Consider the following 109,526-nt stretch of genomic DNA (forward strand, 5'->3'; position numbering starts at 1 on the left):
ACGTCGCGGTCGGCGACACCGGCACCCGCAACAACGAGCCCGGCTACGAGACGGAGGCGCCGGAGGTGGACCATACGCTGACCGTCTACACGAGGAAGCGCCTCGAGGACGCGCCCCTCAAAGAGACGCCCACGATCCGGGGAATCAAGATCCCGGACATGGAGGGCGCCCTGGCCGCCGCCGACACCGACGGGGACGGCACCGACGAGCTGGCGGTGCCCCTCGCGTCGGGGGGCGTCGAGATCATCACCGTCCGGCCCGACTCCCCGGGCGACATCGCGCGCCGCCGCACCCTGTCCCGTACCGTCCCCGCCCGCGTGGACGGCGAGAAGATACCGAAGCAGCGACGCGCCGCCCGGCTCCACGGCGCCGGGGACTTCGACCACGACGGCAAGGACGAGATCGTCCTCGCCTGGGGCCGCGCCCCCGGCTTCGCCCTCTCCGGACATCGGCCCGAGTGGTGGTGGATCATCGAGGGCACCGCCGACCGGACCGCCTTCACCAGCGAGCCCTTCGCCACGGACGCCCGCTGACCGGCCAACCCCCGGCCAACCCCCGCTCCGTAGGGGGGACAACCCCCCGGGGTTCCCCTAGGGGATGTCACAGCTCGGCCGCAATGCCGGACCTGTTACGACAGGTCCGGCACCCCGGCCTCGACGACCGGGTACGTTCGAATCGTGGCTGGATTCAGGATCGGACGCGGACGGGACCCCCGGTCCGCGCAACAGGGGCAGCAGGAACCACCGCAGCAGCAGCCGTACGGCCGGCAGGCGCCGCCGTACGGCCAACCGCCGCAGCCGCAGTGGCAGCAGCCCGCCTCACAAGGGGAGCCGGAGTACTTCGGCGGCCAGGACCCGTACTACGGCCCGCCGCAGGGCCACGCCCCCGGCTACGGCCAAGGCGGCCCGGGCGGCTCGTACAGCAACAACGATCCGGGCCATACCCAGCAATTCAGCATCGGCGAGGCGCCCGACGCCTACGACCCGTACGCCCAGGACCCCGGCTACGGCCCCGGCCCCGGCTCGTACGACGACGGCTACGCCCACACCTACCGCGCCGGCTCCTCCACCGCCCCGCCCGCCGGCCCCCGCCTGCCCTGGAAGCAGCTGCTGAGCGGCATCTTGCTGCGCCCGTCGGCCACCTTCTGGCAGATGCGCGACTACGCGGTGTGGGGCCCGGCCCTCATCGTGACGTTCGTCTACGGCCTGCTGGTGGTCTTCGGCTTCGACCAGGCCCGCGAGGACGTGCTGAACGCCTCGATGGGCAACAGCATCCCGGCGATCCTCGTCACCGGCGTCGCCGTCGTGATCAGCGGCCTGATCCTGGGCGCGGTCACCCACACGCTCGCCCGCCAGCTCGGCGGCGACGGCTCGTGGGCCCCGACCGTCGGCCTGTCGATGCTGATCATGTCCATCACGGACGCACCGCGCCTGCTGTTCGCGCTCTTCCTCGGCGGGGACAGCCCGACGGTGCAGGTGCTGGGCTGGGCCACCTGGCTGGGGGCGGGCGTGCTGTTCACGTCGATGGTGAGCAAGTCGCACGACCTGCCGTGGCAGAAGGCGCTGGGGGCGTCGGCGATCCAGCTGATCGCGCTGCTGTCGCTGCTGAAGCTGGGCACGCTGTAGAACAACCGAACCGGAGGCACAAGAAGAGGGGCCCTCAAGAGGGCCCCTCACCCGTTTGTCACCGATCCCCAGCGGGTCAGGCGTGTCAGGCCCAGCGGGTCAGGCATATCGGACCAGCAGATCAGACGTCCAGAACCTGCCCACCCCGCCGCACGACGGGCGGCTCGACGCTCCAGGGGAAGTTGATCCAGTCTTCGGTGCGCTTCCAGACGTACTCGCACTTGACGAGGGACTGCGACTTCTCGTAGATCACCGCGCTGCGCACCTCGGCGACCGTGCCGACGCAGAAGTCGCGGACAAGCTTCAGCGTCTTGCCGGTGTCCGCGACATCGTCCGCGATCAGCACCTTCTTGTCGGAGAAGTCGATCGCGTTGGGCACGGGCGCCAACATCACCGGCATGTCGAGAGTGGTGCCCACGCCGGTGTAGAACTCGACGTTCACCAGGTGGATGTTCTTGCAGTCCAGCGCATACGCCAGCCCACCCGCGACGAACACCCCACCGCGCGCTATGGACAGCACGATGTCCGGCTCGTACCCGTCATCCGCGATCGTCTGCGCCAGCTCCCGCACGGCCGTGCCGAAGCTCTCGTACGTCAGATTCTCCCGCTGCTCGCCCACCCCGGGCCTCACACGTTCGTCCGGTGGAAGTTCTGATACGACCGCGACGGCGTCGGCCCGCGCTGCCCCTGATAGCGGGAGCCGTAACGCGCCGACCCGTACGGATGCTCGGCCGGCGAGGTCAGCCGGAACATGCACAGCTGCCCGATCTTCATCCCCGGCCACAGCTTGATCGGCAAGGTCGCCACGTTCGACAGTTCCAGGGTCACATGCCCCGAGAACCCGGGGTCGATGAAACCGGCCGTGGAATGCGTCAGCAGCCCCAGCCGCCCCAGGCTCGACTTCCCCTCCAGGCGCGAGGCGATGTCGTCGGGCAGCGTCACCACCTCGTACGTCGAGGCGAGCACGAACTCCCCGGGATGCAGGATGAACGCGTCATCCCCCTCCGGCTCCACCAGCCGCGTCAGATCCGGCTGCTCCACCGCCGGGTCGATGTGCGGATAACGGTGGTTCTCGAACACCCGGAAAAAGCGGTCCAGCCGCACATCGATGCTCGACGGCTGCACCATCACCGGATCGAACGGATCGATCCGCACCCGCCCGGCATCGATCTCGGCCCGGATGTCCTTGTCTGAGAGAAGCACGCAACGAGGATACGCACACCCCACCCACGACCTGGGCCCGGCCCAATCGGACCGGGCCCCGCGATCAGCAGCCGACGCCGACCACTACCGCTTCACGCCCCCCACCGGCACCGCCTGCCGCAACCGCGCACAACGCGGACAGCGCAGCAGCCGGCCGGGGCCGATCCGGTCGACGGTGAGGTGCTGCAACGGGAACGAAGCGGTGCTGAACACGTGCCCTTCGGCACAACGGACGACGGTGCGCTCCATTGAGTCCCTTCCCCATGAACGTGGACGACAAAAGCCACATTAGGGGATCACCCACCCACCACTCCACGCGGCACTCCGCCCCCACCGTACGCCCCAACTCCCGCCCCCCTCCTACCCGCTTCCCCCGCCCGCATCTCACGCGCGCACCCTCCGAAACCACCCGGAAAACCCTCCACAGACCTTCCCGAAAACACACAAAGACCCCGCGACAAATGCGCCGGGGGTCAGCCATGGGGTACAGTGTGCGACGGTACGACAGCGAGAGATCGCGTCTTACGCGGGTGTAGTTTAATGGTAGAACATGAGCTTCCCAAGCTCAGAGCGCGGGTTCGATTCCCGTCACCCGCTCCACGACGAAGGCCCAGGTCAGAGACCCGGGCCTTGTTTATTGTCTAGACCTCTTTATGCCTCCCGTGCCCGTTGCGTGCCAGATCAGGCGCCGGGCATGTCGGCCTGTCGCCTCGCGTCAGTGTTCACTCCCTGGTGCGCTCGGCTGTGTGATCAGCAACGCCGACAGACCACACCGGTCATGCTGAGATCATGAGCAGGTATGCAGCGGCGAAGCCGTACGTACTGCCGGAGTCGCTTGCCGAGTTGGACGGGCCCACAGCTGGTGGCGTCACGCTGCCGCGCCACATCGACTGGGGACCGCACTACATCTATGACCTGGCCGACGAGGCAGACTTCCGGCTGATGTACGAGCGTGTCGTCCGCGAGGCCCAGACTCGTTGCGATCTCAACGCGTATCTGAACGCGACATCGCTGCGACAGGTGTGGTGTGACCTGTTCCTCCCTGTCGCGGTCAAGACCGCTTGGGAAATCCGATTCCCTGAGCTCCGTGAACACGGCACGACGGCAGCCGCGGCTGGTGGGCGAGCTGCACCCGTCGGCTGATCCTTCATGATCTGGACGCGCTGAGAACAATCATTGGCAAGATCCGGACGTCGGCGGAGGACAGCCGCTGGCAACGTCGCGGCGGTCAGCAGCCTGACGAGTGAGCTGAAGCGGACGAGCGCATCTCCATGCGCACGAGCGGGACGAACACGTACTGTAGGGCGCACAGCGGACCTGCCGATCCTTACTGGAGACCGCGATGACTACGCAGCCCGAACATCCGATGCACGACATCGCCGACAGTGATCCGGAAGCCCACCGCATCGCCCAGCCGCCGAGCACGCCTGAGGAACTGCGCGCTGCTCTTGCGCTGATCGCCCCAGACGCGCTGCCGACATTTGATACCGAGCGCGCCGCGGCACTACGGCAGTCCCGAGAGCAGGTGAGCGCGGCGCCCATGCGTCGCTTCGTCGGTCAGTGGGCCGTCTACGTCGCCATCGAGCGCCACCCGGACCGCGCCGCCCGCCTGCGGGCGCTGGAAACTCGCGCAGCTGAGACCGACGATGTCCGCGAGGCTCGCCAACTTGCGGCGGAGATCGGCCGCATCCTTGACACAGCATGCGCTGAAGCCGGCATCGACCAGGCGCAGGGAGCAGCGTGAGCGACCGGGACCCATGGCGTTGGGAGTATGACCCGGACGCCGAGCACGTCGTGTCCGGTCTGCCCCCGCAGGTGGTCGCTGAGGTTGAACGCCTTGCGGGAGAGATGGTTGCACTGGCCGAGGTCGGCGTTGACGTCACGGATCTCGGTCAAGGACCGCGACGGGGCGTGCCGGGCGGAGTGCGGCGCATCCCCCTGCTCGTCGACGGCTGGTTCTACGCGCTGCCCCTCCCCCGGCTGCGCCTCATCGCGATCACGCGAGTGATCCCCCCGTTCTCCAATCTTTAGCGGGTGAGCAGATCTCGCTTCGAGGGACTGGACCTCAGCGCGGACTGGTCGGCAGTACGCCAGGTTCCGCACCAGAAGCGCACCAGATGCAGCGATGAACAGCGGTCAATGACGGGGACTGTGGCGGGCATGCCAGCCCATCGTCAGCGCTCGTTTACCCAGGTCAGCGGCATGATCGGCGCCGAACGCGCTGTGATTCCCAAGCTCAGAGCGCGGGTTCGATTCCCGTCACCCGCTCCAGTAAAAGCCCCAGGTCAGCGACCCGGGGCTTCTTCGTTTTCCGGGGCCGCTGACGTCTCCGTCAGCGCGACGACGCGCCGAGATCCGGCGCAACGCGATCACACTTGGGCTAAAGCGATCGAGACGCGTCGGGTGTTGTGTGGGGGACGAGGCGCGGGCGTAGGCTCAGGCCAGCGACCGCAACAACGGCCAGGCTCACGATGATCACGCAGACCGCCGCCCAGGAGACGTTTCGATGACCGAACAGCCTTCTGCCCCCGACGGGCCCTTGATCCCCATGCCGGCGCTCACTCCGGCAGCGCTCCGCGCAGCGGTCGCCCAGATCGCCCCCGCTCAGCTGCCTTCCTTCGTCGAACACCTCGACCGCGCCGTTGAACAAGCCGCTGCTCAGAGCACGATCGCTCCACTGCGCACCTTCCTGCAGTGGTGGGGCGAATTCGTCGCCATCCAGCGCTACCCGGCCCGCGCTGCACGCCTGCGCGAATTGGAAGCCGTAGCGGAAGAAGCAACAGACCGCGAGGCCCTGCGTTCCGCACTCGCCGAGATGCGACAGATCACAGAACTGGCGCACCACGAGATCTCCGCGTGAGCGATAACTGGACCTGGGACTACGACCCCGATGCCGAGCACGTCGTAGGCGGCCTGCCGCACGAAGTCGTGGCCGAGGTAGAGCGCTTGGCTGAGCAGCTGACAGTCCTGGGCCGCGACGCGATCGACGTCGGCCGCGGAAACCCGCACGGCGGGGGGCTGCGGACACAGGACATTTTCGGAGGGCGGGGCTTCTTCATGTTCATGGCCCTGGAACGGCTCGAGCTGGTTGTGATCACCCGCATAACATGGCTCGGCTGATCAGCGACTACCGGGCAGCCTGCATGCATGCGATCGGCCCGCTGGCTGGTGCAAGGTGAGCCACGGTGGGGCGCGTCAGGACGCACACTGAGCGACCACGTGGCGTCCCCGCACCAGAAGCGCACCAGATAGAGCGGTAAACAGCGGTCAATGACGGGTGCCGCGGTGGGCACACCGGCCCGCCGTCGTTTTCGCTGGTCAGCAGCCTGATCAGCGTCGAGCGCCCGGTGATTCCCAAGCTCAGAGCGTGGGTTCGATTCCCGTCACCCGCTCCAGCACAAAGCCCCAGGTCAGCGACCCAGGCCTTGTTTGTTGTCTAGACCTCTCTAGGCGTCCCGTGCCCGTGGCGTGCCAGATCAGGCGCCGGGCATGCTGGCCGGTCGCCCCGCGTCGGCGTTCACTCCCTGGTGCGCTCGAATGTGTGATCAGCGCCGCCGAGAGACCACATCAGCCATGCTGAGATCATGAGCAGGTATGCAGCGGCGAAGCCGTACGTACTGCCGGAGTCGCTTGCCGAGTTGGACGGGCCGACGACCGATGGCGTCACGCTGCCGCGCCACATCGACTGGGGACCGCACTACATCTATGACCTGGCCGACGAGGCAGACTTCCGGCTGATGTACGAGCGTGTCATCCGCGAGGGCCAGACTCGTGACGAACTCAACGCGTATCTGAACGCGACATCGCTGCGACAGGTGTGGCGTGACCTGTTCCTCCCTGTCGTGGTCAAGACCGCTTGGGAATCCCGATTCCCTGAGCTCCGTGAACACGGCACGACGGCAGCCGCGACTGGTGGGCGAACTGCGCCCGTCGGCTGATCCTCCACGATCTAGACGTGCTGAAAACAGTCACTGGCAAGACCCGGAGATCGGCGGAGGACAGCCGCTGGCAACCTCGCGGCGGTCAGCAGCCCGCCGGGTGAACTTAAGCGGACGACCGCATCTCCATGCGCACGAGCAGGACGAACACGTACCGTAGGGCGCACAGCGGACCTGCCGATCCTTACTGGAGACCGCGATGACCACGCGGCCCGAACATCCGATGCACGACATCGCCGACAGTGATCCGGAAGCCCACCGGGTCGCCCAGCCGGCGAGCACACCTGAGGAACTGCGCGCTGCTCTTGCGCTGATCGCCCCAGACGCACTGCCGACATTCGATGCCGAGCGCGCCGCAGCACTCCGGCAGTCCCGGGAGCAGGTGAGCGCGGCACCCATGCGCCGTTTCGTCGGGCAGTGGGCCGTCTACGTCGCCATCGAGCGCCACCCGGACCGAGCCGCCCGCCTCCGGGCGTTGGAAGCCCGTGCGGCCGAGGTCGACGACACCCACGGGGGTCGCGAACTTGCGGCGGAGATCGGCCGCGTCCTTGACAAAGCATGCGCTGAAGTCGGCATCGACCAGGCGCAGGGAGCAGCGTGAGCGACCGGGAGCCATGGCACTGGGAGTAAGACCCGGACGCCGAGCACGTCGTGTCGGGTCTGCCCCTGCAGGTGGTCGCCGAGGTTGAACGCCTTGCGGGAGGAATGGTTGCACTGGGCGAGGTCGGCGTTGACGTCACGGATCTCGGTCAAGGACCGTGACAGGGCGTCGGGCGGAGCGCGGCGAATCCCCCCGCAAGACGACAGCCGCTGCCTAGTGGACGAGCTGCACCGCCAGCTGATCCGCATTGGCCTGGACGCGTTCGCCAAGGGCTACGGATAAGCACTCGCGGGCGGCTACGCCGACCAGGCTCACCACATCCTCAATCGAGTGAGTGACGACGCGCGCCTCTTCGCGCCCTTCGAGAGGGCAAGGAGACGAACCAGGCCGCGGAACAGATCACCACCGCCTACGAAGCCGCGGGTATGCCGTCGCGCAGGTCCACCTGATCCCCACCTACAGCAGGTTGAACGCACCGACCCAGCCTCGGGCGCAGAGCAAGGTGGAGTTCGTCGCCGAACTGCTGCATCACGCACCGGTGGAATCCGACCTCGGCCGAGCTCGCCGCTCAGCACGGCGCAGGCCTCGACCGCCGCATGTTCGCCGGCTCGCGCGGCCGTGTCCAGCGGTACGCCGGCGAGCAGTTCGCCGCCTATGGCCTCACTCCTGAGGAAGCCGCGGCGATTCGCGACCCCTTCGCCGGCTGGAGCGGCAACTGCTCTCAACAGTGCTCCGCCACCACGGTGGTCAATCGGCGCGCCTTGTTGGGCACTCGGGTAGGTCAAGCACCCAGCATGCGCGCCGTGCGGTGGGGCCCGCGTGGGGAGCGTCGCCGCTCACACGGTGAACGCGGCGAGGTTGATGAAGGCGGTATCCGAGTCCTCGTACACCACCGTTATCTGCACCGCGTCCGCCTCCGCACCTGTCGGTGGAGACTGGATGTCCAGGTACAGGTCGCACCCGCAGGACGGGGTGGGCAGCTCACGGTCACGCTTGCGGCTTCCGGGGAAGGAGGAATCGAGCCAGCCCGCGACGGCGGCGCGGGGCATCCGGAACGAGGCCTGCATCTGCACGTCCGTCCAGCTACGCTCGGTGCAGCGCCCATCCGACGCGCCATCGGGCAACTCACCGCCGGCGAAGGCTGCCACCGCCGAGCACGGCACCTCGCTGGTGTTGTCGAATGGGTCGTCCAGGACGTAGGGCTTGATCAGCCACAGCATTCCGCCCAGGGCGCCGACCATGATCGTGAGGGCCAGCCACTTCCACAGTGGGCTTTCCGGCTCCGACTCGCCCTCTTCGGCCATGCAGCTACTCCTCCGACTCGCTCCCGCGCAGTACGCATGCGCGGTCAGACGCATCGGGCCCGGCGCCCGTTCTCGTACGTGCGCGCCCGCCCCGACGACAGCCAACTACCTGGCCGGCCTCAACGATGCCTTCTCCAGTCACTCTGCCTCGCGCTTCCACAGCAGACGGCGGTATGTGTCGTAGTCGTAGCCCCGCCCAGCGTATTGCGTGACGGCCCGCCGGCTCCGTCGGTGGACCGTCACGCAAGATCGAGGAATCAGGTGTCTTCGAGGACCTCCGCGAATGCGATCACTACGCCTCCGGTGGCGTGTTCGCGCGTAGCGGCGACAAGGGGGCCCGCCTCTGCGGCGGCCGCGCTGGCCGACGCGTAGTCGGTGAAGTACAGGTCCAGCAGTCGGTATGCCGGGGTGGGGCTGCCGTCTTCCTTCGGCCAGACCTTGGATGCCTGCAGCCGGACGAGGCCGGACAGCTTCCGCGCCAGCGCGAGTTGCTCGGGGTAGGCCACCTCGAACGCCTCGGGATCGGTGGGGTTGGAGTAGACGAAGCTGATCTTGGTTGGCTTGCCCTGCTCAGTCACGAGTTTGTCTCCTGGTTGTCATTTCGTTGGTGCGCGCGAGCGGATCCCGACCTGGGCGACTGCGATGTCGGACGAACGTCCGGTGGCGCGGCTGCCTCACCAAGGGACGTGGTAGACAGAGCACCCCAGCCGTGGGCCAGAGCCCGCGTGTTCACTCGCTGTGCGTCGAGCCTAGGCAGCGAAACGGGAGACAACCGTGATCGTTCCGCCGGGAGATTTTGCTGATCGTCCAGCGTCCCCCGCCGATGTGCTCCAGCCGCCACAGGGGTTTGCCGATCCTCCTGCGCACGAGGACGCGGCGCTCGGCCTTGATGTGAACGGGGAGTCGTACGACCTGCTCTCGGAGTTGTTACGAGCCGTCCGGCTGAGCGGAGAACGGGTCGCCGCGTACGGTCCGCTGGACACGTTCTCGGTCGGCTTCTCCGGTATCGGCACCCTGCACATCGTCGAGGAGGGCGAGGTCGTGCTCCGGGTCGACGGGGCCCCGCAGGTCGAGTGCGCGGGTCGGGGCGATGTCATCCTGTTGTCGCGCGGCGACGCGCACCACATCAGCGACGCGGGCGGGCACGCGTCCGCCGCCGGGGGCGGCGGTGCGTCCGGGTACGACGCGCCGGCGCCGCGGCCGGCGCGCTGGCTCTGTGGGACCTTCACGATCGGCGACCCGCAGGCGAGCCATCTGCTCGCGAGCCTTCCGGCCGTGATCGTCCTGCGTGGCGCTCGCGGCCCGGCGCTCGAAGGGCTCGAAGTGGCGCGCAGGATGATCCTCATCGAGATGCAGTCGCCCTCTCAGGGGTCGGCGGTGATGATCGCCCGCATCCTCGATCTGCTCTTCATCCAGATTCTGCGCGCCTGGGCCGCCGACGCGGGCGCCGAGCCGAACTGGCTCGCCGGCGCGCTCGATCCCCAGATCGGGCCGGCCTTGAGCGCGATTCATCGGGACCCCGGCCGCCAGTGGTCGGTCGAAGAGCTGGCCCGAGCGTGCTGCCTTTCCCGGTCGGCGTTTGCCGCCCGGTTCGCCGAGCGGGTCGGAAAGCCGCCTGCCGCTTACCTCGCGCATGTACGCCTCGACGCCGCGGCCGAGTTGCTCCGCGACACCTCCCTACCGGCCGGGTCCATCGGGGAGAACGTCGGATACACGTCGGAGGCCGCGTTCAGCCGCGCGTTCAAGCAGCGGTACGGCAAGCCGCCGGCGCTCTGGCGACGAGACGCACGGGCAAGACGCTCGTCCAAGGGCGGAGCGGAAAGATGAAACGGCCCGCCGACTGCGTTGCGGAGGACCGTCATGCCAGTGGCTCGGGGGTGAGTAGGTGAGTAGGTGAGTAGGTGAGTGGGTGAGTAGGTGAGTAGGTGAGTAGGTGAGTATCGGACAGCGATACGCCGACGTCACGGCGTGTCGCTGCCCGATACCAGCCGCCGTCAACATCGCTGCGGTCGTCAGCCTGCTGGGTGAAGTGCGGCAGACCAGCGCACCTCCGGGCGCTTGGGCAGGCCGGACACACCTCCGGTGCAAAAGATCGCCGACAGTGATCGGGGAGCCCACCCCATCGCGAAGCCGGCGAGTTGGGACGGGCTGTGGCAGGGAGGTCAGCACGGGCGCAGGTGGCGGGAGGCGGCGAGGCAGGCGGAGAGCCAGGTGGCTTCGGGTCGATTGATGATGAGGTCTTCGACGGTGATCACACCGTCCATCGGGACGCCGATCTTGATGGAGTGGTCGCCCACTGGGTACGGCTCCCAGTCCGCATCGCTGTGCCAAAGCGTGCCGGTCTTCTCACCGGGGCGCTGTGCGAAGACGAGTTCCTCGCCGTACTCGTTGAGGAAGTAGCCGACGTAGTCCTTCTCGCTGATCTCCGCTCCGCATAGCCGGCCCAGGATCTGTTCGATGCCCGTGGGCCCGTTGCTGTCACTGTCTGTGGTCATGCGGGTTCCTCCCCGGCTTCTGGGCCGCTCTGATGAGCGGACGAGAGCGCCAGCATGCGAGCGGCCGAGTCCAATAAGGTCTCGTAGGTGATCACTTCTATGCGGGCGCAGTGCGTGTTGTAGGTGCGCAAGGTCTCCGCGATCTCGCGTGGCGAGCATCCGGCCCGCTGGTAGCGCGGGTGGCCGATCACCACGGTGGCCGAGGCGCGGCGGGTGTCGATGCCGTAGTCGGCCAGGATTTTGGGGCGGTTCTCGTCCAGGGCGCGGAGGTAGTCCTGGGCTTGGGAGACCGCGTGATGAACGCGGGCGCCGAGCATGAGGTGGCCGCTTCGGCGGACAACCAGGTTCTTGATGTTCGCCCGTTTGAGCTCCACCACGTGCAGGGAGCCATCGCCGCGCAGCAGCGGGATGTCCAGGATGGTGTCCGGCGCGTACTGGCGGCGCAGCAGTTCGCCGACGTAGGCGCCCCCGAAAATCCACTCCTGGTTCTTCAAGCAGGCGTGCAGCGCCTCCTCCGAGCTGGTGGGGTCGTCGACCGCCGTGCGCAGGGCCTCCAGGCTCGCGCGCCTGGCCCTCAGCTCGACGAGTTGGGCGAGCAGGCCGGCGTCCGGGGCGCTCAGAAGGTCTTCCAGCAGGCCCGCCGCCTCGGGTGAAGCGGAACGGGGCAGGTCTTTCACGACAAGCTCCATCCGGCCGAGCCACAACAGCCGGTCCGCGTCCCGCGCGGAGACATCCACCCCACCGTCGCCAGGGCCGATCCCCAGGTGGTCGGCCGAGCGGGCCACTCCCCGGAAGAACTCGCGGGCATCCGCCGCCGTCGCGTCCGGATGCTCCCGGCAGAGGACCTCCAGGGCCGTGACCGCCTGCCCGGCGGCCATGGCCACCAGCGAGCGCATGTGCCGCTCCTGGCGTGCCCGTGCGGGGGCGTCATAGTGCATGTCGAGGATGTCCAGCGGGAGTTCGCCCGCCGCGTATGCGGCGAAGCGCTGGAAGCGCTCGGCGATATCCCACTCCTCGTGCAGGATGGCGGCTTGGCCGCCGTCCCGCAGCGCTACGACGAGGCGCTTGCCCCTGCCGTACTTCCCCTCGAAACGCTTGCCGATGATCCGCAGCGCCGCGTCGGCATGGTGGCGAACGGCCTCGTGGGCGGTTAACTCACGCGTCTCCTCGAGCAGCCGCCGCAGCGTATTGCTCGACCGGTACGTCGTCATGGGCCGAGCGTAGAGAGGACCGCTGACAGCCGGGGAAGTTCCGCTTGCTGGGATGTGTCCGATCAAGCTGGTGAGAGCTCGATGGCCCGAGAAGTCCAACCACGCGCCGAGTACGGGGGGGCGCGCGGGCCCGCGGGCAGTCGCGTTTCAGGATGGGTCATCAGTAGTCGTCCGGGTCGACTCCCTTGGGGGATCGGTAGGTGGGAGACCCGACGAAGAACACGATTCGGCCCTTCTTGGACGCGGAGGCATCCGTGTTTTCTCCGGAACTGCTGACCAAGAGCTCCGCGGACAACGAGTAGTTGTCCTTTTTATGTACGGCCTCCATCTCCAACTGGCGAGCCGTTGAATTTGCGTGCCCGATACGAGTGATACGCCATCCGTCCTTCGGAAGTTCTTCACGCAAGCGGTCGAAGCCGCGCCTCAACTCCTGGTCAGGCAGGTGAGAGATGGACCAAGTATGCAGGATGGAATACTTTCGCTCCCCCTCTCGGGAAGACAGTGTCGCAGGACCGCCCGGCGATACTTTCCCTTGGAGCCGGACCATGTCGAACACGTCACTGGAGAGCTTTCTGGCGAGCTCCTTGGCCTGCTCCGGATGCCTTTCCTTCGGCGCCGCACCTTCCGAGTCACTCATGGATCCGCACCCCACGACACATAGGAGAACCGCCGCAGCGGGCAGTACCCGTCGACATCGCCACACCTTCCACACTTCACAGGCCCCAAGCCGACGGCTCACGCCAGTCGACCGGCAGAAGCGATCCATCTTCGCGTGGCTTCATTTTCACGTTTTCGTAATCCCCCACAATGACCCACCCTTGGTTCTCGAGACTGAGACTCGGCTTATTGTTGCCGTCGTCGTAGTCCCAGTAGCCGCTGTGCCCCTCGGTATCAGTGGCCATCTGGTTGGCGCCGAAGACCGGGTCGCTTGGATCGATACCCGAGACCCCACCCCCATGGAAGTGGCGACCCGCTTCGGATACCGCATTGTCACCCTTGGCGTGCTCATTCCAGACATGCCCCTTATCCACCCCCAGGTCCGCAGCATTGTCCACCCGGGCGCCAGGGCTGCCGGCGAACACGATGTCGTCGACACCGAGGCGCCCCTCTTGGGCCGCAGCACCGATGACTGTGGTGCCGTACGAATGCGCGATTGCTGTGATATGAGCGTCGGAACCAGATTTATTCGCAACGTTGAGACCGTCGATGAACTGGCCATACGCATCCACAGCACCGTCCGCATACTTATCCTGAGTGGCGTCCGGGAAGACTTCCGGGGGTGCATCGTAGCCTATCCAGGTAATGGTCGATACTTCCTGATCGGTCAAAGGATGGGACGTTTTCCACAAGTTCACCCCGCGATTGATGTCTCCTTTACTGTTGCTGAGCGAGGCTCCGGTTCCGGGTGTGTACACCGCGATGTGATCCGCGTCATCAGGATTTCCGTTGGCGACGATGGCCCGCCCCCGCCCTTCCGCGCTGAATCCCAGCAGATACGCCTCCGGCAGGCCGTCCTCTCCCGTCCTGTCAAAGCGGCGCTGAATGGCCTTCATGCCCTTCAAGGATTCCTTAATCCTGGTTCTTTCCCTGTCCCACGCCTGCCAGGCCAGCGTCACCTGCTTCTCCCCCTGAACGGGAAGCTGAGTTATGTTGTTCCACTTTTGCTCGTATTTCGCGGGCTCATTACTGCCCAGCTCGTCGAGTTTCAGGTTGAGTTCCGCACGCGTTTCGGCGAGCACAGTCCGGTTCGCTTCGTCGCGCACGGCTGCGGGTAAACCGTCACGCTTGCCGATCCCTGCTGGATCGAGGGCGAGAATGGCGTCCTGCTCATTCTTCGACAGGCTCTTCCACCACGTAGCGTTCTCTTCCGGATTGCTGTCCTTCAGGGGCGCTTTGATGGCGTCCAGGTATTCCTTCGCGCTGCGACGGACACCACCCATGTCCCTCTTCGCGTCAGCCCAGTCCTCGGCGGCGACGACCAGATCGTCGTCAGCCTTCAACTTGCGCAGCTCAGGGGCCCACTTTTCGTCGGCCCGAGTGGCCTGGTGGATGGCTTGCGCAATGCGGTCGGCGATGGCCAACGCGCGGACGTAATTCGGGTTGTCTTGGCGGTGCAACTGGCGCTCGAGGGCTTCGGCCGTGTCCTTTGTGTCCCCGGCAGGGTCGATCGGGTTGCCGGTGGACTTCCTGGCACTGCCCTTGACCGTACCGCCCTCGGGCACCTTGCCGTCGACCTTGTCGCCGGCCGACGGGTAGCTCACCGAGCCGTCGGAGCCCACGGTGAACTGTGCGGCAGCGGCATCCTCCACAGCGGCGTCGAGCTTGTTCTTGGCTGCCCGCAGTTCGTAGGCCAGGGAGTTGAGCGCGGTGGTGATGAGCGCGCATTCGACCTGGGTGTAATGAAAGTTCGCGGCCAGCTTCCGGAGTTTCCGGACAGCCTCGTCCACGGCTTCGCCCTTGAGTGACTTCCGCATGCCCGCGGTCACTTGCTGCTCAATGTCGTCCTTGGCCTGACTCGCCATGTCGCCGACGGTCCGATAGCCGCGCGCCGCGCCCTCGAACTCAGAAGGCTTGAGGGACTTGAGAGTCGAGTAATCCACTGGTCCGCGTCACCGCCCCTGGCTCTCGCCACCGACGGACTTCGTGTCCTTGTACAGGCCGTCCCATCGATCCAATGCGCGCTCGATGGCCGCGTCGTTCTCGTAGTGGTGATCCCCGGCCTTCTGGAGCCGGTCCTGAAAGGTGCCGCACTTGCCGCTCACACCTTCCAGATAGCGCTTCCAGGAGCGGTAGAGCTCCCGCTGGGCCGCCGCGCTCTCGATACCGCCGCCGGTCTCGCTGCCCGCGCCCAGGCCCTTCTGCTCCTCCTCTAACTTTGTCAGCGCGGTCTTGATGTCGCCCCGCAGCTTGCCGACTCCCCGGCCCGCCGCCGTCCACGCGTTCTTGCTGGACCTCACGCTGCCCGATCCCTCTTGCCCCCAGTCGGGCTTGTCACCGGCGCCCGCGAGGCTCATCCCGGTCTCCCCGGATGCCTCGCGCTTCAGCTGCGTCCATTCCGCCTCGAACGTCGACATGCGCTCCCCTCCCCCTCTCATCGCACACCCGACAGCGATGTGCAAAACGATCAGGTTAGTCAGTTGATCAACCCCTATGCCACCCGCCGAGCCGGCGATCGGGGGCGTCACGCTGCCGCGCCACATCGGCTGGGGCCGCACTACGTCCACGCGATGGCCGACGAGGCGGACTTCCGGCTGATGTACCTCGGGGGAAGACAGCCGTCGGCAATGTTTCTGCCGTCTTCGATCCGCTGAGGGGGCTTTGCCACCCAGGGTTGCTCACGCGGGTCGTTCGGGGCGCCACGGCGCTCGTACTGCCTGTCGGCAGCCGGTTGTGAGCGCGGCAGCGCTTCGTTAGTGGGGCGTTAAGGAAACGGTAGTCGGCACCGGCAAGATGGGTACCACACCGAGCGCAACGCCACCGGGCGCGCTGCTCCGCTGATGACGAAGAAGGTCTTCCCATGCTTATCACCCGCCGCCGTGCCCGTACGTTCGCCGGTGCTGGTCTGTTGGTGACTGCCGCGATGCTTGCCACCGCTTGCCAGTCCTCGGCCAACGCGAGTGGGCCGTCCGGTGAATCGTCTGTCTCCGCCAAGTCCGAGGCCGGGGCCGGGAACGAGGCCTCGGCTGTGGGCGGCAAGGACACCGCCTCTGAGGCTTCGGCCAAGTCCTCGCAGGCGAAGGGGAAGGGGACCCAGGATGGTGTCGGCTCCGGCGCCGAGACCGGCAGTGGGGGGCGTGGCAAGGTCGGGCAGCAGTGTGGGGCCAACGACATTTCCTGGAGCACCAGGGCGGAGTCGCAGGCCGGTGGGTACATCCTGATCATCGCGAAGGCCAAGCCGGGGATCACGTGTGTGCTGCCCGCCGAGCTGCCCACGGTGGCCTTCGGGTCGGACGGTACGGAGGCGGGGCCCGCGGAGCAGGCGGTGGGGCAGGCGGTCACGCTGCGCAAGGGGGTTACCGCCTATGCCGGGGTGAACCCCAAGACCACCAACGAAAACGGTGGCAAGGAACTGAACAGCATCATCGTCGGCATCGGTGCTGACGACCCCAACCCGGTCTCCCTGCGGGTCGGCACCATCACCGTCGACAAGCCCATCGTCACCAACTGGCACACCTCCGCGGCGGATGCCGTCCCCTTCGACGGAACAGACCAGTAAAGGCGAGCGGCCGCTCTCTCTCAGTCACGACCAGTCACGACGTTAGGAGTTCGTAGATGCTTCGCAAACGCTCACGTCTGATCGCCGCGCCGATCGCGGCTGTCGCCCTGACCCTGACGGTCGCCGGTTACCAGGCCAGTGCGGCCGGGTCGCCGTCCTTGGGTGGCGCGGGAGGGTCCGGCAAGGGCGCCGGGGCGGCGCGGGCGTGTCTGGCGGACGCCACGACGCTGGTCGGCGATCTCGACGGTGACGGGCGTCCCGACAAGATCACGAATCCTGGGCACACCGGCACCAAGATGACGATCCAGTGGGGGACCGCGGACGGGTCGTTCGGCGCGAAGCACTCCGTCAGGAAGCTTCTCGGCGCGAAGACGGGAGAGGTCGCGTCCGCCGCGGTCGCCGACTTCCAGAACGACGGCAGCCTGGACATGGTCGTCAACATCGTCGAGCCGTCCGGTGGGGACGATCCCTCGACGGCGCGCGTGGCGGAATACCGCCCCGGCCCGCTCTCGCGGTCGAACCTGGGCTCCGTGGTCGCCCGGCACTCCGACATCGGCGACCACGGCGAGGTCAAGCAGCTACGGATCGCCGACTACGGCGGCGACGCGTACCCGGACCTCGCGATCCTGAACAACTCCGGTGACGGGCAGCTGGATCGGGACGTGCGGCTGTCGACGCCGGGCAGCGGACCGGGAGACTTCGACTACGCGCTGAAGGTGAAGTACGGCGAGTTCGGTTCCACGGGCGAGCCGCCGGCCATGCCCGGCGACGGATGGAAGCGGTTCTACAAGCCCTGCTCCTGACCACGATCGGGCGCCGCCGGTCCTCCCTGGACCGGCGGCGCCCGGCGTCGGGTCGGCTGAGTGTGCGGCGCGGGTGCCGTCCTCGGCCCAGTGGCGAGTGCGTCCTGGCTACCGGGACGCCCGTGACGCCGCCCCCGCGGAGTCGATGTCCAGGTCGATCACGACCTCGTCACCCTCCCAGCGGCCACGCTCCGAGATGGCGAGGCCTATCAGCGCCAGCTCCGCGGCCTGGTCCCGCAGCACGTACTGCTCATGGGTCTCCTCGCCGGGGCTGTCCAGCTCGTCGCGGCCCCAGGCTTCCACCGCCGCCTCCGCTACGGCTCTGGGAAGTCGCACAGTGATCCGGCCGGCCTGGGCAGCGACATGCTTCCCGATCGCTGCCAGCACCGTGGAGTCTTCCCGATACCTGACGTACCGCTCTTGATCCGCCACAGGGTCGAGGCTACTCAGGGCGGCTGCGTCTGTCTCAGCTGATTCCCCCGCCGGAATATCTCCGGAAGTTTTCGGAGGCAATGGTCTCGATCTTTGGTTCTGGGGTCGGATTCTCGCCGGGTGATCCTAGAGAGGATCATTCCTCAGGAGGTTTGAGCAGGTCTTTTTTGTTTTCGCGGGGTGTGGGGGGCGGATCGGCTTACCGGAATCCTTGCGGAAACTGTTGACACTCGCCGGAGCCGGACCAACACTGTCCGCATCGCCAGCCACTGCTGTCGAGCCGGGTCACCTCGCGTGGCCCGGTCCTCCGGTCGTCGGGCGCATGTGACGACCGGCTGAGCCCCGCCGCGTTGCACGACGCCGACGCGCGGTCGGCGTCGCCTTGGTCATCGGCAGGTTCGTCGGGTCGTACCACGCTGCCTGGCTTCCTGCCGGCCTTCACAAGGAGGAAGCATGTACGAGGACAACGCCCCCGACCTCTCGCTCAGCCGCAGGAAGTTCCTCGGGCGCGCGGGTGCCCTGGCGGCGGTCACGTCGGGGGTGGTCACGTCGGGGGTGATGCTGCCGGGTGCCGCGTACGCCGACACGACCATCACCACGAATCAGACCGGGACGAACAACGGCTTCTACTACTCGTTCTGGACGGATGGCGGTGGGTCGGTGTCCATGACGCTCGCGGCCGGCGGGAGTTACCGGACCTCGTGGACCAACTGCGGGAACTTCGTCTGCGGTAAGGGCTGGAGCAACGGCGGGCGCAGGAGCGTGAATTACTCGGGGAGCTTCAATCCCTCCGGCAACGGGTATTTGGCGCTCTACGGGTGGACCTCGAATCCGCTCGTGGAGTACTACATCGTCGACAACTGGGGCACGTTCAGGCCCACGGGGGCGTACAAGGGCACCGTCACCAGCGACGGCGGCACGTACGACATGTACCAGACGACGCGCTACAACGCGCCGTCCGTCGAGGGCGTTCGGACGTTCAATCAGTACTGGAGTGTCCGGCAGTCGAAGAAGACCGGCGGGACCATCACCACCGGGAACCATTTCGACGCGTGGGCCCGTTCCGGAATGCCGCTCGGGAGTTTCAAGTACTACATGATCCTGGCCACCGAGGGCTATCAGAGCAGTGGGAATTCGAGTCTGACGGTGAGCGGATGAGGGTTGCGTGAGGCCCAGGCCGCCGGGCGGCTTCGGCGGGCTGGGCCTCACGCGCACCCCGGGGGAAGAATGGTGCATATGCAGACATTCTTGCCGTACCCCGACTTCGGTGAGACGGCCCGGGTGCTGGACGTCCGCCGGCTGGGGAAGCAGCGGGTGGAGGCGCTGCAGGTGCTGCGCGGGTTGACCCGGCCCGGGTACGGGTGGCGGAGGCATCCGGCGGTGCGGATGTGGGCCGGGTACGAGGAGGCCCTGGTGCGGTACGGGCTGGAGGTGTGCCGGCAGTGGTGTCTGAGCGGCCGCGCGGACACGTGCGCCGCCACCCTGCGCGCGGACCTGCGGACGGCCACCGGGGTCGCCGAGCCACGTGGCCAGGAGGTCCTGGCCGAGGTGGGCGAGGTGCCGCCATGGCTGGGGGATCCGGCGTTCCACCGCAGCCACCAGTCGGCGCTGGTGCGGAAGGATCCCGGCCACTACGCCCGGTGTTTCCCCGGCGTGCCGGACGATCTCCCGTATGTGTGGCCCAGCTCGGACCGGTGACGGTGACGGGGAAGCGCTAAGGGGTGTCTCCCCGATCTCTGTGGATCAGCCCGCGGCGTCAGGGGGCACCGCCCAGCGGTAGCTGGGGGAGCGTGCGATCGCAAGGCGGAGGGTCGCCCTCGCGGGGGCACCTCCCAGCGGTAGCTGGGGGCGGGCCTACTCGGGCGGGCCCGACAACGCAGCGAGAGGGGGCACCTCCCAGCGTTAGCTGGGGGAGCGTGCCAGGCGTCGCGGGCCCACAGAGATCGGGGAGACACCCCCCTGGGAAAGGGGCGGCGACTCACCGGTTGTAGGCGGGCATCGGCCCCCGCAGGCGGGCGCCGACCGCGTCGCAGGCCGCGACCACGTCGGCCGGCAGCGGTCCCGCCTCGGCCGCCGCCACATTGGCCCGCAGATGCTCGACGCGCGAGCCGCCGAGCAGCAGCGCGTCCACCCCCTCGCGGCCGAGCAGCCACCGCAGCGACAGTTCGACGAGCCCGAGGCCCGCGCCCTCGGCGATCCTCGCCAGGTCCTGGACGGCCTCGAAGAGCCGCGGGTCCCAGTACCGCTGCCGGTACATCCCGGCCAGCCTCGAGTCGCCGAAACGGCCCGACTCGGGCGTCTCGGCGAAGACGTGGCGCCCGGTCAGCAGGCCGCCGCCGAGCGGGTTGTAGACCATGGTGCGCAGCCCGCTGGTGGCCGCGTACTCGAGGTACTCCTCCTCCACCCGCCGGGCCAGCAGGTTGTAGAGCTGCTGGGCGACCACCGGCCGCGGCGCGCCCACCCGCTCCGCGGCGCGGTCGACCTCCGCGATCTGCCAGGCGGCGTAGTTGGACACGCCCAGCGCCAGGACCTTGCCCTCGGCGACCAGCTCGGCGACGGTGCCCAGGGTCTCCTCCAGCGGGGCGGACCGGTCGGGCTGGTGGAGGTAGAAGAGGTCGACGTGGCCGGTGTTCAGACGGCGCAGGCTGCCTTCGAGTGCCGCCCGCAGGCCGCGCGCGGACAGCGGGGAGTGGTCGCCGTGGTCGGGGTGGGGCATTCCCGCCTTGGTGGCCAGCACGATCCGCTCCCGGCGGCCGGGCAGCAGCTCGGCCAGGATCTCCTCGGTGGCCCCGCCGGCGTAGGCGTTGGCGGTGTCCACGCCGGTCACCCCGGCGTCGAGCGCCGCGTCCAGCATCGCGGCGGCACCGGCCCGGTCGACGGTGTCGCCGAAGGTCATGGTGCCCAGGACCAGGCGCGAGAGCGGCACGGGTACGCCGGGCAGCTCCACCGCGCCGGGCGAGGCGTGGGGGGTGGTGTCGGGGTGCGTCATCAGGGGGTGGCTCCTTCGGCCGGCGCCCCGGCGCGCCTGTCGCGCCGGGGCCGCGGATGGGGATGGTGGGTCAGGACGGGGTGGCCGGCTCCGGCGACCCCGCCGGGTCGGACGATCCCGCCGGTTCGGGCGTCCCCGCCACCTCGGGCGACACCGCCGCCTCCGCCGAGGCGGTGGCGATCGCGGAGACCACGGCGCGCGGTTTGCGCCCCCGCATCGTGGTGGGGTCGAGGGCGGCGCGGCGCAGCGCCCGGGTGTACGGCTCGGCGGGCGCGGCGAGGACCGCCTGAGTGGCGCCGGCCTCGACGACGCGCCCGCCGCGCATCACCACGACATCGGAGCTGATCTCGCGGACCACTCCGAGGTTGTGGGAGATGACGATGTAGGCGAGTTGCCGCTCGGTGCGCAGGTCCCGCAGGAGTTGGAGCACCTGTGCCTGGACGGAGACGTCCAGCGCGGAGGTGGCCTCGTCGCAGACCAGCAGTTCGGGGTCGCTGGCCAGGGCGCGGGCGATGCCGATGCGCTGCCGCTGCCCGCCGGAGAACTCGGCGGGGCGGCGGTGGAGCGCGCCGGCGGGCAGGCCCACCTGGTCGATCAGCTCGGCGGCCCGGCGGGCCCGCTCGGCCTTGGAGGTGACGCCGGCCAGCCGCAGCGGCTCGGCCACGGTCTCCTCGGCGGTCAGGTGGGGGTCCAGGGAGCCGTACGGGTCCTGGAAGACCATCTGCACCCGGCGGCGCAGCGGGCGCAGCCGCCGCTCCGGGAGGGTGGCGATGTCGGTGCCGTCGAGCAGGATGCGGCCCGCCGTGGGGCGCAGCAGCCGTACGAGGGAGCGGGCGATGGTGGACTTGCCGCAGCCGGACTCGCCGACGATGGCCAGCGACCCGCCGCGTTCGACGGTGAAGCCGACGCCGTCCACGGCGCGGAACGTACCCCCCGGGACGGGGTATTCGACGACGAGGCCCTCGACGGCCAGCAGTGGGGTGGTCACAGCGTCTCCCGGTGTGCGGTGGCGGGGGCCGCCGGGCGGGTGGTCTCGTCCCAGGGGCCGAGGGTGGGGACGGCGGCGAGCAGGCCGCGGGTGTAGGGGTCGGCGGGGTGGTCGACGATCCGCTCGACGGGGCCGGACTCGACGAACCGGCCGCCGCGCATGACGTGGATGCGGTCGGACACCAGCCGGGCCACGCCCAGGTCATGGGTGATCATCAGGATGCCGATGCCGGTGCGCTCCTGCAGCTCCATCAGCAGGTCGAGGACGCCGGCCTGGACGGTGACGTCCAGGGCCGAGGTGGGCTCGTCGGCGACGAGCAGCTCGGGCTCGGCGGCCAGGGCGATGGCGATGAGGACGCGCTGCAGCATGCCGCCGGAGAACTGGTGCGGGTAGGCGCCCCAGCGGGTCTCGGGGCGTGGGATCCGCACCCGGCCGAGGAGTTCGATGCCGCGGGCGCGCGCGTCGGCCTTGGACAGGCCGGGGTGGCGCAGCCGCAGCGCCTCGCCGAGCTGGTGGCCGATGGTGTGCACGGGGCTGAGCGCGGTCATGGGGTCCTGCGGGATGAGGGAGACCCCGCGGCCGCGGATCCGCCGTATCGCCTTGGGGTCGGCGATGATGTCGCGGCCGAGCACCCGGGCGGTGCCCGACAGCACGGCCAGCCCCTCGGGCAGCAGGCGCAGCAGACCCATGGCGGTGGTGGACTTGCCGGAGCCGGACTCGCCGATGAGGGTGACCGTCTCGCCGGGGGCGATGGTGAAGCCGACCCCGTCGACGGCGCGGACCACGCCGCGCTCGGTGATCAGCTCGATCTGCAGGTCCTCGACCTCCAGCAGGGGGGCCGTCTCGCTGGGCCGGCTCATGAGGAGGCCTCCGTGACGCGTCGGCGGGTACGGTCGCGCAGACCGTCGCCCAGCAGGTTGACCCCGACCACCAGGAGGACGATGACCAGGCCGGGGAGGGTCACCAGCCACCAGGAGGTGGTGATGTAGTCCTGGCCGTCGGAGATGATCCGCCCCCAGGTGGCGAACGGCCGCTGGGGACCGGCGCCGAGGTAGCTGAGCGCGCTCTCCAGCAGCACCGCCTGGGCGAGCAGCAGCAGGACGACCAGGGAGGCCTGGCGGACGATGTTGGGGATGACGTGGCGGGCCAGGATGGCGGCCTGGCGCAGTCCGAGCACCCGGGCGGCGGCGACGTACGGCTTCTCCCGCTCGACGAGGACGAGCGACCGGGTGAGCCGGGCCACCTCGGGCCACTGGGCGACCGCGATCACGCAGGTGATGACGGTGACGGAGGGGCCGAAGAGGGCGACGACGAGCAGCAGCATCATCAGCAGCGGCAGCGACATCTGGGCCTCGAGCAGCCGGGAGACGACGGTGTCGATCCAGCGGCCGAAGTATCCGGCGGCGGCGCCGGCGACGATTCCGATGAGGCCGGAGACGACGACCGCCAGCACGCCGATGGACAGCGACACCTGGCCGCCGTGCAGCACCCGGGAGAGCAGGTCGCGGCCGAGCTGGTCGGTGCCGAGGAGGTGGCCGTCGGTGAGCGGCGGCAGCCGGCGCTTGGAGAGGTCCTGGTCGTTCGCCCCGGGCAGGGGCAGCACCTGGGCGAGGGCGACGGGGACCACGACCAGCAGGGTGCACACGGCGCCGGCCCACAGTTTGAGGCTCGCGCTGCGGCGGCGCCGGGTGGCGGTGGCGCGGGCCACGTCCTTCGCGGTGACCGCGCTCGGGCGGGGGCGAGGGGCCGTCCCGGCCGGGGCCGGGGGTTCGAGGGCGCCTTTCATGTCTCAGGCCGCCTTTCCCAGGCGTACCCGCGGGTCGAGCAGCGGGTAGGCCAGGTCGATGAGGAGTTGGACGAGGACCGCCAGCGCGGCGGTGACCAGGACGGTGGCCTGGATGAGCGGGTAGTCCCGGGTCTCCAGGGCGCGGACGACCAGGGAGCCGACGCCGGGCCAGCCGAAGACCACCTCGACCACCACCACGCCGTTGAGCATCGCCGCGAACCGGGTGCCGAGCGCGGTCAGCACCGGGATGGCGGAGTTGCCCAGGGCGTAGCGCCAGGTCAGAGCGCGTTCCGAGACGCCGTGGGAGCGGGCGACGGTGATGTACGGGGAGGCCAGGGCCGCGACCATCTCGCGGCGCACCAGCCGGGAGATGAGCGCCATCTGGAGGACGGCCACGGTGACGGTGGGCAGGACCAGGCCGCCCCAGGTGGTGAACCCGGAGGCGGGCAGCACCGGCACCAGCACGGCGAAGACGGTCAGCAGCATGACGCCGATCCAGAAGTCCGGCATGGACTGTCCGGCGATGGTGAGGACGTTGGCGCCCAGTTCGCGCTTGGTGTCGGCGCGGCGGGCCATCCACACGCCGAGCGGTACGGCGACGAGCGCGGTGAGGGCGATCGCGGCGGCGGAGAGGGTGATGGTGTAGGGCACCCGGTCGAGCACCACGTCGAAGGCGGGGGCGTGGAAGGAGTAGCTGGTGCCGAGGTCGCCGGTGAACAGGTCGCGCAGGAAGACCCAGTACTGCGTCAGCAGGCTGTCGTCGAGGCCGAACTGTTCGCGGATGCGGGCCAGGTCCTCGCTGGTCGGGTTGGGGCCGGCCAGGGCCGCGGCGGGGTCGCCGGGGGCCATGCGCACCAGCACGAAGACGGTGGACAGGGTCAGGAAGACGGTCAGGACGCTCTGGCCGAGGCGGCGGAGGAGATAGCGGATCACGGCTCAGCCCTCCAGGCGCACGGCGGCGAGGTCGTAGGAGTTGACCTGCAGGAGCCGCACGTCCTTGACGCGGGTGCGGCGGGCCAGCACCACGTTGGGGATGAAGGCCCACAGGCAGGGTCGGGTGTCCCAGATCGCCTTCTGGACGGCGGCGAGCTTCTTGTTCCGGGTCTTCTCGTCGCTCTCGGCGGAGGCGTCGGCCAGGCGGGCCGCGATCTCGGGGAAGACATAGCCCTGGTAGGTGTCCCGGGTCTTCTCCTTCTCCGGTGTCCCGCCGTACATGCCCTGGAGGCTGGTGCTGGCGTGGCCGGTGGGCACCGAGTAGCCGTTGCCGAGGACGTCCCAGTCGCCGCGGCGGCCCTGGCGCCACTGGAGGATGTCGCCGCCCGGCTGGAACTGCTGCAGGCTGGCGCGGACGCCGACGGCCCGCAGCATCTCCAGGACGGCCTCCATCACCGAGGTGTCCGCGGGGAACTCCCCCGACTCCCAGATGATCTTCACCTTCAGGTCGCCGGCGCCCAGGGCGGCCAGCTTCTTGCGGGCCTTGCCTGGGTCGTAGACGTAGGACCCGGTGCGCACCGCGCCCCGCAGGGCCAGCGGCACCACGCCCTCGGCCTGCTGGGCGGAGCCGGTGAGCACATCCCGCACCAGGGCCTCGCCGTCGATGGCGTAGCTGAGCGCCTCGCGCACCCGCGGGTCCGCCAGGGGATGCCCGCGGGGTTTGCGGAAGTTGAAGAACAGCTGGTTGACCCGGGTGCCCGAGGTGCGCTCCAGCCGCACGCCGGGCAGCCCGCGCAGCTGCTCCGCGGAGTCGGGGGTGATGGTGTCGATCACGTCCAGCTCGCCGCTGCGCACCGCGACGACGCGGCTGGACTCCTCGGGGACGAAGCGCACCCGCACCTTCTCGATGGCGGGGCGCCGCCCCCAGTACTCGGGGTTGACGGCCAGGGAGTACTCGCCGGTGCCGGAGTTCGCCGAGGTGACGACGTACGGGCCCGAGCCCACCCCGCCGGACAGCTCCTCGGGGCGGTTCTTGGCGGCCGGGCTGATGAGGATGTTGGCCATCAGCTGGTCGAGGATCGGCACCGGGTGTTCGGTGCGCAGGTGGAAGGTGCGCTCGTCGACCTTCTCGACGGTGGGCAGTTCGGGGAAGAGGCCGATCAGGAAGGAGCCGTTGACGCCCGCGTACATCTTCAGGGCGGTGGCCACGTCCTTGACGGTGACCGGGGTGCCGTCGGAGTAGCGCACGCCGTTCCGCAGCCGCACCGTCCAGCGGGTGGGCTCGGTCATCTCGAAGCGGTCGGCGAGCACCAGCTCGGTGGTGAGGCCCCGCCCGATGCGGGTGAGCGCCTGCCGTACGGCGCGCTGCACCGTGACCGCCGCGTCGAACTGGTTGAGCTTGTTGTCGAGGCTGACCAGGGAGCGGTTCAGCCCCAGGCTGATGGTGCCGGGGCCGGGGGCACCGGTGGGGCCCGCGCAGCCGGCCAGGGGGCCGAGCGCGAGGCCCGCGGTGGCGCCCGCGCCCAGGCGCAGCACGGTCCGCCGACTGGGGGCGGTCAGGCCGGTTGGGAAACCGGATGGGTTACGGGTCATCGTCGACCTCTCGGCATTTCAGGCGAGCGACCGGCTCGCTCGACCCGCCCCGGGTCGCCTCCGGGCGGGTCACAGTGTCGCGGCGGTCACCGTGACATGGATGCGCGTTTCACGCAATACCTCTCGCACACTTCGCGCAGAGTGTGTCATCATCGGGACCGCCGGGGCGATGCGGTCGGCCGCCTCGCGCTTCCGTGCCGTTCCCCGCAGGTCCAGGTCGTTCGAGGAGGTACCGGTGGAACCGACGCCCAGTCGGCGGCTGCTCGCCGTCGCGGACGACCTGTCCGGCGCGGCCGAGACGGCCGCGGGGCTCGCATCGCGCACAACGCGCAGTCGTGTGGTGCTGGTTGGGACCGCGGCGGCCCCCCGCCACCCGGGCGAGGCGACCGTGCTGGACCTGGACTCGCGCCAGCTCTCCGCCGCCGAGGCAGCGCGGGCGGTCAGCGCCGCGCTGGCCCTGTCGCCCTCGGGCGACACCCTGGTCCTGAAGAAGATCGACTCACTGCTGCGGGGCAATATCGCCGCCGAGGTGGCCGCCCTCGCCGCGGGCGGAGCGGGCGTGGTCGTAGCCCCCGCGCTGCCCGCCGCCGGCCGCGCGGTGCGCGGCGGCGTCGTGCACCTGGGTGCCACCCCGCTGCACCGCACCGACGCCTGGCGCGCCGAGCCGGGGCCCCCGCCCCGCTCGGTGCCGGACGCTCTCGGCCCGGCCCGCACCGCCCTCATACCGCTCACTGCCGTACGGGCCTCCCGGCGCACGCTGCTGTCCGCGCTGCGGGCCGCACTGGCCGAGGGGCGCGTCGCCGTCTGCGACGCGGAGACCGACGCGGACCTGGACGCGGTCGTCGAGGCGGCGCTGGCCGACGGGCCCGGCACCCGCCTGGTCGGCTCCGGCGGCCTGGCCGCGGCGCTCGGCCGCCATCTGGCGGCCGGCGAGCCGCCGGCCCCTGCCCGGGCGGTCTTCGAGGCCGAGACATCAGCGGCCGACGCGGTGTGGGGGAAGACGCCAACCACACAGACAACGCAGCCAGCACAGACAGCGCAGGCAACGCGGACAACGCGGCGAGGTGCCGTGGCCGGCGTCGCGGGCCCGGGAAGATCGCCCGGACAGGGCCCAGCGGACGCCGGGCCCCCGTCCCCCGCCCCGGCGGCGGCCGGCCCCCGGCCGCTGCTGGTCGTGGTCGGCACGGCCGAACCCTCGGCGGCCGAGCAGATCCGGCGGCTGGCCGCCGACGGCGCCACCGTGGTGCGGCTGCCGGCCCGCGAGCTGTGCGCGGACGACCCCTCCGCACCCGCCGCGCGGCCGCTGCCGCCGCTGGGCGACGGGGTGACCGTCGTCGCCCCGGAGCCGGCCACCGCCGGCCCGCCCCCGGACGGCGTGACGCCCAGGCGGCTGGTGCGCGGGCTCGCCCGCGCCGTCGCCGCCGCCGTCGCCCGCCGCGACGGGGCCGTCGATCTGGTCCTGACCGGTGGGGAGACCGCCCGCAGGGTGCTGGACGCGCTCGGCGTCGCCGAACTCCACCCCGTCGGCCAGGTGCACCACGGCGCCGTCCACCTCCGTACCCCCGACGGGCGATCCGTCGTCACCCGCCCGGGCAGCTTCGGCGACGCCGACTCACTGCGGCAGATCGTCCAGGCACTGCGCCCCCACCCGACCCAACGGAAGGTCCGTCCATGAACGCACCGCCCACCCTCCCCCTCATCGCCGTCACCATGGGCGACGGCGCCGGCATCGGGCCGGAGGTGATCGTCCCCGCGCTGCTCGACCAGGACACGCTGCGCCGCTGCCGCCCGGTGGTCATCGGGGACGCGGAGCGGCTGCGCCAGGCCGCCCGGCTGGGGGACCTCGACTGCGAGATCGTGCCCGTCTCCGGGCCGGAGCAGGCAGAGTTCACCCCGGGCCGGATCAATGTGATCGACCTGGGCCTGCTCCCCGCCGACCTGCCCTGGGGCCGGCTGTCCGCGGTGGCCGGCGACGCCGCGTACCAGTACGTGCGGGTGGCCGCCGAACTGGCCATGAGCGGCGCGGTGCAGGGCATCTGCACCGCGCCCCTGAACAAGGAGGCCCTGCACGCGGGCGGCCACCTCTTCCCCGGGCACACCGAACTCCTCGCCCACCTCACCGGCGTCGACGAGGTGTCGATGATGCTGGCCACCCCAACGGTCAAGGTCATCCACGTCACCACCCACATCGGCCTGATCGACGCGGTGAACCGGATCGAGCCCGGTCTGGTCGAGCGCACCGTGCGCCGCGGCCACGAGGCGATGGTCCGCGCCGGCACCCCGCGGCCGGTGATCGGGGTGTGCGGCATCAACCCGCACGCCGGGGAGAACGGCCTGTTCGGCTACGGCGAGGAGGAGGAGAAGATCGTCCCCGCGCTGGAGGTGCTGCGCGCCGAGGGCATCGACGCCCGCGGCCCGCTCCCCGCCGACACCGCCTTCTTCCTGGCCGGCCGCGGCGACTACGACCTGATCGTGGCCATGTACCACGACCAGGGGCACGGCCCGGTCAAGGTGCTCGGCCTGGAGGCCGGGGTCAATCTGACCGTCGGACTGCCCGTCATCCGCACCTCCGTGGACCACGGCACCGCTTTCGACATCGCCGGTACCGGAAAGGCGGACCCCGGTAGCATGATCGAGGCCCTGCGGCAGGCGGCCGAGATGTCCTCGGCCCCGGCCCGGTGACGCGAGGACGCCCCGATGACGCGAGGACGCCCGGTGACGCGAGGACCAGAAGGACGAGTGACGAGTTGACGATGCCTGCCCAGGGAGCGCGGGGCCGCCGCGACCAGATCGTCCACCTCGCCACCACCACCGGCCTGGCCAGCGTGGAGGAGCTGTCCCGCACCTTCGGCGTCACGGCCTCCACCATCCGCCGCGACCTCGCCCAGCTGACCGCCGCCGGGCGCCTGGCGCGCACGTACGGCGGGGCGATGGCGCTGGTGGCACACCCCGAGGCGTCGCTGCGCCAGCGCACCGGCGAGGCGTTCGACGCCAAGCGCGCCATCGCCCGGTGGGCCGCGAGCCGGGTCGGTACGGGCGAGACAGTCCTGCTCGACGCGGGCTCGACCGTCGGCGCGCTGGCCCACGAGCTGCGCGCGGCCGAGGATCTGACGGTCGCCACGACCGGGCTCACCGCGCTGCAGGAGCTGGCCGACGCGGAGGGCGTCCGCGTGGAGTGCCTCGGCGGCACCCTGCGCCCGCTGAGCCAGAGCTTCGTCGGCCCGCTCGCCGAGGCCGCGCTGGAGCGGATGACCTTCGACCGGGTCTTCCTGGGCGCGGACGGCGTGACCGCCCGCTACGGCCTGTGCGAGGCGGACTTGCGCCAGACCCGCCTCAAGGAGCTGATGGCCCGCCGGGCCGACGCCGTCTATGTGCTGGCCCACTCGGCGAAGATCGGCCGCCGCCCCTTCCACACCTGGGTCCAGCCGCCGCCGGGGTGGACGCTGGTCACGGACGGCACGGCGGACCAGGACGAGGTGCGGGCGCTGCGGGCGGCGGGGGTCGAGGTCGTGCTCGTCGACGGCGGGTGAGCGCACGGCGGGTGAGGGCACGGCGGGTGAGGGCGGTGGGCGAGGCCCGGCGGATAGGATGAGGGCGAGGAAGATCCGGAGTTTTGGAATCCGGATGAGGGAAGCGTCGCGGGGCGCGCCGACGCCCGTGACGCCGCTCCCGTCGGCCGGCCTGAGTTTTCCCGCGATCCGGCGGGGGGAGGCGTGGACGGGGGACGGCGGGGCACTCGCGTCGCGATGGATGAGTGGCCGTCGCACGACTTTTGGAGGTCACCGTGACACGGCAGGCCGATCCCCGGCACCTCTCCCCCGACGACCGCGACCCAGCGCCGCCGTCGCCGACCCCGTCGCCCGGTCCGGGTGGACCGGAGCCGGGTCCCGCGCCGGGACCGGAGCCCGGGCCGTCACCCGGCCCGCCGCCGGACCCCGCGCCCAGCCCCCCGCCGGGCCCGCCCGCCGCCCCCGCGCCGGGGCCGGTGCCGGGCCCGCCCCCGCACCCGGTGCCCCAGCCGCCCGGCCCGGACCCGGTCCCGGAGCCCTCCCCCGCCCCGGGGCCGCTCACCCGGGAGTCCGGCCCGGGGGCGACCGGCTGAGCCACGGCATGGCCGGCTGAAGCCACGGAGCACGGCCGGCTGAGCCACGGCATGCCCGGCATACCACGCCACCGAGGCCAGGCGGGCGGCGGCCGGGGCGGCGGCGCCCGTCAGGACGGCGCCCGTCAGGACGTGGGCCGCTTGGCCGCCGCCTTGGCGGCCCGCTTGGCCTGTTGCTTGTAGGCGCGGACCTTGTCCAGCGACTCGGGCCCCGTGATGTCGGCGACCGAGCGGTACGAACCCTCCTCGCCGTAGGGGCCCGCCGCCTCCCGCCACCCCTCGGGCCGCACCCCGAACTGCTTGCCCAGCAGCGCCAGGAAGATCTGCGCCTTCTGCCTGCCGAAGCCCGGCAGCGCGTTCAGCCGGGCAAGCAGCTCCCTGCCGGTGGCGACATCCCGCCACAGGGCGGCCGCGTCCCCGTCGTAGTGGTCCACCAGGTACCGGCAGAGCTGCTGCACCCGCTTGGCCATCGACCCCGGATAGCGGTGCACGGCGGGCTTGGCCGACAGCACCTCGGCGAACCGCTCCGGGTCCCAGGCGGCGATCTCCCGCGCGTCCAGGTCCTCGCCGCCCATGCGCCGGGCGATCGTGTACGGCCCGGAGAACGCCCATTCCATGGGCACCTGCTGGTCGAGCAGCATGCCGGTCAGCGCGGCCAGGGGGCTGCGCGCGAGCAGCGCGTCGGCCTCGGGCCGCTGGGCGAGGCAGAGGGCGATGTCCATCGCGCCCGAATACCCCGCGCGGCGCGGCCGAATCAGCCTCCCCCCGCCCGGGTTCCCCCGCCCGGGGGACGATCCGGAGCCAATTCGGCCGAATTGCGAGGCATTCGGGACCATGCGAGTCTGGTGGCGATCGTGAATTGGATCAACCAGAGGGAGGGCCGGGAAGAGCGGGACATTAGCGCATCGATGTGCCGCGGGCAGGATGTGACATCGGACCACGGAGACGAGTGACCATGTCAGCAACCGCGACTCGCCACCGGCGCCATGACGATACTCCCGACACCGACGGCGATTTCCTTCGCCTTTCCCGATTGCCGTCGGGGCCGGAGCGCGACGCCCTGCGTGAGGCGATCATCTGCGCCTGGCTACCCGTGGCGAAACGCCTGGCGCTGCGTTTCCGCAACAAAGGCGAGAATATGGAGGACCTCACCCAGGTCGCCTCCCTCGCCCTGGTCAAGGCGGTCGACCGCTACGATCCCGGCCTCGGTCACGCGTTTCCCTCGTATGCGATCCCGGTCATCACCGGCGAACTCAAGCGGCATTTCCGCGACTATCTGTGGACGCTGCACGTCCCCCGGAACATTCAGGAAGTCCGCTCCCGCACCCGCTCGGCCCGCGACGCCCTCGAACAGGAACTCGGCGGCCGCACCCCCACCATCACCGAGATATCCACGCGCACCGGAATGCCCCAGGAAGACGTGAAAGCGGGCCTGGAGGCCAGCGCCTCGTGCACCCCGCTGTCGCTCAACGCCGCGGTCCAGGGCGCGGAGGAACGGCTGCTCGCGGAGACGGTGGGCGCGGACGACGCGGCGATCGAGCGCGTCGTCAACCGGGAGGCGCTGCGGGCGCTCATCACCCACCTTTCGGAACAGGACCGGTACGTCCTGTATCTGCGGTTCTTCGTCGGCCTCTCACAGAGCCAGATCGGCGAAATCCTCGGCTTCTCGCAAATGCACATATCCCGCAGGCTCTCCCGGCTGTACAGCGAATTGAGGCAGGGCCTCCTGGCCCACGTCTGAGCCGCGCAGGAGGTGGCCCATGGTCTCGGCATCGGAGACGGCCCGCATCGCCGCCGACGGCGCGCTGCTGGTGGGCGACCTGGTGGTGCCCCGGGGGGCGCGCGGCGCGGTGGCCTTCGCGCACGGCAGCGGGAGTTCCCGGCACAGCCCGCGCAACCGCGCGGTGGCCGAGGTGCTGCAGCGGGCGGGGCTGGGGACGCTGCTGTTCGACCTGCTCACCGTCGAGGAGGAGCGGGTGGACGCGATCACCGCCGAGCACCGCTTCGACATCCCCCTGCTGGGCCGGCGCCTGGTGGCGGCGGTGGACTGGCTGGGCGGGCACCCGGCGACCGCGGCGCTGCCGGTCGGGCTGTTCGGCGCCAGCACGGGCGCGGCGGCCGCGCTGGTGGCCGCCGCGGAGCGGCCGGACCGGGTGCGGGCGGTGGTCTCCCGCGGCGGCCGCCCCGATCTGGCGGGCGGCGCGCTCTCCCGGGTCCGGGCGCCGGTGCTGCTGGTGGTGGGCGGCGACGACCGCGAGGTGCTGCGGCTCAACGAGCAGGCCGCCGCGATGCTCACGGCGCCCCACGCCGTCCATGTGGTGCCCGGCGCGACCCATCTGTTCGAGGAGCCGGGGACCCTGGAGCAGGCGGCCGAGGCGGCCCGCGACTGGTTCCTGGACATGACCGCGGCCCCCGCGGCGGGCCCGGGCGGCTCCCGCCGCCGTTAGCGGCCGACTCCGCCGTCGGCGGGCCAGGAGCCGTCGGCGGGTCAGGAGCCCAGCACCTCCCCGAGGTCGTAGCACACCGGCTCCTCCAACTGGGCGTAGGTGCACTCGCGCGGCTCGCGGTCGGGCCGCCAGCGGCGGAACCGGGCCGTGTGGCGGAAGCGGTCGCCCTGCATGTGGTCGTACGCCACCTCGCACACCCGCTCCGGCCGCAGCGGCACCCAGGACAGGTCCTTGAGCCCGCTCCAGCGGCTGGGCGCGCCGGGCATGCGGTCGCGCGCCTGCGCCTCCTCGCTGGCCCAGTCGGCCCACGGGTGCCCCTCGGCCGACTCCATCCGCAGCGGCTCCAGCTCGGCCATGAGCTCCTGCCTGCGCCGCATGGAGAAGGCGCCGCACACCCCGACGTGCTGGAGCCGCCCGGCGGCGTTGTACAGGCCCAGCAGCAGCGAGCCGACGACCGGACCGGACTTGTGCGCCCGCAGGCCCGCCACCACGCAGTCCGCGGTCCGCTCGTGCTTGACCTTGACCATGACCCGCTCCCCCGGCCGGTAGCCGAGGTCGGGGCGTTTGGCGACGACGCCGTCCAGGCCCGCGCCCTCGAACTGCCGGAACCACCGCTCGGCGAGTTCCAGGTCGTCGGTCCACGGGGCGGTGAACACCGGGTCGGCGGCCGCGCGCAGCGCTTCGGCCAGCGCGTCCTGCCGCTGCCGCAGGGGCGTGTCCATGAGGGACTGGTCGTCCAGCGCGAGCAGGTCGAAGGCCACGTAGCTCGCCGGGGTGACCTCGGCGAGGTGCCGCACCCGTGAGTCGGCGGGGTGGATGCGCTCCAGGAGCGCGTCGAAGTCCAGGCGGCCCCCGCGCGCGATGACGATCTCGCCGTCGAGCACGCAGCGCGGCGGCACATTGGCCAGGAGGGCGCCGACCAGCTCCGGGAAGTAGCGGGTCAGCGGCTTGCCCGAGCGGCTGACCAGCTCGGCCTCGTCCCCGTCGCGGAAGACCAGGGCGCGGAAGCCGTCCCACTTCGCCTCGTACCGCATGTCCGGCGGAATGGCGGCCGCCGGCTTGGCGAGCATCGGCTCCACGGGCGGCATGACCGGAAGGTCCATGCCCCGATTGTCCGTCCCCGCCGGGCCGCGCGCCCGCCGGGAGGTGGCCTGCGGCGCGCGGGCCCAGGGTCTGTCGTCAAAGGGGGCACCCGGCCGCGAGCGGCGTCTGGCGCGGTACATCGCAAGGCGGAGCGTCGCCCTCGTACTGGGCGTATTCGGGCGATGCGACAACGCGGCGAGGTGCCGCCCGCCGCGGCAGCGGCTGATGTCACTGCGGCGTCGGGAGCAGGGTGCCCCCTTTGACGAGAGGCCCTAGCGTGGAGCTCATGGGAGAGACGGCGGAGCTCACGGTCGGCGAGCGGACGGTACGGCTGACCAACCCCGACAAGGTGTATTTCCCGGAGCGCGGATTCACCAAGCTGGACCTCGCCCGCTACTACCTGGCCGTCGGCGAGGGCATCGTGCGGGCGCTGCGGGACCGGCCGACGATGCTGGAGCGCTACCCGGACGGCGTAGAGGGCGAGTCGTTCTTCCAGAAGCGGGCGCCGAAGAACCTGCCCGACTGGATCCCGACCGGGCGGATCTCCTTCCCCAGCGGGCGCTACGCGGACGAGATCTGCCCCACCGAGCCCGCGGCGGTCGTCTGGGGAGCCAACCTGGGCTGTCTGACCTTCCACCCGTGGCCGGTGCGCCGGCAGGACACCGACCACCCCGACGAGCTGCGGATCGACCTGGACCCGCAGCCGGGGACCGACTACCGGGACGCGGTGCGGGTGGCCGGCGAGCTGCGGCCGGTGCTGGAGGAGCTGGGGCTGCGGGGGTGGCCGAAGACGTCCGGCGGGCGGGGGCTGCATGTGTTCGTGCCGATCGAGCCGGTGTGGACCTTCACGCAGGTGCGGCGGGCCGCGATCGCCATCGCGCGGGAGCTGGAGCGGCGGGCGCCGCGGCGGATCACCACCGCCTGGTGGAAGGAGGAGCGCGGCGAGAAGGTGTTCGTGGACTACAACCAGACGGCCCGCGACCGCACCATCGCCAGCGCCTATTCGGTGCGCCCCTGGCCGCACGCGCCGGTCTCGGCACCGCTGCGCTGGGAGGAGGTGCCCGACGCCCGGCCGCGCGACTTCGACCTGGCCTCCATGCCGGTGCGGTTCCGGGAGGCGGGCGATGTGCACGCCGACATGGACCGGGAGCCCTGCCGTCTGGAGGCCGCCCTGGAGCTGGCCGACCGGGACGAGCGGGAGCACGGCCTGGGCGACCTGCCGTATCCGCCCGAGCATCCGAAGATGAAGGGCGAGCCGAAGCGGGTGCAGCCCAGCCGCGCCAAGAAGTGAGGCCGGTGGCCGGATGGGCGTGCCGTGCGAGAATCGCGCCATGCCCGCGTCCGTGCCCGCGTCCCTCTCCGTGACCGCCTCCGTGCCCGTGACCTCGGCGGGCTCCGCGTTCTCGCACCCCGGCCGCCACCGGGTGGCCGTCCTGGTCCGGCACGGGCTGCTGCCGTTCGAACTGGGCCTGGTGCACAGGCTGTTCGGCCAGGCGGTCTCGGCCACCGGCGAGCGGCTGTACGAGGTGGTCACCTGCGCGGTGGCCCCCGGTGAGATCCGTACCGCCACGGACGTCAGCGTCAATGTCGCCCATGGCCCGGATGTCCTGCGGGAGGCCGACACCGTGGTCTTCCCGGCCGCGGGCGAGCCCGACGAGCCGCAGACCGAGGGCCGGCTCGGCCCGGCGCTCGGCGACGCCTTCGCCCGGATCCGCCCCGGCACCCGGATCGCCTCGATCTGCACGGGCGCCTTCGTCCTGGGGGCCGCCGGGCTGCTCGACGGCCGCCGGGCGACCACCCACTGGCAGGCGGCCGACCAGTTCCGGAAGCTGTATCCGGCGGTGGACCTGGACCCGGACGTCCTCTACACCGACGAGGGCGATGTGCTCACCTCGGCAGGGGACGCCTCCGGGCTCGACCTCGTGCTGCACATGATCCGGCGCGACCACGGCTCGGCGGTGGCCGCCGAGGTGGCCCGCGGCGCGGTCGTGGCGCCGCACCGCGAGGGCGGCCAGGCCCAGTTCATCCGGCGGCCGGTGCCCGAGCAGCGCGGCTCCTCCACGGCCGCGGCCCGCGCCTGGGCGCTGGACCACCTGGAGCGGCCGCTAAGCCTGCGCGAGCTGGCCGCGCTGGAGTCGATGAGCGTACGGACCTTCTCCCGGCGGTTCCGCGAGGAGGTCGGCATGACCCCGGTCCAGTGGCTGACCCAGCGGCGGGTCGAGCGCGCCCGCCAACTGCTGGAGGAGACCGACCTGCCGGTCGAGCGGATCGCTCGGGACGCGGGCTTCGGCACGGCGGTCTCGCTGCGCCAGCACCTCCAGGCGGCGCTCGGCGTCTCGCCGAGCGCCTACCGCGCGGCGTTCCGCGGGCCGGCGGAACGCACCCCCGCGTCCCCCGCGGGCGAGGTCCCGGTCACCGCCGGGGGGTGACGAACTGGGCGGTGCCCAGGGTCGCGAACCAGTGGCGGATCCGGTCCTGGTCGTGCGTCTTGGTGAGCGAGAGCAGGAGCAGCAGCCGGGCCTTCTGCGGGGTGAGGTCCTGGGCGCCGATGACTCCGTCGGTGTGGTCGTCGTATACGGCGCCGGAGCCGGTGCGGCTGGCGGAGGCGAAGAGCACACCGTTCTTGACGGCGTCCGCGCGGGCCTCGGACATCTGCGGGGAGACGCCGCCCGCGCCGGTCCCGGCGGTCACGATCCCGTCCGCCCCGGCGTCGGCGAACGCCTTGACGGCCTCCCCACCGGCGTCCTGGTAGCTGTAGGCGATCTCCACCCTGGGCAGTGTCCTGCCCGTCTTGGCCAGGTCGAAGGGGGTCTCCCAGCTCTTCTTGCCGCACTGCTGGACGCGCGCGGGGGCCCGGTTGAGCCGGATGTGGTCCTGGTCGACGACGCCGAGCTGACCGCTGGCGCCGCTGTTGAAGGTATCCGTCCGCAGCGCGTCGGTCTTGCGGACCTCGCGGGCGGCCTGCACCTGGTCGTTGAGCATCACGACGGTGCCGTAGCAGGTGGTCTTCCCGCTGGCGGCCAGGTGGATGGCGTTGTAGAGGTTGGCCGGGGCGTCGCTGCCGACCACCGTCCAGGGGCGCATCGCGCCGGTGAGTACCACCGGCTTGTCGCTGCGGACGGTCAGGTCCAGCCAGTACGCGAACTCCTCCATGGTGTCGGTGCCGGTGGTGACGACGACCGCGTCCTCGGTCTTCAGCGCCCGGTCGACCGCGGCCGTCAGCCGGCGGTATTCGGCGATCGAATAGTTGTTGGAGTCCTTGTTGCCGAACTGCTGGGTGGAGACGTCGGCGATCGCGTCCACCTCCGGCTTGAGGTCGTTCACCAACCTGGACACCGGCAGCTTCCCGGACTCGTAGTCCTGGAAGGACACCCGGGTCCTGCTGACGCCGGCGATGGTGCCACCGGTGCCGATGACGGCGACCTTCGGCACGGGTTTCCCGCCGGAGTCCGCTCCGGCGGCCTCCGCTCCGGCGACCGAGGCGGTTGTGCCGAGGGCGAGGGCTATGAGAGTGAGGAGCACGGTGGAACGGCGGGCGAGCTCACGCATCGGTGGAATGGTCTCCTCAGCCGGGGGTGAGGGCGTGAAACGCATGCTTGTGACCCACGCTAAAGCGCACTCGGGGGGTTTGGCGAGTGGTGCGGGCGGTGTTCGCGCAGCCGCGCCAGGAGCAGCGCCACGTCGTCGTCGGGCGCCCCGTGCAGGGCGGCGAGCACCCGGTCGCAAGTCCGCTCCAGCGGGCCCTGCTGGTGGTCCAGCAGCTCCAGCAGGGTGCGCAGGCCCACGTCGATGGACTGGTGGCGCTTCTCCACCAGCCCGTCGGTGAACAGGGCCAGCAGGGTCCCGGGCGACAGCTCGCACTCGGCCGCGGCGAAGGGCACGCCGCCCACGCCCAACGGCGCGCCGCTGGGCATGTCGAGGAGTTCGGGCCGTGCGCCCGGGCGCGCGAGCACCGGGGGCAGATGGCCGGCGGTGGACAGCCGGCACCGGCCGGTGCGCGGGTCGCAGACCGCGTACAGGCAGGTGGCGATCGACTCGCCCAGGGCGGTGGTGATGTCGTCGAGGTGGCGCAGCAGCTCGGCGGGCGCCAGGTCGAGCTGGGCGAAGGCGCGGGTGGCGGTGCGGAGCTGGCCCATGATGGCCGCGGCGTGGATGCCCTTGCCCATCACGTCCCCGACCACCAGGGCCACCTTGCCGTCCTTGAGCGGCAGCACGTCGAACCAGTCGCCGCCGGCCGCGCTGACCGCGGGCAGATAGCGGGAGGCGACCTCCAGGCCGTCCAGGTCGCGCGGCTGCTGGGAGAGCAGGCTGCGCTGCAGGGTGAGCGCGGCATCGCGCTCCCGGGCGTACAGCCGGGCGTTGTCGATGCACAGCGCGGCGCGGGTGGCCAGCTCACAGGCCAGGGTGAGGTCCTGCTCGTCGAACGGCCGGTCGTTGACCGTGCGGTGCAGGCTGAGGGTGCCGAGCACGCTGCCGCGGGCGATCAGCGGGGCGGCCAGATAGGAGTGGACGCCTTCCTTGCGCAGCACGGCGCGGGCCGCCTCGTTGCGCGCGATGCGCCGCAGGTCCGCGTCGCTCACCCGGGGGAGGAAGATCGGCCGGGCGTCGCGGACGCACTGGGTGATCATGCGGCTGGGGTCGTACCGGGCGATCTCGCCGACGGGGTCCGCCGCGTGGACGGCGTCGGTGGGGTATCCCGCGGCCACGGCCAGCGCGCGGAAGCGGGCCGAGCCGTCCGGGCGCACCCGGGCCACGGGTTCGCGGCGCACCACCGCGTCCAGGACGTCCACGGCGGCGAGGTCGGCCAGCCGGGGCACCGCCACATCGGCCAGCTCCTGGGCGGTCTGCCGCAGGTCCAGGGTGGTGCCGATGCGCACGCCTGCCTCGGCGATGAGGGCCAGGCGCTCACGGGCCTCGGCGACCTCGCTGGCCGCCCGGTGGCGCCTGGACACGTCGATCACGGAGACCGCGATGCCCAGGACCCGGCCGCGGGGGTCCTCCAGCCGGTAGTACGACTCCGACCAGGCGTGCTCGTGCTCCGGGTCGGCCGGGGTGCGGCCGACGGTCTGGTGGTCGAGGACCGGCTGCCCGGTCTCCAGGACGTGCAGCATGGCGCTCTCGATGGCCCGGGCGTCCACCTCGGGCAGCACCTCCCTGAGACGGCGGCCGCGCAGCTCCTGCCGGCCGAGGCCGTTCATCTCCCGCAGCGCGGGGTTGGCCAGGACCCAGCACAGGTCGGTGTCGAAGACGGCCAGGCCCACGGGCGACTGCTCGACCAGGAAGCCGGAGAGGGCCAGATCGGTCTCCAGCTGTCGTACGGTCCGCTCGTCGGCCGCCAGCCCGAGGGCGTACGCGTCGCCGCGGGAGTCGCGCAGGCCCATGGTGCGGAACTCCACCCGCAGGGCGGAGCCGTCCTTGTGCCGGACCGGGACGACCCCCGCCCACATCAGGCCCGCCCGGACCCGCTCGAACAGCTCCACCGCGCGCCGCCGGTTCTCGCGGTCGACCAGCAGGCGGACGGCGTTGCGCCCCAGGGCCTCGGCGGCGCTGTAGCCGATCAGCCGCTCGGCCTCCGGGCTCCACAGGGCGATCCGGCCGTCGCTGTCCAGCACGACGGCGGCGACCCGGAGCAGGTCGAGCAGACCCCCGGGGGCGGCGGCCGGGCCGTTCGGGTACGCCTCACCGTCCGCTCGCGGGCGGTCTTGCGCAGTCATCCCGGCACCTCATTCCCGCTGCCCCTTCTGTCATACCTCAGATGGGGAAGGGCCGCTGCCGGACGACGGTCGGACGGCCGTACGTACGGGCGCCGGGGCAGCCGTACGGACGGCCGCCCCGGCGGGGCGGAGGGGCCGGCTAGAACAGGGCGTACGAGGCGCCCTCCCGGGACCGGGGCGCCTCGCTGTCCCGCAGGGCGGCCCACAGCGCCCCGCTGTCGGTGAGCGGGCCGCCCGGCCGGACCAGCCAGACGTGGCCCCGCCGCACGCACCCGGGCCGGGGGCAGCGCAGCACCCGGCCGGGCCCGGCGGCGGCCACGGCCCTGCGGCGGCGGTGGCCGGTCCCCTCGAGCCACGCCTTCCACTGCTGGGCCGAGCCGGGCGGCACCAGGAAGGAGAGCACCTGGCTGGCGCCGGCCAGCATCACCGGGCCGACCACCGCGTCGCTGTGCCGCAGCTCCCGGAGTACGGCCATCCCGAGCCGGCCGGACATCCTGACCAGGTCGAAGAGCGGGCCCACCGGGAGGTCGGCGAGGCCGTCGCCGCTGGCCCACTGCAGGCGCACCCGGCCGGGCTCCTCGCCGGCCGACGACAGCAGCCAGTCGGCCGCGCCGGTCTCCACGGTGCCTCGGCTGTGCATCGCGCCTCCGCTCTCCCCTCTGCCTCGTCGGCGTCCCGTCTCCGCCCCGTCGGCGTCCCGTCCGCGTCGTGGCGGCTCCCGGCGGCGTACGGCCGGCGTGCCGGCGGCGTCCACCGGCGGCCTTCCCGTGCCCTTACCGCGTCCGCCCGAGCGCCAGCGTGAGCCACACCTTCTTGCCCGCGCCGTCCCCGTCCGGCGGCTCGGTGCCCCAGTCGCTCGCCAGGATGTCGACGATGGCCAGCCCCCGCCCGGCCTCGTCCGTCTCGGCCGGTGTGCGGAAGACCGGCCGGGCCGGCGAGCCGTCGGCCACCTCGATCCGCAGCTCGTCCCCGGCGGGCTCCACCCCCGCGGTGACGGTGACGATGTCGCCGGGGCCGCTGCTGCCGTGCTCCACCGCGTTCGCGAAGAGCTCGTCCGTGGCCAGCACCGCGCTGTCCACCACGTGGTCCAGCTCCCAGTCCAGGAGGAAGGCGGTGAGCATCCGGCGGACGGCGAAGGCGCGGTCGGCGCCGGCCGGGAACCGGGCCCGGAAGAAGCGGCGGGTCGCCAAGGAGATCACCGGCCCCTCCCCGCCCGTCCGCTCCCTGAGGCCGATAACGCCCCTGGTCCGGGTGGTTGAGGCCCCGGTAAGCGGGTAAGCGCGTGCCGGCGGCCTCCACCGCGGCATCCGCGCCGGGGGCGGTGGGTGCCGGGGTGCGGCATGGACCCTCCTCGGAAGACAGCGCGAGACATACATCGGTCATCGTTCACGTAGACAAACGGTTGAACGGTCCGGTCGGCGAGGGGGCACGGGGGTTGTCCGGTTGTGCGGGCGTAGTGGTTCGGGTCGCCGGTCCCCGGGGCTGTACGGTCCGGGCGTGGCAAGCGTGAGTGAGGACCACGGGCGGGCGCCCTGCCCGGCGGGGCGATCCGGGGTGGCCGGCAAGCGGATCGTGGTCACCGGGGGCACCCGTGGCCTGGGCGAACAGATCGTACGGCTGCTGCTGGCGGACGGCGCCGCGGTGGCCACCTGCGCGCGGACGGAGCGCGGTTTGGCGGCCCTGAGGGGGGCGCTGAGCGCGTCCCCCCGTACGCCCCCCAGTGCGCCCCCGCCGAACATCCCGGCCACCCCGGCCGCCTCGCCCGCCGGATCATCGGTCGGCCGGGAGCGCGAGGCGCTGTTCACCCGGGCGCTGGACGTGACCGAGCCGGGGCCGCTGGAGGCCTTCGTCGATGCGGCGGCGGAACGTTTCGGCGGACTGGACGGCGTGGTGGCCTGCGTCGGCGGCGCCCGCGGCGGCGGGCTGGAGGAGACGGACGCCCGGGAGTGGACCGCGACCTGGGAGATGAACGTCGGCCACACCGCCCGGCTGGTGCGGGCCGCGGTGCCGCACCTGCGCGCGGCCGGCGGCGGGTCGGTCGTGGTCATCGCCTCCATCTCCGGCTGGAAGCCGGGGCCGCAGGCCCAGTACGGCGCGGCGAAGGCCGCCCAGATCCACCTCGCGGCCTCGCTGGCGCGCGAGCTGGGGCCCGCCGGCATCCGGGTGAACGCCGTCTCCCCGGGGTCGATGCTGATCCCCGGGAAGCGCTGGGACCGGATGCGCGGCGAGGAGCCGGAGGCGTTCGCCAGGTTCGCGGCGGAGTTCCCGCAGGGCCGGCTGGTGGCCCCGCAGGAGGTGGCCCGGGTGGTCGCCTTCCTCCTCTCGGACGCCTCCAGCGGGGTCTCCGGCGCCCATGTCCCGGTCGACCGTGCCCAGAACGCGCCGAGCCCGGAGGGCTACTAGGGGAAGACAGCTCTGGGGAGACACCCGTGGGCGAGACACCCCCAAGCCCTCGGAACACCCGCGGCTTCGCCCGGGCCCTGTACACCCCCGCTGGTGCGGGGTCCGGGCGAAGCCGCCTTCCGGGCCGCATGGCGGTGCCGCCCGGAAGGAGCCGGGGGCCCCGCCGGGCGGGTCAGGCCACCGTGCCGAGCAGGGCGCGGGAGCGGAGTTCGAAGTCGCGGACCAGGGGCTCGCCGCGGTGGGGCCCCAGCCGGGTGCGGAAGTCGCGCAGGGCCTGGATCGAGCGCTCGCTGTGCACCCCGCTGAGCGCCTCCAGCGCCTCGTTCGCCGTGCCGATCGCCTGGTCGAGCCGGTTCTGCTGCAGATGGGCGGTGGCCAGCACGGAGCGGCTGATGGCCTGGCGGCGGCGCCGGTCGCCGTTGGCCCGCACCGACTCGTCGGCCGCGCGCTCGGCCTCCGCCGCGTTGCCCAGGTCGCGGAAGCACAGGGCGGCCTCGGCCTCCAGGTAGTGGTGGTCGAGGAAGCGGACCCACTCCGACTCCTCCTCGGCGCCCCGGCTCGCGTCCAGCGCGGCGTCCGCCGCGCGCAGCTCGCGGGCGGCCTCGCGGGGCTGGTCGAGAGCGGCGAAGCCGCGGGCCGCCATGGCGTGCAGGCGCATCAGCCCCAGGGGGCTGCCCGCGTGCTTGGCGGTGGCCACGCCCACCCGGGCCAGCTCGACACCCGCCTGGGGCTGGCCGAGGTTGGTGGCCAGATGGGACAGGCCGGCCAGGATCTGGCCGCCGAGGACCCGGTCGCCGCCTTCGGCGCACAGCCGCAGCGCCTGGGTCATATAGCGCTGCGCCAGACCGTACTCGGCGTGGTCGTAGCTGCTCCAGCCGGCCATCGCGGCCAGCTTGGCCGCGGCGGTGAACAGCTCGCGCCGCTCGCCCGCGGCCAGGCCGGGCCGCTGGAGCATGGGGACGACCTCGCTCGACAGATACAGGACGATGCTGGCGCGGACCTGGCCGCCGCCGAAGCGGTTGTCCATCTCGTCGAACATGCTGATCGCCGCGCGGACCTGCTCGATCCGGCCGGCGTCGGCGGCCGCGGCCGGGGCGCCGGCGGCGGGGCCGGCCGCGTCCTGGCTCTCGACCAGCCACAGCAGCCACTCGCGCTGCGGGGTCAGCAGCGCGCCGGCGACGAAGGGCACCGCGCCCAGCAGGCCGCGGCGGGAGATGTCGGTGGAGCCGAGTTCGGCGAGCGTGTGCAAGGTTTCCGCCACGTCCTCCCGGTAGGCCAGCGCCCTGGCGACGACCGGGCGCTGTCGGTCGGGGATGAAGCCGAGCTCGGCGGGGGCCACCGGCCGGCCGAGTCGGTGGGAGAGCACGGCCGCGATCAGTTCGGGCGTCGTGCCGCGCGGCTGGCCGCCCCGCAGCCAGCGGGTGACGGACGCCTTGTCGTAGTTCGAGCAGTGCCCCTGACGGCGGCCCAGCTCATTGACGCGCAGGGCCAGTGAGGCGTACGAGCAGCCGGATTCCTTCAGGGCGGCGGCCAGCGCGTGGTTGGGGGCCGAGCCCCCGCGCCCGGCGTCCGGCGCCGCGCCGCCGGTCACCGCGGGCCCTGCTGGGTCGTGCCGCCGGGTGTCCGTAACTCCCCGGTTGACAAGGGGGGTTGGGGGCACCAGCCGTAGTACGTGATGTGCGTCACGTGCCCACTATGCGCGCCGGCGGGCTCAGCCCGCAAGCTTCGTTCTGATAATTTCAAAACGATCGACATCGCTCTGTCCGGTGCTCCACGGCCGTGGCACACTGCACCCACATGACGGTGATTCCGGGAGGCAGGACGTGAGTGAGGCACGGCCGGGGAGCGCCGCCCCCACCGTCTTACGCATGGTCCTGGGCAAGCGCCTGAGACATCTGCGGGAGCGGGCCAAGGTGTCGTTCGAGGAGGCGGCCCGGGCCGTCGAGGTCACCCCGCTGACGGTGCGCCGGATGGAGAAGGCCGAGGTCGGCCTGAAGATCCCGTACGTCAAGGAGCTGCTGCGGACCTACGGCGTGCCCTCGACCGAGATCGACGACTTCCTGGACCTGACCCGGGAGGCCAACCAGCCCGGCTGGTGGCACCAGTTCCGCGATGTCGTGCCGGAGTGGTTCAGCGCGTATGTGAGCCTGGAGAGCGAGGCCACCGTCATCCGCGCCTACGAACCCCACTACGTCCCCGGCCTCCTGCAGACCGAGGACTACGCCCGGGCGGTGCTGCGGGCCGGTTTCCCGGGCGACACGGAGGAGGAGATCGAGCGCCGGATCGCGCTGCGCGTCAAGCGCCAGAGCCTGCTCTCCAAGCCGGACGCCCCGGTCATCTGGGCCATCGTGGAGGAGACCGCGCTGCGCCGCCCGGTCGGCGGGGCGGAGGTGATGCGGCGGCAGATCGACCACCTCGTCGAGGCCCTGACGAGGCCGAAGGTGCGGCTGCAGATCATGCGGTTCGCGGCGGGGCCGCACCCCGGTGCCTTCGGCCCGCTCCACTACTTCCGCTTCGGTTTCTCCGAACTGCCCGACGTCGTCTACACCGAGAGCGTCACCGGCGCGGTCTACGTGGACCAGCCGGCCGAAGTCGTCACCTGTCTGGAAGTGCTCGACCGGATGGCCGTCCAGGCCGAACCGGTCGGCGAGACCATCCCCATCCTGGCCGAACTGCGTAAGGAGCTGTGACATGACGGACCCGGTCTACAGCGGAATGCCCGCCATGGAACTCGGCGCCGAGGGCTGGCACAAGCCCTGGAGCGGCACCAACGGCGGCACCTGCATCGAGGCCAAGAAGCTGCCGGACGGGCGGGTCGCCCTCCGCCAGTCCACGGACCCGACCGGCCCCGCCCTGATCTACTCCCGGGCCGAGGTCGCCTCGTTCCTCGAGGCCGCCAAGGCCGGCCTGGCCGACTTCCTGATCGCCTGAACAACCCTTGCCACAGCGGTAAGTTGGGGGCCTCGCAGCACGGCTTCACGCATGGCATGGCAGGAGAATCCCCAGATGACTCATGGCTCGTCCACCCCCGGCCGGCAGGCCTTAGGCAAGATCGACACGACCGTGCCGCACTCGGCCCGGATCTGGAACTACTGGATGGGCGGCAAGGACAACTACGAGGTCGACCGCGTGGCCGGGGACCAGTACCGCGAGGTCGCGCCGACCATCGCGGTCATGGCCCGCGCGTCCCGGGCGTATCTGATCCGCACCGTGACGCATGTGGCCGGCGAGGCCGGGATCCGCCAGTTCCTGGACATCGGCACCGGGCTGCCGACGTACGACAACACCCACCAGGTCGCCCAGCGGATCGCCCCCGAGGCCCGCATCGTGTACGTGGACAACGACCCGCTGGTGCTCCGGCACGCCCAGGCCCTGCTCACCAGCACCCCCGAAGGCGTCACCGACTACATCGACGCCGATCTGCACGACCCCGACAAGATCCTCCAGGCCGCGTCCGAGAAGCTGGACTTCAGCCGCCCCGTGGCGCTGATGCTGATGGGCATCCTGGGCCACATCCAGGACTACGACGAGGCCCGCGCGATCGTGCGCACGCTCCAGGAAGCGCTCCCCTCCGGCAGCTACTTCGTCCACTACGACAGCACGGACACCGACCAGTCGCTCAAGCAGGCCCAGCAGGGCTACGACGACACCGGCGCGGTCCCCTACGTCCTGCGCAGCCCCGAGCAGTTGGCGCGCTTCTACGACGGCCTGGAGCTGATCGAGCCCGGCATCGTGTCCTGTCCGCTGTGGCGGCCCGAGCCGGCCGACGCGCCCGTCGAGAAGACGGACGTCTACGGGGGCGTCGCGCGCAAGCGCTGACGCCCCCCGGCGCTTCCGTGCCGCCGGCGCTCCCGGCGCTCCCGGCTAGCGGATCTGCATGCCCGAGAGGGTGCGGGCGATCACCAGGCGCTGGATCTCGCTCGTACCCTCGAAGATGGTGAAGATCGCGGCGTCGCGGTGCATCCGCTCCACCGGGTACTCACGGGTGAATCCGTTGCCCCCGAGGATCTGCACCGCCTGGGCCGTGACCGCCTTCGCCGTCTCCCCGGCGAAGAGCTTGGACATCGAGCCCTCGGCGGCGGCGAAGGGCTTGCCCGCGCTCGCCATCCAGGAGGCCCGCCACACCAGCAGGCGCGCCGCGTCGATCCGGGTGCGCATGTCGGCGAGCTGGAAGGCGATGCCCTGGTTGTCGATGATCGGCCGGCCGAACTGCACCCGGTTCTTGGCGTATTCGAGCGCGACCTCGTACGCGGCGCGGGCCACGCCCACCGCCTGGGCGCCGACGGCCGGGCGCGAGGCCTCGAAGGTCGCCATGGCCGCGTTCCTGCCGCGCTCGGTGCCGGCCCGGGCCCGCTCCCGGGCCCGGGCGAGGCGCTCGTCGAGCTTCTCCTTGCCGCCGAGCAGGCAGTGGCCGGGGACGCGCACCTCGTCCAGCACGACCTCGGCGGTGTGCGAGGCGCGGATGCCGTGCTTCTTGAACTTCTGGCCCTGGGAGAGGCCGGGCGTGCCCGGGGGCACCACGAAGGACGCGTGGCCGCGCGCGCCCAGCTCCGGGTCGACGGAGGCGATGACGACGTGGACGCCCGCGATGCCGCCGTTGGTGACCCAGGTCTTGGTGCCGTTGAGGACCCACTCGTCCTTGGCCTCGTCGTAGACGGCCCGGGTGCGCATCGCGGCGACATCCGACCCGGCGTCCGCCTCGGAGGAGCAGAACGCGGCGACCTTCACGTCGTCGGCGCCGCCGTACATGGCCGGGACCCAGGTGCCGACCTGTTCCTCGGTGCCGTTGGCGACGACGGCGACGGCGGCCAGGGAGGTGCCGACGATGGACAGCGCGATGCCGGCGTCGCCCCAGAAGAGCTCCTCCATCGTCATGGGGATGCCGAGGCCGGTGGGGTCGAAGTACTGCTGGGCGTAGAAGTCCAGCGAGTACAGCCCGATCTTCGCGGCCTCCTGGATGACCGGCCAGGGGGTCTCCTCCCGTTCGTCCCATTCCGCCGCCGCCGGGCGCATCACATCGACCGCGAATCCGTGAATCCAGTCGCGGACCGCCTTCTGGTCGTCGTCGAGCTCGAACGAGAACTCCGGCATGACCCCTCCACCTGCCTATTACCATCGGTAACAAGAGTCTGTTACCCACCAGTAGACGATGTCAACTCCCGCCGCCGATCCGCCCGCTCCCCGGGCCGGGGGTGTTACGTTGCGCAGGCGCATCAGGACCACCAGGGGGCGGGAGGCGACTTCATGGACACCGGCATCGGCCAGCGCGAGGATCAGCAGCAGGCTGCCCAGCGGCGGCGCAAGGAGCTGCTGGAGGCGGCGGACCGGGTGGTGCTGCGCGACGGGCCCGACGCCTCGATGAACGCCATCGCCGCCGAGGCGGGCATCACCAAACCCATCCTGTACCGCCACTTCGGCGACAAGAGCGGGCTCTACCGCGCCCTCGCCAAGCGCCACACCGACGCGTTGCTCGCCTCGCTGCGCGCCGCGCTCGACGCCCCCAACGACCGCCGGGAGCGCGTCGAGGCCACGCTGGACACCTATCTGGCCGCCATAGAGGCGCGGCCCCAGGTCTACCGCTTCCTGATGCACCCCGCCGAGGACGCCCCCCAGGCGGAACAGGGCTTCGACATCGGCCGCCACTCGGCCCCGGTGCTTCGCCGGCTCGGCGAGGAGCTGGCCAAGGTGATCACCGAACAGCTCGACCTCGGCCCCGACGGCACCGAGGTGGCGCGCGTCTGGGGACACGGCATCGTCGGCATGATGCACGCCGCGGGCGACTGGTGGCTGCGCGAGCGGCCCTGCTCCCGCGCCCAGTTGGTGCGGCACCTCACCGATCTGCTGTGGGGCCGGCTGACCACGGTGGACGACCGCGTCGCCGCGCCCGGCCGCTGAGCGCGCCCGGCCGCTAGGGGGTGTCCGGCCGTTAGGGGGTATCCGTGGCCCAGGGCGCCCGCCGCGCCGCGCGCAGCGCCCGGCGGCGCCGCAGCCCGGTGAGCCGGTCGGTGAACAGACGCCCGTCGAGGTGGTCGCACTCGTGCTGCAGACAGCGGGCGAAGAAGCCCGTGCCGACCACCCGCACCGGCTCCCCGGTCACCGTGACGCCCGCCACGACCGCGTGGTCGTGGCGCGGGGTGCCTGCCTCGACGCCGGGCAGCGACAGACAGCCCTCCGGCCCCCGCACCGTCACCCCGCCGACCTCCACCAGACGCGGGTTGACCACATGCCCCAGATGCCGGCGGTCCTCGTCGTCCGGGCAGTCGTAGACGAAGACCCGCAGCCCCTCCCCCACCTGGTTGGCGGCGAGACCGACGCCCTGCGCCGCGTACATCGTCGCGTACATGTCCTCCACCAGCCGGGCGAGGGCCGCGTCGAAGACCGTGACCTCCTCGCAGGGCGTGGCCAGCCCCGGGTCGCCGAGCAGCCGCATCGGCCGCACCAGTCCGCGACTGCCGGGAATCGCGCCTTTTCGCATGGCACCAAAGCCTACGTGCCCGGTGAGGGGCTCACGGCACCGCTCACGGCGCCGCTCACGACGGCGACGGGGGTCACTCGTCTAGGTTGTGCGGGTGAGATTCGGGAGAGCGCCCGGATCTCGATAGGCTGCTCTCCGACCGTGGCCTCCCGGCTGGCGATTCGGCGCGGAGGGGGCGTACCACCGGCGCCTCATGGGGGCAGGAGCGGCGCCGGCATGCGAGGAGGACGAAGACGATGGCAGGCAACTCGGAGCCGCTGTCGCCGCGGGCCAAACTGGCCGTGACGGCGGGCAAGGCCGCGGCGGCGGTGTCGCGGGCGGCGGGCCGCGGCAGCGGATCGGTGATCGGCGGCAAGGTGGCCCTGCGGCTCGACCCCGACCTGCTGCGCAGGCTGGCGCAACACCTGGACGTGATCCTGGTGTCGGCGACCAACGGCAAGACCACCACCACCCGGCTCATCGCCGAGGCGCTGCGGGCGGCCGGCCCGGTCGTCTCCAACGCGCTCGGCGCGAACATGCCCGCCGGCATCACCTCGGCCCTCGCCGGGGGCTCCGACGCCCGCTACGGCGTGATCGAGGTCGACGAGAAGTACCTCGCCGGTGTGGCGCGCGACACGGAGCCGAAGGCCATCGCGCTGCTCAACCTCTCCCGCGACCAGCTCGACCGCGCCGCCGAGACCCGCATGCTCGCCGAGAAGTGGCGTGAGGGCCTGGCCGGCACCAAGGCCGTGGTGATCGCCAACGCGGACGACCCGCTGATCGTCTGGGCCGCCTCCTCCTCGACCAACGTGGTCTGGGTCGCGGCGGGCCAGGAGTGGAAGGACGACGCCTGGTCCTGCCCCTCGTGCGGCGGCGTGCTGCAGCGCCCGGGCGACGACTGGGTGTGCGCCGACTGCGGCTTCCGCCGCCCCGTCCCCACCTGGGCGCTCAACGGCGACTACGTGCTGGACCCGCACGGCTCGGCCTGGCCGATCCACCTCCAGCTCCCCGGCCGCGCCAACAAGGCCAACGCCGCCACCTCGGCGGCCGTCGCGGCGACCTTCGGGGTGCCGCCGCAGGTGGCGCTGGAGCGGATGTACCAGGTCCAGGCGGTCGCCGGCCGCTACGACGTGGTCACCTTCGAGGAGCGCCAGCTCCGGCTGCTGCTGGCCAAGAACCCCGCCGGCTGGCTGGAGACCTTCTCCCTCATCGACCCCCCGCCCACCCCGGTGATCCTGTCGGTGAACGCCCGCGGCGCGGACGGCACCGACACCTCCTGGCTGTGGGACGTGGACTACACCCGGCTCGCCGGGCACCCGATCTGTGTGATCGGCGACCGCAAGCTGGACCTGGCGGTCCGGCTGGAGGTCGCCGGCCTGGACTTCCGGGTCTGCGAGAACCTGGACGAGGCCGTCCGGATCGCCCCGCCCGGGCGGATCGAGACGATCGCCAACTACACCGCGTTCCAGGACCTGCGCCGCCGCGTGGGCAACTGAGGCCGTACGAGCGAAAAGGGCACAAGGAATTGCGACGGATGAACCAGAACAGCCTGCGCCTGGTGTGGGTCTACCCGGACCTGCTGAGCACGTACGGCGACCAGGGCAACGCGCTCGTCGTCGAGCGCCGGGCGCGCCAGCGCGGGCTGGACGTCTCCCGCCTCGACGTCCGTTCCGACCAGCAGATCCCCACCTCCGGTGACATCTACCTGATCGGCGGTGGCGAGGACCGGCCGCAGCGGCTCGCGGCCGAGCGGCTGCGCCGGGACGGCGGGCTGAACCGCGCGGTGTCCAACGGCGCGATCGTCTTCTCGGTGTGCGCGGGCTACCAGATCCTGGGGCACGAGTTCATCAACGACCTCGGGCAGCGCGAACCTGGCCTGGGGCTGCTCGATGTGGTCAGCACCCGGGGCGAGGGCGCGCGCTGCGTCGGCGACGTCCTGGCCGACATCGACGACCGGCTGGGGCTGCCGCCGCTGACCGGCTTCGAGAACCACCAGGGCGTCACCCACCTGGGCCCGGCCGCGCGCCCCTTCGCGCGCGTCCGGTTCGGCAACGGCAACGGCACGGGCGACGGCACCGAGGGCGCGTACAACGACACCGTCTTCGGCACCTACATGCACGGCCCCGTGATGGCGCGCAACCCGCACATCGCGGACCTGCTGCTCAAGCTGGCGCTGGACGTCAACGCGCTGCCGCCGGTCAACGACCAGTGGTACGAGGCGCTGCGCAACGAGCGGATCGCGGCGGCCACCCAGGCCTCGTAGCGCGCCTCCGGGCGCCCGCATGGCGGACACACCGGGGCCCCGCCCCTCCCCCGCTTGTAGGGTGGCGGGGTCCCGCCGGACGACGCGGTCCGGCCGTCAGCCCACACTGCAGAGGTAAGGGCCATGCGCATTGGTGTGCTCACATCCGGCGGCGACTGCCCCGGCCTGAACGCTGTCATCAGGTCCGTCGTGCACCGCGCGGTCGTCGACCACGGCGACGAGGTGATCGGCTTCCACGACGGGTGGAAGGGCCTGCTCGAGTGCGACTACCGGAAGCTCGACCTGGACGCCGTGGGCGGCATCCTCGCGCTCGGCGGCACCATCCTCGGCTCCACCCGGGTGCAGCCCACCCGGCTGCGCGACGGCGTGGAGCGCGCCAAGGAGCATCTCGCCGAGCTCGGCCTGGACGCGATCATCCCGATCGGCGGGGAGGGCACGCTCAAGGCGGCCCGGCTGCTGTCGGACTCCGGGCTGCCGATCGTCGGCGTCCCCAAGACGATCGACAACGACATCGCGGCCACCGATGTGACCTTCGGCTTCGACACGGCGGTCGGGGTGGCGACCGAGGCCCTGGACCGGCTGAAGACCACCGCGGAGTCCCACCAGCGGGTGCTGATCGTCGAGGTCATGGGGCGGCACACCGGCTGGATCGCGCTGCACTCCGGCATGGCCGCGGGCGCCCACGCGATCGTGGTGCCGGAGCGGCCGTTCCACATCGACGAGCTCACCGAGGTCGTCGGGGCACGGTTCGAGGCGGGCAAGAAGTTCGCGATCGTGGTCGTGGCGGAGGGCGCGAAGCCGCGCGAGGGCACCATGGCCTTCGAGTCGGGCGGCACGGACGTCTACGGCCACGAGCGGTTCGCCGGGGTGGCCCGGCAGCTCTCCGACGAGCTGGAGCGGCGCCTGGGCAAGGAGGCCCGGCCGGTGATCCTGGGCCATGTCCAGCGGGGCGGCACGCCGACGGCGTACGACCGGGTGCTGGCCACCCGCTTCGGCTGGCACGCGGTCGAGGCCGTGCACCGCGGTGACTTCGGGAGCATGACGGCGCTGCGCGGCACGGAGATCACGCTGGTGCCGCTCGCCGAAGCCGTCGAGCAGCTCAAGACGGTCCCGGCCGAGCGGTACGCCGAGGCCGAGTGCGTGCTGTGAACTGAGCGGTTCTACCCTGGTGCGGGGCGCTTGCGGGGAAGCGCCGGGATGCCGCGTACCACCGGGAGAACATACATGGATCACAGCGGGCACGGGATGCCCATGGATCTGCCGCCGTTCACGCTCTCGCGCGGGCTGGAGTTCGGCGGGGACTCGTTCTTCCTGGTGGGCTGTGTGGTGGCGCTCGGCCTGTACGGCTGGGGCGTGGCGCGGCTGGCCCGGCGCGGCGACCGCTGGCCGGTGGGGCGGTCCGTGTCGTTCGCGGTGGGGGTGCTCACCATCGCGCTGGTGATGTGCACCAAGCTCAATGACTACGGCATGGTCATGTTCAGCGTGCACATGGTCCAGCACATGGTCGTCAGCATGGTCGCCCCGATCCTGCTGCTGCTCGGCGCTCCGGTGACGCTGACCCTGCGGGCCCTGCCGACGGCGGGGCGCGGCCGCAAGGGGCCCCGGGAGCTGCTGGTGGCGCTGTTGCACAGCCGCTATGTGCGGGTCGTCAGCCATCCGGCGTTCACGATCCCGATGTTCATCGCGAGCCTGTACGGGCTCTACTTCACCCCGCTCTTCGACTTCCTCATGGAGAGCAAGGCCGGGCACATCGCGATGATGAGCCACTTCCTGCTGGTGGGGCTGTTCTTCTTCTGGCCGATCATGGGGGTGGACCCGGGTCCGCACCGGCCCGGGTATGTGATGCGGATGCTCGAGCTGTTCGCGGGCATGCCGTTCCACGCCTTCTTCGGGATCGCCCTGATGATGGCGAGCGAGCCGATGGTCGGCACGTACGACCACCCGCCCGCCTCGCTCGGCGTCGACGCGCTGTCCGACCAGACGGCGGCGGGCGGCATCGCCTGGGCCTTCAGCGAGATCCCCTCGGTGGTCGTCCTGGTCGCCCTGCTCGCGCAGTGGTACCAGTCCGAGCGGCGCCAGGCGCGGCGCGCGGACCGTACGGCGGACCGGGACGGCGATCAGGAGCTGGCGGCGTACAACGCCTATCTGGCCTCGCTCCAGGCCCGCGGCCGCTAGGGGGGTGTCTCGTGGATCATGCTGGGCTCCCGACGCCTGGCACGCCCGCCCCCAGCTACCGCTGGGAGGTGCCCCCGGCTGCGTTGTCGTCGTCGCACGCAGCGCCGCTGCGCTCTCCTCCTCCGCCTTGCGGCTGGACGCCCCAGACGCCGCTCGCTGATCCAGCCTGATCCACAAGACACCCCCCAGCCGCCTGCCCGCCCCTGCCGCCCCCGCCGCCGGCCGCCCCTCTTGGAGGGACGGGCTCTAGCGGCGGGGGCGGCTGCCGTAAGACCATGGGTGGAGCCGCCGAGGCTGAGGAGGTTGCGGGGATGCCCGGATCTGCGAAGGCGATGACAGCGTGCACGGTGGGGGGCCTGGTCCTGGTGACCGCCTATTCGGTGGCCCTCGGCAGCAATGGGTGGCTCTGGTTCGGCTGGGTGGTGCTCGGGCTGCTCACCGTGGGGGTCGTGGTGGCCCGGGCCTGAGCGCGCGCCACAGCGACCGCCACCACGGCCGGCGTGCGGCGGGCCGCGGCTCGGGCCCGGTGACCTCCGCGCGCGGCTCCAGGGGGTCCTGCGCGGACGCGATGCGGTCCAGGAAGTCCGGTACCAGCAGCCCCCGCTCGGTCTCCAGGGTGTCCCAGTCGCCCCGGCGCGGGGTGAACTCGGCGGGCAGGGAGACGAGGTGGCGGGAGACCCACGAGGCGGTCCACCTCAGCTCGCTCTCCGGGACCGCGAGCCGCAGGTCGGGCAGGCGCAGCAGCAGGGCGTCGATGCCGGTGTCCGTGATGGCGCGGCCGATGTCCTGGCCGGGGCATTCGTGGGGCCCGCCGCTGAACGCCAGGTGGGAGCGGTTGCCGTACATGGGCGCGGCGATGTCGGGGCGGATGGCGGGGTCGACGTTTCCGGCGGCCAGGCCGAGTAGCAGCATGTCGCCGGCCCTGATCCGGCGTCCGGCCAGCTCGGTGTCGCCGGTGGCCCAGCGGCCGGGGATCACGGCGAGCGGCGGTTCGTCCCACAGCACGTGCTCGATGGCGTCCGGCAGGGTCATGTGACCGCCGGCCAGGGAGGCGCGGGAGCGCGGGTCGGTGAGCACCGTGCGCAGGGTGTTGGCCATCAGGTTGGTGGTGGTCTCGTTGCCGGTGAGCAGCACGAGCCGCAGATGCTGGACGACCTCCTCCCCGGTCAGCCCGGAGGGGTGGCTCAGCAGCCAGGAGGCCAGGTCCTCGCCGGGCTGGGCGCGCTTGCGCGCCACCAGGTTCTCCAGGGTCCTGGTGACGTACTCGTTGCTGCTGATGGCCGTCTCGGTGCCCTTGATCAGGTCGCGGCTGGCCTCGACCAGGCGCGGTCCGTCCTCGTCGGGCATGCCGAGGAGATGGGTGAGCACCAGCATGGGCAGCCGCTGCGCGAATCCGGTCACCAGGTCGGCGTGCCCGTCGGCGGCGAACTCGCCGACCAGCTGGTGGGTGAAGCGGGTGACGTGGCGGCGGATCCCGCGCCGGTCGAAGCGGTTCATGCTCTGGGTGAGGGCCGTGCGCAGCCGCTCGTGCTCCTCGCCGTCGGCGAAGGTGCACATGGGCTGCCAGCCGACCACCGGCAGCAGCGGCGAGTCGGGGGCGACCCGGCCCTCCCGCCAGTCGCCCCAGTGGCGGGAGTCGCGGGAGAAGCGGGAGGGGGTGCGGGCCACTTCCAGGTTCTCCCGGTAGCCCAGGAGCAGCCAGGCGGGCAGATCGCCGGCGAGCCGGACGGGGGCGACCGGGCCGTGCTCGGCGCGCAGCCGTTCGTAGAAGCCCGTCGGGTCGGCTTCGTGCTCGGGCCCGAAGAGGTCCGCGAGGGCGTCGGTGCGGGTGGCGGCGCGGTCGTCCGCGAGGGCGTCGGTGCGGGTGGCGGTGTGGGCGGGGCATCCGGGGGGAGGCACGGCCGCGGGGCCGGCGCCCGGATGGTCACAGGGAGGGGTCACGGGGTCTCCGGGGGCACGGCGATGAGGGACCGCAGATAGCGGACCAGGGTCAGCAGGGTGTCGCGGCTGGACCCGCGGTCCCGGGCATCGCAGTCGATCATGGGTACGGAGTCGGGCAGGTCCATCGCGGCGCGCAGCCGCGCCATGGGGTGGACGGGGGCGTCGGGGAAGGCGTTGACGGCGACGACGAAGGGCACGGCGCGCTCCTCCAGCCGGCCGATCACATCGAAGCCGGCCTCGAGGCGCCGGGTGTCGACGAGGACGACGGCGCCGAGGGCGCCCTCGAACAGGCCGTCCCACAGGAACCAGAAGCGCTCCTGGCCGGGCGTGCCGAAGAGGTAGAGCACCAGCCGGTCGTTCAGGCTGATCCGGCCGAAGTCCATCGCCACGGTGGTCTCGGTCTTGCCCTCCACCCCGGCGAGGTCGTCGATGCCGACCCCGGCCCGGGTCATGGTCTCCTCGGTGGTCAGCGGCCGGATCTCGCTCACCGAGCCGACCATGGTCGTCTTGCCGACCCCGAACCCCCCGACGATCACCACCTTGACGGCCGCGCTCACCGAGGGCGGCAGGACGTCCTCGCCGCGCGGTCCGGCGGGCGGTTCGGGGCCGAGGAGCGCCTCAGAGCTTCTGTAGTCCATGCATCACCGCCTGGAGGAGTTCGGGGTCGGGCAGCTCGGCGGCGGGGATCGGCGCCCGGGTTTCCACCTGGTGGTTCCGGAGCAGCTCGGCGAGCACCACGGTGACCGCGGAGACGGGCAGGGCCAGATACGCGGAGATCTCCGCGACGGACAGCGGGAACTGGCACATCTTCAGCACGGCGGCGCACTCGGGGCGGGTCCCCGCCTCCGGCTCGGCCCGCGCCACGACCAGGGTGACCAGGTCCACGTCCGCCCGCTCGGTGGTGGGCGCGCGGTCCTCGGTGACGGTGTACAGCCGGTCGGGGACGCCTTCGGCCCAGCGCCGCCGAGGTTCGCTCACGCCGTCCGCCCGTCGACCCGGGGTGGGCTGCTCAGGTGCTCGCCGAGCCGGGCGACCAGGCTCCTCATGCACTGGCCCATGAGCCCGGCGTCCACGCCGGCCTCGGCCAGCACCGCCAGATACGCTCCGACGCCCGCCGCCATCAGGTAGAAGAACCCGCCGCCGACCTCGATGGCGACCAGTCTCATCCGCCCGTCGCCCTCGGGGAATTCGGCGGCGATCGCCCCGGACAGGCTCTGCAGCCCGGCGCAGGCGGCGGCGAGCCGGTCGGCGGTCTCCTCGTCGGCGCCGAGTCGTGCCATGCACAGGCCGTCCGAGGAGAGGAGCACCACGTGGCGGGTCTGCGGAACGCTTTTCATCAGGTCCCGGAGCATCCAGTCCATGTTGTACCGCGGTTGCGTCACTTTCCTAATCACCCTTATCCGACTCGTTCGAGGTGTGCGAGGGGTCATCACGGGGCGGGCGGCCGGATTCGGTGTTCTCGGCCGCGCCGGAAATCCCGTTGAAGAACGGGGCCAGCCACAGTCCCGGCTGCACGGGCGGCTCCGCCGGGGTGGGGGCCGGGGCCGGGGGGCCCGGCTGAGCGGGGCTCGCGCCGGCCCGGCCCCGGGCGGCCTGGGGCATCCGGCGGCGCCGCTGTGGGAGGCCGGCCGTGTTGTGCGGCAGCGGGACGCGGCCGAACTCGTCCGGGCCGGTCCGGGCCGCCACCGGGGTGGGCGTCGGGCGCCGCACCGGCTTGGGCGGGGGCAGCTTGGCGGCGATGGCGATCATGCCGCCGGGCGCGGGGGTGGTGCAGGTGATGTCCTTCGGGATGACCAGGACCGCGCGGACGCCGCCGTACGCCGAGGGGCGCAGCGAGAACTGGAACCGGTATCTGGCGGCGAGCCGGCCGACCACCGCGAGCCCCAGGCGTGGTGTCTCGCCCAGGTCCTTGAGGTCGAGGCCGCTCGGGGCGTGGGCGAGCACCAGGTCGGTGCGCCTGCGCGCCTCCTCGGTCAGGCCGACCCCGGCGTCCTCGATCTCGATGGCGACGCCGGACTGGACCTCGACCGCGGTCAGGTGCACCCGGGTCTTCGGCGGGGAGTAGCGGGTGGCGTTGTCCAGCAGTTCGGCCATGGCGTGGATCAGCGGCTCGACGCTGGGGCCGACGATGCCGACGTCCGCCACCGAGTGGAGATCGACCCGCTGGTACTCCAGGATCCGCGACATGGCGCCGCGGCAGACGTTGTACAGCGGGATCGGGTTCTGCCACTGGCGGCCCGGGCGGGAGCCGCCGAGCACGGCGATGCTGTCGGCCATCCTGCCGATGAGCGCGTTCCCGTGGTCGAGGTGGAGCAGGTCGCTGAACACCTCGGGGTCGGCGCCGTGCTTGTCCTCCATGTCCCGCACGTCCATGGCCTGCTGGTTGACGATGGCCTGCACGCGGCGGGCGATGTTGACGAAGGCCTGCTCCGCGGCCTCCCTGAGGTCCTCCTCGGCCCGCACGGTGTGCAGCATCGCCTCCAGGACCGAGCGGTGCGCGGACTCGAAGTCCGGGTCGAGGCACGGCGAGTGGTCGATGTCCTTCATCACGTGGTCGGGCTCCGCACCGGCCCGCAGCCGGGCCACCGCGGCGGGGAGCAGCTCCTTGGCCAGCCGCCTGGTCTCCCTCTCCTGGTCGACCAGGCGCTGTCGCAGGGCGGCCTCCCGCTCGGCGGCCCTCAGGCGCAGGGCCGCGATGACGCGCCCGCGGCGCACCGCCTCCGCCGCCGCCACGGCCACCGCGAGCGTCGCCGCCAGGCCGCACCAGACGGCCGCGGCCCGCGCCCCGGCCGGGACCCGGGTCATGGCCAGCGCCGCGGTCAGCGCCGTCGCGGCGGGAGGGATCAGCCATAAGAGCGCGGAGGCGGGTCGCCGGCCTCCGGCTGACGAGCCAGCAAAAACCATGGGCGTCCTTAGATACGGCAAGGAAAAGAGGGTGGGGAAACGCGTGCGAGGCGCCCGTGGGGACGGGGAAGAGCTCGCTATGAGCCCAGGAGCTTAGCGCTTTCCCCGGATGTCGAGACGAATATGCGTTTTTCTCAGTAATGGACAGGAGCATGAATTGAAATAGCACAGAAACCGATCAGGTTCTTTCATTTCCCTTGTCTCTTCGAACTCTTTTGAGCCTTGGGGGGAGCCTTGGGGTGAGCCTTGGGGTCGCTCTGCCCAGAGCAGATCAGCGCAGGGCGAACGGGCCTGGCACGGGCCCCGGGCGGGCCCGTAGCGTCCGGCCATGACCAGGGGAAACGCATTCGTGATCGGGGCGTCGGGACAGATCGGGCGGGCGGCGGTGCGCGCGCTCGCCGCGGAGGGATGGGAGGTGCGGGCCGCCTCGCGCGGCGGCGGCCGGGACGAGCGGTGGCCGAAGGACGTACGGACGGTGGCCGTCGACCGGGAGGACGACGCCGCGCTGGCGGCCGCTCTCGGGGACGGCTGTGATGTGCTGCTGGACTGCGTGGCCTACGGCGAGCGCCACGCCGACCAGTTGCTCGGCCTCGCGGACCGGATCGGCTCGGCGGTGGTGATCTCCAGCTGCATGGTGTACCAGGACGACCGGGGCCGTAACTTCGACACCCAGGGCCGGCCGGACGGCTTTCCGGACTACCCCGTGCCCATCCCCGAGTCGCAGCCGACCGTCCCGCCGAGCGAGGCCACCCACAGCACGGCCAAGCGCGCGCTGGAGCTGCGGCTGCTGGAGGCCGGGGACCGGCTGCCGACGACGCTGCTGCGGGCCGGGGCGATCCACGGCCCGTACAGCCCTCTGCCGCGCGAGGCGTACTTCGTCAAGCGGGTGCTCGACCGGCGGCCGGTGCGGATCCTCGCCCACGGGGGTGCCGGCCGCTTCCACCCGGTCCACGTGGACAACCTGGCCGAGCTGGTGCGGCTCGCCGCCGGCAAGCCCGGCTCACGGGTGCTCAACGCGGGCGACCCGCAGGCGCCGACGGTCGCGGAGATCGCGGCGGCGGTGGACGCGGCGATGGGCGCCACCAGCGAGCTGATCACGATCGACGGCGAGCCGCCGCGCCCGGGTCTGGGGACCACCCCCTGGAGCACGCCCCGGCCGGTGGTGTTCGACATGTCGGCGGCCGAGCGCGAGCTGGGCTACCGGGCGGTGACCGGCTACGCCGAATCGCTGCCGGAGACGGTGGAGTGGATCGCCCGTCAACTGGCGGACGGCCGGGACTGGCGCGAGGCGTTCCCCCTCATGGCGAAGGCGTACGGACCGCCGCAGGACCTCTTCGACTACGCCGCGGAGGACGCGTGGCTGGCCGGGGCCGGGCGGTAATTCCCTCGCGCCGTGATCGTTCCGGCCCGTAGCCTCGGGCCGGAACGACCCAGGTACGCGCGGAGGTACGCGGATGAGTGCGCGGTTGCGCGGTATCGCCAAGGAGACGGAACGGATCGTCGCCGAGGGGCGGTACCGGGCGCCCCGGGGACACCAGGTGTCCCTCGAGGGGCCGATCGCCCGGGCCGTCGGGGCGACCCGGCTCCATGGGCCCGGGCCGGTGGTCCGCGCCGAGCGCGAGGCGGGTCCGGCGGACCGCGCCACGCGGTTCGAGGTGACCGGGGAGAGCAGCCTGGAGGCCGCGCGCAGACTGACCCGCGAGGCCGAGCGGGCGGAGGGGGCCGGCGGGGCCGTCGCCGTGCTGAACTTCGCCTCCGCCCGCAACCCCGGCGGCGGCTATCTGGGCGGCGCGCAGGCGCAGGAGGAGGCGCTGTGCCGGGCCTCGGCGCTGTACGCGTGCCTGCGCGCCGCGCCGGAGTTCTACGCCGCCCACCGGGCCGACCCGAGCCCCTTCTACAGCGATCGGGTCATCCACTCCCCCGGCGTCCCGGTCTTCCGCGACGACCGGGGCGCTCTGCTGGACGACTGGTACGAGGTCGGCTTCCTGACCTCGGCCGCGCCCAACGCCGGGGTGATCGCCCAGCGCACGCCCGAGCTGGTGGCCGCCGTGCCCAAGGCGCTGGCCGCGCGCGCCGGGCGGGTGCTGGAGGTGGCCGTCGCCCACGGGTACCGCCGCCTGGTGCTGGGCGCCTGGGGGTGCGGGGTGTTCCGCAACGACCCGGCGGAGGTGGCCGGCGCGTTCCGCGACCGTCTGACGGGCGCCGGGCGCTTCGCCGGACGCTTCGAGCGCGTCGTGTTCGCCGTGCTCGACCGGCGCGCGGACTCCCCCACGCGGGCCGCGTTCGCCGCCGCGTTCGGCACGGCCGCCGCCGCCTGAGGGCCGCCACAGCGCGCCGACGGCACCGGGCCCCGTCCCGGGGTGCGTTTCCGCCCCCGGGACGGGGCCCGGCCGGTCCGGTCCGGCTACGTGGCGGCGGCCGGGACGGGCGTGGCGTGCGGGCCGCACGTCACGTCCTGGCCGTCCACCTCGCCCGTGAGCAGGTAGGCGTCCACCCGGTCGTTGACGCACGGGTTCACCAGGCCGGTGACCCCGTGCGAGCCCGCGTCCTTCTCCGTGATCAGGCGCGAGCCCTTCAGCCGCTTGTGCATCTCGACGGCTCCGTCGTACGGGGTGGCGGCGTCGCGCGTGCTCTGCACGATGAGCGTCGTGGGCAGGCCCTTGGACGCGCCGACCTCCAGCGGGGTCCGCTGCGGGACGCCCCAGGTCGCACACGGCAGGTTCATCCAGGCGTTCGCCCAGGTCATGAACGGGTAGTCCCGGTGCAGCCGGGTGTTGTCCCGGTCCCAGGTCCGCCAGTCGCTCGGCCACTTGGCGTCCACGCACTCCACCGCCGTGTAGACGGCGTTGCCGTTCTCGGAGGCGATGTTGCCCGCGGTGTCGGACAGGTCCGGTCCCGCGGCCTCGACGAGCCGCTGCTCGTCACCGGCGAGGTAGGCGCTCCACACCGCGGCCACCGGGGCCCACGACGAGTCGTAGTACGGCGCGCTCTGGAAGAAGCCCACCAGCTCGGCCGGGCCGACCACCCCGCCGATCGGGTGCTTCTTGGCGGCCGCGCGCAGCGTCTCCCACTGCTTCTGGACCTTCGCCTGGGTGTCGCCGATGTGGTAGGTGGCGTCGTTCTTGGCCACCCACGCCGTCCAGTCCTTCCAGCGCGTCTCGAAGGCGATGTCCTGGTCCAGGTTGGCCTGGTACCAGATCTTCTCCCGCGAGGGGTTGACCACGCTGTCGACGATCATGCGGCGCACATGGGTCGGGAAGAGCGTCGCGTACACCCCGCCGATGTAGGTGCCGTAGGACACGCCGAGGTAGTTGAGCTTCTTCTCGCCGAGCGCGGCCCGGATGACGTCGATGTCGCGCGCGGTGTTCGGCGTCGTCAGGTACGGCAGCATCCAGCCGCTGCGCTCCTTGCAGCCCTGCGCGTACTCCTTGGCCAGCTTGCGCTGGGCACGCTTGTCCGCCTCGCTGTCGGGTACCGGGTCCGCCTTGGGCGCCTTGACGTACTCCTGCGGGTCGACACAGGAGATGGCGGTGGAGTGGCCGACGCCGCGCGGGTCGAAGCCGACGAAGTCGTACGCCTTCGAGGTCTTCGTCCACAGCGGGTTCTTGGTGGTGACCCGGCGCGGGAACTTCAGACCGGAGCCGCCGGGGCCGCCCGGGTTGTAGATCAGCGCGCCCTGGCGCTCGGCGGCGCCGCCGGTGTTGCCGATCCGGTCCACGGCGAGCTTGATGGTGCGCCCGTTGGGCTTGGCGTAGTCGAGCGGGACGGTCACATAACCGCACTGGATGGGCTTCTCCAGGCCCCAGTCGGCCGGGCAGTCCTGCCAGTCGATGCCCGCCTCGGCGGCCCTGGCCGCGGCGATCCGCACGCCGGCCGCCTCCGCCGCGCCGCCCGGCACCCTCCCCTTGGCGCTGGCCATGGGCGTGGCCAGCGCTCCGGCTACCAGCGCGCCGGTGAGCACGCTTCCGGCCGCGCCGAGCATTGCTGTCCGTCTCACGTAGGTAATCCCCCCTGCTGTGTCGCGCCGCGCGGGGCGGCGGTGATCACCGAGTGTCAGGAGGATCCTCGCGCCTCACCGACCGGTCGGTACAGGGCAAACCGGGGTTTCTTTGTCAACCCATGAACATCCCGCCATGCGCAACCCCTCGGCACCGGCCACCCCGTCGAACAGCCGCCGCAGCCGCAGCGCGTCCGGGGCCACGGCGGTGACCAGGGCGGCCGGGCCGGCGAGCGGGGTGAGGACCGCGCTCTCGCCGAGCGGCCGGGCGGGCGGGGACTCGTCCTCGAAGGCCGGGTCGACGAGGAGGAGTTGACCGGCCGCCCGGTGCCCGCCGAGGACCGCCCCGCCGTCCCACCCCGGCGCCCCGGGCCCGTAGCCGAACTCCTGGTCCAGCAGGGGCCGCCCGGCGCGGCGCACGGTCAGACGGCTCGTCAGCCGGCCCGGCGGCTCGCCGTACCGGCCGAGGACCTGCTCCTCGCGCAGCAGCAGGCGGGCGGTGAGGGCGAGTTCGACACGGCAGGTCATCCTCAGGTCGCTGCCGCGGGCGGAGATGAGCGGCTCGGGGAGCCAGCACAGCGTCGCGCCGTCGCCGACGGTGAGCCGGATGTCGTAGTGGGCGGGTTCGGCCGACCGGCCGGGCAGGGCGAGGGTGGCCGCCGCCGAGCCGACGCACAGCCGCGCCCCGGGCCCGGTCACCACCTCCAGGGCGATCCGGTCGCCGCCGAGCGGCCCGCTCATGGCCCCCACCAGGGTGACCCGCGCGGTGGCCCCCGCGCCGCGGGTCCGGCGCGGCGCCAGCGGCCCGTCCCCGGCGAGCACCGGCAGCGCGGTGCCGCCGCGCCCGTCCGCCTCGGCGGTGATCCGCGCGGTGGCGCGTACGCCCGACGCCGGGACGGAGGGGCGCGGCGCGGCGGGGGCGCGGCCGGGGGGACGGGTCACGCGGGGGCCGCCGTCCAGGCCGCGAGGCGCTCGCGCACCCAGTCCGCGATGGGCGCCACGCCGTCCTCGGCGACCAGGGAGGTGAAGGCGACGGGCAGGTCGCCGCGTTGGGCCCGCGCGTCGTGGGCCATCCGGTCCAGGTCGGAGCCGACGTACGGCGCGAGGTCGGTCTTGTTGACGACCAGGAGGTCGGCGGTGGTCACCCCGGGGCCGCCCTTGCGCGGGATGTCGTCGCCGCCCGCCACGTCGATGACGAAGATCTGCGCGTCGGCCAGGCCCTTGGAGAAGGTGGCGGTGAGGTTGTCGCCGCCGGATTCGACGAGGACGAGATCGAGCGGGCCGACGGAGTCCTCGAGGTCCTCGACCGCTTCGAGGTTGGCCGAGATGTCGTCGCGGATCGCGGTGTGCGGGCAGGCACCGGTCTCGACCGCCGTGATGCGCTCCGCGGGCAGGACGGCGTGGCGCAGCAGGAACTCGGCGTCCTCGCGGGTGTAGATGTCGTTGGTGACCACGGCGATGGACAGCTCGTCGCGCAGCGCGCGGCACAGCGCGGCGACGGTCGCGGTCTTCCCGGATCCGACGGGGCCGCCGAGGCCGACGCGCAGGGCGCGGCGGGTGCCGTCGGGGCGGCGGGGGCCGGCGGCGCCGTAGGTGTGGCGCCGGGGGTAGGTGCCCGCGTGGTCGTGGGGCTCGAGGGGGTCGTGGGGGTCGAGGTGCATGACGGCTCCGGGAGTCGGGGGCGCGGTTCGGGGCGGGGCTCGGGAACGGGGGGCGGGGGCGGGGGCGGGGGCCGGGGCCGGGCGCGTCGCCGCGGCGCTCAGGACGCGAAGAGGCGTACGGGCCAGGCCGCGTGCGCCTCGGCGGTGATGTCGAGCAGCGGCGCCGAGGCGGCGGGCAGCGCGTCCGGGCCCTCGTCGAGGGCCCGCCGGGCGGCCTCGGCGGCCCGCGCCGCGACCTGGTCGATGTCGGGGACGAGGCGGGCGAGTACGGCGGTGGCGTCGTACGGGTCCAGGCTCAGCAGCCGTACGGCGGCGGTCGCGGGCCCGCTGACCGACTCGTACGCGGCGATGTGCGCGGCGTCCGGCGGGCCGGCCCCGGCGGCGCGGGCGGGGAGGCCGAGGACGACCGGCTGGTGGGCGCCGCGCGGCCGGGCGGCGGCGCGGGCGTCGAGCCCGGGGCCGGGCCAGGTGGCCCGTGCGGCGCGCATCATCTGGCGGCCGAGCCGCCGCGCGGTGGCGCGCAGGGCGGGGGACGGGGTACGGGCGTCGGCGGCCTCGTCGAGCGCGAGCGGGTCGAGCCCGGCGGCGGCCGCGGCGGCGAGCCCGGCGGCCGTGAGCCCGGCGGTGTGCAGCCGGCCCCGGCAGAACTCCTCCAGGGTTGCCGCGTCCCGGATCCGGCCGGCCTCGACCGCGGCCTCGGTGCCCCCGGAGTGCGCGTGCCCCCCGGCGGGGAACCGGCCGTCGGCGAGGACGAGCAGGGCCGCCCGCGCGGCGGGGTTCCCGGGTGTCGTCGGCATGGTCACCCCCAGAAGAGGTCAGAAGAGGGTCAGATAACGCCAGAAGAGGTCAGAAAAGGAAGTAGCGCTGGGCCATGGGCAGTTCCACGGCCGGGGCCGGTTCGACCGGCTCGCCGTCGATGGTCACCGTGAAGGTGTCGGGGTCGACCTCGACGCGCGGGCGGGCGTCGTTCTCCCGCATGTCGGCCTTGGTGACGCCGCGCGTGCCGCGGATGGGGGCGAACCGCTTGCCGAGACCCAGCCGCTCCACCAGACCGTTGTCGAGCGCGGTCCGGGTGACGAAGTTGAGCGAGTTCCCGGCCGGGGCGCGGCCGAGGGCGCCGAACATGGGGCGGGGCAGCACCGGCTGGGGCGTGGGGATGGAGGCGTTGGCGTCGCCCATCTGGGCGTACGCGATCTGGCCGCCCTTGAGGACCAGTTCCGGCTTGACGCCGAAGAACGCCGGGTCCCACAGCACCAGGTCGGCGAGCTTTCCGGTCTCCACGGAGCCGATCTCCCCGTCCAGGCCCTGGGCGACGGCCGGATTGATGGTGTACTTGGCGACGTAGCGGCGTGCCCGGTGGTTGTCGGCCCGGCCGTCGCCGGGCAGGGCCCCGCGGCGGCGCTTCATGACGTGGGCGGTCTGCCAGGTGCGCAGCACGACCTCGCCGACCCGGCCCATGGCCTGGGAGTCGGAGGAGATGATGGAGATGGCGCCGAGGTCGTGCAGGATGTCCTCGGCCGCGATGGTGGTCGGCCGGATGCGGGACTCGGCGAAGGCGAGGTCCTCGGGGACGGCGGGGTTCAGATGGTGGCAGACCATCAGCATGTCGAGGTGTTCCTCGACGGTGTTGACGGTGTGCGGCCGGGTCGGGTTGGTGGAGCTGGGCAGCACGTTCGGCTGGGAGACCACGGTGATGATGTCCGGGGCGTGTCCGCCGCCGGCGCCCTCGGTGTGGTAGGCGTGGATGGAGCGCCCGGCGATGGCGGCGAGGGTGTCGCCGACGAAACCCGCCTCGTTGAGGGTGTCGGTGTGGATGGCGAGCTGGGCGCCGCTCTCCTCGCACACATCCAGACACGCGTCGATGGCGGCGGGGGTGGCCCCCCAGTCCTCGTGGATCTTGAATCCGAGGGCGCCGCCGCGCAGTTGGGAGCGCATCGCCTCGCGGGAGACGGTGTTGCCCTTGCCGAGCAGGCCGATGTTGACGGGGTAGGCCTCCAGCGCCTCGAACATCCGGGCAAGGTGCCAGGGGCCCGGGGTGATGGTGGTCGCCTTGGTGCCCTCGGCGGGTCCGGTGCCGCCGCCGACCAGGGTGGTGATGCCCGCGGCCAGCGCCTCCTCGACGACGGTCGGGGAGATGAAGTGGACGTGGGCGTCGATGGCCCCGGCGGTGAGGATCCGGCCGTTGCCCGCGATGACCTCGGTCTCCGGGCCGATGACGAGGTCGGGGTGGACTCCGTCCATGGTGTCGGGGTTCCCGGCCTTGCCGATGCCGGTGATCCGCCCGTCCCGCAGGCCGACGTCGGCCTTGACGATCCCCCAGTGGTCCAGGATCACCGCGCCGGTGATCACGGTGTCGGGGGTGCCTTCGGCGCGGGTGGCCCGGGACTGGCCCATGGACTCGCGGATCACCTTGCCGCCGCCGAAGACCGCTTCGTCCCCGGCGCGTCCGGGACCGCCCGCGCGGTCCTCCTCGATCTCCACGAGGAGGTCGGTGTCGGCGAGCCGTATGCGGTCGCCGACGGTGGGGCCGAAGAGGTCCGCGTAGGCGGCGCGGTCGAGCTCAGTCATCGAGGGGGCCTCCCGTCTCGCCGCGCAGCCCCGGCACGATCCGCTCCCCCGCGATCGGGACCAGGCCGACCTCGACGGGGATGCCGGGCTCGAAGCGCACGGCGGTGCCGGCGGCGATGTCCAGGCGCTTGCCGCGGGCGGCGACGCGGTCGAAGTCGAGGCCGGGGTTCGCCTCGGCGAAGTGGTAGTGGGAGCCGACCTGGACGGGCCGGTCGGCGGCGTTGAGCACGGTGAGACGGGTGACGGGCCGGCCCTCGTTGAGGCGGACCGGCTCCTCGGCGTGCAGGATCTCCCCGGGAATCACGGCGGACGCCCCTCCGTCAGGCTATGGGCTGGTGGACGGTGACGAGTTTGGTGCCGTCCGGGAAGGTGGCCTCGACCTGGACGTCGTGGATCATCTCCGGGATCCCCTCCATGACCTCGTCGCGGGTGAGCACCTCGCGGCCCGAGGACATGAGTTCGCCGACGGTGCGGCCGTCGCGGGCGCCCTCCAGGATGTGCGCGGTGATCAGCGCCACGGCCTCGGGGTGGTTGAGCAGCACGCCGCGGGCCCGCCGCTTCTCCGCCACGTCGGCCGCCACATGGATGAGCAGGCGTTCCTGCTCGTGCGGGGTCAGTCGCACGCTTCCCACCTCACACTCGTCCCCTCCCCCCGGGGCCCGTCCTCGAAGGGGGCGCCCGCTCGCGGCGCCTGGGGTCTGTCGGGAGCAGGGGCGCCCCCTGCTCCCGACAGACCCTGGTGCGGACCCTAGTTCCGCGGCGTTTCCGCCGCGTTAACTCGCGGGTGGACGGCGCTCCCCCGGCGGCGCCGGTCTCCGCCGCTCACCTGGGGCGCGGGTCAGCTCAGTGGCAGGAGCGCCCGTATACGCTTGCCGCCGCCGGGCAGCGCGCTCACGGTCACCTCGACGGCCAGCCTGCACACCATGGGCCAGCCGTGGCCGCCCGGCATGGCCGGGTCGTCGGGCGGACGTGCGGTGGGGAGGGCGTCGCTGGCGTCCTCCACCGTGATCTCCAGCCGCTCCCCCCGGATCACGCACCCGAAGACGGTGATCCCCCCTGCGTGGCGCAGGGCGTTGGTGGTCAGCTCGGAGGTGACCAGCAGCGCGTCGTTGAGGATCCCCGCGCTCACCGCCGGCCGGTGCCGACTGAGCAGCTTCCGCACGGCGTCGCGTGCCACCGCAGCGGTGCCCGGGCTGGTGCGCACCGACATGTGTTTGTCGACGGTGGTCACATGGCCTCCCTCCGGCGCGGTCCTTCGCCTCCCTCTCCGGCTTCCCTGTGACGCGGCGCTCACTCACCCGGCGTGCCGGACACACGGATCCACAGAATCATGTGCGAAGTCGTAGGCATAACCCGCGAATGACGGGACAGAAGCGCCTCATAAGCAATCGGCGACCGGCCCGGCCAGAGCAGGGAGGGGTTATGACGGTGCTCGCGGCGACCATGACCACGGCGAACGACACGACCAGCCTGACGGGATTGCCGCACGGGGTGGAACCGCGGAGCGTGGCGCCGAGGGACGCCCGGGCCCTGTCCAAGTCCCTCTTCGACCAGCTGAACAGCCTCGAGGAGGGCACGCACGAATACGCCTACGTGCGCAACACCCTCATCGAGATGAACATGTCGCTGGTCCGCTTCGCCGCGCGGCGCTTCCGCGGCCACGGCGACGAGATGGAGGACATCGTCCAGGTCGGCATGATCGGTCTGATCAAGGCGATCGACCGCTTCGACCTGTCCCGCGAGGTGGAGTTCACCACCTTCGCGGTGCCCTACATCGTGGGCGAGATCAAGCGGTTCTTCCGGGATTCGACCTGGGCGGTCCATGTGCCGCGGCGGCTCCAGGAGGCCCGCGCCGAGCTCATGAAGGCGACGGACGAACTCAGCTCGCGCCTCGGGCGGACCCCCACGGTGAGCGAGCTGGCGGCGCTGATGGACCTGTCCGAGGAGGAGGTCATCGAGGCGCGGATAGCGTCGAACGGCAAGAGCACCGCCTCCCTGGACGCCACCTTGAACGGCGACGACCAGGACGGGGAGGCCGTGCTGGCCGACTTCATCGGCGCCGACGACCCCGCCATGGAACTCGTGGAGAACTACCACGCCCTGGCACCGCTGATCGCCGAACTCGACGAGCGGGACCGCCGGCTGCTCCACATGCGGTTCGTCGACGAGCTCACCCAGGCGCAGATCGGCGAGCGGCTCGGCGTCTCCCAGATGCATGTCTCGCGCCTGCTGAGCCGGACCATCGCCCGCCTGCGCGCCGGACTGCTCACCGCTCGCTGAGGCGCGGGCTCGCGGGGTCAGTTCACGTCGATCCCGATCAGACAGGTGTCGTCGTCGGTGTCGGACCGCGCGTGCGTCAGCAGGAGGTCGAGGTGTTCCCCGAGCTCCGGCGGGGCCGCGCCGGCGATGGCCAGCAGTTGTTCGAGCGACTTCTCCACGGAGGTGTCCCGCCGCTCGATCAGCCCGTCGGTGTACATCATCAGCCGGTCCCCGGACGACAGGTCGATCCGGTGTTCCTCGTAGCGGGCCTCCGCGACGGCGCCGAGCAGGATGCCGCCCGGCAGCGGGAGGGCGGTGGCCTCCCCGTCGCGGATCAGCACGGGTGGCGGGTGGCCGGCCCGCGCCCACCGCAGCGTCTGCGTCACCGGGTCGTAGATGCCGCAGACCACGGTGGCCGTCACCTGCTCGGTGAGGTGGTGGGCGACGCTGTTGAGCCAGCCCAGCAGTTGGGCCGGGCCGCAGCCGGTGGCGGCCAGCCCGCGCAGCGCGTTGCGCAGGACCACCATGCCGGTGGCCGCCTCGATGCCGTGTCCGGCCACGTCGCCGACCGCGAGCAGCACCTTCTTGCCGGGCAGGACCACGGCGTCGTACCAGTCGCCGCCCACCAGGTGCCCCTCCTCGGCCGGGCGGTAGCGCACCGCCACGTGCAGCCCGGTGATGTCGACCGGGGCGGGGGACGAGGGCATGATGGCCCGCTGGAGCTGGAGGGCCAGGCGGTTGCGTTCCTCGGCCTGCTGCTCGGTGTCGGCGAGCTTGTCGCGGGTGGCCGCGAGGGCCACTTCCGTCCAGTGCTGGGTCGAGAAGTCCTGGTACGCCCCGCGCACCGCGAGCAGCCGGCCGGCCGGGTCGGCCACCGGCTCGGCGACGACGCGCATGTGGCGCATCGCCCCGTCGGTACGGCGGAGCCGGAAGGCCGTGGACGCGGAGTGGCGGTGGTGGAGCAGGGTGCGCAGGAACCGCCCGATGGCCACCGAGTCGTCCGGGTGCGCGTGTTCGGCCAGCCGCTCCAGGGGCACGGGGGCGGCGGTGGGCGGGCGGCCGAAGAGCGAGAAGAGCTGGCTGTCCCAGAGGATCTCCCCGCTGATCACGTCCTGCTGGAAGCCGCCGATGCGGCCGAGGCGCTGGACGTGTTCCAGCAGGGCGGCGAGCCGGGCGGCCTCGTTCTCCAGCCGCCAGCTGAGCAGCACCGCGTCGCCGTACCGGCCGATGCCGACGGTGGCGATCCCGGTGATGGACCTGTCGTCGGCCAGGGCGGTCAGGGCCGTCCGCTCGGCGCGGAACGGTTCGCCGGTGGCGTGGACCCGCAGGACGTGTTCGTACAGCCCGCCTTCACGGGCCGCGAGGGGGTACGCCTCCAGCAGCCGCATGCCCGTGATCATGGAGCGTGGCCGGCCGGCCGGGTCGGCGAAGCGCTCGTTGACGTACGCGATGGCGAAGTCGACCACGTGGTCGTGCCCGTCGAGCAGGGGCCGCAGCACCAGCACCGGGTCGAGCAGGCCGTCGGCGAGGTCCATCAGGGCGTTCTCCGGGACCACCGGGTCCTCGGCGGGGCCGGCCGCGGTGGCCTGGGAGTCGGGCAGGGTGTGGGCGCACAGGTCGGCCAGCGCGTTCAGCTGGCGGCCCACCGGAGCGGGCAGCGGGGGCCGCGGGTGGGGCCAGCACACCTCGAGCACGCCGAGGATGCGGCCGGCCAGCTCGGCCGGAAGCACGGCCCGGGCGCCGTCGCTGCCGTGGCGCTTCCCTATGCCCGGCACCTCGGCCGGCATCTGACCGAACCACTGGGGGTGGCGCTCGGTCACCACGCGCTGGGCGGGGACGCCGACGCCGGGCGGCACATAGCGCCAACGCGACGCCTCGCCCCGGGGGAAACCGGCGTGTCCCGCCAGCGCCAGGGCGCCGCCGGAGGTCACGGTCCACAGCGCCACCGCGCTCGCCCCGAGCGGGGCGAGCACCTGCTCGATGAGCGTGTCGACCACGGACTGGGGGTCCTCGGTGAGGGAGCCGGCCTCGGCCGACCGCAGCCGCAGCACGGCGGGCGAGGTGTGCTGCCCGCCGTCGTCGGAGGAGGTGGAGGGGCGGGAGAAAGCCGCGGCGACCTCGTCCCCGGCGGCCCCGTTGACGATGTCCGCGGCCAGCTCCAGCAGCGGCAGCCCGGCGGTCTCCGCCAGCTCCTCCAGATGGTGGGCGGCCTCCGTCGGGCCGCCGTGGCCGCGCTCGACCAGAATGCCGGTGGCGATGCCGACCAGGGCCCGCGTCTCGGCCGCCTCCTGTGACTCGGTGAGCTCCCGGCGCAGCCGCGCCACCGTGGCCGCCAGCGCGTCCAGGCGCTTCTCGCACTCGCTCACCGGTTCAACCAGCGGCGGATGCAGCTCACGAGCGCGTCGGCGTCCAGCGGCTTGGTGATGTAGTCGTTGGCCCCGGCGGCCAGCGCCTTCTCCCGGTCGCCCGCCATGGCCTTCGCGGTCACCGCGATGATCGGCAGGTCGGCGTACTCGGGCATGGCACGGATCGCCGCGGTCGCGGTGTGGCCGTCCATCTCGGGCATCATCACATCCATCAGCAGCAGTTCCACGCCCGGGTGCCGGGCCAGCGTCTCCAGGCCCTCGCGTCCGTTCTCGGCGTGCAGCACGCGCATGCCGTGCAGTTCGAGGATGCCGGTGAGCGCGTACACGTTGCGGGTGTCGTCGTCGACGACGAGGACCACCCGGCCGGCGAGGTCGGTCGGCGGGTCCGCCGGCGCCGTCCTGGCCTGCGGGACCTCGGGCGTGGCGGCGGGCCGGGCCGGGGGCCGGGCGTCGGGGGTCACATGGGCCGCGATGCGCCGGCGCAGCTCGTCCAGGCTCGGCAGCAGCTCCCACGGCCTGCCCGCGGACCACTGTGCGAGCTGCCGCTCCCAGTGGGGGTCCAGCGGCCCCGTGTGGTGGGCGAGCACCGGGATCCCTTCCGCGGCCGGGATCCGGCCCAGTTCCTCGAGGAACCGCAGGCCGACCTGGTCGGGCATGTCGAGGTCCAGGACCACGCAGTGGCAGGGCTCGGCGGCGAGGGCCGCGGCGGCTTCCTGCGGGCCCAGGGCCGTGCGCAGCCGCACCGGGACGGGCGCTCCCCCGTCCCGGTCGCGGTCCGCCGACCCGTCGACGACGCTCTCGGCCAGCAGCGACAGCAGGCCGCGCGGCCGTTCCTCGACCACGAGCAGACCGCGCCGCGCGGGCTGGTCGGCGGCCGGGGGTTCCTCCTGGCCGGCCTGCGGCGCCTCCAGGGCGGGCGGCGTGGCGGCGCCGGGGGTGGCCTTCCGTGCGATGGGCAGGTAGAAGCTGAAGGTGCTGCCCTCGCCGAGGGTGCTCGCGGCGTGTATCGCGCCGCCCAGCAGGCGGGCGATCTCCCTGCTGATGGACAGGCCGAGGCCCGTGCCGCCGTAGGCGCGGCTGGTGGTGCCGTCCGACTGCTGGAACGCCCCGAAGATGGCCTCGAGCTGGTGCTCGGCGATCCCTATGCCGGTGTCCACCACCCGGAAGGCGATCGCGGGACCGTGTTCGCGGACCTCCCGGGGCAGATCCTCGGCGGCGGGCGCGATGCGCAGCTCGACCGCGCCGGTCTCGGTGAACTTGACCGCGTTGGACAGCAGGTTGCGCAGGACCTGGCGCATCCGGATGTCGTCCGTGACCAGTTCCTCGGGGACGGCGGGCGAGACGCTGATGTGGAAGTCCAGGCCCTTCTGGGCCGTCAGGGGCCTGAAGGTGGCCTCGACGTAGTCGAGCAGACGCCGCAGCGGCACCCGCTCGGGGTGGATGTCCATCTTGCCCGCCTCGACCTTGGACAGGTCGAGGATGTCGTCGATCAGCTGGAGCAGGTCGGACCCGGCGGAGTGGATGACGCTCGCGTACTCCACCTGCTTGGGGGTGAGGTTCCGGGTCGGGTTCTGCGCCAGGAGCTGGGCGAGGATCAGCAGGCTGTTGAGGGGGGTGCGCAGCTCATGGCTCATGTTGGCCAGGAACTCCGACTTGTACTTGGACGCGAGGGTCAGCTGCCGGGCCCGCTCCTCCAGCTCCTGGCGGGCCTGTTCCACCTCCCGGGTCTTGGTCTCGATGTCGCGGTTCCGCGACGCCAGGAGCGTGGCCTTCTCCTCCAGTTCGGCGTTGGACCGCTGGAGTTCGTCCTGCCGTGCCTGCAGCTCTTCCGAGCGCGCCTGGAGTTCCGCGGTCAGCCGCTGGGACTCCTCCAGCAGCTCGTCGGTCCTGGCGTTGGCGACGATGGTGTTGATGTTGACGCCGATCGTCTCCGTGAGCTGTTGCAGGAAGTCCCGGTGGACGGGGGTGAAGCGGGTCACCGAGGCCACCTCGATGACGCCGAGGACCTGGTCCTCGACCGCGATGGGCAGCACGATCAGGCTGGACGCCTCGGCCGAGCCGAGGCCGGAGGAGACGGTGACGTAGCCGGGCGGGAGTTCGTCGATGGCGATGGTGCGGCGGCTGCGGGCCGCCTGCCCGACGAGCGACTCGCCGAGCCGGAACCGCACCGGCCGGTCCTCGTCCCCGGCGGGCATCCCGTAGGAGCCGATCAGGTGCAGCTCGACGCCCCGCGGTGTCTCCCGGGCGAGGTAGAAGCCGCCGTACTGGGCGCCGACCAGCGGCACCAGCTCGTCCATGACCGACTCGGCGACCGCCGTCAGCTCGCGCCCGCCCTGCATCAGCCCGGAGACGAGGGCCAGGTTGGTCTTGAGCCAGTCCTGTTCCTGGTTGGTGCGGGTGGTCTCGCGCAGGGACTCCACCATGGCGTTGATGTTGTCCTTGAGCTCGGCGACCTCGCCGGAGGCGTCGACCGTGATGGAGCGGGTGAGGTCGCCCTCGGCCACGGCGCTGGTGACCTCGGCGATGGCCCGCACCTGGCGGGTGAGGTTTCCGGCCAGCTCGTTGACGTTCTCGGTCAGCCGCTTCCAGGTGCCGTGGACGCCCTCGACCTCGGCCTGCCCGCCGAGCCGGCCCTCGCTGCCCACCTCGCGGGCCACCCGGGTCACCTCGGCGGCGAAGGAGGAGAGCGTGTCGACCATGGTGTTGATGGTGGTCTTCAGCTCCAGGATCTCGCCGCGCGCGTCGACGTCGATCTTGCGCGTGAGGTCGCCGCGGGCCACCGCCGTGGTGACCTGGGCGATGTTGCGCACCTGATTGGTCAGGTTGTTCGCCATGGAGTTGACGTTCTCGGTGAGGTCCTTCCAGATGCCCGCCACATGGGGCACCTGTGCCTGGCCGCCGAGCATGCCCTCGGTGCCGACCTCGCGGGCGACCCGGGTGACCTCGTCCGCGAAGGCCGAGAGCTGGTCGACCATCGTGTTGATCACTCCGGCGAGCGCCGCCACCTCGCCCTTGGCCTCGACGGTGATCTTCTGCGACAGATCACCCCGGGCCACCGCGGTCGCCACCTGGGAGATGGACCGCACCTGGCTGGTGAGGTTGGACGCCATGACGTTGACGTTGTCGGTCAGGTCCTTCCAGGTGCCGGAGACACCCCGGACGGTGGCCTGGCCGCCGAGGTTTCCCTCGGTGCCGACCTCGCGGGCGACCCGGGTGACCTCGTCCGCGAACGCCGACAGCTGGTCGACCATGGTGTTGATGGTGGTCTTGAGCGCCAGCACCTCGCCGCGGGCGTCCACGTCGATCTTGCTGGTGAGGTCGCCCTGGGCCACGGCGGTGGCCACGCGGGCGATCGAGCGCACCTGGGCGGTGAGGTTTCCGGCCATGAAGTTGACCGAGTCCGTCAGGTCCCGCCAGGTGCCGCCGACGCCGGGCACCAGAGCCTGCCCGCCGAGCCGGCCCTCGGTGCCCACCTCGCGGGCCACCCGGGTCACCTCGTCCGCGAACGCCGACAGCTCGTCGACCATCGTGTTGATGGTGTCCTTCAGCTCGTGGATCTCGCCCCGGGCCTCGACCGTGATCTTCTGCGTCAGGTCGCCCTTGGCCACCGCGGTGGCGACCTGGGCGATGTCCCTCACCTGTGTGGTCAGGTTTCCCGCCATGGCGTTGACGGAGTCCGTCAGGTCCTTCCAGGTGCCGTCCACGCCGGGCACCGCCGCCTGGCCGCCGAGCCGGCCCTCGGTGCCCACTTCGCGAGCCACCCGGGTCACCTCGGAGGTGAACAGCGCCAGCTGGTCCACCATGCCGTTGAAGACGGCGGCGATCTCTCCCAGGAGCCCCTCGTGGTCGGCCGGAAGACGGGTGCCGAAGTCACCGTCCCTGACCGCCGTGAGTCCGGCCAGCAACCGCCTCAGCTCCGGCTCCGCCACCGATCCGGTGCTCCGGGCCGTCGCGGCACGCGTCGTACGTCTTCCCGCGCCGGAACTCGCTGCCATGGTTCTCCGCCCCTCAAGTAGCGGTCCGCTCCTCGGGCGCCCCGCGCTCACGGGGTCCGGTGAGCCGTCGACACGGAAGTGATCAGGCGCTCCGAGCGTCATATTGCCACAGTTGCCGCCCAGCAACTATCGGCGAGAAGGGCCGCCACCGCAAAGACGGACCTGGCGGAAAGTGCTGGTGACAACTCCGGCCGGGCCCGAGGAGGGTGTGGTAAAGAGCCCGGGGCGGCCGTCAGGGGACGGGCCGGGCAAGGGCCTCGTCGACCGTGCCGGCCAGGGTCAGCACTCCCTCGGTCTCCGTGATCCTGAGCACATGCCGCATGGCCTCCGGCACGCCCGCGAGCACCAGCCGGGTCCCCGCCTGTCCGGCCCGGCCGTGGAGCCGCAGCAGCATATTGAGGCCGCTGGAGTCGCAGAAGGTCACCTCGCGGCAGTCGAGCACCAGCCGGTCGCCCTGCCCCGCCAGCGCCTCGCCCGCCGCCCGCTCCAGCACGGGAGCGCCTTCGAGGTCGAGCTCACCGCGCAGCGCGAGCACCTGCCCGGCAACGGCGTCGACCTGGAAACCACCGGACATACACACCACTCCAGCCTCGATGACCGCTCTCGGCCCCCTCCGGACGGTTCCCGGCGGCGGCCACACCCGCCCATCCAATCAATTGATCGACGTCACGGGCTACGGGGCCCGTCACACACGCACGCTTCTCTTATCGCAATATTTGTCGTAAGACAATTGTTGTCCTCGTGGTGCATAGAATGCGCGTGACGATCATCGCGGCGGCCCGTCCCGGCGCATTCGAGAAGCAGGACGATGTGGACAATATTGCTACGGTCGAGCGGGCTCTGCGCACAGCCGCACCCCATGCCCTGCTCGATGTCGTCACGACCGCCCTGGCGGAGCAGCACGGCGCCGAACAGGTCGAGCTGCGCCTGGCGGACTACGGCATGCGGTCGCTCCAGATCGTGGGGTCCGGGGCCGAGGACGCGGAGCCGGTGCCCGTCCACGGCAGCCCGCAGGGCCGCGCGTTCGGGTCGCAGGAGCCGCGCGTCATCGAGGACACCGCGCGGGGCATGGTGGACGTGCATCTGCCGATGACGATCCGCGGCGACCGCATGGGCGTCCTGTCCGTGCGGCTGCCGGCCGACCGCTACGCCGAGACGTCCCTCCCGGGCCTGCAGTCGATCTGCGAGGCGCTCGGCCACGAGATCCTGGTCGCCGAACGCGACACGGATCTCTACCTGTTGGCCCGGCGCGCCGTCCGGCTGACCCTGGCCGCCGAGATGCAGTGGCAGTTGCTGCCCGGGCATTCCTGCACCCGCCCGGAGTTCTCCCTCGGCGCCCACCTCGAACCGGCGTACGCCATCTTCGGCGACAACTTCGACTGGACCGCCTCGGCCGACCATCTGACCCTGACCGTCACCAACGGCATGGGCGAGGGCATCGAGGCGGCGCTGCTGACCAATCTGGCCGTCAACGCCCTGCGCAACGCCAGGCGCGCCGGTCTGGACCTCGCCGACCAGGCGAGCCTGGCCGACCAGGCGGTCTACGCCCATTACCGGGGCGCGGCCTACGTGTCCGTGCTGCTGCTGCGCTTCCACTTCGCCACCGGGCAGGTCGAGGTCGTGGACGCCGGGTCGCCCCGCCTGTGGCGCCAGCGGGACCGCGCCGTCGAGCCCGTCGAGTTCGACGCCCAGCTGCCGCTCGGCATGTTCGAGGACACCGTCTACGTCGCCGAGCACTTCACGGTCCGCTCCGGCGACCGGCTGCTGTTCGGCAGCGACGGGGTGTACGACACGGTCTCCCCGGCGGGTGAGCGCTACGCGGAGCGGGCGCTGGTGCGCGCCCTGGGCAACACCAGGCTGCTGCCGCCGACCCAGGTGCCGCAGGCGGTGCTGCGCGAACTGGCGGGCTTCCGCGGTGACACGCCGCTCGACGACGACGCCCTGGTGGTCTGCCTCGACTGGTACGGACGGGACGGCGGCGGACAGGCGGAGTAAGTGGGGCGATCATTGCCATTTGACAACTGTGCCCGGGTAACAACATTCTAGGGAGGCTCGTCCGGAGCCGGGGGCTGCTCCGGCGCGCCCCCCCGAAGGGGCGGCCTGTGGCACATGGCGGCCTGTGACACATGAGGGGTGGACCGTGGCGGATCGGGCGAGGGGGCGCTCGCGCCGGCACGAGACGGGGAGCTCAGGCCAGCCGCACCGCGCTGTCCGTCGGGTCCCGGCGCCGGACGGTGGCGGTCTCCTCCACCGCGTCCCGGAATCCCTTCAGCCCCTCCAGCAGCGCCTTGCGCGCGGTCGGGGTCATGGTCGCTATGGCGGCCAGCAGGGCCTCCTCCCGCCGGGCCCGCAGCTCGAGCAGATACGCCTTGCCGTGGGTGGTGAGCCGGATCTCCAGCTCCCGGCGGCTGACCGGGCTGGGCGCGCGCTCCACGAAGCCGAGTGCCTGCAGCCGGTCGCACAGCCTGCTCACCGACGAAGGGGCCGACCCCAAAAGCTCGCCGAGGGTACGGAGGTTGATGCCGCCCTCACGGTCGAGGCTGTACAACACCCGTAGCTGCGAAGCCGACACGGGAGAGGACGAGACGGCGTCGCGCCCCCGCTCCCACAGGACCTCGAGCAGTTCGATCACCTCGCAGGCCATGTGAGCGGCCTCGCGGGACCGGCGGTGCGAGGGTGTCGGATTCACGCCCATAACAGTGCACTCCGATTCAGCGTTCTCGGCCCCAGGCGCCGACCGTGCGCCTTGCGCCCGCTGCAACCATATCTCCGGCCCGCCGTCCGCCCCGGCGGGTGGTGAGGCCCCTCCCCCGGTCACCCCTCGCGGCCCGGGCGCCGTCCGCCGGCGCCCGGGCCGCGATGTTCCGCCGCGATGTCCCCGCGGTGCTCCGCCGCGATGCCGAACCGCCGCCGTTCACCCGGAGCGGACGCCGCCGGGCGCACTGCCGAGACCGTGCTGATCACCCGCTGTTCTTCCGCACCCGCCGCGGCCTGCTCGAGCTCCTCCAGTCTCCGCAGGTCGTCGGCGGAAACCAGGGCCACGAGCGGCTTCCCGTGCCGGGTCACCACCACGCGCTCGCCGCCGTAGACGACGCGGTTGATGAGCTCCGCGAGCTCTGCTCGGGCTTGCGTCACCGGAATCTCGTAGGCCATGCTCCCCATCTTAACGAGATGTACGTCCTGTACATTTTTTACGGACGAGCCGCCAGGACGCCTTCTGTCCGGACGCCGCCCGACAGCCACTGACGCCGAGAGGTGAGACGCGATGGAACGCCCGACCGCGCGCTACGTCCTGCCCGAGTTCACCGAGCGCACGAGCTCCGGGGTCCGCACCATGGACCCGTACTCGAAGCTCCTGTCCGAGCGCATCGTCTTCCTCGGCACCCCGATCGACGACACCTCGGCCAACGACGTGATCGCGCAGCTCGTCCACCTCGAGCACGCCGGGCCGGACCAGGACATCTCGCTGTACATCAACTCGCCCGGCGGCTCGTTCTCCGCCATGACCGCGATCTACGACACGATGCGCTTCGTGAACTGCGACATCGAGACGGTCTGCCTGGGCCAGGCCGCCTCCGCGGCCGCCGTGCTGCTCGCCGCCGGGACCCCGGGCAAGCGCTTCGCGCTGCCCGGCGCGCGGCTGCTCATCCACCAGCCGTCATTCAGCGAGCCCATTCAGGGCACCACCTCCGACCTGCAGCTCCAGGCCGAGGAGATGCTGCGCACCCGCGACCTGCTGGAAGAGATGCTGGTGCGCCACACCGGGCAGCCCGCCGAGCGGATCCGCGCCGACATCGAACGCGACAAGATCTTCGACGCCGAGGGCGCGGTGGCGTACGGGCTCGTGGACCGGCTCACCCTCAGCCGCAAGGGGCCGCGGGCGTCGAGCGGCGCGAGGTGACCGGCCGTGCTGCCTCCCGAACTGCCCCCGCTGCCCGCGCTCACCCGCGCGGAGGGCGCGTTGCTGGACGGCTATCTGGACGTGGTCGACCTGCTCGGCCGGATCAACCCGGCCCGCGGCAGCGACACGTACGGAGGGCTGCGGGCCGCGCAGGCCCTGGTGGGGAAGGCCACCGCCCTGCGGGACGCGCTGGCGCTGATGCACGAGCGCGGTGAGAGCCGGCTGCACACCGCGACCCTGGCCCGGGCCCTGCGGGTGCTGGACGGGGAGCGGCGCACCGAGCGCGTCACCCTTCCCCCGGTCGACTCACCCTGAGCCCGGCCCCGGCGCCGCCGGGGCGGCGGGGTGCCGCACCAGAGGCGGCGCGCGCCCCGTGCCGGGTTCACCCGTTCGGCCGCATTCCGGCCCCGGCCCGCCCACCGGCCCGGCTTGCGCGCGGCGCGCACGGCGTTCTCGTTCCGTACCCGCCGGGAGCGAGGCGGGACGAAGCCCCCGGGCCCCCGGCGCGGCCCGTCCCGGCCGGGGGCGTTCACCCGGACGGCCTCGTCGCGAGGGATGACACCACGGCGTGTCCTGGCTCGGAATCCCCGCCCGCCTGCGGCAGCATTCCCAGGACGACAGGACCCGCCGTGCCGGGCGCCTGGCCGGGCCCGGCCCGGTGGGCCCCGGCTGACGAAGGGGGTGCGCGATGGCTGCGCACATTCGAGTCCCCACAGTGGTATCCCGGGCCGGTGCCGTCTCGGCCCTGACCGTCGCGGCGGTCGGCGGCCCCGTGGCGGGGCCGGGAATACCGCAGCAGGCCGAGGCGGCCTCCGCCGCCGCGAAGGCGCTCCAGGTCGCCGCCTCGAAGAAGGGAGCCCCGTATGTGTACGGGGCCGCCGGCCCGAACCGCTTCGACTGCTCGGGCCTGAGCCAGTACGCGTACAAACGGGCCGGGAAGCCGCTGCCGCGCACCGCGGCCGCGCAGTACAACCGCACCCGCCACATCAAGACCACCTCCCGCCGCGGCGGCGACCTGGTGTTCTTCCACTCCGGGCGCAGCGTCTACCACGTGGGTCTTTACGCGGGGCGGGGCCGGATCTGGCACGCGCCCAAGCCGGGGACGGTGGTGCGGCTGGAGCGCATCTGGACCAAGAAGGTCTGGTACGGGCAGGTGCGCTGAGGCTCCGTCCGCGCGTGCGACGCGCGTGGGACGCGCGCCGGACGGGCGTGGGGAGGCCCGACTGTCGGTGGCCGCCGGTACGTTGGCAAGGTCGGGACGGCCGCCACCGCCGTCAGGGACCACCTCGCGAGGACGACATGTCGTATCCGAACCCCGTCCGGAACATCACCTTCGACGCCCATGACCCCTACGCCCTGGCGCGCTTCTGGCACGCCGTGACCGGTTACGCGCTGGAGGACAGCGAGCCCGGCGACGACGAGGTGGTGATCTCGTCGGGCCGGGCGGCGGCTCCGGGCCTGCTGTTCCAGCGGGTGCCGGAGGCCAAGACCGGCAAGAACCGTCTCCACCTCGACATCCAGCCGCCCTCGGGCACGCGGGACGCCGAGGTGGAGCGGCTGCTCTCGCTGGGCGCGCGGGTGATCGACGACCGGCGCACCGAGGACGGGCTCGGCTGGGTCGTCATGACGGATCCCGAGGGCAATGAGTTCTGCGTCGAGCGCAGCGCCGTGGAGCGCGGCTTGGTGGAACCGATGTGACGGACCCCTACGAGCCCCGGGGAGACGCGCGTAGCGTGAGCCGGTGTCGGCGGCAGGAGGGGGCTTGTGGTGACCGAGCAGTTCCAGGCGGACCGGACCTATGACCATGTGTACCTGGTCTTCATCGACACGGCCGGGTATTCGACGATCGTCCTGTCGAACCCGGCGGACCGCGCGGCGCACGCCTTCGACCTGCTGCGCGAGCGGATGCGCGCGCGGATCGCGCAGGTCGCGGAGGAGCGCCGGTGCGCCCGCAGCGGGGTGTGGAGCTGGCGGGGCGACGGCGGTTTCCTCGCCGTGCACGACGACAGCGAGAGCGTGGCCCGGGATGTGGCGCTGGAGGCGGCCAGGACCTTCCTCACCCTGGACCTGAGGCATCTGCGGGACGAGTTCGCGCGGGCGGGGGTGCGCGGCGAGCTGCATCTGCGCATGGCCGTGCACAAGGGGACGATCCGGCACAGCGGGGAGGGGCGGACCGGCACCATCCACTCCCCCGACATCAATCTGGCCGCGCATCTGGAGAAGGCGACGCCCCGGGACTGCCTGGCGATCTCGGAGGACGTCCACCGCACCGCGGGCCCGTACGCGGAGTTGTTCGCGCCGGTGGGGACCCATGAGGGCAAGCGCGTCTATCTGATGGCGGGGGACGGTCCGGCGGCGGGGGGCGGCGGTCCGCAGGCGGCGGCCAAGGCCTGGCTGGCGAGTCGCGGGCTGGCCGGGGGCACCGCGGTCCACGCCTACCCCGAGCGGCCGAGCTCCGAGGAGAAGGCGCGGCTGCTGGACGCGGCGTGCGAGGAGGTCCTCGACATGGGGACGGCGCTGCGCAGCTCGTCCAGCCGGCTGGTCACCAGCGAGCGGCCGGCCCGCTACCGCGACGCGGTCCTCGGGCTGCTGCGCCGGGGCGGCATCTACCGCTGCTTCCTGCTGGACCCGTCCTCGGACGCGGCGGCCACGCTGGCGCGGCAGTACCAGGAGGACATGGCGAGGAAGATCAAGGACTCGCTGGAGCGGTTCGGCCGGTTCAAGGAGCGCTACGGGGCCGAGGCGGAGGGGCTGCGGGTGTACCAGACGGACGCGTTCCCGGGGTTCTCCGCGCTGGCCGTCGACGTCCGGCGGCCCGACGGGCTGATCCTCTACTCCTCGTATCTGATGGGCACCAGTCCGTACGGGGTGATCGAACGCGGCGACATGCCGCACTATCTGATCAGCCCGGCGGCCGGGCCGGTGTTCGGGCGCATCCGGGCGCTGGCCGAGGCCCGCGACGCCGGCGGGTCGGTCGAACGCGTGCTGTGACCTGCGCGTATCTCGGGCCGTTCCGGTAACCCGAATGGACATGAACGACGAGGGTGGAAAGCCGGCCCGCCGCGAGACCCCGCTCGAGCGTGACGACCGCAATTTCGCCGAGCTGCTGCAGGAGCTGCGGGTCACCCAGACCGGGGTGCAGATCCTGTTCGCCTTCCTGCTGACGCTGGCGTTCACCCAGCGGTTCGGGTCCCTGGACAGCGTGCAGCGCGGCACCTACATCGCCACGCTCCTGCTCGCGGTGGTCGCGGCCTCGCTCTTCACCGCTCCGGCCGCCATCCACCGGGCGCTGTTCCGCCAGGGCGCCAAGCGCAGGATCGTCGATGTGTCCTCCCGGCTGGCGAGCATCGGGCTCGGCGTCCTGGCGCTGGCCTTCACCGGGTCGGTGCTGCTGGTCGTGGACGTGGTGCTGGGGCGGGGTCCGGGGATCGCCGCCGCGTCGGGCACCTTCGCGGTGTGCTGCGGGCTGTGGGGGCTGCTGCCCCGGCTGATCGGGCGGAGCCTCACCCCACGGGGACGGTCCAGGGCAGCGCGATCCACACCGTCTTCCCACCCTCGGGCGTCGGGATGACGGACACCTCGCCGCCCGACTCCGCGGCCAGCGATCTGATGATCAGCAGTCCCCGGCCGTTGTCCTGATGGGGGGCGGCGGGCAGCCGCTTGGGCCATCGGGGGTGGCTGTCGGTGACGCCGATCCGCAGCCGCTCCTCCCGCTCCAGCCGCACGTCCACCGTGAAGGTGGGCGACTGGCCCATCGTGTGCTGCACCGCGTTGGTGGCGAGCTCGGAGACGACGAGCCGTACGATGCCGACGGTCTCCGCGTCCGTCGGCAGACCCCATTCGGCCAGCACGCTCGTCACATATCTTCGCGCCGTGGTCACCGAGACCGGCGCGCTCGGCAGAGTGACGGATGCTTCCTGGTGGTCAGCCATGGCGACCCTGTCCCTTCCCTCCGGGGCGCGGCTGCGGACGCGTGTGAGTGGTATTGCCAAGCCAGTGAAGTCGTGGGCAGCCCCGGCGGCTCTAGCGTCAGAGTGCCATCGATGGGCGGTGCAACGGGTGCGATCCACCAAGTTATGCATATATCTGTCGCTCGAAACGGTGAACTCTGCTACGGAAGACCGGATTTGCGCGGCACACTGGCGACCGGGAATTCGGAGAAAGCCGAAAGGGGAAGTCATGCGGTACGGCCCTGCGGTGCGCCGCCGCAAGCTCGGCGCGGAACTCCGCCGCCTGCGCGACCTCGCCGGACTCACCAGCGGTGAGGCCGCGCGCCGGGTGGGCTGGCACCAGTCGAAGGTGAGCCGGCTGGAGACCGGGCGCAGCGGTGCGAGACCGTCCGATGTGGCGCGGCTGCTGGACGTGTACGAGGTCGCCGACCCGGAGCTGCGCGCGCTGCTGGAGGCGCTGTGCGGCGGGGGCGCCTCGGATCCGGAGGGGTCGCGGCGCGGCTGGTGGTACGCCTACCGCGATCTGCTGCCGCCCGCCTACCGGGACTTCATCAGCCTGGAGTCGGAGGCCTCGGCCGCCTCCACGCTGGAGACCACGGTGGTGCCGGGCCTGCTGCAGACCCCGGACTACGCGCGGGCGGTGACCCGGGCGGCGCTGCCGGATCTACCGCCGCCGCAGGTGGACACGTTGGTGGAGGTGCGGATCGCGCGCCAGTCGGTGCTGCGCGGGGCGCGGCCGCTGCGGCTGCACGCGGTGCTGGACGAGGCGGTGCTGCGGCGGGAGGTCGGCGGCCCGGGGGTGATGGCGGCTCAGCTGCGCCATCTGGCCGAGGTGGCGGCGCTGCCGCAGGTGCGGCTGCAGGTGTTGCCGTTCTCGGCCGGAATGCCCATTGGCATCACCGGTCCTTTCATTATTTTTTCTTTTTCGCACATTACTGATCTAGACGTTGTCGTTCTCGACCACTTGACGAGTAGCCTCTACCTGGAGCGGAAAGAAGACCTCCGGGCGTACAGTGCCGCGTTCGACACGCTGCGGACCAAGGCCCTGTCCGTCCGGGAAACATTGACCTTCATCACAAAAATCGGGGGCGGCGCCTGAGAGGGGCACCATGTCCACAACGTCCTGGTCCCTACCCTGCGATTCGGCACTGCGTGACGCGCATTGGCGGCGCAGCAGCTACAGCACCGGAATGAACAACTGCGTCGAGACGGCCGCACTTCCGCCCGGCCTGCTCGCCGTGCGCGACTCCAAGAACACGGCGGGCCCCGCGCTGTTGTTCGCCCCCACGGCCTGGGGCACGTTCGTCGACGCGCTCCGGGGCGGCGCGCTTCGCTCCGGCGCCGCCGCGCGCCGGAGCGAGAGCTGAGCCACGCGGTCGGGCGGCCGGCCCGGTCCGTACGACCGTGTCGGCCGCCACTGTCGGGTCCCTATAGAACGTAGCGGCGCCCATGCCCGGGCAGGGTGTGGCAATACACACACCTGGAACACGCGGTGTTGTGCCATCCCTACCTTTGCCCCGACCCCCGGGGCAGGGCAGGATCAGCTCCATGGAGCTGCTGAACACGCTGGTGGACAAGGGGCTGCGGCGCGAGCCGCCGACCCGAGAAGAGGCCCTCGCCGTGCTGGCGACCGCCGACGACGACCTGCTCGACGTGGTGGCCGCGGCGGGCAAGGTGCGCCGCGCCTGGTTCGGGCGGCGGGTGAAGCTCAACTATCTGGTCAACCTCAAGTCCGGTCTGTGCCCCGAGGACTGCTCGTACTGCTCGCAGCGGCTCGGCTCGCAGACCGGCATCCTCAAGTACACCTGGCTGAAGCCCGAGGAGGCGGCGGCCGCGGCGGGCGCGGGGGTCGCCGGCGGCGCCAAGCGGGTCTGTCTGGTCGCCAGCGGGCGCGGGCCGACCGACCGCGACGTGGAGCGGGTCTCCCGGACCATTCAGGCGATCAAGGAACAGCACGAGGACGTCGAGGTGTGCGCCTGTCTCGGCCTGCTCTCGGACGGGCAGGCGACGCGGCTGCGGGACGCGGGCGCCGACGCGTACAACCACAATCTCAACACCTCGGAGGCCACGTACGGGGACATCACCACCACCCACACCTACGCCGACCGGGTGACGACCGTCCGGCAGGCGCAGGCGGCGGGCATGTCCGCCTGCTCCGGGCTGATCGCGGGCATGGGCGAGACGGACGAGGACCTGGTCGACGTGGTCTTCTCGCTCCGCGAGCTGGACCCGGACTCCGTTCCCGTCAACTTCCTCATCCCCATCGAGGGCACCCCGCTCGCCGAGAAGTGGCACCTCACCCCGCAGCGCTGCCTGCGGATCCTGGCGATGGTGCGGTTCGTCTGCCCCGACGTCGAGGTGCGGCTCGCGGGCGGGCGCGAGATCCATCTGCGCTCGCTGCAGCCGCTCGCGCTGCACCTGGCCAACTCGATCTTCCTTGGCGACTATCTGACCACCGAGGGCCAGGCCGGCAAGGACGACCTCGCGATGATCGCCGACGCGGGCTTCGAGGTCGAGGGCACGGACACCACGACGCTGCCCGCGCACCGCGCCGACGCGCTCGCGGCGGTCGGGGCGGCCTGCGGTGGACACGGCGAGGCGGCGGCGGGCTGCGGCTCGGCGGGCGGCGGCTGCGCGCCGTGCGGCGACGCCGCGACGCCCGAGACGCCCGAGACGCCCGAGACGCCCGAGACGTCCAAGACATCCGAGACAGTGCCCGCGACGGTGCCGGCGGAGGCCGCGCCCGCCGCCGTCCCGGCCGCCACACCGGCCGCCGGGGCCCGCACCGACCTGGTCTCCGTGCGCCGCCGTGGCGCGGGCACGGACCTGCCGCCCAATGCCTGAGCCGCTGACCCCCGGCGAGCTGCTGGCCCTCGACCGGCGGCACGTCTGGCATCCGTACGGGCCGATGCCCGGCCGCCAGGACCCGCTGATCGTGGAATCCGCCGCCGGGGTACGGCTGCGGCTGGCCGAACCGGCCGAGGGCAGAAGCGAGTTGATCGACGGGATGTCGTCGTGGTGGTCCGCCGTCCACGGCTACAACCACCCCGTGCTCAACGAGGCTGCGCGCGGCCAGCTCGACCGGATGAGCCATGTGATGTTCGGCGGGCTCACCCACGAGCCCGCCGTACGGCTGGCCGCCCGACTCGTGGAGCTCACCCCCGAGCCGCTCCAGCACGTCTTCCTCGCCGACTCCGGCTCGGTCTCGGTCGAGGTCGCGGTCAAGATGTGCCTGCAGTACTGGCGCTCCCTCGGCCGCCCCGACAAGCGGCGGCTGCTCACCTGGCGCGGCGGCTACCACGGCGACACCTTCCAGCCGATGGCGGTGTGCGACCCGGACGGCGGAATGCACCACCTGTGGTCCGGGCTGCTGCCCCGTCAGGTCTTCGCGGACGCGCCCCCGCCCGGCTTCGACGCCCCGCCGGACCCCGCGTACGAGGCACATCTGCGCGACCTCGTCGCCCGGCACGCCCACGAGCTGGCCGCGGTCATCGTCGAACCGGTGGTGCAGGGCGCGGGCGGGATGCGCTTCCACTCCCCCGCCCTGCTGCGGGTGCTGCGGGAGGCGTGCGACGAACACGACGTGCTGCTGGTCTTCGACGAGATCGCCACCGGCTTCGGCCGCACGGGCGAGCTCTTCGCGGCCGGACACGCGGGCGTCAGCCCCGATGTGATGTGCCTGGGCAAGGCGCTCACCGGCGGCTATCTCACGCTCGCCGCCACGCTCTGCACGACCCGCGTGGCGGACGGCATCTCGCGCGGCGAGCTGCCGGTGCTCGCCCACGGCCCGACGTTCATGGGCAACCCGCTGGCGACCGCCGTCGCGCTCGCCTCGATCGACCTGCTGCTCGGCCACGACTGGCGGCAGGAGGTCAAGCGCATCGAGACGGGGCTGCGGGAGGGGCTGGCCGCCACGGCCGCGCTGCCCGGCGTCCGCGACGTCCGGGTCCTCGGCGCCATCGGCGTCGTCCAGCTCGACCACCCCCTCGACGAGGCGGGCATGGCGGCGACGACCCGCGCGGCGGTACGGGAGGGCGTCTGGCTGCGGCCGTTCCGCGACCTGCTGTACACGATGCCGCCGTACATCACGGGCGACGACGACCTGGCCCGCATCTGCGCGGCCCTCCACGCGGCCGCGCGGGCGGGCTGACCCCGGGTCCGCCCCCGCCCACTCGTACCCACACGACACCGAAAGGCGCGACCACATGCCCGTACTCATGATCAGCGGCACCGGCACGGAGATCGGCAAGACCGTCACCACCGCGGCCGTCGCCGCCACCGCGCTGGCCGCCGGCCGGTCCGTGGCGGTGCTCAAGCCCGCGCAGACCGGGGTCCGGGCGGACGAGCCGGGGGACGCGGCGGAGGTGGCCCGGCTGGCGGGGGCGGTCACCCAGGCCGAACTCGCCCGCTACCCGGACGCGTTGGGCCCGGCCACGGCCGCCAGGCGGGCCGGCCGCGCCCCGGTGCGCCCGTACGAGGTGGCCGAGGCGGCGGAGAAGCTGGCCGCCGGGCACGACCTGGTGCTCGTCGAGGGCGCGGGCGGGCTGCTGGTGCGCTTCGACGAGGAGGGCGGCACACTCGCCGACGCGGCCCGGCTGCTGGGCGCGCCCGTGCTGGTCGTCGTCCAGGCCGGGCTGGGGACGCTCAACACGACCACCCTGACGGCGGAGGCGCTGCGCGCCAGGGGCCTGGACTGCCCCGGCGTCGTCATCGGCAGCTGGCCCACGGCCCCGGACCTCGCGGACCGGTGCAATGTCGCGGAACTGCCCGGGGCGGCGGGCGCCCCGCTGCTGGGCGCCATCCCCCAGGGCGCCGCGGCCCTCCCGCCCGCCGACTTCCGCGCCGCCGCCCCCGGGTGGCTGGCCCCCCCGCTCGACGGGACCTGGAGCGCGGAGCGGTTCACGGCGGCGCAGGGCTGACCGGGGCCCCCGGGCCGGGCCCGGAGGCGACAGCGGGGCGGGGCGTACGCGATCAGGCGTACGCCCCACCCCTATGACCGCCGCCCCCTATGACCGCCCTGGGCCCTACCCCGCCGCCCGATAGGCCTCGGTCAGCTTCCTCACCGCCCCGGCCGCATCGCCGCCGAGCAGCAGATGGTCCGCCTCGGCGAAGGGTTTCGCGACCGTCGGGGTGATCTTCTGGCCGACCCGGTCCTGGACCATCAGCCGCGCGGCCGTCACGATCGCACGCCCCTTCGCAAAGTCCGCGCGCCCCTCCTTCCGGGCGGCTTCGGCCTCGGCCGCCAGCTCCTTCAGTCGCTCGGCGCCGTCCGCACGGGGCGCGCGGGTCGCACCGTCCGCGCGCAGCGCGCGGGTCGAGGTCGTCAGCCCCCACCCGTACGGGTACTGCGGGTCGTACGCCGCGTCGCCCACGTTGATCGGCAGCTGCGCCTCGGACCTGGGCCAGGTCACCGGCAGTTGCCCGGTGAAGGCCCGCTTGCCGTAGAGGACGTCCGCGACGCCGTCGCCCTCCGTGCCGGGCAGCCAGGACGCGACGAGGGCGTCGATGTCACCGAGCCGGTCGCCGAGGATCTGCGGGCGGCCGGAGACGATCAGCACCGCGCACTTCATGGCGCCGCACACCCTGTCCACCGCGGCCTGGTCGGCCTCGGACAGCCGCAGGTCATGGCCGTTGCCGACATCTCCCACCCCCTCCGCGTACGGGGTCTCGCCGACGACCACGACCCCGGCGTCGTATCCGTCCGTCGGGGCGGAGGCGTCCTTGGAGTAGGTGATGGCGGCGCCCCCGGCCCGCGACTGCGCCTTCCTCATGCCCTCCAGGATCGTGGTGCCCTGGGTGTTCCGGCCCGATGAGCCCTGCCAGGTGATGGTCCAGCCGCCGGTCTGGTTGCCGAGGTCGTCGGCGTTCGACCCGGCGACGTACACCTTCTGGGAGGTCTTCAGGGGCAGCACCCCGCCGTCGTTCTTCAACAGCACCTGCGACTTCGCGGCCGCCTCTCGGGCGACGGCGCGATGCCCCGCCGAGCCGATCCGGTCCAGGTTCGACCGATCCGCGTACGGCTTCTCGAAGAGGCCCAGCCGGAACTTGGCCGTCAGGATGCGGGAGACCGCGTCGTCGATCCGGGCCCGGCTGATCCGGCCGGCCTTCACCTCGTCGACGAGCGTGGTGTGGAAGGTCGCGTACGCGGTGGGCACCATGATCATGTCGACGCCGGCGTTCACCGAGGTGCGCACGTCGCTGGGGTAGTCGCCCGGGATCTGGTCGATGGCCTGCCAGTCGCTGATGACGAAGCCCTCGAAGCCCATCCGGTCCTTCAGCACGCCGTCGATCATCGCCCCGTCGGCGTGCATCTTGAGCGGTGCCTGCCCGTCGCCGAGGATGTCGAGCGAGGAGTACGAGGGCATGACCGTGCCCACCCCGCGGTCCACGGCCTCCTGGAAGGGCGCGAGGTGGATCCTCTCCAGCTCCTCGCGGGTGACCTTGGTGACGCCCTGGTCGATGGTGTAGCTGCCGGTGGTCGAGGACCCGAACTCGGTGCCGCCGTCGCCGACGAAGTGCTTGGCCGTGGTCAGCACCTTGTCGCGGCGGTCGAGGTCCTTGCCGCTCGGCGCGCCCTGCATGCCCTGGATGACCGTCTCCATCGCGGTGACCAGCGCCGGGTCCTCGCCGAACGACTCGTACGCCCGGCCCCACCGCTCGTCGCGCGACACGCACAGGCAGGGCGCGAAGTCCCAGGGGACGCCGGTGGCGCGCACCTCGGAGGCGGTGACCGCGCCGGTCTTCCCGGCCAGCCGCGGGTCGCGACTCGCGCCGAGGCCGATGTTGTGCGGCATGATCGTCGATCCGACGAGGTTGTTGTGGCCGTGGACCGCGTCCACGCCGTACACCAGCGGGATCTGGAAGCGGGTGGCCTGGGCGCGCAGCTGGAAGGCGTCCACCATCCGCGCCCAGGCGTCGGGCGTGTTGGGGGTGGGCACCGAGCCGCCGCCGGACAGCAGGGAGCCGAGGCCGTAGGCGGCGATGTCGCCCTGCGAGGTGAGGGCGTTGCGCTCGGCCTGGGTCATCTGCCCGGCCTTCTCCTCCAGGGACATGCGGGAGAGCAGGTCCTTCACCCGCTGCCGCACGGGGAGCTTCGGGTCGAGGTACGGCAGCCCGTGCGCGTCGATGACGATCCGCGGCGTCTCGGCGGGGGCCCTGGCGCCGGACACGGTGAGCCGCAGCGGGACGGTCTCGGCGGGTTCCGCGCCGCCGTCCCTGGCGGTGACCACCTCGACCGTGCGGGAGGTGCCGGAGTCGGTTCCGGCCGGGAAGGTCACGCTGCCCCGCACGGGCCGGTAGTCCTCGCCGGAGGTGGCGGTTCCGCCGTCGCCTTCGGTGGTGTAGTCGACGGTGACGGGTTCGTCGACGGGCGCGGAGCCGGTGGTGGCGACGGAGATCCTGACCCGGGCGGTCCTGCCCTCCTTCACCGGGTAGACGGCGGCGTCCGTGACGACCCGCGCCTTGAGCGACCCGTCTGCCTTGCCGGCGGCGGCCGCGCCGCCTCCGGTCAGGGGCAGTAAGGCGGCGACGACCGCCCCGGCGATCAGCGACGCCGCGGCGGAGCCGAGCCGGCCGCCCTGTCCCGGCTGTCCGGGCTGTCTTCGCCGGCTCCACGCTCTTCGCCGGCCCCACGGTCCTCGCTGTCCTCGCTGTGCGCGCTGTCCTGGCTGTGCGCCCTGTCCTGGCTGTGCACCGTTACCTGGCATCGCGGCTCCTTCGCATGAGCGGGCGGCGCGTGAGTCAACTCGCCCAGGAGGGGGCCGTCAAGAGTTGACGCCGCGTCGGGGGCCGTTCGGCTCAAAGCGGTGCCTGGCGGGATGTTTTCCTTCGGAGGCCGAATGCACGGCCCATGGATCCCTCAGGCGCTCCAGCGGCGCAGCTCGTCGGCGATCGCGTGGATGTCGGCGGTGCCGTCCTTCACCAGCCGGGCCAGGTCGCGGACGCGCTCCGGGGTGGTGGCGATCCTCAGCCCACTGGCGACGAGGTAGGCGTACGCGACGGCCGAGGCGAACAGTGCGTTCGACCGCTCCAGGGCGGGCACCAGCAGCAACAGCTGCAACAGTGCGGCGGCCCGGGTCTGCGGGTCGGAGTAGATGGGGGTGCCGAATATCTCGGCTTCGTGTCTGCTGACGGCGGCGACCAGCGCCCCGTAGTCGGTGACCTGGGGGTCCCCGGGGGTGCTGTGCTCGGCGATCATCAACAGCCAGGCGAGGTCGATCCGCACGTTCAAGAGCGCGCCTCGCCCTCCTTGCCGAACTCCTCGTCGAACACGGCCCGGTACTGCTTCATGAAGTCGGCGGCCGCCTCCACGAAGGTATGGCCCACCTCTCCGGCGTCCTTGCGGACGAGCTCCTCGATGTAGCGGTTCATGCTCATGCCCCGCTGCAGCGCGCGCTCGCGCGCCACCTCCGCGGTGGCCTCGTCGACCCGGACGTTCAGCTGTGTCTTCGCCACGGCCTCACGCTAGCGCCTATCCGCTAGCATCCACAAGCCGGGTCTCGTATCGCGGGACGGGGCGCAATCCCTTCGACACCGCGCCTGGCGCGGTGATGGGATCCCGCCATGAACGATCTCGCGATACGGGCCGCGGCACCCGAGGACCTCGACACCGTGCTGGCCTTCTGGAAGGACGCGGCGGAGGGCACCAGCATCAGCGACGACCGGGACGGGGTGGCCCGCCTGCTCGACCGCGACCCCGAGTCGCTGCTGCTGGCCGAGCGGGGCGGCGGGCTCGCCGGGACCGTGATCGCGGGCTTCGACGGCTGGCGCTGCCATCTGTACCGGCTCGCCGTGCACCCCGACCACCGGCGCCAGGGGGTGGCCAGCGCCCTCCTCCGGGCCGCCGAGGAGCGGTTCACCGCGCTCGGCGGGCGGCGCGGTGACGCGATGGTGCTGGACCGCAACGCCCTGGCCCACCACGCCTGGCGCGCGGCGGGCTACGCCCCGCAGCCGGAGTGGAGCCGCTGGGTCAAGCCGCTGGACTCCTGACGCCGCGCCCCGCTCGGCCGCCCCCGCACACCCTCGCGACTTTGCCGACCTTTTACCCAGGATCCGTCATGCATCGCCGCTCCGCGGCAACGTCGATGATGGCCCCGAGTGAAAGGTGTGAGCGTCCCCCCATGGGCGAGCCCCCCACAACCCGACATCGCGCGATCCGCCCCGCCCTGCCCGACCATGGGACTGGGGTGAACCGATGACCGAAGTGCTCCTCCTGGCCGTGGCGCTCCTGCTGGCCCTCGCCTGCGGCGGGTTCGTCGCGGCGGAGTTCTCGCTGACCACCGTCGAGCGCAGTGAGCTGGAGCGGGCGGTGGAGCGCGGGGACCGGGGCGCGGCCAGCGCGCTGAAGGCCGTGCGCGGCCTGACCTTCCAGCTCTCCGGCGCCCAGCTCGGCATCACCGTCACCAACCTGGTGGTCGGCATGCTCGCCGAGCCGTCCGTCGCCGCGCTGCTGGCCGCGCCGCTCGAGGCGATGGGCGTGCCGAGCTCGGCCGTCGGCTCGGTGGCGCTGGTCGTCGGCACGGCGCTGTCGACGGTCGTGCTGATGGTGGTCGGCGAGCTGGTGCCGAAGAACTGGGCCATCTCCCGCCCGCTGCCCGTCGCCCGGGCCGTCGCCACCCCGCAGCGCGCCTTCAGCGCCGCCTTCCGCCCGCTGATCGCCCACCTCAACAACACGGCCAACCGCACGGTGCGCCGGATGGGCCTGGAGCCCGCCGAGGAACTGGCCTCGGCGCGCAGCCCCCAGGAGCTGGTCGCGCTGGCCCGGCACTCCGCCCGGGAGGGCGCCCTGGAAGAGGACACCGCCGAGCTGTTCGTACGGACCCTGAACCTGCGGGAGCTGTCCGCGGAGAACGTGATGACCCCGCGGGTCCAGGTCATCGCGCTGGACGTGCGGGCCACCGTCGAGGACGTCGCCAACGCCACGCGCGCCACGGGCCTGTCCCGCTTCCCCGTCTACCGGGGCAGCCTGGACACGGTCGTCGGCACCGTCCACATCAAGGACGTGCTGGCCGTCGGCGCCGGGGAGCGGCCCCGCCACCCGGTGTCCGAGCTGATGCGCGAGCCCCTCTTCGTGCCCGCCTCGCTCACCGTGGACCGGGTGCTCGACCGGCTCTCGGGGGACCGCAGCATGGCCGTGGTCATCGACGAGTACGGCGGCACCGCCGGGGTGGTGACCCTCGAGGACATCGTCGAGGAGGTGGTCGGCGAGGTCCGCGACGAGCACGACCCGCACGAGAAGCCCGACCTCGCCCCGGTCGGCAAGGACTCCGAGGGCCGGGCGCTGTACGACGCGGACGGCGCGGCCCGCGTCGACCAGCTGGAGGCCATCGGCATGCGGGTGCCGCACGGCCCGTACGAGACCCTGGCCGGGCTGGTGGCCACCGAGCTCGGCCGGATCCCGGTGCGCGGCGACGCCCTGGAGGTGGCGGGCTGGGGCATCGAGGTGGCGGAGGACTCCGGCCACCGGGCCGCCCGCGTACGGTTGCGGGCGCCGTCGCCGGAGACCGGGGAGGACTGCGAGGACGGGGAGCACTGCGGGGGCGGGGGCCCCTCCGAAGGGAGGGACGACGGCGCGGACGGACGGCACGACGCGGACGGACGGCACAGCGCGGACGGACGGCACAGCGCGGGCGGACGGCACAGCGCGGGCGGACGGCACGGCGCGGGCGGACGGCACGGCGCGGGTGGACGGCAAGGCGCGGCCGCGCGGCACGACGCGGCCGGACGACAAGGCGCGGCCGCGCGGGACGGCACGGACGGACGGGACGGCACGGACGCGCGGCACGACGCGGACGGACGGCACGGCGGCGGCGGGCAGCACGGCGGGGGCGGCGGGGCCGCAGGCGACCGCGCCGACGGCGGCCCGGACGACGCCGACGGCCTGGACGACGGCGGCCGCTTCGGGCGTCGCTCGGGCGATGGCGAGGGGGCGGCCCGATGACGCTGCTGCAGTTGCTGATCGGCCTGCTCACGCTGGTCGCCAACGCCTTCTTCGTCGGCGCCGAGTTCTCCCTCATCTCGGTGCGGCGCAGCCAGATCGAGCCGCGCGCCGAGCAGGGCGACCGGCGGGCCCACGCCGTGCTGTGGGGGCTGGAGCACATCTCCGCGCTGCTGGCCGCGGCCCAGCTCGGCATCACGCTGTGCACGCTGGTGCTGGGTGCGGTCGCGGAGCCCGCCATCGCGCATCTGCTGGAGCCGGTCTTCCAGGCCGTGCGGCTGCCCGCCGGGCTGGTCCACCCGGTCGCGTTCGTGATCGCGCTGACCGCGGCGACGTATCTGCACATGCTGTTCGGCGAGATGGTGCCGAAGAACGTCGCCCTGGCCGAACCGGTGCGCTCGGCGCTGCTGCTCGGCCCGCCGCTGGTCGCCCTGGCGCGCGCCCTGCGCCCGGTGATCTTCGCCGTCAACGCGTTCGCGAACGGCCTGCTGAAGCTGTTGCGGGTGGAGCCCAAGGACGAGGTGTCGGCCACCTTCTCCGACGACGAGCTGGCCCGGGTGGTGGTGGACTCCAGCGAGGCCGGGCTGCTGGACGACCGGGGCGCCGAGCGGCTGCGGGACGCCCTCGAACTGGGCCGGCGCCGGGTGCGGGACGTGGTGCTGCCCCTGGACCGGGTGGTCTCCGCCCGGCTCGGGGTGACCCCCGAGGAGCTGGAGCGGCTGGCGGCACGGTCCGGCTTCTCGCGCTTCCCGGTGGTCGACGACTCCGGTCGCATCCTGGGCTATCTGCACATCAAGGACGCGCTGGACGCGGGCCCGCGGGAGCTGCCGTTCCGCCCCGACCAGCTGCGCCCGATCGCCCGGGTGCGGGCGCAGGCGGCGCTGGACGACGTGCTGACCGCGATGCGCGACAGCCGCACCCACCTCGCCGCCGTCATCGGTGCGGAGGGGCGCCTGGAGGGCCTGGTCACCATGGAGGACGTGCTGCGCGAGCTGGTCGCCTGACCCCGGCGCGCTCCGGAGGCGAGCCGCACCACAGAAGGCCGCACCACAAAAACCGCGCTACAAAAGCCGCGCCCCACAAGCCGCGCCCCGCAAAAAAAAGGGGGCGCGCGGCGCCTACTCCGCTCGGCGCGACTCGTGCGCGATGATGCACGCCTGCCAGTGGGCGAGCGCCTCGGCCTTGCCGCCGCCCCCTTCCTCCGCCACCGCGAGCAGCGCGTCGGCGGCCATCGCGGCCAGCCGGACGGCCACCCGGCACACGTCCCGCCGCTCCAGCGGGTCCAGCAGGGCGACCGCCCCCTCCCCGTCGTCGGCGAGCGCGGCGGCCACGATGGCCATGGTCGTACGGTCGCATTCAAAGGCATCCACGCCGACCAGACTGCCCCGATGTGCCCCCTCCGGAACCCGGCGCGGGCCAACCGAGGGATCCGCCGGGCGTGCGGGGCGGGCGCGCGGGGTGCGTCGCGCGGGCCTCAGGTGGGGCGGGTGCCGGAGGGGTCGTAGCGGAAGACGGTGTACTCGACCCGCCCGATGACCTTGGTCCGCGTGGTCCGCCGGTAGAGCTCGGGCGGCCGGAAGATGTTGTCGTCGTAGATGTCGGCGCCCGGCTCCAGGTTCCAGGTGGCGGTGGTGCCGTTGCGCGCCCCGCCCTCGAAGTAGATGTTGGTCATCCCCATGCGGCTCATCATGCGCGTACCCGCCTCCTCGCGCAGCCCGCGGGATAGGATCTCCCGCGCCATGGGGATGAACACCACCTACACCAGCTTCGTCGCGGTCGGCGACTCCTTCACCGAGGGCATGTCCGACGAGCTGCCGGACGGCACCTACCGGGGCTGGGCCGATCTGCTCGCGGCGCGCCTCGCGGCCCGCGCTCCCGGCTTCCGCTACGCCAATCTCGCCGTGCGCGGCAAGCTCATCGGGCAGATCGTCGACGAGCAGGTGGACGCGGCGGCGGCGATGGGCGCGGACCTGGTCACCCTGGTCGGCGGGCTCAACGACGTGCTGCGGCCCAAGTGCGACGTGGAGCGGGTCTGCGGGCTGCTGGAAGAGGCCGTGGAGCGGCTGGCGCCCCGCTGCGAGCAGCTGGTGCTGATGCGCAGCCCCGGGCGGCGCGGTCCGGTGCTGGCGCGGTTCCTGCCCCGGATGGAGCGGCTGTTCTCCGTCATCGACGAGCTGGCGGCGCGGCACGGCGCGATCGTCGTGGACCTGTTCGCCTCCGAGGCGCTCGGCGATCCGCGGATGTGGGCGGAGGACCGGCTGCACCTGAACGCCGAGGGGCACCGGCGGGTGGCCGAGGCGGTCTGGCAGGCGCTGGGGCACGAGCCGGAGGCCGACTGGGACGCGCCGCTGCCACCCGCCATACGCCCCGGCTGGGTCGCCCGCCGCACCGCGGACGCGCGCTTCGCCCGCGAGCACCTGGGGCCGTGGATAGGCAGGCGGCTGACGGGCCGCTCCTCCGGCGACGGGCGCCCGCCGAAGCGGGCCGAGCTGCTGCCGTACAAGGGCTGAGCCGCACGCGGCCGGGCGCCGCCACAGCCACGGCGCTGGCCTGCGCATACGGCCAGTAGACTGTCTGCTCGTGACTGCTAAGCCGCGCATCCCGAACGTCCTGGCCGGCCGCTACGCCTCGGCGGAGCTGGCCGTCCTGTGGTCCCCCGAGTACAAGGTGACGCTGGAGCGGCGGCTGTGGCTCGCCGTGCTGCGCGCCCAGAAGGACCTGGGCATCGAGGTGCCGGACGCCGCCCTCGCCGACTACGAGCGGGTCCTGGAGACCGTGGACCTGGCCTCGATCGCCGAGCGCGAGAAGGTCACCCGGCACGACGTGAAGGCCCGGATCGAGGAGTTCAACGCGCTCGCCGGGCACGAGCACGTCCACAAGGGCATGACCTCCCGCGATCTGACCGAGAACGTGGAGCAGTTGCAGATCCGGCTCTCCCTGGAGCTGGTCCGGGACCGTACGGTGGCGACGCTGGCCCGGCTGGGGAAGCTGGCCGCCGACCACGCCGAGCTGGTCATGGCCGGGCGCTCGCACAATGTGGCGGCGCAGGCGACGACCCTCGGCAAGCGCTTCGCGACCGCGGCCGACGAGCTGCTGGTGGCGTACGGGCGGCTGGAGGAGCTGCTGGCCCGCTACCCGCTGCGCGGCATCAAGGGCCCGGTCGGCACCGCCCAGGACATGCTGGACCTGCTGGGCGGCGACGCGGCCAAGCTCGCCGAGCTGGAGCGGCGGATCGCCGAGCACCTGGGCTTCGGGCGGGCCTTCACCTCCGTCGGCCAGGTCTACCCGCGCTCGCTGGACTACGAGGTGGTCACCGCCCTGGTGCAGCTGGCGGCGGCCCCCTCCTCGCTCGCCAAGACGATCCGGCTGATGGCCGGGCACGAGCTGGTGACCGAGGGCTTCAAGCCCGGGCAGGTCGGATCCTCCGCCATGCCGCACAAGATGAACACCCGCTCCTGCGAGCGCGTCAACGGCCTGGCCGTGATCCTGCGCGGCTACGCGTCGATGACCGGCGAGCTGGCGGGCGACCAGTGGAACGAGGGCGATGTGTCCTGCTCGGTGGTGCGCCGCGTCGCGCTGCCGGACGCCTTCTTCGCCTTCGACGGGCTGCTGGAGACCTTCCTGACGGTCCTCGACGAGTTCGGCGCCTTCCCGGCCGTCGTCGCCCGCGAGCTGGACCGCTACCTGCCCTTCCTGGCGACGACGAAGGTGCTGATGGGGGCGGTGCGGGCCGGGGTGGGCCGCGAGGTGGCCCACGAGGCCATCAAGGAGCACGCGGTCGCCTCCGCGCTGGCGATGCGCGAGCAGGGCGCCGAGCGCAACGAACTGCTCGACAAGCTGGCCGCCGACGAGCGGATCCCGCTGGACCGCGACCAGCTGGACGCGCTGATGGCCGACAAGCTGTCCTTCACGGGCGCCGCCGCCGACCAGGTCGCCACGGTGGTCGCCCGGATCGAGGAGATCGCCAAGCGGCACCCGGAGGCCGCGGCCTACGCCCCCGGGTCGATCCTCTGACGCGCGCGGGCAGCCCTCGATGACCCCCGCCGAGCTGGAAGCCGCCCGCGACCGCCTCGTGCCCGACGTGGTCGCGGCCGGCCTCCGCGTGCTGTTCTGCGGCATCAACCCGGGGCTGATGACGGCCGCGACCGGCCACCACTTCGCCCGCCCGGGCAATCGCTTCTGGCCCGTCCTGCACGCCTCCGGCTTCACCCCGCGCCTGCTCAAGCCGTCCGAGCAGCACGAGTTGCTGTCGTACGGCCTGGGGATCACCAATGTGGTCGCCCGGGCCAGCGCCCGGGCCGACGAGCTGACCGACGAGGAGTACCGCGAGGGCGGGCGGCTCCTTCAGGAGAAGGTCACCCGCCTGCGCCCGCGATGGCTCGCCGTCGCGGGGGTGACCGCCTACCGCGTCGCCTTCGGCGACAAGCGGGCCGCGATCGGGCCGCAGGAGCGCACCATCGGCAGCACCCGGATATGGGCGCTGCCCAACCCCAGCGGGCTCAACGCCCACTGGACCCTGGCCACGATGGCCGAGGAGTTCGCCCGGCTGCGCGCCGCCGCGTACGCCGACGACTGACGGGCGCTGGATACGGTTCGGAACTGTATGGCAGCGGCGTGGCCGGCGTCCGGCGCCGTTCAAAGGATCGGCGGCCTGCCTGCGCGGGTCAGCCGTACGACCGTGTGCCACCTCATCGGCGACCGCGAGCCGTGCCCGCCGCGCAGACCCTCCCTGAATCCCATGAGTGAGACTCGCAGTGCGGACCAACTGCGGGTACGCCACAAGGTGATGAGAATCCATGTGGCGAGGTTGAAGGGGATCAGGACGGTGGGCAGGTTGCGTCGGGCGAGCCAGACCCGGTTGCGGGCGTTGAGCCGGTAGAAGGTGTCGTGGCGGGCTGGGTCGGTCGCGGGGTGGTGGATGATGACGTCGGGCGTGTAGCGGCCGCTGTGTCCGTGGTCCCACAGGCGCCAGGCCAGGTCGATGCCCTCGTGGAAGAGGAAGAAGTGGCCCGGCCAGCCGCCGACCGCATCGAACGCCGAACGGCGCACCATCACGACGCCTTCGGCCATGACGGTGACGACGCCGGGGCGCGTGGGGTCCGAGGCGCGCAGCCGAGGTACCCAGCGGCGCAGGGTGGTGTGGTCGTCGGGATCGGTGATGCGCGGCTGTACGTACGCCAGGCCGGGCTCGCGCATGAACTCGGCGGCGAGACGGGACAAGGTGTCGGTGGTCGGCAGGTACGCGTCGTTGTCGAAGAAGAAGAGGTAGTCCCCCTTGACGTTGGCGGCGCCGATGTTGCGCCCTTCGGGAATGCCCACGTTCTCCGGTAGTTCGACGGTGCGCACCTCGGGCGGGACCTGCTCGGGAACACAGCCGTTGCCTACGACCACCACGTCCAGGTCGATACCCTCCTGGGCGAGGAGCGTGGCCATGGCCCGAGCGAGTTCCTCGGGCCGGTCGTTCATCGTCAGTACCACGGCGCCGACCGTGGGGCGCGGGGCGCCTGTGCTCACGAGGCGGGTCCTTTGCTGCTACAGGCTCGGTCTGATATTCGCCTGCCTGTCACCATCACGTCATGTTGCGGATGGCCTACCTTAGCGCTTCGTCGCCCGCCCTCTGTGGCACTCGCGCGGCGTTGCCGAGGGCGACCATGGCGGCCTCCAGCACCACATGCAGGGCGTTACGCGTTACGGGCGAGTTCTGGCGGCCGCGGCGGTCGACGAGGGAGTCGGCCACGGCGAAGACCGCTGCCGCATCGATGTTCCGGTGTTCGGCCACCGCGAATACCGCTGCGGCCTCCATGTCGGCTGTCAGGACGTCGGCGGCACCGTAGTGTGCCACTTCGGCAGCCGTCTCACGGTACGGCGCGTCGGTGCTCCATCCCGTTCCTCTGCGGACCTCTGTAGGGCGGGCACGCAGGATCCGCGCAAGAAAGCGCCGAGCTGTTCCAGCACCAAGGCGGCCACGGGAGCGCCGAGGCCAAACCCTCCGCAAATGCCGAGTATCCGGCTTTGACACTCCAGCACGCGCAGCTCCCCGCGCACCCGTCCCTCCAGTTGGCGTATACCCTCCTCCTGATCACCACGGACACCGAAGCGTGATACGGCACGGAATCTGTACGAGTTCCAAGGTCGTTCAGGAGCACTCAGAGCTGGGAGCGAGCAGCCTGGGCAAACGAATTTGTTGCGACTACGGTCCTGCGGAAGGCTGCTTCGGCGTTGGCCTTCTCGGCCGGGGTGATGTGCCTACCTATGTCAAATGAGGCAACCAGGCTCACTGCCGTAAGCGCATGATCATGGGCTGCGTCCGCGGCGGTACGAGCCATCTCGGTTACTGCTCCCGTACCTTCCAGCTCGACAGCGACGTGTGTTCTCCGCATGGACTGAATCAAGAGTACGACCTCTCTACTAAGGTCGGTGAGTTCTTCGGGAGTCACAGACGTAGGGATACCTTCTGCGCGGTCAATTGCTACGCGTAGGCATCGTTGTGCTGGGTCGTACAGCTCACGGAGGGCCAAGAGGAATGCGTGGTATGCCTCCCGGCGTGCTTGGTGTTTCTGTACACCGAATGTGGATCTCGCGGTAATTAAAGCGGTAGCTCCGGTTGCTACCGCGCCAACCATTGCCCCGTAAATGGCCGCAAGCCCTTGATCCATTCTGCCCTCCGTCGGGTGTCACTCAGTCGTACAGTAGCGGAGGCGGAATGGTGCCTGGTCCTGTTCCGAAAAGGTCTGAGCAACGCCGGAGGCGCAACGAGCCGACCGGGCCGACATTGGTGAAAAGGCGGCGGCCGGTAAGGCCCCTACCATCCCACGGGCGTCCGCCGACTGGCCCCCGGCATACCGTCCGACGGGACACCCTGGAGAGGTTCGTCCCGGCCGTGAGTGCCCATGGAGAGAGCGCGGTGGGCGACGCAACGGCCCGCCTGCCCCGGTTCCTCCGTACGGAGACAGCCATGCACCATGAGCTTTGGGAGTCGTGCGGCATGGACACCATGGAGGAGTTCCGAGAGGAGGCCCTGGTGGCTTACGTGGACCTGGACGCGGCCAAGCGGTACCGGAAGCATCACGCCACGGAGCTGGACGCCGTGCACAGCATCACGAACGTGGAGCTGGACACGAACCTGGAGCTGATCAGCTACTCCGACAACATCGACCGGTCCAAGTTCCAGTTCTGAGCCTGGGGACCAGCTCCCCGGCCCTGGACCCCTGTCTCCTGCGGGAGGCGGGGCCCTTCGTCGTATCCAGATCTACGCGGCCGGGTACCGGGCCAGGAGACTGGCCACCTCTGGAACGTCGCGATACTCCGTGAGTCGGCGGAGTGCCACGCGCGCACGATCGGCAGTGCGCTCCGACGCTCCCGCGGAGGAGAGCGAAATGACCCGCTCGGTAGCGGTTACTGCCTCTTCCGGTTCATTGGCGTCCGCCAGGGCCACGGCCAACCAGGAGAGGTATAGGGCCATCTCCCGCGTATGCGTGGCGTCGTACTGGCGCAGAACCTGTTGAAGGAGCGGGACGGCCCGGAGGGGGTGCCGTAGCTCCGTGTAGACCCGGGCGTCCATCACCTCCAGCTCCGCCGTGGATACCCAGTACGTCCAGGTGGGTTCCTCGGGCCCGTGATCGCTGGTGATGGCGTCGTGAGCGTTGTTCAGGGCCCGCATTGCCGGCTGAGCGTTTCCGGCTTTGGCGTGAGCCCAGGCCACCCGGTCCAGGAAGAGCGCGCGGGCCCGTGGCGGTGCCTCGGGGGCCCCCTCCGTGGCGGCCGTAGCCATTTCCACTCCCTCACGTTCGCGACCGGTGTTGGAGGCCATGTACGCGAGGGAGCCCAGAAGATTGCCCGCCAAGGTTGAGTCCCCGGCGTTGTTCGCAGCGGATAGTCCCAGGCGATAGATCCGCTCGGCCTCCGAATGCTGTCCTGCGTCGGTGGAGATCCACCCGCAGATTTGCGCCAGCTCCCCGATGGTGCGGAGAAGTTCGCGTCCCACATCGTCAGTGTGGGTGCTCTCCCGGTATAGGCAGACCGCTCCGCGTAGCTCCCGCAGGGCGGGACCGATGAGGTCCCGTCCGTACACCACGTCATCGGCCAGCCGGAGGGCATGGACCCGCTGAGCCTGGTCCCTGACGTCCTCCAGGCCGATTCTGCGGCCGGTTCGGTTGGCCAATTGGGTCAGAGGGTCCCCCCCAGGGAGAAATTCGCTCAGACATGCGGGAGGGGCCGCCCCGGACAGCGTCGATGCTTCGACCAGTTGGGCCGCCAGGTCAACAAGGGCCCTACCGGTGCCCAGTAACCGGTCCAGAGCTTCAGCCAGTTGTAGTGACGGAATCTGCTTCCCGGCGAAGACTCTGCTCAGATATGCATGATCAAAGTTAACCGCGCGTGCGGCTGCTCGAATCGACATACCGCGATCTTCTAAGGACGCCCGTGCGATGCGTCCAAATTCCCCGTCGTGGGCCATGGTGACAGGCTACCCAGTCACCACTCTGTCACCACCCTTTCACCAGGAGAAACTACCCGTCCGGGGAAGACTGTCAGCTACACAAGGACCCCCGCACCGGGGCGAACCGGCCGGGGGCATGGTCACGCTGAACAGGAGCGCAACAAGTGAAGGCTACTCGTCTACGTTTGCTGCCATGGCCTGGGCCCAACGGTCAGCGCGCGTACACGCCCGATGACTGCCCGGATGGCCGGATTGCCCGACTGGCCGATCGCGTAGAGGCAGAACAGCTCTCCACGGCGGAGGCTGTTCTCTCGCTCTCCAGGGGCATGCTGGGGACCGGTCTCCCCATTGAACCGGACGAATGCACCTACCTGATGAAGCGCCTGTCGGAGTGCCTGGAGGACATGATCCGCGTGGCGGAGTCCCGGGGTGGCCGACTCCCTGAGCCGAACCCGTTGGACGCGGAGTCGGAGAGCCTGGAGGGCCAGTCATGAGCCGACGCAGTGAGCCCACGCCGATGTCCGCTCCGCTTCCGGAGGGGTGGACGTACTTCCGGTCCAAGGGGTCACGAGTGCTGGGAGGCAGCGAGCCTCACTGGTACGCCACGGCTCCGTACCACATTTCGAGCCTCCCTGCGGTGGATGGCAGGGGCAAGCTGGATCAAACGGTCAGTGCGCCTACCTGGGCGGAGCTGCACCGACTGGTCACTGCACAGGTGGACAAGTACCACAAGCTGATGTCATGAGCGCTGACCCGTACGCGGAGACGCCGTACGCGGAGTCGCCGGATGGGTGGGGAAGGGCGCGCGCAGTTGCTAGTGCGCCGGGAGCGCCCGCGACTGCGGGCCCTGTACGAGAGCTGGGGATATGAGCACGCGGGTGAGAAATTGCCGTTCCCGGACTCACCGCTCTATGACGTGATGGTGCTCGATCTGAACCGAGCATGACGAAGGGCCCCGCCCTGCCTGGGCAGGACGGGACTCGCTGACCCGGATGTCACTACGCCGACGCCGACAGCCTTACGTCTGAGAGCAGGCGGCTCACCTCACGGTCTTCTCCCCTATCGCCGCGACCAGTTGCAGGGGCAGCTCGCGGTCCCCCTGGCCGATCCCGAGCCCTATCCAGCGCCCGCCGGTCCGCCAGCCGTACACCCGCCCCACATAGCCGCACAGCGAGGCCAGCGGCTCCGGGACCGGCTCCCCCATGGCCTGGCGCTCCAAGTGGTCGACGAGGTCGAGGACTTCCGGCTCGCCCCAGCGTAAGGACAGCACCTGGACGAGCGCCTCCAGCTCCGCCTCGAACTCCTCCTCGACCTCCATCAGGCGCTCCAGGTCCGCGTCCCAGAAGTCCTCGCTGACCAGGAGGTCGGCGACATGGAAGCCGGGGCCGCTCGCCACGGCCCCGGCCACGCCCGGCCGGTCCGGGAAGTCCCGGGCGCGCAGCAGGTCGATGGTCGCCAGATGGTCCGCCGTGCTGGTCATGGGCCCATTAAACAAGCGGGGTCCGACAACCGGGCCGGGCCCGGAACTTGGCCGCCCGTCAGGCGTCCCGGCGCACCAGGGCCAGCCGCCCGGCCCACACCGCGGCCGCCGCCCACAGCGCCAGCACGCCGAGCCCCGTCCACGCGCCGAGCGGGCCCTCGGGGGTGGCGTGCAGCACCTGCTGACCGGCCCGGTCGGGGAGGAACCGGGTGGCGGGCCCGTCGCCGAGCACGGGGGACAGGAAGCAGACCAGGGGGATGAGCAGCCCGAGCGCGCCGACCGGGCCGCGCAGCACGGCCGCGACGCCCGCGGACGCCACCGTGAGCAGCGCGAGGTAGATCCCGCAGCCGACCGCCGCGCGCAGCGCCCCCGGGGCGCCCGGGCCCACGCCCTGCTCGCCGAGCAGGGCCTGCCCGCCGAGCAGTGACGCGAAGCCGGTGACCAGGCCGACGGCGAGGGCGCACAGGCCCACGACGGCGAGCTTGCAGCCGTAGTACAGGCCGCGCCGGGGGACGGCGGCGAGCCAGACGCGGATGCCGCCGCCGGCGTACTCGTTGGCCACCGCGAGCACGCCGAAGCAGATGGCCGCGATCTGGCCGAAGTTCAGGCCGAAGAAGGAGAAGAAGACCGGGTCGAAGTTTCCGCCGTCGCTCTCCTTCCCGTCGTGGGTCGCGCTCACCAGCGCGGTGACGCCGGTGGTGGCCACCAAACCGCTGAGGAGGGCGATCATCAGGGAGGGCAGGGAGCGGATCTTCATCCACTCGGAGTGCAGCACCGCTTTGACGGACATACGTCTTCAAACCTCCTGCTTCGCTGTGTTCGCCGTCGTGTCCCCGGGCGCCGGCGCGGGGCGTGACGCGGTGAATTCGGCCCGGTCGGCGGTGAGCCGCAAATAGGCCTCCTCCAACGACGCCTTGTCCTCGGCCAGTTCGAGGACGGGGATGCCGTGGCGGGCGGCGAGGGCCCCGATGTCGTCCGGCGCGGCCCCGTCCACCGTCCAGTGGTCCGGCCCGTCCGGCTCCGCGGTCAGCCCCGCACGGGCCAGTTCCGAGCGCAGCCGCTCCGGCTCGGTGGTGCGCACCCGGGCCCGGGGCCGGCTGTGCTCCCGTACGAACGTCTCCATCGGCGTGTCCGCGAGCAGCCTGCCCCGGCCGAGCACGACCAGGTGATCGGCGGTCAGCGCGGTCTCGGCCATGAGGTGGCTGGAGACCAGGACGGTGCGGCCCTGGCCGGCCAGCCGTTTCATGAGGGTGCGGATCCAGACGATGCCTTCGGGGTCGAGCCCGTTGGCCGGTTCGTCGAGCATCAGCACCGGCGGGTCGCCGAGCAGCGCGGCGGCGATGCCCAAGCGCTGCCGCATGCCGAGCGAGAAGGTGCGGACGCGCCGCTCGGCGGCCGGGGCCAGGCCCGTCTCCTCCAGCACAGTGTCGACCCGGGCCGCCGGGACGCGGTTGCTGTGCGCCAGGCACAGCAGGTGGTCGCGGGCGGTGCGGGCGCCGTGGGCGGCCCCCGCGTCCAGCAGCGCGCCGACGTGGCGCAGCGGCTCGTCGAGTTCGCGGTACGGGCGGCCGCCGAGGGTCGCGGTGCCGGAGTCCGGCCGGTCCAGGCCGAGCACCATCCGCATCGTGGTGGACTTCCCGGCGCCGTTGGGCCCGAGAAAGCCGGTGACCCGGCCGGGCAGCACCCGGAAGGTCAGCCGGTCCACGGCGCGCACCGCCCCGTAGTCCTTGGTCAGTTGGTGTACGTCGATCGACGTCTGGCTGGTCATGGCCTCGACGGTGCCGTGCCGGGGCCGCCCGGGGCCTCCCCCGCGGGCGGGTTCCGGGTCCCCCGCGCGGGGGAGGGCGCGGGGCGGGCCGCGGGGCAGGATGGCCGATGTGTCGACGTCGCCCGCCGCCCAGGCCCTCCGTATCCCCCGCGCCCTGCCCCGCGCCGCCGCCCGCGCCGCCCTGGCCCCGCTGGCCCGGGCGGTCACCTACACCCGCTGGCTGCATCTGCTGACGGGGGCCGTGGTCGCGGCGGTGTGCGGGCTGGTCTACCCCGGGCTGTTCGGCGTCCGCCCGGTCCAGCTGCTGTGGCTGCCGGTGCTCCCGGTGGTCCCGCTGGTCGCCGTCGCGATGGTGCCGGCCACCCGGCTGGCGGAGGGGCTGCAGGCCCGGCTGCTGCTCGCCCCGGGGAAGCACGCGCGCCACGGGCGCGGCGACCTCGCCCCGCGGATCGCGGCCGCGCCGTCCGCGTCCCGGGGCGACCGGGCGCGCACCGCCCTGTGGCTGGTGCTGCGGCTGGAGGCCGGCTGTCTGATGACGCTGCTGAGCGTCCAACTGCCCGGCCTGACGGGAGCGCTGGTCACCGCCGCGGCCGGGGGCACGCCCACGCCGGTCCTGGGGGTGCGGATCACCGGCCACCACGGCTGGTACGCGCTGCTCGCCCCGCTCCCCCTGGCGGCCCTCATGGCGCTCGTGGTGGCCGCCGGGAACGTGATGACCGCGGCCGCCACCCGTCTGCTCGGCCCGTCGGCCGCGGAGCGGCTGGCCGCCCTGGAGGAGCGTACGGAGCGGCTGCTTGAGCACAACCGGCTCGCCCGCGAGCTGCACGACTCCATCGGGCACGCGCTCACGGTCGCGGTGGTGCAGGCGGGCGCGGCGCGGGCGGCGGGCACCCGGGAGTTCACGGACCGGGCGCTGGCCGCGATCGAGGAGACCGGGCGGCACGCGCTGGAGGACCTGGAGCGGGTGCTGAGGCTGCTGCGCGAGGACGGCGCCCGCGGCCCGGCCGACCGCCCGGGGCTGGCCGACGCCGAGCGCCTGCTGGAGTCGGCGCGGGCGGCGGGCTCGGCGCTCGACGCGCGGGTGACCGGCCCGCTGGAGGAACTGCCCGGCCCGGTCTCCCGCGAGGGCTACCGCATCCTCCAGGAGGCGCTGACGAATGTGCTGCGGCACGCGGGGCCGGTGCCGGTGGCCGTGCGGGTCGCGGTCGCCCCCGGCACGGGGGCGCTCCGGCTGGACGTACGCAACCCCCTCCCCGACCGTGCCGATGGCCCGGGCGGCCTCGGCGGGCCCGGCGTCGGCGCCGGGCGCGGCACCGGCCTGCGCGGCATCCGCGAGCGGGCGGCGCTGCTGGGCGGCGAGGCGGAGGCGGGCCCGTACGAGGGCGAATGGCGGCTGCGCGTGACCCTCCCCCCGAACCGCCCCGCCCGGGCAGGTGACCGCTGACGGGTGCCTGACGGGTGACCACGAGGGAAGGCTCCGGCCGAGCCCGCATTAAGGTGATCATGTGCCGATAAGCGTCCTCCTCGTCGACGACGAGCAGCTGGTGCGTGCCGGGCTGCGCGCGATCCTGGAGTCCCAGCCGGACATCCGGGTCACCGGCGAGGCCGCCGACGGCGCCTCGGTGGTGCCGCTGGTGCGGCGGCTGCGGCCGGACGTGGTCGCGATGGACGTCCGGATGCCGCTGATGGACGGCATCGAGGCGACCCGCGCGGTGCTGCGGGCGGTTCCCGATCCGCCCAGGATCCTGGTCGTGACGACGTTCGAGAACGACGAGTACGTCTACGAGGCGCTGCGCGCCGGGGCGGACGGCTTCCTGCTCAAGCGCGCCGGCCCCGCCGAGATCGTGCACGCGGTGCGCCTGGCGGCGGAGGGCGAGTCGCTGCTGTTCCCGGCGGCCGTACGGTCGCTCGCCGCGGCCCGCGGCGGCAACGCGCGCGCCCGCGAGGCGATGGAGCGCGCGGCCCTCACCGAACGCGAGGCCGATGTGCTGCGGCTGATGACCCGTGGCCTGTCGAACGCGGAGATCGCCGGCCGGCTGTTCATCGGCGCCGAGACGGTCAAGACCCATGTCAGCGCGGTGCTGGCGAAACTGGGCGCGCGGGACCGCACCCAGGCGGTGATCGCCGCGTACGAGTCGGGATTCGTATCGCCCGGCTGACGCGGCTCTCGCCGCGCCCCCGTCCAGCGGCTACCATCCGGCAACACGCACAGGAGAGGAGGCCCACGTGGGGCGGCTCACCGGTGGGGATCCCTCCCTGCTGCGGCGCATCAACTCCGCCGTGGTCCTGCACGCGTTGCGCGCGGCGACCGTGTCCCCCGACGGCCCGGAGCCCGGTGACGGCACGGACCCGGGCCCCGCCGCCGGCGCCGTCACCGACCCCCTCAGCGGCCCCCTCACCGACCTCACCGCCGACCGCGCCCCCGGCTGCGCCACCCTCACCGACCTGACCCGGGTGACCGGCCTGTCCCGCCCCACCGTGGAGGGCGTGGTCGAGGGGCTGGCCGCCGAGGGGCTGGTGGTGGAGATGCCCGCCGAGGAGGGCGGGGTACGCCGCCAGGGGCGCCCGGCCCGGCGCTTCCGCTTCCGGGCCGAGGCCGGCCACCTCCTCGGCATCGAGATCGGCGCCCACCGGGTCGCCGCGCTGCTCTCGGACCTCGACGGCCGCCCGCTGGGTTCGGCCGTGCGGGAGGTCTCCGAGAAGGCGTCGGCCGACGAGCGCCTGGAGCGGATCCGTACCGCCGTCGCCGATCTGCTGCGCCGGGCGGGGGTGGCCCGCTACTCGCTGCGGGCGGTGGGCGTCGGAAGCCCGGGCATCGTGGAGGCCGACGGCACCGTCCACCTGTGCACCGCCCTCCCCGGCTGGACCGGACTGCGTCTCGGGGAGCGCCTGCGCCGCTCCTTCCGCTGCCCGGTGCTCGTCGAGAACGACGCGAACACCGCCGCCGTCGCCGAACACTGGAAGGGCGCCGCCGTCGGCTCCGACGACGTCGTCTTCGTCCTGGCGGGCCTGAGCCCCGGCGCGGGCTCGCTGATCGGCGGCCGGCTCCACCGCGGCTTCGGGGGCGCCGCGGGGGAGATCGGCGCTCTCCATCTGCTGGGCCGCGAAGCCAGTCCGGAGGAAGTCCTCTCCACCACCGGCGAACCGCTCAATCCCCTCGACGAGGACCAGGTCGCGCGCGTCCTCGCCCTCGCCGACGCCGGTGACGCCCACGCCCGCGCCGCCGTGGACCGCTTCGTCCGCCGCCTCGTCCACGACGTGGCGGCCCTGGTCCTCGCCCTGGACCCCGAGCTGGTGGTGGTCGGCGGCTGGGCCACCGGCCTCGACGGCGTCCTCGGCCCCCTCCGGGACGAGCTCGCCCGCTACTGCCTGCGCCCGCCGCAGGTCACCCAGTCCCTCCTGGGCGAGGCGGCCGTCGTGACCGGGGCGCTCCGGCTGGCCCTCGACCATGTGGAGGAGGAGCTGTTCGCCGTGGAGTCCACGGTCACCGCCCGCCGGCCGGTCCGGTAGCGGCCGAAGGGCCACGGCCCGGCTGCTGGCGCTGGTCGCGGAGGACAACGACGCAGGGCGTCTGCCGGGCCGCATTCCGCTTAGCGAGTGTCAGCGCGCTTTTCGAGGCGGGTGCCGTGGCGAAGGGTGATCGACATGAGGTCGCTGGGAGTGTCCAGCTCCAGGCGGTGCCAGCGACCGCGGGGGACGATCACGGCGGTGCCTGCCTGCAACGGGACCATCTGCTCGGTGCCGCCGGGCCCAGTGGGACGGAAGTAGAGGCGGACACCTCCGGTCAGGCAGCACACCGCCTCCTCGGCCTCCGGGTGCATCTCCCAGTGGTCGGCGTGTACGTCGGCGTCGGCCTCCACGCGGAACGTCGCGATCTGCCAGGCGCCGGAGTCGCTGCTCGTCATCCGCCGTTCGGCAGCTTGGACGACGCCATCGGGGTGGATGTGCAGCGCCGAGGCGAACAGGTCGATGGGTGAGAGGGGTGACGTCGTCATGCCGGTGTTCCTTCCAGTCGGTTCTCTGCGGTGGTGGCGGGTTGCGGGCCAGGTGTTTCGGCCTGGCGGCGGGGCAGTACGCCGATCGCCACGACCGCTGCGAGCGCGAAAAGGGCGGCGGCGAGGGCCAGACCCAGGGCGTAGCCATCGTTGAGCGCGGCAGGGCTGGTGGCCGTGCCGGTGCGGTGTGCGGCGATGGTGGCCAGGGCGGCCAGGCCGATGCAGCCGCCGAGTTGGCGGGAGCTGTTCATGAGGCCGGAGGCCATGCCGGCCTCGCGGGGAGCGACGCCCGTAGTCGCGGCGGCGACGATCGGGGCTATGACCAGTCCGACGCCGACTCCGGTGATGACGCTAGGACCGAGTACGTCCGTGAGGAAGCCGCCGTCGGGGCTGACGCAGGCGAACCAGGCCAGGCCTACGGCGGCGAGCAGGGCACCGGGCACGAGGGCCGTACGGGGGGTGCGTGCCGCGGTGACGCGGGTCGCGACGATGCTGCCCGCGACCAGGCTCGCGGAGAAGGGCAGGAACGCGGTGCCGGTTGCTGCGGGGCCCATGCCGAGCACCTGCTGCATGTACAGGGACACGAAGTAGAACGCCGCGAACTGCCCGG

113 protein-coding genes, 1 tRNA gene and 2 pseudogenes (2 of these 116 cut by a window edge) are annotated in these 109,526 nt (G+C 72.2%); 57 read left to right on the forward strand and 59 right to left on the reverse strand.

Annotation, left to right across the window (positions count from 1 at the left end):
* Both ABFY07_RS12630 and ABFY07_RS12635 read left to right on the forward strand, forming a co-directional pair.
* Window positions 1-533: the final stretch of an FG-GAP and VCBS repeat-containing protein gene (locus tag ABFY07_RS12630; RefSeq protein WP_346174577.1), read on the forward strand. The gene continues 1,117 nt to the left of window position 1, outside the view; 533 of the gene's 1,650 nt are visible here — the last part of the coding sequence; its start codon lies off the left edge, out of view; it ends in the stop codon at window positions 531-533.
* A gap of 144 nt (window positions 534-677) precedes the next feature.
* Window positions 678-1,625, forward strand: a complete 948-nt coding sequence (locus ABFY07_RS12635) for a Yip1 family protein (RefSeq protein ID WP_346174578.1) — start codon at window positions 678-680, stop codon at window positions 1,623-1,625.
* Between the two features lie 121 nt (window positions 1,626-1,746).
* On the opposite strand, the gene ABFY07_RS12640 is transcribed toward ABFY07_RS12635, so the two are convergent.
* The 3 genes from ABFY07_RS12640 to ABFY07_RS12650 form a co-directional block, all read right to left on the reverse strand.
* Window positions 1,747-2,244: a phosphoribosyltransferase gene (locus ABFY07_RS12640; protein WP_346174749.1), complete on the reverse strand. Its 498-nt coding sequence runs from the start codon at window positions 2,242-2,244 to the stop codon at window positions 1,747-1,749.
* A gap of 8 nt (window positions 2,245-2,252) precedes the next feature.
* A complete protein-coding gene (gene dcd / locus ABFY07_RS12645) occupies window positions 2,253-2,828 on the reverse strand; it encodes a dCTP deaminase (protein WP_346174579.1) in 576 nt (191 codons plus the stop codon).
* 84 nt (window positions 2,829-2,912) lie between these two features.
* Entirely contained in the window at window positions 2,913-3,077 is a 165-nt protein-coding gene (locus tag ABFY07_RS12650; RefSeq protein ID WP_170066569.1) for a hypothetical protein, read from the reverse strand.
* A 277-nt stretch (window positions 3,078-3,354) separates the two neighbouring features.
* Here ABFY07_RS12650 and ABFY07_RS12655 point away from each other — a divergent pair.
* The 8 genes from ABFY07_RS12655 to ABFY07_RS12690 all read left to right on the forward strand — a co-directional run bounded on the left by ABFY07_RS12655 (window position 3,355) and on the right by ABFY07_RS12690 (window position 7,367).
* Window positions 3,355-3,428 (forward strand) — tRNA-Gly (locus tag ABFY07_RS12655).
* Window positions 3,429-3,617: 189 nt separating this feature from the next.
* Window positions 3,618-3,971 carry a hypothetical protein gene (locus tag ABFY07_RS12660; RefSeq protein ID WP_346174580.1) on the forward strand — a complete coding sequence of 118 codons (354 nt, stop codon included), beginning with the start codon at window positions 3,618-3,620 and terminating at the stop codon, window positions 3,969-3,971.
* Window positions 3,972-4,170: 199 nt separating this feature from the next.
* Window positions 4,171-4,572 carry a DUF6247 family protein gene (locus tag ABFY07_RS12665; RefSeq protein ID WP_346174581.1) on the forward strand — a complete coding sequence of 134 codons (402 nt, stop codon included), beginning with the start codon at window positions 4,171-4,173 and terminating at the stop codon, window positions 4,570-4,572.
* Window positions 4,569-4,859 carry a hypothetical protein gene (locus ABFY07_RS12670; RefSeq protein ID WP_346174582.1) on the forward strand — a complete coding sequence of 97 codons (291 nt, stop codon included), beginning with the start codon at window positions 4,569-4,571 and terminating at the stop codon, window positions 4,857-4,859. Before ABFY07_RS12665 ends, ABFY07_RS12670 begins: the two co-directional genes overlap by 4 nt.
* A gap of 475 nt (window positions 4,860-5,334) precedes the next feature.
* Window positions 5,335-5,688, forward strand: a complete 354-nt coding sequence (locus ABFY07_RS12675; RefSeq protein WP_346174583.1) for a DUF6247 family protein — start codon at window positions 5,335-5,337, stop codon at window positions 5,686-5,688.
* Window positions 5,685-5,948, forward strand: a complete 264-nt coding sequence (locus ABFY07_RS12680) for a hypothetical protein (protein ID WP_346174584.1) — start codon at window positions 5,685-5,687, stop codon at window positions 5,946-5,948. The genes ABFY07_RS12675 and ABFY07_RS12680 overlap by 4 nt, the downstream gene beginning before the upstream one ends.
* A gap of 464 nt (window positions 5,949-6,412) precedes the next feature.
* Window positions 6,413-6,766, forward strand: a complete 354-nt coding sequence (locus tag ABFY07_RS12685; RefSeq protein WP_346174585.1) for a hypothetical protein — start codon at window positions 6,413-6,415, stop codon at window positions 6,764-6,766.
* A 199-nt stretch (window positions 6,767-6,965) separates the two neighbouring features.
* Window positions 6,966-7,367 (forward strand): DUF6247 family protein, encoded by a 402-nt coding sequence (locus tag ABFY07_RS12690; protein WP_346174586.1) that lies wholly within the window; start codon window positions 6,966-6,968, stop codon window positions 7,365-7,367.
* An 836-nt stretch (window positions 7,368-8,203) separates the two neighbouring features.
* On the opposite strand, the gene ABFY07_RS12695 is transcribed toward ABFY07_RS12690, so the two are convergent.
* Both ABFY07_RS12695 and ABFY07_RS12700 read right to left on the reverse strand, forming a co-directional pair.
* Window positions 8,204-8,671, reverse strand: a complete 468-nt coding sequence (locus ABFY07_RS12695; protein ID WP_346174587.1) for a hypothetical protein — start codon at window positions 8,669-8,671, stop codon at window positions 8,204-8,206.
* A gap of 257 nt (window positions 8,672-8,928) precedes the next feature.
* Window positions 8,929-9,249, reverse strand: a complete 321-nt coding sequence (locus ABFY07_RS12700) for an EthD family reductase (protein WP_346174588.1) — start codon at window positions 9,247-9,249, stop codon at window positions 8,929-8,931.
* A 196-nt stretch (window positions 9,250-9,445) separates the two neighbouring features.
* Here ABFY07_RS12700 and ABFY07_RS12705 point away from each other — a divergent pair, with 196 nt between their 5' ends.
* Window positions 9,446-10,498: an AraC family transcriptional regulator gene (locus tag ABFY07_RS12705; RefSeq protein WP_346174589.1), complete on the forward strand. Its 1,053-nt coding sequence runs from the start codon at window positions 9,446-9,448 to the stop codon at window positions 10,496-10,498.
* A 335-nt stretch (window positions 10,499-10,833) separates the two neighbouring features.
* On the opposite strand, the gene ABFY07_RS12710 is transcribed toward ABFY07_RS12705, so the two are convergent.
* The 5 genes from ABFY07_RS12710 to ABFY07_RS12730 form a co-directional block, all read right to left on the reverse strand.
* Entirely contained in the window at window positions 10,834-11,166 is a 333-nt protein-coding gene (locus ABFY07_RS12710) for a hypothetical protein (protein WP_346174590.1), read from the reverse strand.
* Complete coding sequence (locus tag ABFY07_RS12715; protein ID WP_346174591.1) at window positions 11,163-12,377, reverse strand: Shedu anti-phage system protein SduA domain-containing protein; 1,215 nt, start codon at window positions 12,375-12,377, stop codon at window positions 11,163-11,165. Before ABFY07_RS12715 ends, ABFY07_RS12710 begins: the two co-directional genes overlap by 4 nt.
* Before the next feature lie 160 nt (window positions 12,378-12,537).
* Window positions 12,538-13,014: a hypothetical protein gene (locus ABFY07_RS12720; RefSeq protein WP_346174592.1), complete on the reverse strand. Its 477-nt coding sequence runs from the start codon at window positions 13,012-13,014 to the stop codon at window positions 12,538-12,540.
* Window positions 13,015-13,090: 76 nt separating this feature from the next.
* A complete protein-coding gene (locus ABFY07_RS12725; protein ID WP_346174593.1) occupies window positions 13,091-14,977 on the reverse strand; it encodes an alpha/beta hydrolase in 1,887 nt (628 codons plus the stop codon).
* Between the two features lie 9 nt (window positions 14,978-14,986).
* Window positions 14,987-15,451, reverse strand: a complete 465-nt coding sequence (locus tag ABFY07_RS12730; RefSeq protein ID WP_346174594.1) for a hypothetical protein — start codon at window positions 15,449-15,451, stop codon at window positions 14,987-14,989.
* A gap of 443 nt (window positions 15,452-15,894) precedes the next feature.
* On the opposite strand from ABFY07_RS12730, the gene ABFY07_RS12735 reads away from it, so the two are divergent.
* Entirely contained in the window at window positions 15,895-16,593 is a 699-nt protein-coding gene (locus ABFY07_RS12735) for a DUF4232 domain-containing protein (protein WP_346174595.1), read from the forward strand.
* A gap of 56 nt (window positions 16,594-16,649) precedes the next feature.
* Complete coding sequence (locus ABFY07_RS12740; RefSeq protein WP_346174596.1) at window positions 16,650-17,396, forward strand: FG-GAP repeat domain-containing protein; 747 nt, start codon at window positions 16,650-16,652, stop codon at window positions 17,394-17,396.
* A 108-nt stretch (window positions 17,397-17,504) separates the two neighbouring features.
* Here ABFY07_RS12740 and ABFY07_RS12745 read toward each other — a convergent pair whose 3' ends face one another.
* Entirely contained in the window at window positions 17,505-17,699 is a 195-nt protein-coding gene (locus tag ABFY07_RS12745) for a hypothetical protein (protein ID WP_346174597.1), read from the reverse strand.
* A 582-nt stretch (window positions 17,700-18,281) separates the two neighbouring features.
* On the opposite strand from ABFY07_RS12745, the gene ABFY07_RS12750 reads away from it, so the two are divergent.
* Together ABFY07_RS12750 and ABFY07_RS12755 are read left to right on the forward strand one after the other, a co-directional pair.
* On the forward strand, window positions 18,282-18,986 hold the full coding sequence (locus tag ABFY07_RS12750; RefSeq protein WP_346174598.1) for a glycoside hydrolase family 11 protein: 705 nt from the start codon (window positions 18,282-18,284) through the stop codon (window positions 18,984-18,986).
* A gap of 78 nt (window positions 18,987-19,064) precedes the next feature.
* Window positions 19,065-19,526 carry an MSMEG_6728 family protein gene (locus tag ABFY07_RS12755; RefSeq protein WP_346174599.1) on the forward strand — a complete coding sequence of 154 codons (462 nt, stop codon included), beginning with the start codon at window positions 19,065-19,067 and terminating at the stop codon, window positions 19,524-19,526.
* Between the two features lie 280 nt (window positions 19,527-19,806).
* Here ABFY07_RS12755 and ABFY07_RS12760 read toward each other — a convergent pair whose 3' ends face one another.
* The 6 genes from ABFY07_RS12760 to ABFY07_RS12785 form a co-directional block, all read right to left on the reverse strand.
* Entirely contained in the window at window positions 19,807-20,817 is a 1,011-nt protein-coding gene (locus tag ABFY07_RS12760; RefSeq protein WP_346174600.1) for an aldo/keto reductase, read from the reverse strand.
* Window positions 20,818-20,887: 70 nt separating this feature from the next.
* Entirely contained in the window at window positions 20,888-21,805 is a 918-nt protein-coding gene (locus ABFY07_RS12765) for an ATP-binding cassette domain-containing protein (RefSeq protein WP_346174601.1), read from the reverse strand.
* Window positions 21,802-22,665, reverse strand: coding sequence for an ABC transporter ATP-binding protein (locus tag ABFY07_RS12770; RefSeq protein ID WP_346174602.1), 864 nt, complete (start codon window positions 22,663-22,665; stop codon window positions 21,802-21,804). The genes ABFY07_RS12765 and ABFY07_RS12770 overlap by 4 nt, the downstream gene beginning before the upstream one ends.
* Window positions 22,662-23,591 (reverse strand): ABC transporter permease, encoded by a 930-nt coding sequence (locus ABFY07_RS12775; protein ID WP_346174603.1) that lies wholly within the window; start codon window positions 23,589-23,591, stop codon window positions 22,662-22,664. Before ABFY07_RS12775 ends, ABFY07_RS12770 begins: the two co-directional genes overlap by 4 nt.
* Before the next feature lie 3 nt (window positions 23,592-23,594).
* The gene (locus tag ABFY07_RS12780; protein WP_346174604.1) at window positions 23,595-24,524 is read right to left on the reverse strand and encodes an ABC transporter permease; all 930 of its coding nucleotides are present in this window, start codon (window positions 24,522-24,524) and stop codon (window positions 23,595-23,597) included.
* Between the two features lie 3 nt (window positions 24,525-24,527).
* Complete coding sequence (locus ABFY07_RS12785; protein WP_346174605.1) at window positions 24,528-26,117, reverse strand: ABC transporter substrate-binding protein; 1,590 nt, start codon at window positions 26,115-26,117, stop codon at window positions 24,528-24,530.
* A 235-nt stretch (window positions 26,118-26,352) separates the two neighbouring features.
* On the opposite strand from ABFY07_RS12785, the gene ABFY07_RS12790 reads away from it, so the two are divergent.
* The 3 genes from ABFY07_RS12790 (at window position 26,353) to ABFY07_RS12800 (ending at window position 29,647) form a co-directional block, all read left to right on the forward strand.
* The gene (locus ABFY07_RS12790) at window positions 26,353-27,792 is read left to right on the forward strand and encodes a four-carbon acid sugar kinase family protein (RefSeq protein WP_346174606.1); all 1,440 of its coding nucleotides are present in this window, start codon (window positions 26,353-26,355) and stop codon (window positions 27,790-27,792) included.
* The gene (gene pdxA, locus ABFY07_RS12795; RefSeq protein ID WP_346174607.1) at window positions 27,789-28,799 is read left to right on the forward strand and encodes a 4-hydroxythreonine-4-phosphate dehydrogenase PdxA; all 1,011 of its coding nucleotides are present in this window, start codon (window positions 27,789-27,791) and stop codon (window positions 28,797-28,799) included. Before ABFY07_RS12790 ends, pdxA begins: the two co-directional genes overlap by 4 nt.
* A gap of 71 nt (window positions 28,800-28,870) precedes the next feature.
* Window positions 28,871-29,647: a DeoR/GlpR family DNA-binding transcription regulator gene (locus tag ABFY07_RS12800; protein WP_346174608.1), complete on the forward strand. Its 777-nt coding sequence runs from the start codon at window positions 28,871-28,873 to the stop codon at window positions 29,645-29,647.
* Window positions 29,648-30,344: 697 nt separating this feature from the next.
* Here ABFY07_RS12800 and ABFY07_RS12805 read toward each other — a convergent pair.
* Complete coding sequence (locus ABFY07_RS12805; protein WP_346174609.1) at window positions 30,345-30,941, reverse strand: HhH-GPD-type base excision DNA repair protein; 597 nt, start codon at window positions 30,939-30,941, stop codon at window positions 30,345-30,347.
* Between the two features lie 233 nt (window positions 30,942-31,174).
* Between ABFY07_RS12805 and ABFY07_RS12810 the strand changes: the two genes are divergently transcribed.
* Both ABFY07_RS12810 and ABFY07_RS12815 read left to right on the forward strand, forming a co-directional pair.
* Window positions 31,175-31,960 carry a SigB/SigF/SigG family RNA polymerase sigma factor gene (locus ABFY07_RS12810; protein ID WP_346174610.1) on the forward strand — a complete coding sequence of 262 codons (786 nt, stop codon included), beginning with the start codon at window positions 31,175-31,177 and terminating at the stop codon, window positions 31,958-31,960.
* Window positions 31,961-31,979: 19 nt separating this feature from the next.
* Window positions 31,980-32,666, forward strand: a complete 687-nt coding sequence (locus tag ABFY07_RS12815; protein WP_346174611.1) for a dienelactone hydrolase family protein — start codon at window positions 31,980-31,982, stop codon at window positions 32,664-32,666.
* A 41-nt stretch (window positions 32,667-32,707) separates the two neighbouring features.
* Here ABFY07_RS12815 and ABFY07_RS12820 read toward each other — a convergent pair whose 3' ends face one another.
* Complete coding sequence (locus ABFY07_RS12820) at window positions 32,708-33,769, reverse strand: ATP-dependent DNA ligase (protein ID WP_346174612.1); 1,062 nt, start codon at window positions 33,767-33,769, stop codon at window positions 32,708-32,710.
* A gap of 266 nt (window positions 33,770-34,035) precedes the next feature.
* Here ABFY07_RS12820 and ligD point away from each other — a divergent pair, with 266 nt between their 5' ends.
* Both ligD and ABFY07_RS12830 read left to right on the forward strand, forming a co-directional pair.
* On the forward strand, window positions 34,036-35,040 hold the full coding sequence (gene ligD / locus ABFY07_RS12825; RefSeq protein WP_346174613.1) for a non-homologous end-joining DNA ligase: 1,005 nt from the start codon (window positions 34,036-34,038) through the stop codon (window positions 35,038-35,040).
* Window positions 35,041-35,080: 40 nt separating this feature from the next.
* The gene (locus ABFY07_RS12830; protein ID WP_346174614.1) at window positions 35,081-36,178 is read left to right on the forward strand and encodes a GlxA family transcriptional regulator; all 1,098 of its coding nucleotides are present in this window, start codon (window positions 35,081-35,083) and stop codon (window positions 36,176-36,178) included.
* On the opposite strand, the gene ABFY07_RS12835 is transcribed toward ABFY07_RS12830, so the two are convergent.
* The 4 genes from ABFY07_RS12835 to ABFY07_RS12850 all read right to left on the reverse strand — a co-directional run bounded on the left by ABFY07_RS12835 (window position 36,162) and on the right by ABFY07_RS12850 (window position 40,662).
* On the reverse strand, window positions 36,162-37,298 hold the full coding sequence (locus ABFY07_RS12835) for an asparaginase (RefSeq protein WP_346174615.1): 1,137 nt from the start codon (window positions 37,296-37,298) through the stop codon (window positions 36,162-36,164). The genes ABFY07_RS12830 and ABFY07_RS12835 overlap by 17 nt on opposite strands.
* Before the next feature lie 59 nt (window positions 37,299-37,357).
* Window positions 37,358-39,463 carry a SpoIIE family protein phosphatase gene (locus tag ABFY07_RS12840; protein WP_346174616.1) on the reverse strand — a complete coding sequence of 702 codons (2,106 nt, stop codon included), beginning with the start codon at window positions 39,461-39,463 and terminating at the stop codon, window positions 37,358-37,360.
* Window positions 39,464-39,602: 139 nt separating this feature from the next.
* Window positions 39,603-40,103: a hypothetical protein gene (locus tag ABFY07_RS12845; RefSeq protein ID WP_346174617.1), complete on the reverse strand. Its 501-nt coding sequence runs from the start codon at window positions 40,101-40,103 to the stop codon at window positions 39,603-39,605.
* A 133-nt stretch (window positions 40,104-40,236) separates the two neighbouring features.
* Window positions 40,237-40,662 carry an ATP-binding protein gene (locus ABFY07_RS12850; protein ID WP_346174618.1) on the reverse strand — a complete coding sequence of 142 codons (426 nt, stop codon included), beginning with the start codon at window positions 40,660-40,662 and terminating at the stop codon, window positions 40,237-40,239.
* A gap of 298 nt (window positions 40,663-40,960) precedes the next feature.
* On the opposite strand from ABFY07_RS12850, the gene ABFY07_RS12855 reads away from it, so the two are divergent.
* The gene (locus ABFY07_RS12855) at window positions 40,961-41,866 is read left to right on the forward strand and encodes an SDR family NAD(P)-dependent oxidoreductase (protein WP_346174619.1); all 906 of its coding nucleotides are present in this window, start codon (window positions 40,961-40,963) and stop codon (window positions 41,864-41,866) included.
* Between the two features lie 172 nt (window positions 41,867-42,038).
* Here the strand turns inward: ABFY07_RS12855 and ABFY07_RS12860 are convergent, their stop codons facing one another.
* On the reverse strand, window positions 42,039-43,457 hold the full coding sequence (locus tag ABFY07_RS12860) for an NsdA family TPR-like regulatory protein (protein ID WP_346174620.1): 1,419 nt from the start codon (window positions 43,455-43,457) through the stop codon (window positions 42,039-42,041).
* 277 nt (window positions 43,458-43,734) lie between these two features.
* On the opposite strand from ABFY07_RS12860, the gene ABFY07_RS12865 reads away from it, so the two are divergent.
* The 3 genes from ABFY07_RS12865 (at window position 43,735) to ABFY07_RS12875 (ending at window position 45,685) form a co-directional block, all read left to right on the forward strand.
* Window positions 43,735-44,556, forward strand: coding sequence for a helix-turn-helix domain-containing protein (locus ABFY07_RS12865; RefSeq protein ID WP_346174750.1), 822 nt, complete (start codon window positions 43,735-43,737; stop codon window positions 44,554-44,556).
* A gap of 1 nt (window position 44,557) precedes the next feature.
* Entirely contained in the window at window positions 44,558-44,797 is a 240-nt protein-coding gene (locus ABFY07_RS12870; RefSeq protein WP_065966878.1) for a DUF397 domain-containing protein, read from the forward strand.
* A gap of 75 nt (window positions 44,798-44,872) precedes the next feature.
* Window positions 44,873-45,685 (forward strand): SAM-dependent methyltransferase, encoded by an 813-nt coding sequence (locus ABFY07_RS12875; protein ID WP_065966877.1) that lies wholly within the window; start codon window positions 44,873-44,875, stop codon window positions 45,683-45,685.
* A gap of 45 nt (window positions 45,686-45,730) precedes the next feature.
* Here the strand turns inward: ABFY07_RS12875 and ABFY07_RS12880 are convergent, their stop codons facing one another.
* Complete coding sequence (locus ABFY07_RS12880) at window positions 45,731-46,957, reverse strand: acyl-CoA dehydrogenase family protein (RefSeq protein WP_346174621.1); 1,227 nt, start codon at window positions 46,955-46,957, stop codon at window positions 45,731-45,733.
* Between the two features lie 153 nt (window positions 46,958-47,110).
* Here ABFY07_RS12880 and ABFY07_RS12885 point away from each other — a divergent pair, with 153 nt between their 5' ends.
* Window positions 47,111-47,761 carry a TetR/AcrR family transcriptional regulator gene (locus ABFY07_RS12885; RefSeq protein ID WP_346174622.1) on the forward strand — a complete coding sequence of 217 codons (651 nt, stop codon included), beginning with the start codon at window positions 47,111-47,113 and terminating at the stop codon, window positions 47,759-47,761.
* Window positions 47,762-47,792: 31 nt separating this feature from the next.
* Here ABFY07_RS12885 and def read toward each other — a convergent pair whose 3' ends face one another.
* Window positions 47,793-48,341 (reverse strand): peptide deformylase, encoded by a 549-nt coding sequence (gene def, locus ABFY07_RS12890; RefSeq protein WP_065966874.1) that lies wholly within the window; start codon window positions 48,339-48,341, stop codon window positions 47,793-47,795.
* 236 nt (window positions 48,342-48,577) lie between these two features.
* Between def and ABFY07_RS12895 the strand changes: the two genes are divergently transcribed.
* The 5 genes from ABFY07_RS12895 to ABFY07_RS12915 all read left to right on the forward strand — a co-directional run bounded on the left by ABFY07_RS12895 (window position 48,578) and on the right by ABFY07_RS12915 (window position 53,225).
* On the forward strand, window positions 48,578-49,816 hold the full coding sequence (locus ABFY07_RS12895; RefSeq protein WP_346174623.1) for a Mur ligase family protein: 1,239 nt from the start codon (window positions 48,578-48,580) through the stop codon (window positions 49,814-49,816).
* 38 nt (window positions 49,817-49,854) lie between these two features.
* On the forward strand, window positions 49,855-50,583 hold the full coding sequence (locus ABFY07_RS12900) for a type 1 glutamine amidotransferase (protein WP_346174624.1): 729 nt from the start codon (window positions 49,855-49,857) through the stop codon (window positions 50,581-50,583).
* 123 nt (window positions 50,584-50,706) lie between these two features.
* A complete protein-coding gene (locus ABFY07_RS12905; RefSeq protein WP_346174625.1) occupies window positions 50,707-51,732 on the forward strand; it encodes a 6-phosphofructokinase in 1,026 nt (341 codons plus the stop codon).
* 75 nt (window positions 51,733-51,807) lie between these two features.
* The gene (locus tag ABFY07_RS12910; RefSeq protein ID WP_065966870.1) at window positions 51,808-52,758 is read left to right on the forward strand and encodes a cytochrome c oxidase assembly protein; all 951 of its coding nucleotides are present in this window, start codon (window positions 51,808-51,810) and stop codon (window positions 52,756-52,758) included.
* 311 nt (window positions 52,759-53,069) lie between these two features.
* A complete protein-coding gene (locus ABFY07_RS12915) occupies window positions 53,070-53,225 on the forward strand; it encodes a hypothetical protein (protein WP_043488071.1) in 156 nt (51 codons plus the stop codon).
* On the opposite strand, the gene ABFY07_RS12920 is transcribed toward ABFY07_RS12915, so the two are convergent.
* Genes ABFY07_RS12920 through ABFY07_RS12940 form a run of 5 tightly spaced genes read right to left on the reverse strand, consistent with a single transcriptional unit; the run spans window position 53,194 to window position 57,603 of the window.
* Window positions 53,194-54,699, reverse strand: a complete 1,506-nt coding sequence (locus ABFY07_RS12920) for a cytochrome P450 (RefSeq protein ID WP_346174626.1) — start codon at window positions 54,697-54,699, stop codon at window positions 53,194-53,196. The genes ABFY07_RS12915 and ABFY07_RS12920 overlap by 32 nt on opposite strands.
* The gene (locus tag ABFY07_RS12925) at window positions 54,696-55,337 is read right to left on the reverse strand and encodes a GTP-binding protein (RefSeq protein WP_346174627.1); all 642 of its coding nucleotides are present in this window, start codon (window positions 55,335-55,337) and stop codon (window positions 54,696-54,698) included. Before ABFY07_RS12925 ends, ABFY07_RS12920 begins: the two co-directional genes overlap by 4 nt.
* Window positions 55,318-55,677, reverse strand: coding sequence for a DUF742 domain-containing protein (locus ABFY07_RS12930; protein WP_346174628.1), 360 nt, complete (start codon window positions 55,675-55,677; stop codon window positions 55,318-55,320). The genes ABFY07_RS12925 and ABFY07_RS12930 overlap by 20 nt, the downstream gene beginning before the upstream one ends.
* Window positions 55,674-56,081, reverse strand: coding sequence for a roadblock/LC7 domain-containing protein (locus ABFY07_RS12935; protein ID WP_346174629.1), 408 nt, complete (start codon window positions 56,079-56,081; stop codon window positions 55,674-55,676). The genes ABFY07_RS12930 and ABFY07_RS12935 overlap by 4 nt, the downstream gene beginning before the upstream one ends.
* A 4-nt stretch (window positions 56,082-56,085) precedes the next feature.
* Complete coding sequence (locus tag ABFY07_RS12940) at window positions 56,086-57,603, reverse strand: ATP-binding protein (RefSeq protein WP_346174630.1); 1,518 nt, start codon at window positions 57,601-57,603, stop codon at window positions 56,086-56,088.
* Between the two features lie 328 nt (window positions 57,604-57,931).
* On the opposite strand from ABFY07_RS12940, the gene ABFY07_RS12945 reads away from it, so the two are divergent.
* Both ABFY07_RS12945 and ABFY07_RS12950 read left to right on the forward strand, forming a co-directional pair.
* Window positions 57,932-58,984, forward strand: coding sequence for an NAD-dependent epimerase/dehydratase family protein (locus tag ABFY07_RS12945; RefSeq protein ID WP_346174631.1), 1,053 nt, complete (start codon window positions 57,932-57,934; stop codon window positions 58,982-58,984).
* A gap of 73 nt (window positions 58,985-59,057) precedes the next feature.
* Window positions 59,058-59,921, forward strand: a complete 864-nt coding sequence (locus tag ABFY07_RS12950; protein ID WP_346174632.1) for a TIGR02452 family protein — start codon at window positions 59,058-59,060, stop codon at window positions 59,919-59,921.
* 86 nt (window positions 59,922-60,007) lie between these two features.
* On the opposite strand, the gene ABFY07_RS12955 is transcribed toward ABFY07_RS12950, so the two are convergent.
* From ABFY07_RS12955 to ABFY07_RS12990, 8 genes are all read right to left on the reverse strand, one after another.
* Window positions 60,008-61,585: an alpha/beta hydrolase gene (locus ABFY07_RS12955; protein WP_346174751.1), complete on the reverse strand. Its 1,578-nt coding sequence runs from the start codon at window positions 61,583-61,585 to the stop codon at window positions 60,008-60,010.
* A 90-nt stretch (window positions 61,586-61,675) separates the two neighbouring features.
* On the reverse strand, window positions 61,676-62,542 hold the full coding sequence (locus tag ABFY07_RS12960; protein WP_346174633.1) for an urease accessory protein UreD: 867 nt from the start codon (window positions 62,540-62,542) through the stop codon (window positions 61,676-61,678).
* The gene (gene ureG / locus ABFY07_RS12965; RefSeq protein WP_346174634.1) at window positions 62,539-63,261 is read right to left on the reverse strand and encodes an urease accessory protein UreG; all 723 of its coding nucleotides are present in this window, start codon (window positions 63,259-63,261) and stop codon (window positions 62,539-62,541) included. Before ureG ends, ABFY07_RS12960 begins: the two co-directional genes overlap by 4 nt.
* A 98-nt stretch (window positions 63,262-63,359) precedes the next feature.
* Entirely contained in the window at window positions 63,360-64,058 is a 699-nt protein-coding gene (locus ABFY07_RS12970) for an urease accessory protein UreF (RefSeq protein WP_346174635.1), read from the reverse strand.
* A gap of 49 nt (window positions 64,059-64,107) precedes the next feature.
* Entirely contained in the window at window positions 64,108-65,829 is a 1,722-nt protein-coding gene (locus tag ABFY07_RS12975) for an urease subunit alpha (RefSeq protein WP_346174636.1), read from the reverse strand.
* Window positions 65,822-66,133 (reverse strand): urease subunit beta, encoded by a 312-nt coding sequence (locus ABFY07_RS12980; protein WP_346174637.1) that lies wholly within the window; start codon window positions 66,131-66,133, stop codon window positions 65,822-65,824. Before ABFY07_RS12980 ends, ABFY07_RS12975 begins: the two co-directional genes overlap by 8 nt.
* 16 nt (window positions 66,134-66,149) lie before the next feature.
* Window positions 66,150-66,452: an urease subunit gamma gene (locus ABFY07_RS12985; protein WP_346174638.1), complete on the reverse strand. Its 303-nt coding sequence runs from the start codon at window positions 66,450-66,452 to the stop codon at window positions 66,150-66,152.
* A gap of 215 nt (window positions 66,453-66,667) precedes the next feature.
* A complete protein-coding gene (locus tag ABFY07_RS12990) occupies window positions 66,668-67,060 on the reverse strand; it encodes an ATP-binding protein (RefSeq protein ID WP_346174639.1) in 393 nt (130 codons plus the stop codon).
* 191 nt (window positions 67,061-67,251) lie between these two features.
* On the opposite strand from ABFY07_RS12990, the gene ABFY07_RS12995 reads away from it, so the two are divergent.
* Window positions 67,252-68,109 carry an RNA polymerase sigma factor SigF gene (locus ABFY07_RS12995; RefSeq protein WP_428836915.1) on the forward strand — a complete coding sequence of 286 codons (858 nt, stop codon included), beginning with the start codon at window positions 67,252-67,254 and terminating at the stop codon, window positions 68,107-68,109.
* A gap of 17 nt (window positions 68,110-68,126) precedes the next feature.
* Here the strand turns inward: ABFY07_RS12995 and ABFY07_RS13000 are convergent, their stop codons facing one another.
* The 3 genes from ABFY07_RS13000 to ABFY07_RS13010 form a co-directional block, all read right to left on the reverse strand.
* Entirely contained in the window at window positions 68,127-70,454 is a 2,328-nt protein-coding gene (locus tag ABFY07_RS13000) for a SpoIIE family protein phosphatase (RefSeq protein ID WP_346174640.1), read from the reverse strand.
* On the reverse strand, window positions 70,451-74,449 hold the full coding sequence (locus ABFY07_RS13005; RefSeq protein ID WP_346174641.1) for a HAMP domain-containing protein: 3,999 nt from the start codon (window positions 74,447-74,449) through the stop codon (window positions 70,451-70,453). Before ABFY07_RS13005 ends, ABFY07_RS13000 begins: the two co-directional genes overlap by 4 nt.
* Before the next feature lie 232 nt (window positions 74,450-74,681).
* Complete coding sequence (locus tag ABFY07_RS13010; RefSeq protein ID WP_346174642.1) at window positions 74,682-75,023, reverse strand: STAS domain-containing protein; 342 nt, start codon at window positions 75,021-75,023, stop codon at window positions 74,682-74,684.
* Window positions 75,024-75,202: 179 nt separating this feature from the next.
* On the opposite strand from ABFY07_RS13010, the gene ABFY07_RS13015 reads away from it, so the two are divergent.
* A complete protein-coding gene (locus ABFY07_RS13015; RefSeq protein WP_428836916.1) occupies window positions 75,203-76,444 on the forward strand; it encodes a PP2C family protein-serine/threonine phosphatase in 1,242 nt (413 codons plus the stop codon).
* A 193-nt stretch (window positions 76,445-76,637) separates the two neighbouring features.
* Here ABFY07_RS13015 and ABFY07_RS13020 read toward each other — a convergent pair whose 3' ends face one another.
* The gene (locus ABFY07_RS13020; RefSeq protein WP_346174643.1) at window positions 76,638-77,144 is read right to left on the reverse strand and encodes a MarR family winged helix-turn-helix transcriptional regulator; all 507 of its coding nucleotides are present in this window, start codon (window positions 77,142-77,144) and stop codon (window positions 76,638-76,640) included.
* A gap of 119 nt (window positions 77,145-77,263) precedes the next feature.
* Complete coding sequence (locus ABFY07_RS13025; protein WP_346174644.1) at window positions 77,264-77,602, reverse strand: type II toxin-antitoxin system Phd/YefM family antitoxin; 339 nt, start codon at window positions 77,600-77,602, stop codon at window positions 77,264-77,266.
* A gap of 112 nt (window positions 77,603-77,714) precedes the next feature.
* Here ABFY07_RS13025 and ABFY07_RS13030 point away from each other — a divergent pair, with 112 nt between their 5' ends.
* The 6 genes from ABFY07_RS13030 (at window position 77,715) to ABFY07_RS13055 (ending at window position 81,921) form a co-directional block, all read left to right on the forward strand.
* Window positions 77,715-78,350, forward strand: a complete 636-nt coding sequence (locus ABFY07_RS13030; protein ID WP_346174645.1) for an ATP-dependent Clp protease proteolytic subunit — start codon at window positions 77,715-77,717, stop codon at window positions 78,348-78,350.
* A 6-nt stretch (window positions 78,351-78,356) separates the two neighbouring features.
* Entirely contained in the window at window positions 78,357-78,665 is a 309-nt protein-coding gene (locus tag ABFY07_RS13035) for a hypothetical protein (protein ID WP_346174646.1), read from the forward strand.
* 373 nt (window positions 78,666-79,038) lie between these two features.
* Entirely contained in the window at window positions 79,039-79,512 is a 474-nt protein-coding gene (locus ABFY07_RS13040) for a C40 family peptidase (RefSeq protein ID WP_346174647.1), read from the forward strand.
* Between the two features lie 137 nt (window positions 79,513-79,649).
* Window positions 79,650-80,048, forward strand: coding sequence for a VOC family protein (locus ABFY07_RS13045; RefSeq protein WP_346174648.1), 399 nt, complete (start codon window positions 79,650-79,652; stop codon window positions 80,046-80,048).
* A 69-nt stretch (window positions 80,049-80,117) separates the two neighbouring features.
* The gene (locus ABFY07_RS13050; RefSeq protein WP_346174649.1) at window positions 80,118-81,341 is read left to right on the forward strand and encodes a nucleotidyl cyclase domain-containing protein; all 1,224 of its coding nucleotides are present in this window, start codon (window positions 80,118-80,120) and stop codon (window positions 81,339-81,341) included.
* A 40-nt stretch (window positions 81,342-81,381) separates the two neighbouring features.
* Window positions 81,382-81,921: a DUF6328 family protein gene (locus ABFY07_RS13055; protein WP_346174650.1), complete on the forward strand. Its 540-nt coding sequence runs from the start codon at window positions 81,382-81,384 to the stop codon at window positions 81,919-81,921.
* Here ABFY07_RS13055 and ABFY07_RS13060 read toward each other — a convergent pair.
* A complete protein-coding gene (locus tag ABFY07_RS13060) occupies window positions 81,854-82,282 on the reverse strand; it encodes an ATP-binding protein (RefSeq protein WP_346174651.1) in 429 nt (142 codons plus the stop codon). The genes ABFY07_RS13055 and ABFY07_RS13060 overlap by 68 nt on opposite strands.
* Window positions 82,283-82,529: 247 nt before the next feature.
* On the opposite strand from ABFY07_RS13060, the gene ABFY07_RS13065 reads away from it, so the two are divergent.
* From ABFY07_RS13065 to bioD, 5 genes are all read left to right on the forward strand, one after another.
* On the forward strand, window positions 82,530-83,399 hold the full coding sequence (locus ABFY07_RS13065; RefSeq protein WP_346174652.1) for a helix-turn-helix domain-containing protein: 870 nt from the start codon (window positions 82,530-82,532) through the stop codon (window positions 83,397-83,399).
* Between the two features lie 10 nt (window positions 83,400-83,409).
* Window positions 83,410-83,667 (forward strand): DUF397 domain-containing protein, encoded by a 258-nt coding sequence (locus ABFY07_RS13070; protein ID WP_346174653.1) that lies wholly within the window; start codon window positions 83,410-83,412, stop codon window positions 83,665-83,667.
* Window positions 83,668-83,848: 181 nt separating this feature from the next.
* Window positions 83,849-85,144, forward strand: a complete 1,296-nt coding sequence (gene bioB / locus ABFY07_RS13075; protein ID WP_346174654.1) for a biotin synthase BioB — start codon at window positions 83,849-83,851, stop codon at window positions 85,142-85,144.
* Window positions 85,137-86,450: an adenosylmethionine--8-amino-7-oxononanoate transaminase gene (locus ABFY07_RS13080; protein ID WP_346174655.1), complete on the forward strand. Its 1,314-nt coding sequence runs from the start codon at window positions 85,137-85,139 to the stop codon at window positions 86,448-86,450. Before bioB ends, ABFY07_RS13080 begins: the two co-directional genes overlap by 8 nt.
* 55 nt (window positions 86,451-86,505) lie before the next feature.
* Window positions 86,506-87,219: a dethiobiotin synthase gene (bioD, locus tag ABFY07_RS13085; protein WP_346174656.1), complete on the forward strand. Its 714-nt coding sequence runs from the start codon at window positions 86,506-86,508 to the stop codon at window positions 87,217-87,219.
* Between the two features lie 105 nt (window positions 87,220-87,324).
* Here bioD and ABFY07_RS13090 read toward each other — a convergent pair whose 3' ends face one another.
* From ABFY07_RS13090 to ABFY07_RS13100, 3 genes are all read right to left on the reverse strand, one after another.
* Entirely contained in the window at window positions 87,325-90,006 is a 2,682-nt protein-coding gene (locus tag ABFY07_RS13090) for a glycoside hydrolase family 3 N-terminal domain-containing protein (protein WP_346174657.1), read from the reverse strand.
* A 152-nt stretch (window positions 90,007-90,158) separates the two neighbouring features.
* A complete protein-coding gene (locus ABFY07_RS13095; protein WP_346174658.1) occupies window positions 90,159-90,530 on the reverse strand; it encodes a fic family toxin-antitoxin system, toxin component in 372 nt (123 codons plus the stop codon).
* Window positions 90,527-90,754: an antitoxin gene (locus ABFY07_RS13100; RefSeq protein ID WP_065966837.1), complete on the reverse strand. Its 228-nt coding sequence runs from the start codon at window positions 90,752-90,754 to the stop codon at window positions 90,527-90,529. The genes ABFY07_RS13095 and ABFY07_RS13100 overlap by 4 nt, the downstream gene beginning before the upstream one ends.
* A 108-nt stretch (window positions 90,755-90,862) precedes the next feature.
* Here ABFY07_RS13100 and ABFY07_RS13105 point away from each other — a divergent pair, with 108 nt between their 5' ends.
* The 3 genes and pseudogenes from ABFY07_RS13105 (at window position 90,863) to ABFY07_RS13115 (ending at window position 94,240) form a co-directional block, all read left to right on the forward strand.
* Window positions 90,863-91,288, forward strand: a complete 426-nt coding sequence (locus ABFY07_RS13105) for a GNAT family N-acetyltransferase (RefSeq protein ID WP_346174659.1) — start codon at window positions 90,863-90,865, stop codon at window positions 91,286-91,288.
* Window positions 91,289-91,493: 205 nt separating this feature from the next.
* Window positions 91,494-92,810, forward strand: a pseudogene (locus ABFY07_RS13110) (hemolysin family protein); the annotation flags it as partial.
* A gap of 425 nt (window positions 92,811-93,235) precedes the next feature.
* On the forward strand, window positions 93,236-94,240 hold the full coding sequence (locus ABFY07_RS13115) for a hemolysin family protein (protein ID WP_346174660.1): 1,005 nt from the start codon (window positions 93,236-93,238) through the stop codon (window positions 94,238-94,240).
* A gap of 114 nt (window positions 94,241-94,354) precedes the next feature.
* Here ABFY07_RS13115 and ABFY07_RS13120 read toward each other — a convergent pair whose 3' ends face one another.
* Both ABFY07_RS13120 and ABFY07_RS13125 read right to left on the reverse strand, forming a co-directional pair.
* Window positions 94,355-94,576, reverse strand: a complete 222-nt coding sequence (locus tag ABFY07_RS13120; protein WP_065966831.1) for a hypothetical protein — start codon at window positions 94,574-94,576, stop codon at window positions 94,355-94,357.
* Between the two features lie 134 nt (window positions 94,577-94,710).
* A complete protein-coding gene (locus ABFY07_RS13125; RefSeq protein WP_346174661.1) occupies window positions 94,711-94,914 on the reverse strand; it encodes a hypothetical protein in 204 nt (67 codons plus the stop codon).
* A 61-nt stretch (window positions 94,915-94,975) separates the two neighbouring features.
* Here ABFY07_RS13125 and ABFY07_RS13130 point away from each other — a divergent pair, with 61 nt between their 5' ends.
* From ABFY07_RS13130 to mug, 3 genes are all read left to right on the forward strand, one after another.
* Window positions 94,976-95,746: an SGNH/GDSL hydrolase family protein gene (locus ABFY07_RS13130; protein ID WP_346174662.1), complete on the forward strand. Its 771-nt coding sequence runs from the start codon at window positions 94,976-94,978 to the stop codon at window positions 95,744-95,746.
* A 70-nt stretch (window positions 95,747-95,816) separates the two neighbouring features.
* Window positions 95,817-97,250 carry an adenylosuccinate lyase gene (gene purB / locus ABFY07_RS13135; RefSeq protein WP_346174663.1) on the forward strand — a complete coding sequence of 478 codons (1,434 nt, stop codon included), beginning with the start codon at window positions 95,817-95,819 and terminating at the stop codon, window positions 97,248-97,250.
* A gap of 19 nt (window positions 97,251-97,269) precedes the next feature.
* Window positions 97,270-97,812 (forward strand): G/U mismatch-specific DNA glycosylase, encoded by a 543-nt coding sequence (gene mug / locus ABFY07_RS13140; protein ID WP_346174664.1) that lies wholly within the window; start codon window positions 97,270-97,272, stop codon window positions 97,810-97,812.
* Between the two features lie 59 nt (window positions 97,813-97,871).
* Here mug and ABFY07_RS13145 read toward each other — a convergent pair whose 3' ends face one another.
* Together ABFY07_RS13145 and ABFY07_RS13150 are read right to left on the reverse strand one after the other, a co-directional pair.
* Complete coding sequence (locus tag ABFY07_RS13145) at window positions 97,872-98,750, reverse strand: glycosyltransferase family 2 protein (RefSeq protein ID WP_346174665.1); 879 nt, start codon at window positions 98,748-98,750, stop codon at window positions 97,872-97,874.
* A 76-nt stretch (window positions 98,751-98,826) separates the two neighbouring features.
* Entirely contained in the window at window positions 98,827-99,255 is a 429-nt protein-coding gene (locus ABFY07_RS13150; RefSeq protein WP_346174666.1) for a phosphorylase family protein, read from the reverse strand.
* A 936-nt stretch (window positions 99,256-100,191) separates the two neighbouring features.
* Between ABFY07_RS13150 and ABFY07_RS13155 the strand changes: the two genes are divergently transcribed.
* Window positions 100,192-100,413 carry a hypothetical protein gene (locus tag ABFY07_RS13155; protein ID WP_346174667.1) on the forward strand — a complete coding sequence of 74 codons (222 nt, stop codon included), beginning with the start codon at window positions 100,192-100,194 and terminating at the stop codon, window positions 100,411-100,413.
* A 72-nt stretch (window positions 100,414-100,485) separates the two neighbouring features.
* Here ABFY07_RS13155 and ABFY07_RS13160 read toward each other — a convergent pair whose 3' ends face one another.
* From ABFY07_RS13160 to ABFY07_RS13175, 5 genes and pseudogenes are all read right to left on the reverse strand, one after another.
* Window positions 100,486-101,397, reverse strand: coding sequence for an NsdA family TPR-like regulatory protein (locus ABFY07_RS13160; protein WP_346174668.1), 912 nt, complete (start codon window positions 101,395-101,397; stop codon window positions 100,486-100,488).
* A gap of 105 nt (window positions 101,398-101,502) precedes the next feature.
* A pseudogene (locus tag ABFY07_RS43130) lies at window positions 101,503-101,691 on the reverse strand (helix-turn-helix domain-containing protein); the annotation flags it as partial.
* A gap of 1,021 nt (window positions 101,692-102,712) precedes the next feature.
* On the reverse strand, window positions 102,713-103,153 hold the full coding sequence (locus tag ABFY07_RS13165) for a hypothetical protein (protein WP_346174669.1): 441 nt from the start codon (window positions 103,151-103,153) through the stop codon (window positions 102,713-102,715).
* A gap of 58 nt (window positions 103,154-103,211) precedes the next feature.
* Complete coding sequence (locus ABFY07_RS13170; protein ID WP_346174670.1) at window positions 103,212-103,943, reverse strand: ABC-2 transporter permease; 732 nt, start codon at window positions 103,941-103,943, stop codon at window positions 103,212-103,214.
* 6 nt (window positions 103,944-103,949) lie between these two features.
* Complete coding sequence (locus ABFY07_RS13175; protein ID WP_346174671.1) at window positions 103,950-104,921, reverse strand: ATP-binding cassette domain-containing protein; 972 nt, start codon at window positions 104,919-104,921, stop codon at window positions 103,950-103,952.
* A gap of 100 nt (window positions 104,922-105,021) precedes the next feature.
* Here ABFY07_RS13175 and ABFY07_RS13180 point away from each other — a divergent pair, with 100 nt between their 5' ends.
* The 3 genes from ABFY07_RS13180 to ABFY07_RS13190 all read left to right on the forward strand — a co-directional run bounded on the left by ABFY07_RS13180 (window position 105,022) and on the right by ABFY07_RS13190 (window position 108,431).
* The gene (locus ABFY07_RS13180) at window positions 105,022-106,365 is read left to right on the forward strand and encodes a sensor histidine kinase (RefSeq protein ID WP_346174672.1); all 1,344 of its coding nucleotides are present in this window, start codon (window positions 105,022-105,024) and stop codon (window positions 106,363-106,365) included.
* A 61-nt stretch (window positions 106,366-106,426) separates the two neighbouring features.
* The gene (locus ABFY07_RS13185; RefSeq protein WP_346174673.1) at window positions 106,427-107,080 is read left to right on the forward strand and encodes a response regulator transcription factor; all 654 of its coding nucleotides are present in this window, start codon (window positions 106,427-106,429) and stop codon (window positions 107,078-107,080) included.
* A 67-nt stretch (window positions 107,081-107,147) separates the two neighbouring features.
* Window positions 107,148-108,431 carry an ROK family protein gene (locus tag ABFY07_RS13190; RefSeq protein ID WP_346174674.1) on the forward strand — a complete coding sequence of 428 codons (1,284 nt, stop codon included), beginning with the start codon at window positions 107,148-107,150 and terminating at the stop codon, window positions 108,429-108,431.
* Between the two features lie 80 nt (window positions 108,432-108,511).
* On the opposite strand, the gene ABFY07_RS13195 is transcribed toward ABFY07_RS13190, so the two are convergent.
* Both ABFY07_RS13195 and ABFY07_RS13200 read right to left on the reverse strand, forming a co-directional pair.
* A complete protein-coding gene (locus tag ABFY07_RS13195; RefSeq protein ID WP_346174675.1) occupies window positions 108,512-108,916 on the reverse strand; it encodes a cupin domain-containing protein in 405 nt (134 codons plus the stop codon).
* Window positions 108,913-109,526 carry the 3' end of an MFS transporter gene (locus ABFY07_RS13200; RefSeq protein WP_346174676.1) on the reverse strand. 835 nt of this gene lie beyond the right edge of the window, so the window shows 614 of its 1,449 coding nt (coding positions 836-1,449); its start codon lies off the right edge, out of view; the stop codon is at window positions 108,913-108,915. The genes ABFY07_RS13195 and ABFY07_RS13200 overlap by 4 nt, the downstream gene beginning before the upstream one ends.

It is taken from the genome of Streptomyces sparsogenes subsp. cuspidosporus (assembly GCF_039532705.1).
Taxonomy (GTDB): Bacteria; Actinomycetota; Actinomycetes; order Streptomycetales; family Streptomycetaceae; genus Streptomyces; species Streptomyces sparsogenes.

Excerpts from the sequence above, each read along its gene's own strand:
- bioB (WP_346174654.1), top strand. The coding sequence starts at position 83,849 with ATGGAGCTGCTGAACACGCTGGTGGACAAGGGGCTGCGGCGCGAGCCG.
- ABFY07_RS12945 (WP_346174631.1), top strand. The coding sequence starts at position 57,932 with ATGACCAGGGGAAACGCATTCGTGATCGGGGCGTCGGGACAGATCGGG.
- ABFY07_RS12675 (WP_346174583.1), top strand. The coding sequence starts at position 5,335 with ATGACCGAACAGCCTTCTGCCCCCGACGGGCCCTTGATCCCCATGCCG.
- ABFY07_RS13065 (WP_346174652.1), top strand. The coding sequence starts at position 82,530 with ATGCGGTACGGCCCTGCGGTGCGCCGCCGCAAGCTCGGCGCGGAACTC.
- ABFY07_RS12900 (WP_346174624.1), top strand. The coding sequence starts at position 49,855 with ATGAACCAGAACAGCCTGCGCCTGGTGTGGGTCTACCCGGACCTGCTG.
- ureG (WP_346174634.1), bottom strand. The coding sequence starts at position 63,261 with ATGCACCTCGACCCCCACGACCCCCTCGAGCCCCACGACCACGCGGGC.
- bioD (WP_346174656.1), top strand. The coding sequence starts at position 86,506 with ATGCCCGTACTCATGATCAGCGGCACCGGCACGGAGATCGGCAAGACC.
- ABFY07_RS12660 (WP_346174580.1), top strand. The coding sequence starts at position 3,618 with ATGAGCAGGTATGCAGCGGCGAAGCCGTACGTACTGCCGGAGTCGCTT.
- ABFY07_RS13020 (WP_346174643.1), bottom strand. The coding sequence starts at position 77,144 with ATGGGCGTGAATCCGACACCCTCGCACCGCCGGTCCCGCGAGGCCGCT.
- mug (WP_346174664.1), top strand. The coding sequence starts at position 97,270 with ATGACCCCCGCCGAGCTGGAAGCCGCCCGCGACCGCCTCGTGCCCGAC.
- ABFY07_RS12950 (WP_346174632.1), top strand. The coding sequence starts at position 59,058 with ATGAGTGCGCGGTTGCGCGGTATCGCCAAGGAGACGGAACGGATCGTC.
- ABFY07_RS13170 (WP_346174670.1), bottom strand. The coding sequence starts at position 103,943 with ATGTCCGTCAAAGCGGTGCTGCACTCCGAGTGGATGAAGATCCGCTCC.
- ABFY07_RS12800 (WP_346174608.1), top strand. The coding sequence starts at position 28,871 with ATGCCTGCCCAGGGAGCGCGGGGCCGCCGCGACCAGATCGTCCACCTC.
- ABFY07_RS13015 (WP_428836916.1), top strand. The coding sequence starts at position 75,203 with ATGCGCGTGACGATCATCGCGGCGGCCCGTCCCGGCGCATTCGAGAAG.
- ABFY07_RS12650 (WP_170066569.1), bottom strand. The coding sequence starts at position 3,077 with ATGGAGCGCACCGTCGTCCGTTGTGCCGAAGGGCACGTGTTCAGCACC.
- ABFY07_RS12755 (WP_346174599.1), top strand. The coding sequence starts at position 19,065 with ATGCAGACATTCTTGCCGTACCCCGACTTCGGTGAGACGGCCCGGGTG.
- ABFY07_RS12835 (WP_346174615.1), bottom strand. The coding sequence starts at position 37,298 with ATGCGTGAGCTCGCCCGCCGTTCCACCGTGCTCCTCACTCTCATAGCC.
- ABFY07_RS12715 (WP_346174591.1), bottom strand. The coding sequence starts at position 12,377 with ATGACGACGTACCGGTCGAGCAATACGCTGCGGCGGCTGCTCGAGGAG.
- ABFY07_RS12925 (WP_346174627.1), bottom strand. The coding sequence starts at position 55,337 with ATGGACTACAGAAGCTCTGAGGCGCTCCTCGGCCCCGAACCGCCCGCC.
- ABFY07_RS12875 (WP_065966877.1), top strand. The coding sequence starts at position 44,873 with ATGACTCATGGCTCGTCCACCCCCGGCCGGCAGGCCTTAGGCAAGATC.
- ABFY07_RS13080 (WP_346174655.1), top strand. The coding sequence starts at position 85,137 with ATGCCTGAGCCGCTGACCCCCGGCGAGCTGCTGGCCCTCGACCGGCGG.
- ABFY07_RS12830 (WP_346174614.1), top strand. The coding sequence starts at position 35,081 with ATGCCCGCGTCCGTGCCCGCGTCCCTCTCCGTGACCGCCTCCGTGCCC.
- ABFY07_RS13030 (WP_346174645.1), top strand. The coding sequence starts at position 77,715 with ATGGAACGCCCGACCGCGCGCTACGTCCTGCCCGAGTTCACCGAGCGC.
- ABFY07_RS13005 (WP_346174641.1), bottom strand. The coding sequence starts at position 74,449 with ATGGCAGCGAGTTCCGGCGCGGGAAGACGTACGACGCGTGCCGCGACG.
- ABFY07_RS12955 (WP_346174751.1), bottom strand. The coding sequence starts at position 61,585 with ATGCTCGGCGCGGCCGGAAGCGTGCTCACCGGCGCGCTGGTAGCCGGA.
- ABFY07_RS12770 (WP_346174602.1), bottom strand. The coding sequence starts at position 22,665 with ATGAGCCGGCCCAGCGAGACGGCCCCCCTGCTGGAGGTCGAGGACCTG.
- ABFY07_RS13125 (WP_346174661.1), bottom strand. The coding sequence starts at position 94,914 with ATGGGGATGACCAACATCTACTTCGAGGGCGGGGCGCGCAACGGCACC.
- ABFY07_RS12885 (WP_346174622.1), top strand. The coding sequence starts at position 47,111 with ATGGACACCGGCATCGGCCAGCGCGAGGATCAGCAGCAGGCTGCCCAG.
- ABFY07_RS12820 (WP_346174612.1), bottom strand. The coding sequence starts at position 33,769 with ATGGACCTTCCGGTCATGCCGCCCGTGGAGCCGATGCTCGCCAAGCCG.
- ABFY07_RS13180 (WP_346174672.1), top strand. The coding sequence starts at position 105,022 with ATGGCCGATGTGTCGACGTCGCCCGCCGCCCAGGCCCTCCGTATCCCC.
- ABFY07_RS12750 (WP_346174598.1), top strand. The coding sequence starts at position 18,282 with ATGTACGAGGACAACGCCCCCGACCTCTCGCTCAGCCGCAGGAAGTTC.
- ABFY07_RS12910 (WP_065966870.1), top strand. The coding sequence starts at position 51,808 with ATGGATCACAGCGGGCACGGGATGCCCATGGATCTGCCGCCGTTCACG.
- ABFY07_RS12880 (WP_346174621.1), bottom strand. The coding sequence starts at position 46,957 with ATGCCGGAGTTCTCGTTCGAGCTCGACGACGACCAGAAGGCGGTCCGC.
- ABFY07_RS13175 (WP_346174671.1), bottom strand. The coding sequence starts at position 104,921 with ATGACCAGCCAGACGTCGATCGACGTACACCAACTGACCAAGGACTAC.
- ABFY07_RS12720 (WP_346174592.1), bottom strand. The coding sequence starts at position 13,014 with ATGAGTGACTCGGAAGGTGCGGCGCCGAAGGAAAGGCATCCGGAGCAG.
- ABFY07_RS12735 (WP_346174595.1), top strand. The coding sequence starts at position 15,895 with ATGCTTATCACCCGCCGCCGTGCCCGTACGTTCGCCGGTGCTGGTCTG.
- ABFY07_RS12775 (WP_346174603.1), bottom strand. The coding sequence starts at position 23,591 with ATGAAAGGCGCCCTCGAACCCCCGGCCCCGGCCGGGACGGCCCCTCGC.
- ABFY07_RS12840 (WP_346174616.1), bottom strand. The coding sequence starts at position 39,463 with ATGACTGCGCAAGACCGCCCGCGAGCGGACGGTGAGGCGTACCCGAAC.
- ABFY07_RS13010 (WP_346174642.1), bottom strand. The coding sequence starts at position 75,023 with ATGTCCGGTGGTTTCCAGGTCGACGCCGTTGCCGGGCAGGTGCTCGCG.
- ABFY07_RS13130 (WP_346174662.1), top strand. The coding sequence starts at position 94,976 with ATGGGGATGAACACCACCTACACCAGCTTCGTCGCGGTCGGCGACTCC.
- ABFY07_RS12895 (WP_346174623.1), top strand. The coding sequence starts at position 48,578 with ATGGCAGGCAACTCGGAGCCGCTGTCGCCGCGGGCCAAACTGGCCGTG.
- ABFY07_RS13115 (WP_346174660.1), top strand. The coding sequence starts at position 93,236 with ATGACGCTGCTGCAGTTGCTGATCGGCCTGCTCACGCTGGTCGCCAAC.
- ABFY07_RS13025 (WP_346174644.1), bottom strand. The coding sequence starts at position 77,602 with ATGGCCTACGAGATTCCGGTGACGCAAGCCCGAGCAGAGCTCGCGGAG.
- ABFY07_RS12805 (WP_346174609.1), bottom strand. The coding sequence starts at position 30,941 with ATGGACATCGCCCTCTGCCTCGCCCAGCGGCCCGAGGCCGACGCGCTG.
- ABFY07_RS13040 (WP_346174647.1), top strand. The coding sequence starts at position 79,039 with ATGGCTGCGCACATTCGAGTCCCCACAGTGGTATCCCGGGCCGGTGCC.
- ABFY07_RS13090 (WP_346174657.1), bottom strand. The coding sequence starts at position 90,006 with ATGCCAGGTAACGGTGCACAGCCAGGACAGGGCGCACAGCCAGGACAG.
- ABFY07_RS12760 (WP_346174600.1), bottom strand. The coding sequence starts at position 20,817 with ATGACGCACCCCGACACCACCCCCCACGCCTCGCCCGGCGCGGTGGAG.
- ABFY07_RS12905 (WP_346174625.1), top strand. The coding sequence starts at position 50,707 with ATGCGCATTGGTGTGCTCACATCCGGCGGCGACTGCCCCGGCCTGAAC.
- ABFY07_RS13055 (WP_346174650.1), top strand. The coding sequence starts at position 81,382 with ATGAACGACGAGGGTGGAAAGCCGGCCCGCCGCGAGACCCCGCTCGAG.
- ABFY07_RS12690 (WP_346174586.1), top strand. The coding sequence starts at position 6,966 with ATGACCACGCGGCCCGAACATCCGATGCACGACATCGCCGACAGTGAT.
- ABFY07_RS13070 (WP_346174653.1), top strand. The coding sequence starts at position 83,410 with ATGTCCACAACGTCCTGGTCCCTACCCTGCGATTCGGCACTGCGTGAC.
- ABFY07_RS12975 (WP_346174636.1), bottom strand. The coding sequence starts at position 65,829 with ATGACTGAGCTCGACCGCGCCGCCTACGCGGACCTCTTCGGCCCCACC.
- ABFY07_RS12940 (WP_346174630.1), bottom strand. The coding sequence starts at position 57,603 with ATGGTTTTTGCTGGCTCGTCAGCCGGAGGCCGGCGACCCGCCTCCGCG.
- ABFY07_RS12665 (WP_346174581.1), top strand. The coding sequence starts at position 4,171 with ATGACTACGCAGCCCGAACATCCGATGCACGACATCGCCGACAGTGAT.
- ABFY07_RS13155 (WP_346174667.1), top strand. The coding sequence starts at position 100,192 with ATGCACCATGAGCTTTGGGAGTCGTGCGGCATGGACACCATGGAGGAG.
- ABFY07_RS12710 (WP_346174590.1), bottom strand. The coding sequence starts at position 11,166 with ATGACCACAGACAGTGACAGCAACGGGCCCACGGGCATCGAACAGATC.
- ABFY07_RS12695 (WP_346174587.1), bottom strand. The coding sequence starts at position 8,671 with ATGGCCGAAGAGGGCGAGTCGGAGCCGGAAAGCCCACTGTGGAAGTGG.
- ABFY07_RS12740 (WP_346174596.1), top strand. The coding sequence starts at position 16,650 with ATGCTTCGCAAACGCTCACGTCTGATCGCCGCGCCGATCGCGGCTGTC.
- ABFY07_RS12845 (WP_346174617.1), bottom strand. The coding sequence starts at position 40,103 with ATGCACAGCCGAGGCACCGTGGAGACCGGCGCGGCCGACTGGCTGCTG.
- ABFY07_RS12810 (WP_346174610.1), top strand. The coding sequence starts at position 31,175 with ATGTCAGCAACCGCGACTCGCCACCGGCGCCATGACGATACTCCCGAC.
- ABFY07_RS12870 (WP_065966878.1), top strand. The coding sequence starts at position 44,558 with ATGACGGACCCGGTCTACAGCGGAATGCCCGCCATGGAACTCGGCGCC.
- ABFY07_RS13120 (WP_065966831.1), bottom strand. The coding sequence starts at position 94,576 with ATGGCCATCGTGGCCGCCGCGCTCGCCGACGACGGGGAGGGGGCGGTC.
- ABFY07_RS13105 (WP_346174659.1), top strand. The coding sequence starts at position 90,863 with ATGAACGATCTCGCGATACGGGCCGCGGCACCCGAGGACCTCGACACC.
- ABFY07_RS13060 (WP_346174651.1), bottom strand. The coding sequence starts at position 82,282 with ATGGCTGACCACCAGGAAGCATCCGTCACTCTGCCGAGCGCGCCGGTC.
- ligD (WP_346174613.1), top strand. The coding sequence starts at position 34,036 with ATGGGAGAGACGGCGGAGCTCACGGTCGGCGAGCGGACGGTACGGCTG.
- ABFY07_RS12685 (WP_346174585.1), top strand. The coding sequence starts at position 6,413 with ATGAGCAGGTATGCAGCGGCGAAGCCGTACGTACTGCCGGAGTCGCTT.
- ABFY07_RS13165 (WP_346174669.1), bottom strand. The coding sequence starts at position 103,153 with ATGACCAGCACGGCGGACCATCTGGCGACCATCGACCTGCTGCGCGCC.
- ABFY07_RS13045 (WP_346174648.1), top strand. The coding sequence starts at position 79,650 with ATGTCGTATCCGAACCCCGTCCGGAACATCACCTTCGACGCCCATGAC.
- def (WP_065966874.1), bottom strand. The coding sequence starts at position 48,341 with ATGCGAAAAGGCGCGATTCCCGGCAGTCGCGGACTGGTGCGGCCGATG.
- ABFY07_RS12815 (WP_346174611.1), top strand. The coding sequence starts at position 31,980 with ATGGTCTCGGCATCGGAGACGGCCCGCATCGCCGCCGACGGCGCGCTG.
- ABFY07_RS12995 (WP_428836915.1), top strand. The coding sequence starts at position 67,252 with ATGACGGTGCTCGCGGCGACCATGACCACGGCGAACGACACGACCAGC.
- ABFY07_RS13195 (WP_346174675.1), bottom strand. The coding sequence starts at position 108,916 with ATGACGACGTCACCCCTCTCACCCATCGACCTGTTCGCCTCGGCGCTG.
- ABFY07_RS12970 (WP_346174635.1), bottom strand. The coding sequence starts at position 64,058 with ATGCCGACGACACCCGGGAACCCCGCCGCGCGGGCGGCCCTGCTCGTC.
- ABFY07_RS12730 (WP_346174594.1), bottom strand. The coding sequence starts at position 15,451 with ATGTCGACGTTCGAGGCGGAATGGACGCAGCTGAAGCGCGAGGCATCC.
- pdxA (WP_346174607.1), top strand. The coding sequence starts at position 27,789 with ATGAACGCACCGCCCACCCTCCCCCTCATCGCCGTCACCATGGGCGAC.
- ABFY07_RS12865 (WP_346174750.1), top strand. The coding sequence starts at position 43,735 with ATGGTCCTGGGCAAGCGCCTGAGACATCTGCGGGAGCGGGCCAAGGTG.
- ABFY07_RS12785 (WP_346174605.1), bottom strand. The coding sequence starts at position 26,117 with ATGACCCGTAACCCATCCGGTTTCCCAACCGGCCTGACCGCCCCCAGT.
- ABFY07_RS12915 (WP_043488071.1), top strand. The coding sequence starts at position 53,070 with ATGCCCGGATCTGCGAAGGCGATGACAGCGTGCACGGTGGGGGGCCTG.